118 protein-coding genes are annotated in these 115,343 nt (G+C 38.4%); 68 read left to right on the forward strand and 50 right to left on the reverse strand.

All coding sequences use genetic code 11. The features are described from left to right. Window positions 1-152 precede the first annotated feature (152 nt). From gltB to ND811_RS08480, 12 genes are all read left to right on the forward strand, one after another. Window positions 153-4,730: a glutamate synthase large subunit gene (gene gltB / locus ND811_RS08425; RefSeq protein WP_265351804.1), complete on the forward strand. Its 4,578-nt coding sequence runs from the start codon at window positions 153-155 to the stop codon at window positions 4,728-4,730. Beyond that, window positions 4,723-6,165: a glutamate synthase subunit beta gene (locus ND811_RS08430; protein ID WP_265351803.1), complete on the forward strand. Its 1,443-nt coding sequence runs from the start codon at window positions 4,723-4,725 to the stop codon at window positions 6,163-6,165. Before gltB ends, ND811_RS08430 begins: the two co-directional genes overlap by 8 nt. A gap of 211 nt (window positions 6,166-6,376) precedes the next feature. Continuing rightward, window positions 6,377-7,348: an LA_0442/LA_0875 N-terminal domain-containing protein gene (locus ND811_RS08435; protein ID WP_265351802.1), complete on the forward strand. Its 972-nt coding sequence runs from the start codon at window positions 6,377-6,379 to the stop codon at window positions 7,346-7,348. 192 nt (window positions 7,349-7,540) lie between these two features. Beyond that, window positions 7,541-8,971, forward strand: a complete 1,431-nt coding sequence (ccoN, locus tag ND811_RS08440) for a cytochrome-c oxidase, cbb3-type subunit I (RefSeq protein WP_035983516.1) — start codon at window positions 7,541-7,543, stop codon at window positions 8,969-8,971. Further along, on the forward strand, window positions 8,971-9,666 hold the full coding sequence (gene ccoO / locus ND811_RS08445; protein ID WP_265351801.1) for a cytochrome-c oxidase, cbb3-type subunit II: 696 nt from the start codon (window positions 8,971-8,973) through the stop codon (window positions 9,664-9,666). Before ccoN ends, ccoO begins: the two co-directional genes overlap by 1 nt. 4 nt (window positions 9,667-9,670) lie before the next feature. Continuing rightward, complete coding sequence (locus ND811_RS08450) at window positions 9,671-9,820, forward strand: hypothetical protein (RefSeq protein ID WP_004788227.1); 150 nt, start codon at window positions 9,671-9,673, stop codon at window positions 9,818-9,820. 5 nt (window positions 9,821-9,825) lie between these two features. Next, window positions 9,826-10,356, forward strand: coding sequence for a c-type cytochrome (locus ND811_RS08455; RefSeq protein WP_265351800.1), 531 nt, complete (start codon window positions 9,826-9,828; stop codon window positions 10,354-10,356). Between the two features lies 1 nt (window position 10,357). Continuing rightward, window positions 10,358-11,677 (forward strand): cytochrome c oxidase accessory protein CcoG, encoded by a 1,320-nt coding sequence (ccoG, locus tag ND811_RS08460; protein WP_265351799.1) that lies wholly within the window; start codon window positions 10,358-10,360, stop codon window positions 11,675-11,677. Continuing rightward, window positions 11,677-12,174 (forward strand): FixH family protein, encoded by a 498-nt coding sequence (locus tag ND811_RS08465; protein WP_265351798.1) that lies wholly within the window; start codon window positions 11,677-11,679, stop codon window positions 12,172-12,174. Before ccoG ends, ND811_RS08465 begins: the two co-directional genes overlap by 1 nt. After that, on the forward strand, window positions 12,171-14,633 hold the full coding sequence (locus tag ND811_RS08470) for a heavy metal translocating P-type ATPase (RefSeq protein WP_265351797.1): 2,463 nt from the start codon (window positions 12,171-12,173) through the stop codon (window positions 14,631-14,633). Before ND811_RS08465 ends, ND811_RS08470 begins: the two co-directional genes overlap by 4 nt. Next, the gene (locus tag ND811_RS08475; protein WP_265351796.1) at window positions 14,615-14,812 is read left to right on the forward strand and encodes a cbb3-type cytochrome oxidase assembly protein; all 198 of its coding nucleotides are present in this window, start codon (window positions 14,615-14,617) and stop codon (window positions 14,810-14,812) included. The genes ND811_RS08470 and ND811_RS08475 overlap by 19 nt, the downstream gene beginning before the upstream one ends. After that, window positions 14,790-15,476 (forward strand): sulfite exporter TauE/SafE family protein, encoded by a 687-nt coding sequence (locus ND811_RS08480; protein ID WP_265351795.1) that lies wholly within the window; start codon window positions 14,790-14,792, stop codon window positions 15,474-15,476. Before ND811_RS08475 ends, ND811_RS08480 begins: the two co-directional genes overlap by 23 nt. Before the next feature lie 48 nt (window positions 15,477-15,524). Here ND811_RS08480 and ND811_RS08485 read toward each other — a convergent pair whose 3' ends face one another. From ND811_RS08485 to ND811_RS08515, 7 genes are all read right to left on the reverse strand, one after another. After that, on the reverse strand, window positions 15,525-15,812 hold the full coding sequence (locus ND811_RS08485) for a hypothetical protein (protein ID WP_265351794.1): 288 nt from the start codon (window positions 15,810-15,812) through the stop codon (window positions 15,525-15,527). Between the two features lie 133 nt (window positions 15,813-15,945). Further along, the gene (locus tag ND811_RS08490) at window positions 15,946-16,209 is read right to left on the reverse strand and encodes a hypothetical protein (RefSeq protein ID WP_265351793.1); all 264 of its coding nucleotides are present in this window, start codon (window positions 16,207-16,209) and stop codon (window positions 15,946-15,948) included. Further along, on the reverse strand, window positions 16,190-16,714 hold the full coding sequence (locus tag ND811_RS08495) for an RNA polymerase sigma factor (protein WP_265351792.1): 525 nt from the start codon (window positions 16,712-16,714) through the stop codon (window positions 16,190-16,192). The genes ND811_RS08490 and ND811_RS08495 overlap by 20 nt, the downstream gene beginning before the upstream one ends. A gap of 3 nt (window positions 16,715-16,717) precedes the next feature. After that, window positions 16,718-17,170 (reverse strand): Spy/CpxP family protein refolding chaperone, encoded by a 453-nt coding sequence (locus ND811_RS08500; protein WP_265351791.1) that lies wholly within the window; start codon window positions 17,168-17,170, stop codon window positions 16,718-16,720. 97 nt (window positions 17,171-17,267) lie between these two features. Further along, complete coding sequence (locus ND811_RS08505) at window positions 17,268-17,648, reverse strand: TIGR04452 family lipoprotein (protein WP_265351790.1); 381 nt, start codon at window positions 17,646-17,648, stop codon at window positions 17,268-17,270. A 92-nt stretch (window positions 17,649-17,740) separates the two neighbouring features. Continuing rightward, window positions 17,741-18,421, reverse strand: coding sequence for an SH3 domain-containing protein (locus ND811_RS08510; RefSeq protein ID WP_265377420.1), 681 nt, complete (start codon window positions 18,419-18,421; stop codon window positions 17,741-17,743). A gap of 37 nt (window positions 18,422-18,458) precedes the next feature. Beyond that, window positions 18,459-18,809 (reverse strand): hypothetical protein, encoded by a 351-nt coding sequence (locus ND811_RS08515; protein ID WP_407658884.1) that lies wholly within the window; start codon window positions 18,807-18,809, stop codon window positions 18,459-18,461. A 68-nt stretch (window positions 18,810-18,877) separates the two neighbouring features. Here ND811_RS08515 and ND811_RS08520 point away from each other — a divergent pair, with 68 nt between their 5' ends. The 3 genes from ND811_RS08520 (at window position 18,878) to ND811_RS08530 (ending at window position 21,418) form a co-directional block, all read left to right on the forward strand. Continuing rightward, a complete protein-coding gene (locus ND811_RS08520) occupies window positions 18,878-20,281 on the forward strand; it encodes an aspartate ammonia-lyase (protein ID WP_265351788.1) in 1,404 nt (467 codons plus the stop codon). Window positions 20,282-20,361: 80 nt separating this feature from the next. Beyond that, on the forward strand, window positions 20,362-20,730 hold the full coding sequence (locus tag ND811_RS08525; protein ID WP_265351787.1) for a response regulator: 369 nt from the start codon (window positions 20,362-20,364) through the stop codon (window positions 20,728-20,730). 52 nt (window positions 20,731-20,782) lie between these two features. Continuing rightward, window positions 20,783-21,418 (forward strand): lytic transglycosylase domain-containing protein, encoded by a 636-nt coding sequence (locus tag ND811_RS08530; protein ID WP_265351786.1) that lies wholly within the window; start codon window positions 20,783-20,785, stop codon window positions 21,416-21,418. A 6-nt stretch (window positions 21,419-21,424) separates the two neighbouring features. Here ND811_RS08530 and ND811_RS08535 read toward each other — a convergent pair whose 3' ends face one another. Then, the gene (locus ND811_RS08535; protein ID WP_265365523.1) at window positions 21,425-22,756 is read right to left on the reverse strand and encodes a hypothetical protein; all 1,332 of its coding nucleotides are present in this window, start codon (window positions 22,754-22,756) and stop codon (window positions 21,425-21,427) included. Between the two features lie 101 nt (window positions 22,757-22,857). Between ND811_RS08535 and ND811_RS08540 the strand changes: the two genes are divergently transcribed. Together ND811_RS08540 and ND811_RS08545 are read left to right on the forward strand one after the other, a co-directional pair. Further along, the gene (locus ND811_RS08540) at window positions 22,858-24,876 is read left to right on the forward strand and encodes a protein meaA (protein WP_265351784.1); all 2,019 of its coding nucleotides are present in this window, start codon (window positions 22,858-22,860) and stop codon (window positions 24,874-24,876) included. A gap of 103 nt (window positions 24,877-24,979) precedes the next feature. Further along, on the forward strand, window positions 24,980-25,969 hold the full coding sequence (locus tag ND811_RS08545; protein ID WP_265351783.1) for a P-loop NTPase family protein: 990 nt from the start codon (window positions 24,980-24,982) through the stop codon (window positions 25,967-25,969). Here ND811_RS08545 and ND811_RS08550 read toward each other — a convergent pair. The 7 genes from ND811_RS08550 to ND811_RS08580 form a co-directional block, all read right to left on the reverse strand. Beyond that, a complete protein-coding gene (locus ND811_RS08550; protein WP_265351782.1) occupies window positions 25,962-26,384 on the reverse strand; it encodes an acyl-CoA thioesterase in 423 nt (140 codons plus the stop codon). The genes ND811_RS08545 and ND811_RS08550 overlap by 8 nt on opposite strands. Further along, window positions 26,384-28,024, reverse strand: a complete 1,641-nt coding sequence (locus tag ND811_RS08555; RefSeq protein ID WP_265351781.1) for a glycerol-3-phosphate dehydrogenase/oxidase — start codon at window positions 28,022-28,024, stop codon at window positions 26,384-26,386. Before ND811_RS08555 ends, ND811_RS08550 begins: the two co-directional genes overlap by 1 nt. A gap of 4 nt (window positions 28,025-28,028) precedes the next feature. Next, window positions 28,029-28,955: a diacylglycerol/lipid kinase family protein gene (locus ND811_RS08560; RefSeq protein WP_265351780.1), complete on the reverse strand. Its 927-nt coding sequence runs from the start codon at window positions 28,953-28,955 to the stop codon at window positions 28,029-28,031. Continuing rightward, window positions 28,955-29,593, reverse strand: a complete 639-nt coding sequence (locus ND811_RS08565; RefSeq protein ID WP_265351779.1) for a TetR/AcrR family transcriptional regulator — start codon at window positions 29,591-29,593, stop codon at window positions 28,955-28,957. Before ND811_RS08565 ends, ND811_RS08560 begins: the two co-directional genes overlap by 1 nt. Further along, a complete protein-coding gene (locus ND811_RS08570; protein WP_265351778.1) occupies window positions 29,593-31,209 on the reverse strand; it encodes an FAD-binding oxidoreductase in 1,617 nt (538 codons plus the stop codon). Before ND811_RS08570 ends, ND811_RS08565 begins: the two co-directional genes overlap by 1 nt. Before the next feature lie 87 nt (window positions 31,210-31,296). After that, the gene (locus tag ND811_RS08575; protein ID WP_265351777.1) at window positions 31,297-31,749 is read right to left on the reverse strand and encodes a VanZ family protein; all 453 of its coding nucleotides are present in this window, start codon (window positions 31,747-31,749) and stop codon (window positions 31,297-31,299) included. A 41-nt stretch (window positions 31,750-31,790) separates the two neighbouring features. Next, on the reverse strand, window positions 31,791-32,096 hold the full coding sequence (locus ND811_RS08580) for an HU family DNA-binding protein (protein WP_004788037.1): 306 nt from the start codon (window positions 32,094-32,096) through the stop codon (window positions 31,791-31,793). Between the two features lie 177 nt (window positions 32,097-32,273). On the opposite strand from ND811_RS08580, the gene ND811_RS08585 reads away from it, so the two are divergent. Together ND811_RS08585 and ND811_RS08590 are read left to right on the forward strand one after the other, a co-directional pair. Next, on the forward strand, window positions 32,274-33,551 hold the full coding sequence (locus ND811_RS08585; protein WP_265351776.1) for an STAS domain-containing protein: 1,278 nt from the start codon (window positions 32,274-32,276) through the stop codon (window positions 33,549-33,551). After that, window positions 33,552-34,100 (forward strand): hypothetical protein, encoded by a 549-nt coding sequence (locus tag ND811_RS08590; RefSeq protein WP_265351775.1) that lies wholly within the window; start codon window positions 33,552-33,554, stop codon window positions 34,098-34,100. On the opposite strand, the gene ND811_RS08595 is transcribed toward ND811_RS08590, so the two are convergent. Beyond that, the gene (locus ND811_RS08595; RefSeq protein ID WP_265351774.1) at window positions 34,009-34,536 is read right to left on the reverse strand and encodes a hypothetical protein; all 528 of its coding nucleotides are present in this window, start codon (window positions 34,534-34,536) and stop codon (window positions 34,009-34,011) included. The genes ND811_RS08590 and ND811_RS08595 overlap by 92 nt on opposite strands. Window positions 34,537-34,623: 87 nt before the next feature. On the opposite strand from ND811_RS08595, the gene ND811_RS08600 reads away from it, so the two are divergent. Both ND811_RS08600 and ND811_RS08605 read left to right on the forward strand, forming a co-directional pair. Continuing rightward, entirely contained in the window at window positions 34,624-36,126 is a 1,503-nt protein-coding gene (locus ND811_RS08600; protein WP_265351773.1) for an HDOD domain-containing protein, read from the forward strand. Between the two features lie 8 nt (window positions 36,127-36,134). After that, the gene (locus ND811_RS08605; RefSeq protein ID WP_265351772.1) at window positions 36,135-36,386 is read left to right on the forward strand and encodes a hypothetical protein; all 252 of its coding nucleotides are present in this window, start codon (window positions 36,135-36,137) and stop codon (window positions 36,384-36,386) included. On the opposite strand, the gene ND811_RS08610 is transcribed toward ND811_RS08605, so the two are convergent. Further along, a complete protein-coding gene (locus ND811_RS08610; RefSeq protein WP_265351771.1) occupies window positions 36,387-36,827 on the reverse strand; it encodes a Crp/Fnr family transcriptional regulator in 441 nt (146 codons plus the stop codon). Between the two features lie 109 nt (window positions 36,828-36,936). On the opposite strand from ND811_RS08610, the gene ND811_RS08615 reads away from it, so the two are divergent. Next, complete coding sequence (locus tag ND811_RS08615; RefSeq protein ID WP_265351770.1) at window positions 36,937-38,019, forward strand: acyltransferase family protein; 1,083 nt, start codon at window positions 36,937-36,939, stop codon at window positions 38,017-38,019. Here ND811_RS08615 and ND811_RS08620 read toward each other — a convergent pair. From ND811_RS08620 to ND811_RS08635, 4 genes are read right to left on the reverse strand one after another with little or no spacing between them, the layout of a single operon-like run. After that, window positions 37,964-38,566: an NADPH-dependent FMN reductase gene (locus tag ND811_RS08620; RefSeq protein ID WP_265351769.1), complete on the reverse strand. Its 603-nt coding sequence runs from the start codon at window positions 38,564-38,566 to the stop codon at window positions 37,964-37,966. The two genes, ND811_RS08615 and ND811_RS08620, sit on opposite strands and share 56 nt — an antisense overlap. Then, window positions 38,563-39,216 carry a DUF1569 domain-containing protein gene (locus ND811_RS08625; RefSeq protein ID WP_265351768.1) on the reverse strand — a complete coding sequence of 218 codons (654 nt, stop codon included), beginning with the start codon at window positions 39,214-39,216 and terminating at the stop codon, window positions 38,563-38,565. Before ND811_RS08625 ends, ND811_RS08620 begins: the two co-directional genes overlap by 4 nt. A gap of 7 nt (window positions 39,217-39,223) precedes the next feature. Next, window positions 39,224-39,934, reverse strand: a complete 711-nt coding sequence (locus tag ND811_RS08630; protein WP_265351767.1) for a ParB/RepB/Spo0J family partition protein — start codon at window positions 39,932-39,934, stop codon at window positions 39,224-39,226. Continuing rightward, a complete protein-coding gene (locus ND811_RS08635) occupies window positions 39,918-40,844 on the reverse strand; it encodes a ParA family protein (RefSeq protein ID WP_265351766.1) in 927 nt (308 codons plus the stop codon). Before ND811_RS08635 ends, ND811_RS08630 begins: the two co-directional genes overlap by 17 nt. Before the next feature lie 181 nt (window positions 40,845-41,025). Between ND811_RS08635 and ND811_RS08640 the strand changes: the two genes are divergently transcribed. The 4 genes from ND811_RS08640 to ND811_RS08655 are packed head-to-tail and all read left to right on the forward strand — an operon-like array spanning window position 41,026 to window position 44,514. Next, the gene (locus ND811_RS08640) at window positions 41,026-42,060 is read left to right on the forward strand and encodes a putative porin (protein WP_265351765.1); all 1,035 of its coding nucleotides are present in this window, start codon (window positions 41,026-41,028) and stop codon (window positions 42,058-42,060) included. Window positions 42,061-42,091: 31 nt separating this feature from the next. Next, window positions 42,092-42,766, forward strand: a complete 675-nt coding sequence (locus tag ND811_RS08645) for a M48 family metallopeptidase (protein WP_265351764.1) — start codon at window positions 42,092-42,094, stop codon at window positions 42,764-42,766. Beyond that, the gene (locus ND811_RS08650) at window positions 42,767-43,255 is read left to right on the forward strand and encodes a low molecular weight protein-tyrosine-phosphatase (protein ID WP_265351763.1); all 489 of its coding nucleotides are present in this window, start codon (window positions 42,767-42,769) and stop codon (window positions 43,253-43,255) included. It begins immediately after the preceding gene. Then, complete coding sequence (locus ND811_RS08655; RefSeq protein WP_265351762.1) at window positions 43,243-44,514, forward strand: NAD(P)/FAD-dependent oxidoreductase; 1,272 nt, start codon at window positions 43,243-43,245, stop codon at window positions 44,512-44,514. Before ND811_RS08650 ends, ND811_RS08655 begins: the two co-directional genes overlap by 13 nt. On the opposite strand, the gene ND811_RS08660 is transcribed toward ND811_RS08655, so the two are convergent. Further along, entirely contained in the window at window positions 44,500-44,754 is a 255-nt protein-coding gene (locus ND811_RS08660; RefSeq protein ID WP_265351761.1) for a hypothetical protein, read from the reverse strand. The genes ND811_RS08655 and ND811_RS08660 overlap by 15 nt on opposite strands. Continuing rightward, window positions 44,751-45,179, reverse strand: coding sequence for a hypothetical protein (locus ND811_RS08665; protein ID WP_265351760.1), 429 nt, complete (start codon window positions 45,177-45,179; stop codon window positions 44,751-44,753). The genes ND811_RS08660 and ND811_RS08665 overlap by 4 nt, the downstream gene beginning before the upstream one ends. A 92-nt stretch (window positions 45,180-45,271) precedes the next feature. Here ND811_RS08665 and ND811_RS08670 point away from each other — a divergent pair, with 92 nt between their 5' ends. Genes ND811_RS08670 through ND811_RS08720 form a run of 11 tightly spaced genes read left to right on the forward strand, consistent with a single transcriptional unit; the run spans window position 45,272 to window position 58,970 of the window. Then, window positions 45,272-46,111 carry an alpha/beta fold hydrolase gene (locus ND811_RS08670; protein WP_265351759.1) on the forward strand — a complete coding sequence of 280 codons (840 nt, stop codon included), beginning with the start codon at window positions 45,272-45,274 and terminating at the stop codon, window positions 46,109-46,111. Between the two features lie 21 nt (window positions 46,112-46,132). After that, window positions 46,133-46,675 carry a PaaI family thioesterase gene (locus ND811_RS08675; protein ID WP_265351758.1) on the forward strand — a complete coding sequence of 181 codons (543 nt, stop codon included), beginning with the start codon at window positions 46,133-46,135 and terminating at the stop codon, window positions 46,673-46,675. Continuing rightward, window positions 46,672-47,991 (forward strand): LIC20035 family adhesin, encoded by a 1,320-nt coding sequence (locus tag ND811_RS08680; protein WP_265351757.1) that lies wholly within the window; start codon window positions 46,672-46,674, stop codon window positions 47,989-47,991. The genes ND811_RS08675 and ND811_RS08680 overlap by 4 nt, the downstream gene beginning before the upstream one ends. Further along, window positions 47,982-48,962, forward strand: coding sequence for an AAA family ATPase (locus tag ND811_RS08685; RefSeq protein WP_265351756.1), 981 nt, complete (start codon window positions 47,982-47,984; stop codon window positions 48,960-48,962). The genes ND811_RS08680 and ND811_RS08685 overlap by 10 nt, the downstream gene beginning before the upstream one ends. After that, a complete protein-coding gene (locus ND811_RS08690; protein ID WP_265351755.1) occupies window positions 48,963-49,781 on the forward strand; it encodes a DUF58 domain-containing protein in 819 nt (272 codons plus the stop codon). It begins immediately after the preceding gene. Further along, window positions 49,774-50,613 carry an LB_053 family protein gene (locus tag ND811_RS08695; protein WP_265351754.1) on the forward strand — a complete coding sequence of 280 codons (840 nt, stop codon included), beginning with the start codon at window positions 49,774-49,776 and terminating at the stop codon, window positions 50,611-50,613. Before ND811_RS08690 ends, ND811_RS08695 begins: the two co-directional genes overlap by 8 nt. Window positions 50,614-50,615: 2 nt before the next feature. Then, complete coding sequence (gene batA, locus ND811_RS08700; protein ID WP_265351753.1) at window positions 50,616-51,569, forward strand: VWA domain-containing protein BatA; 954 nt, start codon at window positions 50,616-50,618, stop codon at window positions 51,567-51,569. Beyond that, complete coding sequence (gene batB / locus ND811_RS08705; RefSeq protein WP_265351752.1) at window positions 51,566-53,197, forward strand: VWA domain-containing protein BatB; 1,632 nt, start codon at window positions 51,566-51,568, stop codon at window positions 53,195-53,197. Before batA ends, batB begins: the two co-directional genes overlap by 4 nt. Then, a complete protein-coding gene (locus tag ND811_RS08710; protein ID WP_265351751.1) occupies window positions 53,181-54,752 on the forward strand; it encodes a BatD family protein in 1,572 nt (523 codons plus the stop codon). The genes batB and ND811_RS08710 overlap by 17 nt, the downstream gene beginning before the upstream one ends. A 3-nt stretch (window positions 54,753-54,755) precedes the next feature. Continuing rightward, the gene (htpG, locus tag ND811_RS08715) at window positions 54,756-56,585 is read left to right on the forward strand and encodes a molecular chaperone HtpG (RefSeq protein ID WP_265351750.1); all 1,830 of its coding nucleotides are present in this window, start codon (window positions 54,756-54,758) and stop codon (window positions 56,583-56,585) included. A gap of 60 nt (window positions 56,586-56,645) precedes the next feature. After that, window positions 56,646-58,970, forward strand: a complete 2,325-nt coding sequence (locus ND811_RS08720) for an ATP-binding protein (RefSeq protein ID WP_265351749.1) — start codon at window positions 56,646-56,648, stop codon at window positions 58,968-58,970. Here ND811_RS08720 and ND811_RS08725 read toward each other — a convergent pair. Then, window positions 58,960-59,763, reverse strand: coding sequence for a magnesium transporter MgtE N-terminal domain-containing protein (locus tag ND811_RS08725; RefSeq protein ID WP_265351748.1), 804 nt, complete (start codon window positions 59,761-59,763; stop codon window positions 58,960-58,962). The genes ND811_RS08720 and ND811_RS08725 overlap by 11 nt on opposite strands. Window positions 59,764-59,839: 76 nt before the next feature. Here ND811_RS08725 and ND811_RS08730 point away from each other — a divergent pair, with 76 nt between their 5' ends. Both ND811_RS08730 and ND811_RS08735 read left to right on the forward strand, forming a co-directional pair. After that, complete coding sequence (locus ND811_RS08730) at window positions 59,840-61,018, forward strand: AZOBR_p60025 family cell surface glycopolymer formation protein (protein WP_265351967.1); 1,179 nt, start codon at window positions 59,840-59,842, stop codon at window positions 61,016-61,018. After that, on the forward strand, window positions 61,015-61,842 hold the full coding sequence (locus ND811_RS08735; protein WP_265351747.1) for a 1,4-dihydroxy-6-naphtoate synthase: 828 nt from the start codon (window positions 61,015-61,017) through the stop codon (window positions 61,840-61,842). The genes ND811_RS08730 and ND811_RS08735 overlap by 4 nt, the downstream gene beginning before the upstream one ends. Here ND811_RS08735 and ND811_RS08740 read toward each other — a convergent pair. The 4 genes from ND811_RS08740 to ND811_RS08755 form a co-directional block, all read right to left on the reverse strand. Then, on the reverse strand, window positions 61,828-64,338 hold the full coding sequence (locus ND811_RS08740) for a discoidin domain-containing protein (protein WP_265351746.1): 2,511 nt from the start codon (window positions 64,336-64,338) through the stop codon (window positions 61,828-61,830). The two genes, ND811_RS08735 and ND811_RS08740, sit on opposite strands and share 15 nt — an antisense overlap. Before the next feature lie 51 nt (window positions 64,339-64,389). Next, complete coding sequence (locus ND811_RS08745; RefSeq protein ID WP_322113466.1) at window positions 64,390-65,277, reverse strand: helix-turn-helix domain-containing protein; 888 nt, start codon at window positions 65,275-65,277, stop codon at window positions 64,390-64,392. A gap of 373 nt (window positions 65,278-65,650) precedes the next feature. Beyond that, a complete protein-coding gene (locus tag ND811_RS08750) occupies window positions 65,651-66,472 on the reverse strand; it encodes a ParB/RepB/Spo0J family partition protein (RefSeq protein WP_265351744.1) in 822 nt (273 codons plus the stop codon). Further along, window positions 66,456-67,208: a ParA family protein gene (locus ND811_RS08755; protein WP_265351743.1), complete on the reverse strand. Its 753-nt coding sequence runs from the start codon at window positions 67,206-67,208 to the stop codon at window positions 66,456-66,458. Before ND811_RS08755 ends, ND811_RS08750 begins: the two co-directional genes overlap by 17 nt. Window positions 67,209-67,437: 229 nt before the next feature. Between ND811_RS08755 and ND811_RS08760 the strand changes: the two genes are divergently transcribed. The 4 genes from ND811_RS08760 (at window position 67,438) to ND811_RS08775 (ending at window position 71,792) form a co-directional block, all read left to right on the forward strand. Continuing rightward, window positions 67,438-68,754, forward strand: a complete 1,317-nt coding sequence (locus ND811_RS08760; RefSeq protein ID WP_322113465.1) for a helix-turn-helix domain-containing protein — start codon at window positions 67,438-67,440, stop codon at window positions 68,752-68,754. Window positions 68,755-68,756: 2 nt separating this feature from the next. Next, a complete protein-coding gene (locus tag ND811_RS08765) occupies window positions 68,757-69,755 on the forward strand; it encodes a hypothetical protein (RefSeq protein ID WP_265351741.1) in 999 nt (332 codons plus the stop codon). 529 nt (window positions 69,756-70,284) lie between these two features. Further along, entirely contained in the window at window positions 70,285-70,710 is a 426-nt protein-coding gene (locus ND811_RS08770) for a phosphatidylinositol phospholipase (RefSeq protein ID WP_265351740.1), read from the forward strand. A gap of 866 nt (window positions 70,711-71,576) precedes the next feature. Beyond that, a complete protein-coding gene (locus ND811_RS08775) occupies window positions 71,577-71,792 on the forward strand; it encodes a hypothetical protein (RefSeq protein ID WP_040917529.1) in 216 nt (71 codons plus the stop codon). A gap of 150 nt (window positions 71,793-71,942) precedes the next feature. Here ND811_RS08775 and ND811_RS08780 read toward each other — a convergent pair whose 3' ends face one another. After that, the gene (locus ND811_RS08780; RefSeq protein WP_265351739.1) at window positions 71,943-72,149 is read right to left on the reverse strand and encodes a hypothetical protein; all 207 of its coding nucleotides are present in this window, start codon (window positions 72,147-72,149) and stop codon (window positions 71,943-71,945) included. A 27-nt stretch (window positions 72,150-72,176) separates the two neighbouring features. Here ND811_RS08780 and ND811_RS08785 point away from each other — a divergent pair, with 27 nt between their 5' ends. From ND811_RS08785 to omp85, 6 genes are read left to right on the forward strand one after another with little or no spacing between them, the layout of a single operon-like run. Beyond that, window positions 72,177-73,292, forward strand: coding sequence for an MBOAT family O-acyltransferase (locus tag ND811_RS08785; protein ID WP_265351738.1), 1,116 nt, complete (start codon window positions 72,177-72,179; stop codon window positions 73,290-73,292). An 8-nt stretch (window positions 73,293-73,300) separates the two neighbouring features. After that, a complete protein-coding gene (locus ND811_RS08790) occupies window positions 73,301-74,821 on the forward strand; it encodes a hypothetical protein (protein WP_265351737.1) in 1,521 nt (506 codons plus the stop codon). Between the two features lie 36 nt (window positions 74,822-74,857). Then, window positions 74,858-75,907 (forward strand): aspartate-semialdehyde dehydrogenase, encoded by a 1,050-nt coding sequence (gene asd, locus ND811_RS08795; protein ID WP_265351736.1) that lies wholly within the window; start codon window positions 74,858-74,860, stop codon window positions 75,905-75,907. 17 nt (window positions 75,908-75,924) lie between these two features. Next, window positions 75,925-77,928: a hypothetical protein gene (locus ND811_RS08800; protein WP_265351735.1), complete on the forward strand. Its 2,004-nt coding sequence runs from the start codon at window positions 75,925-75,927 to the stop codon at window positions 77,926-77,928. A gap of 4 nt (window positions 77,929-77,932) precedes the next feature. After that, the gene (pyk, locus tag ND811_RS08805) at window positions 77,933-79,366 is read left to right on the forward strand and encodes a pyruvate kinase (protein ID WP_265351734.1); all 1,434 of its coding nucleotides are present in this window, start codon (window positions 77,933-77,935) and stop codon (window positions 79,364-79,366) included. 29 nt (window positions 79,367-79,395) lie between these two features. Continuing rightward, window positions 79,396-80,793 (forward strand): Omp85 family outer membrane protein, encoded by a 1,398-nt coding sequence (omp85, locus tag ND811_RS08810; protein WP_265351733.1) that lies wholly within the window; start codon window positions 79,396-79,398, stop codon window positions 80,791-80,793. Window positions 80,794-80,809: 16 nt separating this feature from the next. Here the strand turns inward: omp85 and ND811_RS08815 are convergent, their stop codons facing one another. The 4 genes from ND811_RS08815 to ND811_RS08830 all read right to left on the reverse strand — a co-directional run bounded on the left by ND811_RS08815 (window position 80,810) and on the right by ND811_RS08830 (window position 83,696). Beyond that, window positions 80,810-81,112 carry a P-II family nitrogen regulator gene (locus ND811_RS08815; RefSeq protein WP_265351732.1) on the reverse strand — a complete coding sequence of 101 codons (303 nt, stop codon included), beginning with the start codon at window positions 81,110-81,112 and terminating at the stop codon, window positions 80,810-80,812. Between the two features lies 1 nt (window position 81,113). Beyond that, window positions 81,114-82,091 carry a sodium-dependent bicarbonate transport family permease gene (locus ND811_RS08820; RefSeq protein WP_265351731.1) on the reverse strand — a complete coding sequence of 326 codons (978 nt, stop codon included), beginning with the start codon at window positions 82,089-82,091 and terminating at the stop codon, window positions 81,114-81,116. An 8-nt stretch (window positions 82,092-82,099) separates the two neighbouring features. Continuing rightward, entirely contained in the window at window positions 82,100-82,780 is a 681-nt protein-coding gene (locus ND811_RS08825; protein WP_265351730.1) for a carbonic anhydrase, read from the reverse strand. 178 nt (window positions 82,781-82,958) lie between these two features. Then, window positions 82,959-83,696 carry a pirin family protein gene (locus ND811_RS08830; protein ID WP_265351729.1) on the reverse strand — a complete coding sequence of 246 codons (738 nt, stop codon included), beginning with the start codon at window positions 83,694-83,696 and terminating at the stop codon, window positions 82,959-82,961. Window positions 83,697-83,802: 106 nt separating this feature from the next. Here ND811_RS08830 and ND811_RS08835 point away from each other — a divergent pair, with 106 nt between their 5' ends. From ND811_RS08835 to ND811_RS08860, 6 genes are read left to right on the forward strand one after another with little or no spacing between them, the layout of a single operon-like run. Beyond that, complete coding sequence (locus tag ND811_RS08835) at window positions 83,803-85,383, forward strand: methyl-accepting chemotaxis protein (protein ID WP_265368909.1); 1,581 nt, start codon at window positions 83,803-83,805, stop codon at window positions 85,381-85,383. Between the two features lie 5 nt (window positions 85,384-85,388). Next, a complete protein-coding gene (locus tag ND811_RS08840; protein WP_265351727.1) occupies window positions 85,389-86,690 on the forward strand; it encodes a caspase family protein in 1,302 nt (433 codons plus the stop codon). Further along, a complete protein-coding gene (locus ND811_RS08845; RefSeq protein ID WP_265351726.1) occupies window positions 86,674-88,188 on the forward strand; it encodes a Kelch repeat-containing protein in 1,515 nt (504 codons plus the stop codon). The genes ND811_RS08840 and ND811_RS08845 overlap by 17 nt, the downstream gene beginning before the upstream one ends. Further along, complete coding sequence (locus tag ND811_RS08850) at window positions 88,175-90,025, forward strand: Kelch repeat-containing protein (protein WP_265351725.1); 1,851 nt, start codon at window positions 88,175-88,177, stop codon at window positions 90,023-90,025. Before ND811_RS08845 ends, ND811_RS08850 begins: the two co-directional genes overlap by 14 nt. Continuing rightward, entirely contained in the window at window positions 90,018-91,778 is a 1,761-nt protein-coding gene (locus tag ND811_RS08855) for a Kelch repeat-containing protein (RefSeq protein WP_265351724.1), read from the forward strand. The genes ND811_RS08850 and ND811_RS08855 overlap by 8 nt, the downstream gene beginning before the upstream one ends. Before the next feature lie 6 nt (window positions 91,779-91,784). After that, on the forward strand, window positions 91,785-92,492 hold the full coding sequence (locus ND811_RS08860) for a hypothetical protein (protein WP_265351723.1): 708 nt from the start codon (window positions 91,785-91,787) through the stop codon (window positions 92,490-92,492). A 16-nt stretch (window positions 92,493-92,508) separates the two neighbouring features. Here the strand turns inward: ND811_RS08860 and ND811_RS08865 are convergent, their stop codons facing one another. The 7 genes from ND811_RS08865 to ND811_RS08895 are packed head-to-tail and all read right to left on the reverse strand — an operon-like array spanning window position 92,509 to window position 99,735. Continuing rightward, entirely contained in the window at window positions 92,509-92,817 is a 309-nt protein-coding gene (locus ND811_RS08865; protein ID WP_265351966.1) for a nucleotide pyrophosphohydrolase, read from the reverse strand. A gap of 16 nt (window positions 92,818-92,833) precedes the next feature. After that, on the reverse strand, window positions 92,834-93,982 hold the full coding sequence (locus ND811_RS08870) for a hypothetical protein (RefSeq protein WP_265351722.1): 1,149 nt from the start codon (window positions 93,980-93,982) through the stop codon (window positions 92,834-92,836). Between the two features lie 2 nt (window positions 93,983-93,984). Further along, window positions 93,985-95,481, reverse strand: coding sequence for an MBOAT family O-acyltransferase (locus ND811_RS08875; RefSeq protein ID WP_265351721.1), 1,497 nt, complete (start codon window positions 95,479-95,481; stop codon window positions 93,985-93,987). A 9-nt stretch (window positions 95,482-95,490) separates the two neighbouring features. Further along, the gene (locus tag ND811_RS08880) at window positions 95,491-96,777 is read right to left on the reverse strand and encodes a hypothetical protein (protein ID WP_265351720.1); all 1,287 of its coding nucleotides are present in this window, start codon (window positions 96,775-96,777) and stop codon (window positions 95,491-95,493) included. A 15-nt stretch (window positions 96,778-96,792) separates the two neighbouring features. Further along, window positions 96,793-97,380, reverse strand: coding sequence for an LIMLP_18675 family protein (locus tag ND811_RS08885; RefSeq protein WP_265351719.1), 588 nt, complete (start codon window positions 97,378-97,380; stop codon window positions 96,793-96,795). Beyond that, window positions 97,377-98,420 carry a glycosyltransferase family 4 protein gene (locus tag ND811_RS08890; RefSeq protein ID WP_265351965.1) on the reverse strand — a complete coding sequence of 348 codons (1,044 nt, stop codon included), beginning with the start codon at window positions 98,418-98,420 and terminating at the stop codon, window positions 97,377-97,379. Before ND811_RS08890 ends, ND811_RS08885 begins: the two co-directional genes overlap by 4 nt. A gap of 22 nt (window positions 98,421-98,442) precedes the next feature. Continuing rightward, window positions 98,443-99,735 carry a glycosyltransferase family 87 protein gene (locus ND811_RS08895; protein ID WP_265351718.1) on the reverse strand — a complete coding sequence of 431 codons (1,293 nt, stop codon included), beginning with the start codon at window positions 99,733-99,735 and terminating at the stop codon, window positions 98,443-98,445. A 63-nt stretch (window positions 99,736-99,798) separates the two neighbouring features. On the opposite strand from ND811_RS08895, the gene queA reads away from it, so the two are divergent. The 7 genes from queA to pnuC all read left to right on the forward strand — a co-directional run bounded on the left by queA (window position 99,799) and on the right by pnuC (window position 107,362). After that, window positions 99,799-100,845, forward strand: coding sequence for a tRNA preQ1(34) S-adenosylmethionine ribosyltransferase-isomerase QueA (gene queA, locus ND811_RS08900; RefSeq protein WP_265351717.1), 1,047 nt, complete (start codon window positions 99,799-99,801; stop codon window positions 100,843-100,845). A 45-nt stretch (window positions 100,846-100,890) separates the two neighbouring features. Beyond that, on the forward strand, window positions 100,891-101,910 hold the full coding sequence (locus tag ND811_RS08905; protein ID WP_407658886.1) for a hypothetical protein: 1,020 nt from the start codon (window positions 100,891-100,893) through the stop codon (window positions 101,908-101,910). After that, the gene (locus tag ND811_RS08910; protein ID WP_265361158.1) at window positions 101,870-102,400 is read left to right on the forward strand and encodes a FlgO family outer membrane protein; all 531 of its coding nucleotides are present in this window, start codon (window positions 101,870-101,872) and stop codon (window positions 102,398-102,400) included. The genes ND811_RS08905 and ND811_RS08910 overlap by 41 nt, the downstream gene beginning before the upstream one ends. 111 nt (window positions 102,401-102,511) lie before the next feature. After that, the gene (locus tag ND811_RS08915; RefSeq protein ID WP_265351714.1) at window positions 102,512-104,767 is read left to right on the forward strand and encodes an aconitate hydratase; all 2,256 of its coding nucleotides are present in this window, start codon (window positions 102,512-102,514) and stop codon (window positions 104,765-104,767) included. A 63-nt stretch (window positions 104,768-104,830) separates the two neighbouring features. Then, a complete protein-coding gene (locus tag ND811_RS08920; protein ID WP_265351713.1) occupies window positions 104,831-105,982 on the forward strand; it encodes a hypothetical protein in 1,152 nt (383 codons plus the stop codon). Next, the gene (locus ND811_RS08925; RefSeq protein ID WP_265351712.1) at window positions 105,982-106,659 is read left to right on the forward strand and encodes a class I SAM-dependent methyltransferase; all 678 of its coding nucleotides are present in this window, start codon (window positions 105,982-105,984) and stop codon (window positions 106,657-106,659) included. The genes ND811_RS08920 and ND811_RS08925 overlap by 1 nt, the downstream gene beginning before the upstream one ends. Window positions 106,660-106,696: 37 nt before the next feature. Further along, the gene (gene pnuC / locus ND811_RS08930) at window positions 106,697-107,362 is read left to right on the forward strand and encodes a nicotinamide riboside transporter PnuC (RefSeq protein WP_265351711.1); all 666 of its coding nucleotides are present in this window, start codon (window positions 106,697-106,699) and stop codon (window positions 107,360-107,362) included. A gap of 9 nt (window positions 107,363-107,371) precedes the next feature. Here pnuC and ND811_RS08935 read toward each other — a convergent pair whose 3' ends face one another. From ND811_RS08935 to ND811_RS08945, 3 genes are all read right to left on the reverse strand, one after another. Beyond that, complete coding sequence (locus ND811_RS08935) at window positions 107,372-107,749, reverse strand: DoxX family protein (protein ID WP_265351710.1); 378 nt, start codon at window positions 107,747-107,749, stop codon at window positions 107,372-107,374. Between the two features lie 76 nt (window positions 107,750-107,825). Further along, window positions 107,826-108,287 carry an SRPBCC family protein gene (locus tag ND811_RS08940; protein WP_265351709.1) on the reverse strand — a complete coding sequence of 154 codons (462 nt, stop codon included), beginning with the start codon at window positions 108,285-108,287 and terminating at the stop codon, window positions 107,826-107,828. A 1-nt stretch (window position 108,288) separates the two neighbouring features. Then, window positions 108,289-108,642 carry an ArsR/SmtB family transcription factor gene (locus tag ND811_RS08945; protein ID WP_265351708.1) on the reverse strand — a complete coding sequence of 118 codons (354 nt, stop codon included), beginning with the start codon at window positions 108,640-108,642 and terminating at the stop codon, window positions 108,289-108,291. Between the two features lie 151 nt (window positions 108,643-108,793). Here ND811_RS08945 and ND811_RS08950 point away from each other — a divergent pair, with 151 nt between their 5' ends. Both ND811_RS08950 and ND811_RS08955 read left to right on the forward strand, forming a co-directional pair. After that, the gene (locus ND811_RS08950) at window positions 108,794-109,027 is read left to right on the forward strand and encodes a type II toxin-antitoxin system Phd/YefM family antitoxin (protein WP_265351707.1); all 234 of its coding nucleotides are present in this window, start codon (window positions 108,794-108,796) and stop codon (window positions 109,025-109,027) included. Then, window positions 109,024-109,410, forward strand: coding sequence for a type II toxin-antitoxin system VapC family toxin (locus tag ND811_RS08955; protein WP_265351706.1), 387 nt, complete (start codon window positions 109,024-109,026; stop codon window positions 109,408-109,410). Before ND811_RS08950 ends, ND811_RS08955 begins: the two co-directional genes overlap by 4 nt. Before the next feature lie 271 nt (window positions 109,411-109,681). Here the strand turns inward: ND811_RS08955 and cutA are convergent, their stop codons facing one another. From cutA to ND811_RS08980, 5 genes are read right to left on the reverse strand one after another with little or no spacing between them, the layout of a single operon-like run. Next, on the reverse strand, window positions 109,682-110,011 hold the full coding sequence (cutA, locus tag ND811_RS08960) for a divalent-cation tolerance protein CutA (protein WP_265351705.1): 330 nt from the start codon (window positions 110,009-110,011) through the stop codon (window positions 109,682-109,684). Window positions 110,012-110,061: 50 nt separating this feature from the next. Then, window positions 110,062-110,307, reverse strand: coding sequence for a hypothetical protein (locus tag ND811_RS08965; RefSeq protein ID WP_265351704.1), 246 nt, complete (start codon window positions 110,305-110,307; stop codon window positions 110,062-110,064). Window positions 110,308-110,311: 4 nt separating this feature from the next. Further along, the gene (locus ND811_RS08970) at window positions 110,312-110,647 is read right to left on the reverse strand and encodes an LBF_4227 family protein (protein ID WP_265351703.1); all 336 of its coding nucleotides are present in this window, start codon (window positions 110,645-110,647) and stop codon (window positions 110,312-110,314) included. Continuing rightward, entirely contained in the window at window positions 110,648-110,932 is a 285-nt protein-coding gene (locus tag ND811_RS08975) for a hypothetical protein (RefSeq protein WP_265351702.1), read from the reverse strand. Window positions 110,933-110,937: 5 nt separating this feature from the next. After that, window positions 110,938-111,663: a response regulator transcription factor gene (locus ND811_RS08980; RefSeq protein WP_002975764.1), complete on the reverse strand. Its 726-nt coding sequence runs from the start codon at window positions 111,661-111,663 to the stop codon at window positions 110,938-110,940. Window positions 111,664-111,721: 58 nt separating this feature from the next. Here ND811_RS08980 and ND811_RS08985 point away from each other — a divergent pair, with 58 nt between their 5' ends. Further along, a complete protein-coding gene (locus ND811_RS08985; RefSeq protein WP_265351701.1) occupies window positions 111,722-112,138 on the forward strand; it encodes a DUF4279 domain-containing protein in 417 nt (138 codons plus the stop codon). Here ND811_RS08985 and ND811_RS08990 read toward each other — a convergent pair. Continuing rightward, window positions 112,107-112,466 carry a hypothetical protein gene (locus ND811_RS08990; protein ID WP_265351700.1) on the reverse strand — a complete coding sequence of 120 codons (360 nt, stop codon included), beginning with the start codon at window positions 112,464-112,466 and terminating at the stop codon, window positions 112,107-112,109. The two genes, ND811_RS08985 and ND811_RS08990, sit on opposite strands and share 32 nt — an antisense overlap. A 13-nt stretch (window positions 112,467-112,479) precedes the next feature. Here ND811_RS08990 and ND811_RS08995 point away from each other — a divergent pair, with 13 nt between their 5' ends. Next, on the forward strand, window positions 112,480-113,451 hold the full coding sequence (locus ND811_RS08995; protein WP_265351699.1) for an amino acid--tRNA ligase-related protein: 972 nt from the start codon (window positions 112,480-112,482) through the stop codon (window positions 113,449-113,451). Between the two features lie 10 nt (window positions 113,452-113,461). Here the strand turns inward: ND811_RS08995 and ND811_RS09000 are convergent, their stop codons facing one another. Continuing rightward, window positions 113,462-113,851, reverse strand: coding sequence for an LA_2478/LA_2722/LA_4182 family protein (locus ND811_RS09000; protein ID WP_265351698.1), 390 nt, complete (start codon window positions 113,849-113,851; stop codon window positions 113,462-113,464). Between the two features lie 91 nt (window positions 113,852-113,942). Between ND811_RS09000 and ND811_RS09005 the strand changes: the two genes are divergently transcribed. Together ND811_RS09005 and ND811_RS09010 are read left to right on the forward strand one after the other, a co-directional pair. Continuing rightward, entirely contained in the window at window positions 113,943-114,527 is a 585-nt protein-coding gene (locus tag ND811_RS09005) for a DUF6935 domain-containing protein (protein WP_265351697.1), read from the forward strand. Further along, complete coding sequence (locus ND811_RS09010; RefSeq protein ID WP_265351696.1) at window positions 114,528-115,340, forward strand: ZIP family metal transporter; 813 nt, start codon at window positions 114,528-114,530, stop codon at window positions 115,338-115,340. Window positions 115,341-115,343: the final 3 nt, after the last annotated feature.

Below are 115,343 nucleotides of genomic sequence, written 5' to 3' on the forward strand. Positions count from 1 at the left end.
TTATGTAAAAATAGACTGACTGCTTGTAGTTTGTACATTTTCTGGTGTTTGACTTTGCCTAAAAATAAATCATTTTGCTGAAAACAAAATAATTGGACAGTACACCCAAATTCAAAAACAAGGTACAGTAATTGCTTTAGAGTAGGGTACGTATGTCAAAATCCAACCAACCACCCATCCTTCCGCCACTTGGCCCACAGGCCCAAGGTATGTATGATCCTGCCTTGGATAAAGATTCCTGTGGTGTTGGTTTTATCGCAAATTATAAAGGCAAACGTTCCCGCGATATCGTCGACAAAGGGATCCGCCTGATGTGCAATTTAGAGCACAGAGGGGCCGAAGGGGCCGATCCAAAAACCGGTGACGGTGCTGGGATCATGATCAATATCCCGGATGCATTTTTTAGAAAGAATCTGCCCTTCACTTTGCCAAAAGAAGGCGACTATGCGGTGGGATTTTTGTTTTTACCGCAAAACACAGAAGCCCGCACTGCGGTGGAAAACGTAATTGAAAAAATCATCGTGGACGAAGGGGAAGAGTTTCTTGGATTTCGCGATGTTCCCATTAACAAAGAATATGCGGGTGTAGTTGCATCCAAAACACTTCCAGTTTTCAAACAAGTATTCATAGGTAAAAAATCCAAAAAAAACAAAACTTCTGACGATTTCGAAAGAAAACTATTTCTCATCCGTCGCCTCATTGACAGACGAATCCGAACTGAAATGAAACTAGATCGTTCTCAGTACTACGTACCTAGTTTTTCCTCTCGCACCATCGTTTACAAAGGGATGTTACTTGGTGACCAAGTCAAAAAATTCTACGAGGATTTAAAATCTCCTGATTTAACTTCTGCGTTTTGTTTGACTCACACAAGGTTTTCGACTAACACCTTCCCTACTTGGGATTTGGCACACCCTTACCGCCAAATTGCGCACAACGGAGAAATAAACACTTTACGTGGGAATATGAACTGGATGGCCGCTCGCCAAATGGTGATGCAATCTCCTCTTTATGGTGATGAACTCCGCCGTATGCTTCCGATTGTGATGGAAGGTCAGTCTGATACTGCAACATTTGATACAGTACTTGAATTACTAGTAATGGGAGGAAGGTCTCTTCCACATGCTGTGATGATGATGATTCCAGAAGCTTGGTCTAAAAACAAAGCAATGGATGCCGACAGACGCGCATTCTACGAATATCATGCAACATTTATGGAACCTTGGGATGGACCTGCTGCGATTGCCTTCACAGATGGTAGAATCATTGGCGCAACCCTTGATCGAAATGGTCTTCGCCCAGCGCGTTACATCGTTACTAAAGACGATGAAGTCATCATGTCTTCTGAGGCAGGTGTTCTCAATCTTCCTCCAGAAGAAGTTTTAGTCCAAGACCGCCTTCGTCCAGGCCGTATGCTTCTCATCGATATGGAAAAAGGCCAAATCCTTGACGATGAAGAAATCAAAAAACAAATCGCTACCCAAAAACCATATCGTAAATGGGTAGAAGACAATATGATTCGTCTGGGTTCATTGCCAGATCCAGAGAACGTTAAACAACCACAACACGAAACCATTTTGGAACGCCAAAGAGCATTTGGTTACACTCATGAAGATGTGTTTACAATCATCAAACCTATGGGTGTCTCTGGAGAAGAACCGATAGGCTCAATGGGGGTTGACTCTGCCCTTGCTGTTTTAAGTGAAAAACCACAACCCCTATTCCGTTATTTCAAACAAAACTTTGCACAAGTTACCAACCCACCCATTGACCCAATCCGGGAAGAACTGGTGATGGAACTCACTACCTATATTGGACCGGAAGGTAATCTTCTTTCAGAAGAGCCAGAACATGCTCACCGTTTGGAATTGGAACACCCGATTCTTACCAACGAAGATTTCGAAAAAATCAAACAAATCAGCGAAGGCCATTTCAAAGCAAAAACTTTTGAGATCCTTTTTGATCCATCTAAAAAACATGATATGAGAAACTCTCTTGATCGTGTTTGTGCCGATGCTGCCAAAGCGGTTCGGGAACAAGGTGTAAACCTCATCATCTTAACTGACCACGGTGTCGGTGAAAGAAAAGCTGCCATCCCATCACTTCTTGCAGTAGCAGGACTTCACCACTATTTGATCCGTGAAGGCCTTCGTACTCGTGCAGGTATTGTTTTGGAATCAGGGGAACCTAGAGAAGTAGCCCACTTTGCTTTGTTATGTGGTTATGGCGCTAATGCTATCAACCCGTACTTGGCATTTGAAACCATTGCTGATCTTTCGCAACAAGGTCTACTCCCAGAAGTTCCTAATTACAAGGATGCAAAAAAGAAATACATAAAATCCATTGGAAAAGGACTATTCAAAGTATTCTCTAAAATGGGAATTTCCACATTACAATCGTATTGTGGTGCTCAAATTTTTGAGGCAGTGGGACTTGATTCTGAGTTGGTGAATACTTACTTTGCAGGGACACAATCTAGAATTGAGGGACTTTCTCTTGAGATGTTAGAAGAAGAAACCGTTCGCCGCCACAAAGCAGCTTACGATCCTACTTTTTTCCCAAACAACTTGGAACCAGGCGGAGTACACTATTATCGTAAAAATGGAGATAGCCATCTCTATACACCGATCACAGTTCATAAACTTCAAAAAGCAACACAAGACAACGACTACAAAGTATTCAAAGAGTTCTCTAGTCTCATCGACAACCAAAACGAAAAGGCAATTACTTTACGAAGTTTGTTCCAACTTGATTTTGAAGGATCCAAAGCAATCCCGATCGAAGAAGTAGAGTCTGTAAAATCCATTCTCAAACGTTTCCAAACAGGAGCCATGAGTCATGGTTCCATTTCTTGGGAAGCACATACAACGCTTGCCATTGCGATGAACCGAATCGGTGCTAAATCGAACACAGGGGAAGGGGGAGAAGATCCAGTTAGGTTTAAAACCTTGCCTAATGGAGATAGCATGCGTTCGGCGATCAAGCAGGTTGCTTCTGCTAGGTTTGGTGTGACTATGGAATACCTCACCAATGCAGATGATATCCAAATCAAAATGGCACAGGGCGCAAAACCAGGAGAAGGTGGACAGCTCCCAGGGCACAAAGTAGACAAATACATTGGATGGCTTCGTTATTCCACTCCTGGTGTGACTCTCATCTCCCCTCCTCCTCACCATGATATTTATTCTATCGAAGATCTAAAACAGTTGATCTTTGATTTAAAAAATTCCAACCCAAGAGCACGGGTTTCGGTGAAACTCGTTTCTGAATCTGGGGTAGGAACCGTGGCTGCCGGTGTGGCAAAAGCCCACGCGGACCATATTCTTATCGCAGGCCATGAAGGGGGAACTGGGGCAAGCCCAATTTCCTCAATCCACCATGCAGGAACCCCTTGGGAACTTGGACTTTCGGAAACCCACCAAACTCTTGTTGCCAACGGACTTCGTGACCGTGTGTATCTGGCTGTGGATGGAAAACTCCTCACAGGAAAAGACGTAGTTGTAGGAGCTCTCCTCGGTGCGGAAGAGTTTGGGTTCTCCACTTCCGCACTTGTCTCTGTAGGTTGTATCATGATGCGTAAATGCCACTTGAATACTTGTCCTGTAGGTGTTGCGACCCAAGACGAATTCTTAAGAAGTAAATTTACCGGTAAACCAGAGTATGTTGTGAACTTTATGACTTTTGTGGCGGAAGAAGTTCGTGAGATTATGGCCAAACTTGGATTTAGAACCTTTGAAGAAATGATTGGCCAAGTAGAAAAAATCAAATTCAAACGACCTCACCACCATTGGAAGGCTCGTGGTCTTGACTTTAGTAAAGTGCTCCATAGACCAACTCCTGTGTTCCCCACAGGACTCTATCGTGCCAAAGAACAAAACCACCACTTGGATGAACAAATTGATAACGAACTGATTCGAAAGTCACTGGCTGCCATTGACCACAAACAACCAGTGAAAATCAAAACATCCATTGTAAACTTAAACCGTTCTGTGGGGACCATGTTAAGTCATGAAGTGACTAAAAAATATGGTGTGGATGGTTTGTCGGAAGACACGATCGATATCGAATTTACGGGAACCGCAGGACAGTCGTTTGGTGCATTTGTGACCAAAGGAATGACCCTTCGTCTCATCGGAGAAGGAAATGACTATGTAGGGAAAGGTCTTTGCGGAGGAAAACTCATCTTCCAAACTCCCAAAAATGCTCCTTACAAAGCAGAAGAAAACATCGTTATTGGGAATACTTGTTTCATTGGAGCTACCAGTGGAAATGCGTATGTCAACGGAATTGCAGGAGAAAGATTCTGCGTTCGTAACTCCGGTGCTCATGTCATCGTTGAAGGAACAGGAGATCACGGTTGTGAATACATGACAGGGGGACGGGTCATCATCCTTGGAGACATTGGGCGTAACTTTGCTGCTGGTATGTCTGGTGGGATTGCTTACCTTTGGGATCCAAAGAAAAACAAAGAAGCGCTCATCAACAAAGAGATGGTCGACTTAGATCCGTTAACTGATGCATCAGAAATTGCAGAAGTCAAAAAAATGGTAGAAGATCATAAAACGTATACGGGTTCCAAAAGAGCAGAGGAAGTGCTGAAAGATTGGAATACAGTTGTAAAACAAATGATCAAAGTCATACCAAGAGATTATAAAAAAGCTCTAGAAAAGATAGCTGAAGAAAATGCATCAGGAAAAGCAAACAAAGAGGGGGTAACAGCTCGTGGGTAAACCAACAGGATTTTTAGAATTTAAAAAAGAATACCTTCAAAAGATTGAACCGAAGGAACGAGTTAAAAACTACAAAGAGTTTGAGAAACCTTTTCCTGAAGCTATTGCCAAAGACCAAGGTGCTCGTTGTATGGACTGCGGGATCCCTTTTTGCCACGGCGAAACAGGTTGTCCTGTCGATAACCTGATCCCTGAATTCAATGACTTTGTATATCGAGGTCGCTTTCAGGAAGCTTGGGAAAATCTTTCTAAAACTAATAACTTCCCTGAATTCACAGGAAGGCTCTGCCCTGCTCCGTGCGAATCGGCTTGTACTTTAGGAATCATAGAACCACCTGTTTCTATCAAGTCGATTGAAAGAACCATTATTGATCGGGCTTGGGAAGAAGGTTGGGTCATCCCACAACCTCCGACTTCTAAATCCGGGAAAAAAGTAGCGGTAGTAGGTTCAGGTCCAGCAGGACTTGCTGCAGGACAGCAGTTAGCTCGTGCTGGCCACACGGTCACTATCTTTGAAAAAAACGACCGTATTGGTGGTCTACTCCGTTACGGAATCCCCGATTTCAAAATGGAAAAAAGACATATTGACCGACGTGTCAAACAGATGGAAGCGGAAGGTGTTACTTTCAAAACCAATGTCAATGTAGGTATTGATATCACCGCAAAACAATTACTCGCTGATTTTGACGCCGTGGTACTTGCTTGTGGATCAGAAGTTCCAAGAGACTTACCCGTAGAAGGTAGAAACAGTAAAGGTGTTCACTTTGCAATGGAGTTTTTGTCCAAAAACAACAAACACGTAGCAGGTGATGACCTAGAAATCATTAATGCCAAAGACAAACATGTGATTGTCATCGGTGGTGGTGATACTGGATCTGATTGTGTAGGAACTTCCAACCGTCATGGGGCAAAATCCGTCACACAAATCGAACTTTTCCCAGAACCGCCGAAAGAAAGAGACTCCTCCACACCTTGGCCACTCTATCCAAAAATGCTACGCACTTCCACTTCACACGAAGAAGGTGTAAATCGTAAATGGGCTGTTTCCACTATGGGTTTTAAATCCAATGATAAAGGGGAAGTCACTGCGATTTACGGATCCGAAGTCAAAGAAGAAAATGGGAAGTTTCATCCAATTCCTGGAACTGAATTTGAATGGCCTGCCGATTTAGTTTTCTTAGCGATGGGATTTGTAAACCCAATCAAAGAAGGATTACTTGCCGATTTACAAAAAGAAGGATTGGAACTAGACGGACGTGGGAATGTCAAAGCAGATTTCGGAACTAAACCGGGATCTTTCGCCACATCTGTACCTAAAGTATATGCTTGCGGAGACGTAAGACGAGGACAATCCCTCATTGTTTGGGCCATTTCGGAAGGTAGGAAGTGTGCGGACCAAGTCCACCACTTTCTAATGCAAGAAGTAGAGGCGTAAAAAACCTCTACGGCTCACTGGCCACATTTGGAACATACTTTATCATAACATGGATAATTTATTTCCAACTGTGGTTTGGCTTTAGGATCGTCTTTTACAAAAAAATTCTTGCCTAACTTCCAAATTGCAAAAATGATTGGAGAGACCAATTGAAACGTAGCAAGTAACACTATAGAGATTGTTATATAATATTCCAACACTTGAGATACCCTTGAAACTGACTATTACACAATTCATCAAAATCGCAACACTTTTGGTAGTGCTCACAGGAAACCTATCCGCAGAGAACATTCTCCTCAAAAAAGGGGGAACTCTCCAAGGAAAGGTAATCGAACAAGACCAATACAAGCTAAAAATTCGAAAAGAAGACGGAACCACAGTTGTTCTAAATAAAACCGATATCTTAAAAGTAGTTTACAAAGACCACCTAACTGCTGCAGAGGAAGACAAACTCAGAAAAGCAGAAGAAGACAAAGAAAGACTTAAAAAAGAAAAAGAAGAAGCTGCAAAACTCAAAAAAGAGCAGGAAGAAGCTGCGAAACAAGAAAAAGAGTTGGCTGCAAAAAATGCAACTGCAGAAGCCGAGGAAAAACGGAAAAAGGAAGAAGAAGCAAGGCTTGCTGAAGCGGATCGAAAAAACCTAACAAAAGCAGGTGCAGCCTGGAGATCCGCAGTTCTTCCTGGTTGGGGCCAATGGAAACAAGGCAGAAAAGTACAAGCCATTGTTTACCCTTCTATCATTGCCGTTGGACTCTTTTTCACATATGACAAACATCGTATGTATTTGAATGCCAAACGAGACTACAACAACTTAGATAACCCTTACACAACCAACGGATACTTTCGAGCCGCTTTTTCTCCACAAACAGCAGCCACAGTTTCCCCTGCAGAAGCTGTAGTCTCAAGTCAACTTGGTCCCTTCAAAGGACAGAGAGAATCGGTAGAACGACACTACCGTGATATGCAATACATTGGTATTGCTACCCTACTTGTTTATTTCTGGAATATCTTTGATGCTTATTACTTCCATCCGACAGGTTCTGGACTTGCAGAGGAAGACACTAGAAAAGAAAAATTCTTTATGCGCTCTACAGTAGACCGCATTGGATACCACCCTACTGCGATTGCCGGAGATCGTGGCATCGAACATCGTACACAATTAGGATATGAATTGACTTTCTAACTACTGTTAGAAAGTCTGCCCCTTTAACTCCTCCAATTAGACTCAGTCTAAGTCTCAATGCCTCCCTTGACAAAAATCAAGGGGGGATTCTAAGAACCACATTCTGTTTTTCTTTCTTTTCTTCGTCACTTTATAGACAAAGGAATTAGTTCTCTATATAAATGGAACTGATAAAGATTAAGGAGAGAAACATTGGCTACGGAAAAAACTCAATATGACGATTTTATCGTAAAAGGGTTTATCATTTCAGCGTTAGTCTGGGGCGTTGCATCAATGACATTTGGTGTCATTATTGCCTTCCAGCTTGTATATCCACAGCTGAATTTGGAATTACCTTGGACGAGCTTCGGAAGGTTACGACCTCTACATACCAATGCAGCCATTTTTGGATTCGCGTTGAGTGTTATCTTCGCCACAGCCTACCATACGGTACAAAGATTGTGTCGAACAAGAATGTGGAACGACACACTTTCCAAAATACACCTGGCACTGTATAACCTAACAATTGTCCTTGCAGCAATTACATTACCACTTGGATACAGCCAATCAAAAGAATATGCCGAATTAGAATGGCCTATCGATTTATTGATTGTTGTATGGTATGTAATTTTCTTTGCAAACTATTTGATGACGGTAATCAAAAGAAAAGAAGAACAAATGTATGTAGCTATTTGGTTCTACATCGCTTCCTTTGTAACAGTTCCACTTCTTTTTATCGTAAACAACATTGTGATCCCAGCTGGACTTTTAAAATCCTACTCGGTATACGCAGGTGTGTTTGATGCCAACATCCAATGGTGGTATGGACACAACGCAGTAGCCTTTGTTCTTACGACTCCGTTCTTGGGACTTATGTACTATTACCTCCCAAAACACATCAAACAACCCATTTACTCACATAGACTTTCGATCATCCATTTCTGGTCGTTAATCTTTATTTATATTTGGGCAGGCCCGCACCATTTACTTTATTCTCCAATTCCAGAGTGGTTACAAACAACAGGGATGGTTTTCTCCATCATGTTATGGATGCCTTCTTGGGGTGGTATGTTAAACGGATTCCTCACGCTGACCCAAGCAAAAGACAAAATCAAAGTAGACGCTACCCTCAAAATGATGTTAGCTGCTGTAACTTTCTACGGTATGTCCACATTTGAAGGTCCACTTCTTTCCATTCGTGCCGTTTCCGCTCTTGGACACAACACTGACTGGATCATTGGTCACGTTCACTCAGGAACTCTTGGTTGGGTTGGATTTATGTCAGCTGCAGCACTTTATTACTTAGTTCCAAGACTTTGGAATGCGAACCTATATAGCGAAAAACTTGCCAATGCACACTTCTGGCTCGGGACTCTTGGTATCCTACTCTACATCATCTCCATGTGGGTATCTGGAATTACTGAAGGATCTATGTGGCGAGCAGTTGGCGAAAATGGCGAACTCGTTTATAAAGACTGGGTAGAAATTGTTGAGTTCTTAAAACCATTCAGACTATTCCGTGCGATCGGAGGAACACTCTATCTCACAGGAATTATACTAATGGTATATAATTTCATCAAAACCATTCAAAACAAAGACAGTGGGTTTGTAGAACAAGACTTACGTATAGGAGTGAAATCATAATGTTTGGATTTAACAAATTCTTAGATTGGTTTTCTGAAGTTGCAGACCATTGGGATACAAAAGGGGTTAAGTTTACTCTATATACAACGATTGCCGTTGTGATTGGTGGACTTTTCGAACTAATCCCGCCGTTTTTCCTTACAAAAACGGTAACTCCCATTTCAACTGTGAAACCATACTCCGCATTAGAACTTGCGGGTCGTGACACTTACCAAAGAGAAGGTTGTATCGGATGTCATACACAAATGGTTCGACCATTCAAATGGGAAGTAGATCGTTTTGATCCCACTAAGGCTTACGGACGAACTGGATATTCAAAAGGTGGAGAGTATGTTTATGACCATCCATTCCTTTGGGGATCCAAAAGAACAGGTCCAGACTTAGCTCATGAATCTCAAATGCTTCGTTCTGATGAGTGGCATAAAAACCATTTGATCAACCCAAGAACAGTAGGTGGCGTACCAAACTCTGTGATGCCAGCATACCCTTGGTTATTCGAAGAATCTCATAAAGTTGATGTAGAACAAGTAGTGGCTAACATGAAAGCTCTTAAAGCAATCGGAGTTCCTTACACTGAAGAAGACTTTGCTAATGCGCCATCACTTCTAAAGGACAAAACCGAAGGAGAGGCACTTGTAGCTTATTTGCAAAAACTAGGAAGAGATTCGGCTGAGTTGCAAAAAGGTATGAAGTAAAATCATGAACGATGCAGATATTCTACTCGTTTATAAAAGTTTGAGATTGCCGGTCCTTGTGATCGCAATCTCTTACATCACCTACTACGTTTATAAAAAACGTACAAAAGACGAAATGGAGAAACCCAAGTATAGAATGCTTGAGGAGGATTAATACGAATGAAAGAACCAAAAGAAGTAGACGGAATCTTCCAAGCCGACAATCCCATGCCCACTTGGTGGAAATTGGTATGGCTGATCAGTATCATCGTTTCCATCGGTTACGTTGTATACTTTCACTGGTATTCTGAATGGCCACAAGAGGTTGCGTTTGAAAAAGAAGTTGCAGAACACGAAGCTCAATTTCCAGCAAAACAAGCAATTGTTGCAAATACAGAAGACGGATCAAACCCTTATCGTGACGATGCAGTTGCGATTAAAGAAGGTGAAAGCACTTACAAACAAATTTGTTCTGCTTGCCACGGCCCAACAGCGGAAGGTGCAGTAGGACCAAGTCTTGTGGACAAAGATTGGATTCATGGAAACACTGATAAAGAAGTGTTTAACAACATCATGAAAGGAATTGGACCAGAAAGACAAAAACTCAACCGAGGTGGAATGCCAGCTTGGGAAGGTTTAGGTGCTGAAAAAGTTTATGCTGTCATGGCATGGCTTGCAACTAAAAACAGTAGTTTGGTAAAGGCAAAGTAAAATGATCATTTCAAGACCACAGACAGGAAAAGTAAGGACACGAAGAAACTTTGTAATGAGTTTTCTCGTAGGTTTATTTTTAATCGCTCCTTGGGTGGTGTTACCGGAAGGTAGCCCTCTCATTCGATTGGACATCCCACGCAGGGTGTTTCACTTGTTCGGTGGTCTTTTTATCCCGCAGGAAGGACTGATCTTATGGTTTTTCCTTCTCACGATGGGACTTTCGCTTTTCTTTTTCACCTCCGTCATTGGCCGTGTTTGGTGTGGATGGGGGTGTCCTCAAACAATCTACACCGATCTTTTCGATCGAATTGGTCGGTTTGTTTTAGATTCAAAATATGGGAAAAAGGATGCCTCGATCGTAGGCAAATACACTGTTTATTTTCTCTGGATTGTTGTTTCATTTATCGCTTCTTTTCATTGGATAGGCTATTTTGTTAGCCCATACGAAATGTTATCCGACTATGTTAACTTTTCATTTGTAAACCAAACATACTTTTATTTTACATTATTTTTTACGGCAGCAATGTTTATCGATATCGGATTTATCCGAGAACAATTCTGTCGTTATGCTTGTCCTTACGCAAGATTTCAAACCCTCCTTATGGATGAACATTCTTGGAACGTAACTTATGACTTTAAACGAGGTGAACCTCGAAGGGACGGGAAAACCAAAATTGGGGATTGTATCTCCTGCAATATGTGTGTGGTGGTCTGCCCTACTGGGATCGATATCCGCGATGGTTTACAGGTGGGTTGTGTGGCCTGCGGAAAATGTGTGGATGCCTGTACTTCCATCATGGCAAGAGAAAACAAAAAAACTCTCATTGGATACTTCTCACTTAAACAAATCGAAACAGGGGCAAAAATCAAATGGATCAGACCAAGAACGGTCATTTATGCCATCTTGCTCACAGTGGTTATCACAGGTGCCGTCATTCAACTTGTGACGAGAACTCCTATGTCTATGATTGCGGCATCTAATAAATCAATGCCTCCCATCTTAATTCCAGATAATAAAATCAGAGCTTTTGTTGCACTACGCATTCAAAATATAGCACCGATTGAAAAAGAATTTCAACTTTCGGCATCTGACACAAGACATGGAAAAGAAATCCTAATTCGTTCCGGTGAAGAGAATAACAAGTTCAAATTGGGATCAGGCGAAATCAAAAGTATTTCTGTGGTTTTAGAGACACAGCCCCTCACAGAACAAGAATTAAATGAAGGTTACTTACCTGGCTCCATTGTATTACAAAATGCAGAAGATCCAGACGAACGATTGGAGAAAAAACTCTCCTTAACATTACCAAGGAGGTAATGATGTTTAAAGAATTACACCCCAGCCTACGAAATGCCATGTATGTGGTTCTGATTAGTTTTACCGCACTTGTGGCAGCGACTTTTTATACCATTCGTTTAACCTATAAAAACTTTGAACCAGTAATGGACAAAAATTATTACGAAATTGGTTTGAACTACGAAAAAGCAATAGAAAACCAAAAAGAACTTTTGAAAGAAGGTTATCTGATCAAAACAAACTGGGATAACCAAATCCTACTTCCTATGGGTGAATCAGAAATTTCGGTCCAACTGGAAAAAAATGGTACACAAACTAATAGCAGCGCAAAAACCATGACTGTTTTTTTGGAAAGAAATGCGACTACCAAAAATACCGCACGTTATGATCTAAAACCAACACCAAATGGGTTTGTTGGAAAAATCCCACTATTAGAAAAGGGAACTTGGAATTTACGACTGGTTGCTGACATAGATGGCAAGTCCTTTGAAAGAGAAGGAAAAATTTCTATTAAATGAACGAAACCGTTTCTGATGTAACAAAAACAGAATGTGATCACTGCGGGAATCAGATCCGGTTAGTGAGGATCGAAGCAAAAGTCGGAAATGATACAAAGGTTTTTTGTTGTGAAGGATGTGAAACGGTTTATTCCATCATCAATTCTCTTGGTGGAAGTTATTATTACAACTTAAAAGGAAATACAAAACTCGATCCAGTTCAAATCGAAGACTCGGATGCAGACGTTGAAAACGAACTTGTATACGAAAAGTTTGTCCGTAAGTCAGGAGATTTTTCTGAAGTTTCAATCCAAATCACAAACATTCATTGTTCTGCCTGTGTTTGGATCAATGAAAAAGTTTTAAACGAAGAAGAAGGAATTGTTTCCGCTCAAATAAACTTTGCATCTGGAAGGGCTCGGATTCGATTTGATCGTTCCAAAATTAAAATTTCTCGGATTTTATCTCTCATTCGTGCCATAGGTTATAAACCTGTACTTTTTTCGCCCACAGAAGGTACTCTGGAAAAAACAAAACAATTAAAGACTCTACTCCTCCGCATTGGAGTCGCCGGTTTTTGTTTTGGAAATATCATGATCTTAAGTGTGGCTTTGTATTCTGGTTATTTTACTGGAATAGATTTAGACATCAAACGGCTCTTCCATTACGCATCTTGGGTATTTGCGACACCAGCCTATCTATATTCTGGTTATCCTTTTATGTCTGGGTTTTTAACAAGCATCAGACGAAGAACACTTTCAATGGATTTCCTTCTGTTTTTAGGAATCTCCTTGGCATATTTTTATTCGGTTTATGTAACTCTGACTGATATAGGCGAAGTTTATTTTGATTCCGTAGCGATGATTTACTTCTTTATTTTAATTGGAAAGTACTTCGAAGAAAAAGCCAGGGTGTTTGCTTCGGATAAATTGGAATCCATCCTTTGCAAACTTCCTGAAACTTCAATTCGTGTGACAGAAGCAGGCGAAGATACCATTCCCAGCTCCGAAATCAAAATCGGAGATACCATTCGAGTGGCGCCAGGAAAACGAATCCCAGTCGATGCCATTCTTGTATCCGAACAAACCTATGTGGATGAATCCTTTTTAACAGGAGAATCTTTACCCATTCGAAAAAAGAAAGGCGATACCATTCTTGCTGGCTCTCTTGCTATGGATAACCCGGCTTTAATTATTGCGGGATCCGACTACCACGCCTCTACTCTTTCTTCTCTTAAACTGCGATTAGAGGAAGCCTTACATCTAAAACCAAAATTACAAATCCTAACTGAGCGAATTGCTTCCTACTTTATCACTGTTGTATTTGCATTGGCCTTTCTTTGTTTTTTTGTTTGGTATTATTTGTCCGGTGGAAATTTAGAACAAAGTCTTGTCACGACCATTTCTGTTCTCATTGTTGCTTGTCCTTGTGCCTTGGGAATTTCTGTTCCGACAGCCCTTGTCACAAATCATATCCTCAATGCTGACAAAGGAGTGCTTTTAAAAAATCCATCCGTTGTGGAAGCACTCGCAAAAGCCGATACCATCTTTTTAGATAAAACTGGAACCCTTACAGAAGGGAAGTTTTTAGTAAGACAAGTGTCTGTGAAAGAGGAACACCTACCGCTTGTTTACCGAATAGAAAAAGAGGTTAACCATCCTTTAGCTAAATCTCTGGTAAAGTATTTGCAACCGTTTAGTTCTGTTACCAAACGAGCTGAGTCTATTTTATTATCCAAATTAGAAAACCTTCCAGGAAGAGGAGTCAAAGCCGAGTTAGAAGTGGATTCTAATAACCTTTCAGTTCTTATTGGAAATAAATCCTTACTCGAAAGTGAAAAGATTCCTTTGGAAAATGTACCGGAAGGAGAGGGATCGTTAATTTTACTTGCTGTAGGTGGAATGTATCTAGGGAGTTTTTTACTTGCCGATGAAATCCGTCCTGGGGCTCGTTCCTTTGTTTCTCTTCTCAAACACTTTGTTCCGAATATTTCTATCCTTTCAGGGGACCGATATGCCGCAGTGAAGTATATTGCGGACACCCTTGGCATTGAAAAATATGCATCCGACCTTTCTCCAGAAGACAAAAGAAATCTCATCAGTAAAGCACAAAGCGCAGGAAATGTGGTCATCATGGTGGGAGATGGGATCAACGATAGTTTATCTTTGGCACAAGCAAATGTTTCTATTTCACACACGGAAGCAGAAGACCTCTCTTTAGAAAAATCTGATGTGGTTTTGACTTCTGGAAATTTGAATGGACTTGTCCATTCCCTACTCTCTGCCAAAAAGACAAGAGAAGTCATTCTGCAAAATATCATCATTTCTTTCTGTTATAACTCGATTATGTTACCTCTTGCGATGTTTGGGCTAATGTTACCTGTGATCTGCGCTGTTTTTATGGCGTGTTCCAGCTTGACAGTCCTTCTCAATTCTCTTTCCATAAGATTAAGGATCCCCAAATGGAAGCCCTCTACTTAACAATACCTATGGCAATGTGTATTGCCGCTTTCTTTCTTTATGTCTTTATCACTGCCTTTCGTAAAGGCCAGTTTGAAGACATCGAATCCCCTAAATATAGAATGTTCTTTGAGGAAGAATATCCGCAAGAGAGCCAATCAAAATCAAATTCATCTGATGGACCAACTAGCAAATCTTAGTTTTTTTGGTTCCATATTTGTTTATGGATTTGTAAGCAGTTTTCATTGTTTAGTCATGTGTGGCCCCTTTGTCTCCCTATTGCAAACGGAGAGAGGAAAACATATCCCCATTTATCTTTATCACCTAGGAAGATTCATCTCTTATACCTTCCTTGGTATGGTCTTAGGATTTCTCGGTAAAGGAGCCAATGCCTTGGGAGATTTAACGGCTGTTCGGGGAGTTGCAGGGCTACTCACCTTTTTATTCTTAGTGGTATTTGCCATCCGAACCTATTCAACAAAAACAACCTCCTCCTTTGGATCTTTACCACAAGGCATTCGTAAGTTTTTAGAAAAAATTCGTTCCCGTTTTAGCAAAAATGGACTTGGGTTTGGAATTGGAATGGTAAGTGCCTTACTCCCTTGTGGCGTTTTATATCCTGCCTACGCCGCTTCATTTGCGACAGGTTCCTTATGGAACGGCGGATTTGTGATGTTTTTCTTTTATTTGGGAACAGTTCCGGCCTTAACCGGTCTTGGATGGATTGTTGGCAAGTGGAGACACAAAATTCCTACAAAGTGGATCCCTGCGTTTGGGACGATTGTTATCTTAACTTCTCTCGGTTTTTTACTCTATCGATTGTTCTTCCACACTCATGGAGAATCCTGCGACCACCTATTATAAAGAATTAAGGTTTTTTGTTCCTCTAATCAAAACAGAAAAGCTATCCGACTAAAAACCTCTCCCTCGGAAGTATTTTTCTTTAAAGTGACTTACTAAATCATGATTGATTTTGGGTTCATTATTATTGCCAATCACAGCAATGAGTTTTTTGGCAACATTCCTGTCGTGATTTGCTAACCAACGTCTATACTGGGTATTTAAGTCCGACTCCCCTACTAAAATAACCTCTGTCGGAGACTGCAAAGTTTTTGTGATGTCTTCAAAATCCCAAACATCAGTCTCCACAGGCTTTTCCCATGTTCTAGATTGCATTTGGTCAGATTCGAACTGGATCATCTCGATTCGCTTCTTGTTGAGGTATAGGATGCAGGCGTTCATATTTTCACTTCCCTTACTTAATTATGACGTAAAGAAAAACAAAAACATACTCTTTTTAATAAAAAACTCATGTTCTGATTCATGATAAATGTCAATACATACTCAAACTAACAATTGATTCTGAACTGAGTTCCTCAACCAGATAATGTAAGTTAGTTGTAAGTTCACTCGGCTCCAATACAAACTCATTGTAAGACACTAAACAAAAGAAGGTTACGCAAGCTGCCAAAGTGGCATAAACTTTTCGTTTTATTCTCTCTGTTCGAATTCTAGCTTTGGTTTGCCTTACCAAACGCAATTCAAATTCCGAATCATTTAAAAGTTGTTCCCATTTTTTAGGATTCTTGGAATTCATTTCTTCCTCCTGGTATATTCTTTCGGACCCATTCTTTGGTCCGGAACAAACGTGACTTCACTGTTCCTTCCCGAATCTCTAATTCTTTTGCAATTTCCTCCATTGTCTTACCAGCCAAATAGAGACGTAAGGTCTGGCGGTACTTTTCTGGAATTTGTTTCATCACAGACTCAATCCATTCTTCTTTTTCAAAAGAAGATTCTTCCCTTACCCCAGACAATTGGACTTTGTTCTTAACCAAATATCGTTTTGCTTTCTCTTCTTCGCGTAATCTTTTATCGTTCATCCGAAGGGCTTCATTGCGAGCGATGGTGTAAATCCAAGTAGAAATTTTGGATCTACCATCAAACCCACCCTTTTCCAAAGATTTAAAGACACGAAAGTATACTTCCTGAACGACATCCTCTGTAGAATCATCAAAACGGTCGATGAGGGTATCACCGACCGTTTTTAAAACCAAATGTTTGGTTTCTTTGACTACTGTTTCGAAGTCAAACTCAGGCATTGTTTACTCTTCCGGTGGTTGGTGACGACTTGCGAAACGCTCCACTAAATCAGCAAACTTCTCCCTTTGTTCAGGCTTTAATACAGCATGAAATTCAACGAGCTTAGATTGGAAAAACTTGCGCATTTCTTGGTGACGAGTTTCTCTTTCGATACTCATTTTATCCAACAACTTAGTGTCGATTTTCTCAGACCGAATTTGTGTTGCCATTTCTTTGGCCCAAGATTCGTGTTTCGGTTTCATTTCCTTATGTTTGGCAATGAGTTCCGCCTTGATAGACTCTAATTTTGCTTTTTGTGTATCATCCAAATCTAGTTTAGATGTGAGTTTGGAGGCCACCCACTCGATTCTTTTTTCAAAATCTTTGTGTCCACGGCAATTTCCAAAGGCAAAAGCCATCACCGATACAAGACCGATAGTTGTTGTGATTTTTAAAACTTGTTTGAGAGAGATCATAAAACCTTCCTTGTTTGTTTGGTGAATATGACCCGAAAGAGAAAGGAAGAGTTCCCTACCTTAGAAAAAAATAGGTAGGGAATTTGTTTTTTTTAAATTAAAAACTTGGGAACGGATCTCCTGTTAAGTATCCATCTGTTTTTAAGTCTTGGCAAGACAAGATGTTTGCAATGGCAGAACCAAGTACAAAGCCTTTGAATCCTTTGATATCGGAAACACACTGGTCCACATCAGCTTTCACATAGTATTTAGCGGAATCAATACTGGCTATGTCCGCCGCCACTAAACTGTAAATAGAGATAAACGGTCTACCAACTAAAACAGTTGAATTGATTAGGTCTGTCTGGATCGCTGCATCGGTGATTCTCGAAGCAACCTCGGAACCTTTCTCACGATCGATCGTTGCACCCACTGGATTTAAGACAAGGCAATTGGTTAGCGAAAACGCTAAAGTAACAAACAGAATTTTTTTTAACATATATGTTCCCTTCGATAATGGTTTCACCAAATTTAAATCCTATATACCTTTGCTTCAAGAAAAATCCAAAGAAGGCTTGTAATTAACAACGGTCAATCGCCAACGATAAAAATCGTAAGATACCAATTGTTTTTCTTTTTTTCAAAAAAGGCTCTGTAGTCAAGGGGACTACGTAAAAACCGATCACATACATACCCTGGTTTGCCTTGCGGTGTACATATTTTTTTCCAGTTACAATTACTTTCTTTTTCTAATCGTCTTCCATCCAAATCATCAGCTTCTGCTCTCACAATTTGATAACTGAGTTGTGTGATCGATTTTGATTCTTTAGTAGCATCTTCTCTTACATTTACATTTTTGCCAATAACCAAATAATGAGTGAAGGGATCGTAGTCACCGGGGAACGTTTCGAAAAAATAAGGAGCTACCATTTGACCTTCATTATTTTGGCGAAACCCTAACTTGATCGTTTCTTCCATCAGTTCCCAGAAATTGGACGCAGAAGGTTTTTCTGTTAGTTGGAAGGTTTTTAAAAAATCTTTTTTCCCAGCTTCTCCGCCAAAAGAAAAATGGATGTCTTTGTCGATTACCTCTTCCAAAGCTTTTCGATCTTTTGATTTTAGAATCTTTAAAAATTTAATTTTAAATTCGTTAAAACTTTTTTCCTTCGTAGAATGATCGATAGGTGTTAATGTTTTGGCGGCAAACGGATCACATGGCAGAAGGACAGCTGGAACGAGAAAGGACAAAAGGACGAAACTGTATTTTAGCATAAAACTTGCAAAAAAGATATGCCGTCCTTATAAAGAATCAATTCTTTTTCAACACGTTTACTGCAATACTACATTGTTTTGTGAATCCTAGATTTTCACGAATTTCTTCCAAGGAAAGTTTTTTCCGTTTGAGCTCACAAACTTTCAAAAAAAGTTCGGTATACTCTTTGTCTAATTTTTCACCTTCTTCATCTTCTTCTGTCAATACAAGTTTGGCAATATCGACACAAGACCTTTCCGATTCCGGCAATAATTGAAAGATGGTCTTTACTGTTTCCTCCTTTTGTTTACAGGAAACATTTGTGGGATTTTTTTCTTTTCCGGACAAGGACGAGAAACAAAAAACGATTAAGACGATAGATAAGATTGGGTTTTTCATCATTAGCATGATAAATCTTCTTCCCATTTGGATTTGGTCGAGTATCTTTCGTCCTATCCAATAGAAATTAAAGACCTATGACAAAACCAACACGTAGAGAACACGACCTTTTGGGAGAGCGCGAACTTCCCGCAGATGTATATTGGGGAATCCATACCTTGCGAGCTTTGGAAAATTATCCCATTACCGGAAAAACCATTGGTACCTACCCTGACCTGGTTCGTGCCCTCGCATATATCAAAAAAGCCTCAGCAAAAGCAAACCACGAGCTGGGACAACTCACCAAAGAAACCACCCAAATGATCACAAGTGCCTGCGACAGAATCCTAAACGGGGAATTCCATTCGGAGTTTGTTGTCGATGTCATCCAAGGAGGAGCCGGAACTTCCACGAATATGAATGCCAATGAAGTGATCACAAACATTGCGCTCGAGATGGCTGGGTATTCCAAGGGAGACTACTCCCACTTACATCCCTTGAATGAAGTCAATATGTCCCAAAGTACAAACGATGTTTACCCCACTTCGATCAAAGTAGCTGCAGTATTTGCCATGAAAGGTTTACTAAAAGCTATGGAAGAACTCCAATTGGCTTTCCGTAGAAAATCAGAAGAATTCAAAGATATACTAAAGATAGGGAGAACTCAATTACAAGATGCAGTTCCTATGACTCTTGGGCAAGAGTTTTCCACTTACGATGTTATGTTAGGTGAAGATATTAGCCGATTGAAAGAAGCCACATCCCTTATTGGTGAAATCAATTTAGGTGCTACGGCGATTGGAACGGGGATCAACACCGACATTCGATATTCAAAAATTGTTACCGATATTTTATCAAATGAAACTGGCCTGAGTTTGATCGCAGCACCAAACCTAATTGAAGCCACACAGGACACGGGTGCTTTTGTTCAATTGTCTGGTGTACTCAAACGCATTGCGACTAAGTTATCTAAAATATGTAATGACCTGCGTTTACTTTCCAGCGGCCCCCAAGGCGGGTTTAACGAAATTAATTTGCCAGCAAAGGCAGCAGGCTCTTCTATAATGCCAGGCAAAGTAAACCCTGTCATTCCAGAAGTGGTCAATCAAATTGCTTATGAAGTGATTGGGAATGATATCACCATAACGATGGCAGCAGAAGCCGGACAACTCCAATTAAATGCTTTTGAACCAATTATTGCCCATAGCCTTTTTAAAAGTATTGAACACCTAACCGCTGGTTGTAAAACTTTAGAAATCAATTGTATCAATGGGATCACAGCAAACCGTGAATTATTAGAAAGAAGAGCAAAAACTTCTGCAGGTCTTGCTACCGCCCTCAATCCATATATCGGATATGAAAATGCAACTCTTGTTGCAAAGAAGGCACTGTCAGAGAACCGCTCAGTAGAATCGATTGTTTTGGAACTTGGTTTATTAGAAGAAACTAAATTAAAAGAAATCCTGAGACCTGAGATTCTCACATCACCGCACACACTTTGAAAGATGTTTATTTCTTGCTTTCTTTTAATTTTTTATAAAAATTCGCTCGGATCTCTCTGTTATTTATGAAACATTTAAGTATGGTGTACCTAGTTGAAGATGATGTGATTACCACTTTTCTCATCAAAACTTTGATGGAAAAGTTCTCCTTTACGGATGAAATCCAAGGCTTCCAAAACGGGGAAGAAGCACTAAATGCCCTCCTTAGTGGTTCCCATGACCCAGACATGTTGTTTTTAGATTTGAATATGCCTGTCATGGATGGTTGGGAATTTTTAAAAGCAATTAGCAAACATCCCAAATACGAAAAACTGCCGATCTATATCTTAACCTCCTCTATCGACCCCACCGACAAGGCTCGTTCTGCCGAATTTCCGAATGTCAAAGGGTATCTGGTCAAACCACTTTCCCTCAAAGATTTGCAGTCCATTAAGCCATCCTTGGGCTAATGAGACATATTTTTTTCCTTTAGTTTTTACAAACTCTGACGATCCTTATGGTGTGAGACTTTCTGATATTCCTTCTGTATCTTCTGTTTTGAACCGAATGGAATCTCTTTCCAAACTTTCAGAAAACCCGAAATCACTCGTTTCCTTTCCCGAAGTTTTAGAAAGAGAGTGGAACCTTTCGAAACCGCAAGAAAATCTCCAAACAAAAACACTGGGTGGGAAATCCGAAGGAATTTCTCTCCCCTTCCCCGAAGAACTTGGATCCAAATCCACCAGCTCTCTCCAGGCGGAAACCAAAACCAAAACAAACGATATCTTAGGAACGATCGAATCCATTGCCAAATCCCAAGGGATGGACCCTAACTTAGTGAAGGCGATGGTTAAAGCAGAATCTGGGTTCAAACCCAAAGCAGTTTCTCCAAAAGGTGCGATGGGGCTTATGCAACTGATGCCAGAAACCGCAGAGTCACTCGGAGTAAATGATCCCTTCGATCCAGAAGACAATATTGGCGGTGGAGTGAAATTCTTAAAAGGTCTTATGAAGGAATTCAAAGATCCAGAAAAGGCAATCGCTGCCTATAATGCGGGGCCTGGGGCTGTCAAACGTTACAAAGGGATTCCTCCTTACGAAGAAACACAGAAATACGTAAACAAAGTTAAACGATACTATAAAGACTTTAGCTCGTAAGTGCTGCTAATAGAAAGTTAGATACCCGAACTTCTTTTGCAGACCAGCGGTATACAAATCAAACGGGCTTTTTGCGGGAGTAGACAACCAAGCTTCGTCGACTTTTTTCGTTATAAAGTTCAAACTCTTTTCATTTTTAATTTTTTCTGAAGTAACCCTTTGGATTAGAACATCATGTTCGCTAATGGGAACAATCGCAAATGATCTTTGGTTTCGTCGGAAGAGTCCCGATTTCTGAACCAATTGTATGTCTTGGTTCCAAATTCCTTCTACATACAAAAAGGATTTATCAGAAACAGTTTCCTCACGCATGTATTTGGTTTTGGTACCCGTCTGGAAATAAAAGGCAAAAGAAAATTCTTTTGGCAAGTATATTGGATCTGATTTTAGAATGAGTGCTTGTCCAAAGGCCTTAGTTAGATTTTTAGATTGAATTTCCCAAGGTTCTTTGTCAGAGGCATTTAGATTTTTAAATATAAAATAAATAGAAACCGCAATGGATACAACAATCACAACCGATGCCGTGATGGTGTTTAATTCTTTTTCTGTATTTAATAATACATGTCCAATTCCAAGGACAACAAGTGGTAAAAGGATGAGGAGTGCAGATGTGTACCAAGTTTTGAATAAAAAGCCAATGGAGTTTGGTCCAAAAAAGTCTGTATACGAAAAGTAAATCAGAGAAAGAACAAAAAATCCGAGGTACCCAAGCAAAAACAAAAAAGGCAGATTTTTCTTTTTATAAAACACAGAAGTTTTTTGGGCGGCCTTTCTTGAACCACGGATCCCGGTAAGGATCACAAAAAAAGTAAACCCCAAATAAAACATAATGAAACTAGAAAAGAAAGCAAGGATCGTAAAGGTTGGAAAGATAAGAAGATCCGTCATCTTTTCCAATCGGAATGTCAAAAAAACTAAAAGTAAAAATACAAGACATAGCGTCTCCGTAAAATACGAAGTGGGAAATCCATAAGAAAATGGTAAAAAGGCCGCCAGATATACCAAAAGATAGTGGTTTCGTTTCCACTCTTCAGAACGAAGCAGTAACATAAACAAATGGAGGAATAAACTATAAAAAAGACCAGCTAACACAAGAAAGGAAGGAATATAATTCATCCCAAAGAGTTTTTTCCATGCCACAACAAACCATATTGCCAGTGGTTCTCTGGAAGAAATAAGTCCCCCCTCTTCCGTGAAAGCCTTAATATTGGCCAAAATCTCCCACTCAGTTTCAGTGGTAGGAAAAGGTCTAAAATAGGAGAACAAAGCAAAGCCAAAACTTAAGAATAAGATGCTAAAAAAGAAAGGTAGAGGTGAAAAAGGTTTTGGGTCTCGCATCTTGGAAAAGGCTCAATTTGCCTAGTCCTGTATAAATTTTTAGGTGAAAATATTCCAGAAGATTTTCAATTATACATAGAATTTATAAAACGAGGCAAAGAATGTCCGCCGAAAAAAAAGATTACCTTCTCGTGGACGAGAATGGACAGGGAAAACCTGACAAACCGTGGATTTTTAGGACTTATGCAGGTCATACCAATGCAAAAGCCTCCAATGAGTTGTACAGAAAGAACCTTTCTAAAGGCCAAACTGGCCTTTCCATTGCATTTGATCTCCCTACTCAATGTGGCTATAGTTCCGATCACGAGGTATCACGTCCCGAAATCGGTAAGGTCGGTGTTCCCATCAATTCACTTGAAGATTTTCGCATTTTATTCGACCAAATCCCGATCGAAGAAATGAACACTTCCATGACCATCAATGGAACTTCCATGTGGTTACTTTCGCTATATGTTGCTCTAGCAGAAGAACGTGGTGTTCCTCTCGAAAAATTAAACGGAACCACTCAAAACGATTTGATTAAAGAATATTTGGCGCGGGGGACTTATATTTATCCTCCGAAAGAGTCCATGAAAATCATCGTGGATATGTATGAGTATTGTTTGCACAATATCCCAAAATGGAATCCATCTAACATTTGTTCTTATCACTTACAAGAAGCAGGGGCCACTCCTGTGCAAGAACTATCGTTTGCATTAGCTACGGCCATTGCTGTGTTAGATGCCATCAAAGAAAGAAATTGTTTTACGGCCGATGAATTTGAACAATGTGTGGGTCGGATTTCCTTCTTTGTAAACGCTGGAATCCGTTTTGTGGAAGAGATGTGCAAAATGCGCGCCTTCACTGAAATGTGGGAAGAAATTACTAAAGAACGTTATGGCGTAAAAACTGCCAAATACCGAGTGTTCCGATATGGAGTACAGGTAAACTCTCTTGGACTGACCGAAGAACAACCAGAAAACAATGCATGGAGGATTCTCATTGAATCCCTTGGTGTGACACTTTCTAGAAATGCCAGATGTCGGGCCCTCCAACTCCCTGCTTGGAACGAAGCGTTATCATTACCAAGACCTTGGGACCAACAATGGTCACTCCGATTACAACAAGTCCTCGCTTATGAAACTGACCTTCTAGAATACCCGGATATTTTCGAAGGCTCTAAGGTGATTGAATCTAAAGTTAAAGCTCTCAAAGAAGAAGCTAAACTTGAAATTCAAAAAATCATCGATATGGGCGGGGCACTTGTTGCTATTGAAAATGGTTATATGAAGTCTCAACTTGTGAAATCACAAACGGAAAGACTTTCCAAAATCAATTCTAATGAACTAGTGATAGTTGGTAAAAACAAATGGACTGACGGAATCAAATCTCCGCTTATGACTGACTCCGATGGTGGTATTTTTAAAGTAGACCCAAAATCCGCAGAACAAACATTAAATGTTCTGGCAGATGCAAAGTCTCGTAGAAATGCAGAAGCTGCCAAAAAATCAATTGAGGACTTAAAAAAAGCAGCAAAAGAAGGGAAAAATCTAATGCCTTTCTCCATTGCTTGCGCAAAAGCACTCGTCACTACAGGTGAATGGGCAGATGCACTTCGCGAAGTTTACGGAGAATACAACCCACCAACAGGTGTGGATGGACAAAAACTCTTTTTGTCTGATGATAAAGTTTCTACCGTTCGCGGAAAAGTAGAAGCCTTTACAAAGGCCAATGGACATAGACCAAAAATAGTTGTAGGAAAACCAGGACTCGATGGTCACTCCAATGGAGCTGAAATGATTGCCGTTTCTGCAAAACACAGCGGTTTTGATGTGATTTATTCAGGGATTCGGCTCTCTCCAGAAGAAATTGTACAATCTGCAGTGGAAGAAAATGCCAACGTAATTGGACTTTCTATCCTATCTGGTTCTCACAAAGAAATCGTAAAGCAACTGTTTGACGAGCTAGCACACTACAAGGCAAAAATCCCTGTTGTGATTGGAGGGATCATTCCTGAATCCGATTTTGAAGAACTGAAAAAAATGGGAATTCGAGAAATCTTCACTCCAAAAGATTACGATCTCATGTCGATTATGGAAAAGATCATCGACATTGTCTCTGTAGAACCAGCTCTCGTTTAAAAACAAAAAGTCGTTTCTACTTTTATCCATCCATTGTAGATTTAATAAATCTGCAATGGAAGATCTCACTAATCTGACTTATGTTTTGTAATGGCAACATCCCTTGATTGATACTAAAGAATCATTATCCCAACTGGTTTCAGAGGCACTTCACGGTGAAAAATACCCGATTGCTAAAATCATTTCAAAAATTGAAACTGAAAATAATTTAGAATTTCGCGAATGCTTATTCCAAGAACTTTCCCTTCAAAACCCTGACACAAAAGAAGGACTTACTATCGGGATTACAGGAACACCTGGTGCCGGCAAATCTTCGTTACTCGGTGAGTTATGTAGACTTTTCCTGGATTTTGCACCAAACAAAAAAATGGCCATTGTTGCCATCGATCCTTCTTCCAATGTAAGTGGAGGTTCCATCCTCGGAGATAGAACGAGAGTCACTCTTCCAAGAAGAGACAATCGTATTTATTTTAGATCCCAACCTTCTCAATTGGAACTAGGAGGACTCAATCCCTATACTTATCATGTCATCCGTTTCCTCAGAAAAATTTTCGACTATGTATTTATAGAAACTGTAGGTATCGGCCAAAACGAAATTTCTGTTTCACTCATTTCCGATTTATCCTTTCTTGTGATGCAACCTCTCGGTGGGGACCAAGTGCAGTTTATGAAATCGGGAATTATGGAAGTTCCAGAAGCTTTTATCATCAACAAATGTGATGAAGAGTCTTTGGCAAATTCCAGTTATTATATGTTAGAATCCACCTTAGAATTCATCAAAGATATATTACCCGATCAGTCCCTTCCTCCCATCTTCAAAACATCGGTCACAAAACGAAAGGGAATCGAAGAACTGCTACAATACATCTTACAATACAAAAAACGAAAGGACAAAAATACGGAAACTCTGACCCAACTCACACAGTGGATTCGGAATGAATATGGAAGATGGGGAATCTCCATTTGGGAAGAGTTGGAATCATCTAAGTGGAACCAGGCGGTCAAACGAAATCCACTTGGAGGAATCCATAAACTAAAGTATGAAGAAGAAGAACGTAAAATAGTTTCTATGATTCAAACAAAAATTAAATAAGGGCTTTTAGAAAAACGTCTGGAATAGGGCATGGTTTTCTTTCCACATAATCAAAAAACACAATAGCAGTTTTGGCCCTAGCAATTTCTTTTCCCCCATTTTTATGGGTAATCACATAAACCATTTCCAAAGATTTTTTGGACACATTGTCCACAAAAAGTTGCATCATTAAGTCATCAGGAAAAAAGGCTTCCGATTTATATACAATAGCAACATCAGATACAACAATCCCCTTCCCTTCCACATTAATTTCCGTCCATCCATGAGAATGAAAAAACCGGGCCCTGCATTCGTGAGTTAAGGTCAAAATGGCATCATGAGCAAGATGACCAGCAAAGTTTATATCAGAGATACGAACACTGAGGTCAGTAGAATAAATTTGTTTTTCTGGAATATCGATAGAAATTCGAGCCATTAGTCAATAAACCATTTGTATCTTTCTTCGACTAACTTCTCTTCTTCCTTCAATCTATCTGCATTCCAACCAAGAATTTTCGCAATCCTTTTGTTTAATCGATTTTTTTCCAACGGGTCAAGAATTCCAACCGTTCCGACTCCAGATCGCCGAAAATAAAAATCCGTTAGGTGGAAGATGTCTTCATGGGTTACCATATATTCTACTTCTTCGTCATAATAGATCTCACCATTAGGAATCCGATATGTTTCTTTTCCTTCTAAGGATAAAATCTTCCAAGTAATACTACCATAGCGTTTGGCCAACGTTTCTAACTTCGCCCCTTCGGTCTTTGGAAATTTAAACTGCAATTCGTTTATTAATTCCTTGAGACTTTGGTATCTCCCTCCAAGTAGTGGCGTGAATTTTGTGGCACAAGGAGATCCTTCACCTTTTATGTAACGATCAATCGCATTTACTAAATTTTCCGCAACAGCACGACTCGTTGTATACTTTCCACCTAACGCAGAGAAAAACCCAGAGAATCCTTCGTTTTCATAATGAAAAATTTCAGATTTCCTAGAGGCAGAATAAGTTCCTTCTGTACTTCCTGGATCTTCTACCAATGGACGAAGGCCACCGTAATAATAATCCACATCTTTTAAGGTCAATTTCGCAAATCCAAAACTATAATTCACTTCATCTAACAAATCGACAAGTTCCGATTGTTTTACCTTAAAAGCATCTGGATCGTCCTCATAAGCCGTATCAGTAGTACCAACAATCGTTTTCCCACGCCAAGGAATAACAAAAAGATGGGAACCATCTCTTTTGGAAAGCACTGCACATTCATTTCCACAAATATTACGAACCACCGCATGAATTCCTTTGGAACGAACCAGTTTTTTCTCAGCGGTGACTCCTGTCATAGATTCAATTACATCCGCCCAAGGACCGGCCGAATTCACAACTACCTTACTAGAAACAAGTATCTTTTTGCCGGTAAGGGTATCCGTAAGACCAACCGTATAACCACCGCTATTTTGTTTTCTTAAAGTTGTAACAGCAAGATAGTTGTACGCATGAGCCCCTTTTTCTTTCGCGGATAAAATAAATTCAGTGGTATGTTTTTCTGGATTAAGGTTCGCATAATCATAATATTGAAAACTCCCCTTTAAGGAATTTCGATCTAACCCTAAAACCTTATAAATAGTTTCCCCTAACGAATTCCATCTATATCTAGGAAGTTGTACATCGGGATCAATGTCCTGATTACGATCAAAAGAAAGAGCATTATACAACTCCATTCCAAAAAACAATAGAATTCTTTGAAAGAAAGATCGAATAGGAATGATAAACCCCATTGGCCGAACGGCATGAGGAGAAATTTTGGCAAGATATCTTCTTTCCGAAAGTGACTCACGCACAAGTCCAAACTCAAGATTTTTTAAATACCTAAGCCCACCATGAATGAGTTTAGATGTTGCTTGGCTTGTGCCGGAAGCATAATCATTTTTTTCAACAAGTAAACAATTATATCCGCGAAGGGTAGCATCCCAAAGAACATTAGCACCAGTAATCCCACCACCAATAATAATGATGTCGTATTCCGATTTTATGTGACTGAGTCTCGAACTTTCTTTTTTTGTAATTTGTTTCATAGGTTTAACATTTGATAGGAAGTACGTTCGGTAAAACTTTGAAATGAGCTGGGAGTTGTCCCATATTCTCGCCATCGACATCAATAAAAACATCTTCATCAGACTCTGCAGTTAGTTCTGTGATCTGTTTTGAAATAACTTTCGAATCCGCAGACAATTTTCCACGGTATAAATAACTAAACTTTCGAAGAGTCTCCGATACTGTAACATCTTGAATGGCAAGTAAATCCATTTTACCATCATCCAATTTTGCTTTAGGAGCAAACCACATCCCACCGCCCGCATACTCTCCGTTAGCACAAACGATCAATCTACATTTGTTTGTAATTTTTTCAAATTTGGAAAGTGTGAGAGTTATTTTTTTGTTGGTATAAGTGAATAAACCAAGAATCGAATATAATAAAAATACTCCCTTCCCTCCAATGATATGAGCCAATTTTGAGCGATTGACTTTATAAACCACCTCACCGCCCATTCCAAAATCAGCTAAATTCAAACATAGGTAATTTCCCTTTGTTTTGTCGGCTTTTGTGTAAGTAACTTCGACCAAATCAATGACCCTTTCTTTTCCATTTAGGATTTGTTCTAGAGCTTTGATGGGATCTTTAGGGACTTTGACTGTTTTTATAAAATCGTTACCTCGCCCCGCAGGAATGGGGCTAAAAACAACGTTTTTGTTAATTAATTTTCCATTTTCAAAAAGCCCATTAATCACATTCGAAAAGGTTCCATCTCCGCCAATGCCGATGATCCAATAAAACCCTTGTTTGACGGCATCTTTTGCGATATCACGTGCAGCTCGTTCCTTTGTAGTTGCTTCAAATTCATAAGGAATCCCTTTTTTAATTAATTCCGGTTCTACTTTTTTCCAGACTTTTGCCGAGAGACCTCCACCAGATACAGGATTTAAAATCACTTTCATCTTTTTCATTAAGTCTCTCCTTTGTTCCCAGAAAATAATCCATAGAATAATACATGTTCAATTGTTTCTAGATAGGCTTTTTCGCTTTTGATTTCATTTTGGAAATGTCCATCTAAAATTACTTCTACAGCGCCACGAATCATCCCCCAGGCAACGGCCACGTTTGGATAAGTTCCTCTAGTATTGATTAAGTTTTCCTGTTTCGCATGTTTATAGATTTTTTCCAGTAGTGTTAGACGGTTAGTTCTTTCCTCAGTTAGAAGTTGACTCATATCTTCGGAAACATTGTTAATATTTAAATTAACACCACATTGTCTGGCAACAAGATACATATGTCGATCCCCCAAGCAGTGATCAATGTAAGCTCGAATTGCTTTTCTAGACATTTCAATGGCAGTGTGTTCTGCTAAAGCTTTTTCTAAACGTTTACGCAAACGAACATAATCTTCATACTGAATGCGGGCCATCAAATCATCTTTACTTTTAAAATGGAGATAAATTGTCCCACGGCCGATCTCCAATTGTTTTGCAATGTCATCCATCTTGACTAAAGATGGATGTTTAGTTCTAAAAAGTTCAATGGCACAGTTAAGAATGTCTGCTTCTCTTTGTGCAAATTCGCGTTTTTTCCTTTCAGAAACACCCATTATTTCAATCCTAACAATCCACCCGGGTTCATGATTCCTTTTGGATCAAAAGTCTTTTTAAGAGAAGACAAAATGCGAAGCCCTTCTTTACCAACTTCACCTTCCATCCAAGGAGATAACATTCGACCAATTCCGTGGTGGTGAGAGAGTGAACCCCCATTTTTATGGATGGAGTCAATGATTCCTTTGTGAAACTTTACAAAGTTTGTTTCTTCATTTTTTTTATCAATAGGGCTTAAGAATATAAAATACAAATTTGCCCCATTCTCATAGGCATGAGAAATATGGACCATACAAGATGTATTTTCATGGCTTTTGATATAAGCTCTAGTTTTTTCCCATAATCCGTGCAAATCCGACCAACTAACAGCCGTCTCTAAAGTATCAATGCGGATTCCTTCGTCCATTAAATAATCCCTGAGATAGGCACTAGAATATCTTTGGTGTAACCACTTGTTTACCGGAGACTCTCCCGTCGAAAATCCGCCATTACGTTTTGCAATTTTTTTAATCTTTTTTAAAACTTCTTTAGCATAAGTTGGGTCACCATCAATGATGATATGCATAAGAGATCTTTCCATCGGTTTATAGCCAATGAATCTAAGAAAATAATCTTCTTTGCCTCCATGAAGACCACTCATATGAAAGGAGATGTCTGTTTCTTCTGGGTCTTGGATACGAAAGAAATGCGGTTTCCCAAAACCCGCTTGCATTACTTCTCGCATTGTTTCTACCGCTTTTTCAAAGTTTTTAAAAATGAAGGAACCTTTTGCAGAATTTTCTGGAAGGAATTTACGAATTTTTAACGTTGCTTTGGTGATGACTCCAAAACTTCCTTCAGTACCAAGAAACAAACGAAATAAATCAGGACCAATGGAAGCAGCTGGATATGCTTTTGATTCAAATTTGCCTGCAGGAGTAACTGCTGTTAAACTAAGGAGGATATCTTCAATTTTCCCATAACCAGTCGAAGCCTGTCCTGCACCTTTGGCGGCAATCCAGCCTCCTACTGTTGAGAATTCAAAGGATTGCGGGAAGTGACCGCAAGTATAGCCACGTTCATTCAAATGTTTTTCTAAAACCGGACCATAAACACCGGCTTCCACTGTGACAGTAGAGTCGATTGCATTGAATTCAATGATTCGGTTTAGGCGAGATAAATCCAATGAGATCCCACCTTTAGGGGCTTGTAAGGCTTTTGTGACTGTGGAACCTGCCCCATAAGGAATCACAGGAATTTTATTTGCATTAGCTAGTGAGATAATTTCGACAACTTCTGCTTCATTTTTAGGAGACACAACCACATCAACGACGTCATTTACTTCACCAAATCTGGCTTTATAAATTTCTGTATAGAACTTTCCAATTGAGTGTTTAGCACGCGAAACGTCGTCTAACGAAACATAGTCTTTACCGACAATTTGTTTTAACTTTGTAATAGTAGCTTGTGAGAGTTTTGATTTTTTTATTGGGTTTAATGGAAGTTCTCCTTTTGGAAAGGATGCCTTGAACTCTTTATCAACGGGGAACTTCGCTTCTAAAAATTTTAAAGTATGCTCTGGTAATTTTTCTTCTACTTCGGGAGATCCCCATTTATAAATCGTACGAGTTTGCATATTGGTAACCAAAAATCCTTATTTGTTCCAGAATTTGAACCAAGTTCAATATTTGACAATTAAAATACCAAACTTCCCAAAAAATCTTTAGCCACGGAGTTCTTTTATGTATTCGGCTCTAACTTGATCCACAAAAGCATTGTTTAAGGTTGTTCCAAATAATGCGGATAAGGTTTCGACCAAAACATCATCCAAATCGAAGCCTGTTAAAATCCATTCGATAAGTTCAAAAGTAATATCAAGGGCAGGAGAAGGACATTGTTCAGACTTACCTTTAGCAATCGATAACAACAAGTCTTTGATCTGAGATATATTTTTTTGATCAATTAAATGACGTATCTCTGTGGGATAAGAGACCATTAACTTTTGTTTAATAGCATTTGGCGTAAAAACAATCAGATCTTCGGTAAGACCTAGTGCTTTTAATAAATGTTCTTTTAAATTTTTTTCTGAATGATGACTTTCTTGCCAAACAAGAAGGATTTTCTCTCCAACGAGAGAATCTTCGAAAGGTAAAAAAGGATAAGGTTTTTTATCCATAAAATACCCAGGGGGTTGTCCACCTGGGCTCACAAACTAATTTATTTTTTAGGAGGCACAACTGCGTCTTTACAAGTTTTAGATAATGTGAATTTAACGACGGTTTTAGCAGGGATTACAATCGCTTCCCCAGTGGCAGGGTTTCTACCTTTACGTTTTGGACGATTGCGTTTAACAAGTTTTCCTAATCCAGGAATCACAAAAGCTCCGTTTTTCTTAGTTTCCTTGTAAGCGAGTTCAACAAAGGAGTCTAGGAATGCTGCTACATTCTTTTTGGTCATACCAGTTGTTTCAGCAAGTTCACTGAGCATTTCGGACTTCTTCATTGGGGTAGGAGTTGTTGCCATACTTTGATTTTCCTCTAAACCATTTAACGGTTACACATTATTTACAAAACTACATGATTTGGTACAAGACTAAATTTATTTTGGATACAATTTTTCTGCAAATTTCCTAAGAAAAACGAAGTTTTTTTAAAAAAACCTTTATTTCCCTAAGGAAAATGGGAATTTCTTCCAAAACTCATGCCTTCCACCAAGTATAAAAAGGTCGTAGTGGTCTTCAAACGTACCAAATACGAATTAGATTTGGAAACTTACGGCTCCATTCAGGCCTATAAGGAAGTCGCACGCCAAAATCCAGAGGTTTTTGAAAGGACTTTGGAATCACACGAAAGGCAGTTGGAATCACGTAATTTTTTAAAATCCCATATTTTCCCCGATGCTGATTTTGTGTTTCGTGAAAACTTTGATCCAGAAAATGGAACAAAATATGATTTGATTGTGGCTCACGGTGGAGACAACCATTTCACTTATGTAGCTCATTTGGCGGGGACCACCCCTCTTATCGGTTGTAATTCTGATCCTCAATCCTCTGTGGGAGCGTTACTTGGTTTTACCGCCGAAGAACTCAAGATAGCTGTTGAAACTCACTTCAAAAACACTCATATAGAATCCTGGTCACTCTTAGATACGGAAATTCTTTATCCGAATGGAACAAAACTAAAAACCGTGCCTGCCATCTGTGAACTTTCCATTCGAAACAATAGCCCAGATCTCACTTCAAGGTTTTGGATTTCCTACCAAGGCCAGAAAGAAGAACAAAAATGTTCGGGATTACTTGTTTATACGGGCGCCGGATCCACTGGCTGGATCAGTTCTTGTTTCCCGAAAAAATTCCCACCATTTTCCAAACATGAGCCCTTTTTTCATGTTTATTCTCGAGAAATACGTGTGAAGTCACGAGAAACAGAGTTTTCCTTGGCAGATTTTAGGGCCTTAGATCAAGTGGAAGTTATATCTGAAATGAACGGTGGATTGGCAGTTGATTCTCTCACAGAGAGACACTATCCTTTTCCACCTTATGCAAAGGCGACGATTCGGTTATCGCCAGAGAAATTATCTGTAATTGTTCCGCTAAAGAGAGGGGAATCCATGCAAGACTTACCATACGAAATAGAACAGAAACGTATCAATGGAACTGTCATCGTCCAAATTAAAGGTCGTATGGAATCCGGTCCACTTGACCGTATCACACAAACGATCCTGGACGAAATGGTTGGGACCGATAGAAAACATCTCATTTTAGATTTTTCAGAACTTAGATACATATCCAGTTTAGGAATCCGAATGATATTGGATGTAAAGATGAATCTGCAAAAAAGAAATAAGGAAATGGCACTGGTGGGAGTCACAAGTTCCATCTTACAAGTGTTTCATCTACTTGGTCTGTCTAATGCATTCCAGTTCTATCCAGACCGAGAGGAAGCATTAAAGTCTTTTGAGGAGCCATCTAAGCAGTAGATGTCTCCTAGAGTATCCGTTTGGATCGCCAATGCTGTTTTTGCATCTTTTATTGTTGTTTCTCTATTCTATTCTCTAGTTCATTTCGAAAATCAAAACTTAAAAACTGAAACTGCAAGCTTAAATGAGGAAAGAAATAGAAGTTTTGCGATTGTTCAAGAATTATCTCGTGTCAAAAACCAATTCCCTATGGCTTACCAATGCCATTACAGTTTCGGTCTTAGCAATGGTTCTCTTCATGAAATCACAGAACGAATCCCCTACTCCATTTACAAAAGACTGCGGTTAGGTGATACAATCGAGGTTTATAAGAAAGAAATAAAAATCTTTGGGAAACAAACGGCTATTTCGCGAATTAAGGGGAATGAAGAACCACTCCCCCTTTTGGAAAACTTAGAAAGGTATTTTTTATACGGATTTATCTATTTACTCGTATTAGTTGGTGTTACTTTAGCATTTAGGGTTTTGGGATTACTATCTCAAACTTATCCTTTGCCGCAAAAACCAAATGAGAATGACGAGATTGTTGTAAATAAGTCTCAGGATTAACATCAAAACTTACGAAACACATATATTTATCGTGTTTTACAACATACATAAACTCTGAATAATTTAAGTGGGTGTTCTGGGTCATAAAACCGCGAAGCCATTTACTTTCTCTATATACCCTCTCATATTGAATATTGGTAGCATCGATTTTTTTAATCGCTTCTGCAGATTCCTTAGAATAATCCCTACTCATAATTTCTTTTTTTAAAGTCTTGATTAAGTTATATTCCAATTTTGCTTTATTAGGTGGCAAATTTTCGGGACGGGTTTTATAATAGTATTCAAATAACTCTTTATCTTGTCCCTCTTTGGCATCGTGATTCTCTTGGTTCACATCGGTGGGGGTAGTTTGAGGTTTGGTGTCTTGAGCAGAAATAGAAGCAACTGCTACAAATAACACAAAGGAAACAGAAAGGGATTTTTTTAAGAGTTCCATAGTCTACATTATCGGATTCTTGACCCAAATTTCAAAATAAAATTTTCGGTTTTCAAAAAGAGAAACAAGGTTCAAAACAGGTTTATCATGTCGATTCCTCCGCTCATTACCTTCCAAGAGGACTTTCTTTCTGGAAAGCTGATTTCCAAAGAATATGTCCACTTTTCGGAAATTGACTGTCCAGAACTAGATGTTTGGATCGGAAGAGTTGTTCGTAGTATCTCGTTAGAATTCCTACATGAAATTCTTTTTACCATTCTCAGCGAACTACTGGTAAACGGATGTAAGGCTAACGGAAAACGTGTTTTTTTTCAGGAACAAGGATTAAATCTCTGGGACGAAAAAGATTACGCCAGAGGAATTCCAATGTATAAGGATGAATTTGGTCATAACCGAAAAAGAGTGTTTTTAGCACTCGATCATTCCGATTACAAAATAACATTAAGCACCATTTATAAAGAAGATTATATCGAATTCCGAGTTAGAAATAACGCCAAAATCCTTCCAGAAGAAAAAAACAGAATTCTAAAGAGAGTAGAAGCTTCCAAAAAATACAAAAACATCAATGACGCCTATCGCGAGTCAGTTGACAACGAAGAGAGTTCCGGACTAGGAATTGTCTTGATTCATATTTTACTCAGAAACTCAGGGATTTCTAACCAATTCTTTCAGTTGATGACAACTGATGAATTTACAGAAGTTATCATTCGAATCCCAAAACAACTCATACCAAAAGAAAATCAGACGAACATAAAAAATCTGCTGGTCCGTGAAGTAAATAGCCTTCCTCCTTTACCTCCACAGATTCAGAAATTGATTCTCATCGCAAAAAAAAAGGATGTCGATTGGCATGAGATAGCAACTCAAGTAGAAAAAGATCCTGCCATTACTGCTGAAATTTTAAAAATTGCGAATTCCCCATTATTTGGAGCTCATACACCGATTATTTCCGTTTTAGACGGAGTTAAGAGAATTGGTCTCAAAAATCTTGAATCCATTTTTCTAACATTAGGTGCAAAAAAAATACTTAACTCTCGTTATGCGAAGCAGGTTTTAGTATGGACCCATTCGTTCAAAACTTCGATGTACGCTAGGTTTCTAATCGAAGATCGCAAAAAACATTTGAAGTTATTAGAACCCGCTATTATCTCTGCCCTACTCCACGATTTAGGTAGGATGGTACTTCTTTCCTTAGACTTAAGCCAAGTGAACCAGATAAGAGTACTTAGAAGTGATGACAATAATGAAATTTCAGAATGGGTAGAAGAATACACTTTAGGGACCACACATTCAGAAATCGGTCATTTGATGGCGGAAAAGTGGAACTTCCCGGAGGAGATTCTAGATGTCATACGTTACCACCACAAACCTTGGCAATGCAAAACTAGAAATAATATTCTTTGTCAGATCATTTACCTAGCAGATATCCTAGCCAATATCGGGCGTGGTAAAGGAAATTATTTCACTGTCGAACCTGAGGTTTTGGAATATTTTGAAATTTCATCAGAAAAGGTCTTTCGTGATTTGCAAGATAGTTTTAAAGTAAAATTTGAGGAACATAGAGAAGAATACCAAAATCTCTTAGCATAATCTTAATCATGAACTGGAAAGAATTATTAGAGCTCGAAGACAAACAATTAGAAGATCCCAAACTAGCCGATGAATTCAATCTAGTAGGACACCCAGAATATCCAAGTATATCAACTCTTCCCCCAGAAGAAACGTTGGAAATTCTGAAAGAGTTCTTAATAGCAGAAGGACAGGTGGTTAATCTGAAAAACCTTTTAAGTTACGCTCCCATATTAGAAATTACATTAATTAAAAAGAACTTACCAACAATCTACGGATAATCATTCGACATCTTGAACATCACTAATCCCAATTTGGTGTTCTTTTCCAACTTCGTTGCTAAATTCGATCTTCTTAGCTACTGATTTTTCCATACTACTTATGAGTAGTTCGTTTGTTCGCGCTAAACGGTCAGCCATAATCGATACCATCTTTGCGGCAAACTTTGGATTCTTAACAAGAAAGTTTTCCAACTGTTGTTTACTCTCAATTACAGCAACTTCACAATTTGTTATTGTCCTTGCCGTTGCACTTCTTGGGTTAGAACTAAACAAAGCCATTTCACCAAAAAAATCACCTGGTTTCATGAGTGCCAATCTCGTTTGGCTATTGTTCACCGTAAAAAAAATCTCAACGTTCCCTTGGAGGATGATGTACATCGCATTGTTCAGTTCCCCTTCTTTGAAGATTCTCTGATTTGGCGGAATGTTGAGTTTGCTCATTGATTCGTAGCTCCTATATCTATTTTTGGCTGTTTTGCCTAAAATCTGAATTCATTTTCCTTTGCACCAGGAAATCTGAAAAGAAAATGCCGTAAAGGAGATAGCATTTATGGAATGGGAATTATTAGGGATCATACTAACGGGGCTTGCTGCTCTATATCTTTTAGTCTTCCACATCCCCTACTCTATCCCCCACCCACTGGCAGCAAGACAAGGAAGAGAAACCAGATTTGATGTCCTGCGAGGATTTGCCATGGTTGGAATCGTACTCATCCATATTCATTCCTACTTTCAATTTTTTCATCCTGCAGATCAAACGGTGACCAGAACTACATTATTTTTATCAAATCTTTCTAGATTCTCGGTCCCAGTCTTCATACTAACATCCGCTATATTCTTGCGAAAAAAAGAGGGTTATTGGATTTCTAAACTTAAAAACCTCGTTTTACCTTATTCACTGGCTTCATGCCTCGGTTATTTAGTGAAATATAACAATTACAATATACTAGAATTCATCCAATTTTACCTATTGGGAAAAGTGTTCGCACCATTTTATTTTGTCCCTCTATTGATCCAATTTTATATCTTGTTTTATCTGTTTGACAAACTTCTTACCAACAATTTGTATTCGAAGTCCCTGCTTTTTATTTCTCTTTTATTAAATTTAACTTCTAATTTGGGTTTTTTTGACTCCATACTTCCTAAGGAGTACCATTCTATTTCTATTCTAAATTATATTTTTTTCTTTGTACTGGGTATCTATATCGGTCTTTCTTATGAAGAAAAAGAAAATACAAAAAAGAAAGATGAGCTGTCAATTTTGTTCCTGGCCCTCACAGTTTTATTTTTATTCTTTCTGATACTATATAGTTTTGGTTATGTTGTTGATTTTAAAAATCACCACATAGTGTATCCTATATTTTTCTTTTTTGGAATCTGGCAAATCTTACCTAGATTCAATAGAAAGGTATCCGATTGGATTTCTTATATAGGAAACAATAGCCTATTTATTTTTCTTCTTCATCCCTTTATCATTCACATGATGCATAGTGTAGATCCATATAGCTTTGGTGGCCCAATTCTGGGTTATATAGTTACTTTGGTCTTAAATGTAGGAATTCCAATTATAATCGCATTTACAATCCAAAAGGGTAAGTTTTTATATCGATTACTCCACTCTGACGAACGTTAGCAAACGCTTTTGCATATTCAACTAATACATTTAGAGTATAGGTCAATCTGGATCTAATGTATTCATCATCCTTATTTTCTGGATTTTCAGAATTTAATACAGACTCTACATGCCGAACAATTACGTGATCAGGTAAATACACAATCCGCGTGTTTTTGTAACTAGACATTCTTAATTCTGCGTTAGGATAACTTCCACCCATTCCACTGGATACAGTAATGATCAAGCCTGGTTTGTGAGAGATATCACTGCCAGTAAGGTAAAGAAAGAAGTTTTTTAGAGCAGGGCTAGCCATTCCTGCATATTCAGGAGAAAGAAAGACATACGCGTCGGCACTGCCCAGTCCTTCGCTGTATTCTAACCAAAACTTCTTAATATCAGAATCCTTTTCCCACATTGTTGGTTCCCATAGCGGAAGTGGATTCCCTCCTAAATCAAAAAGTGTTATTTCAATACCTTTTGATTTTAATATCTCAGCAAGGAATTTTCCTACTTTTAACGTTTGTGAGTTCTTTCTGTGGCTTCCGGCTATTAAACAAATTTTCATTTCATTCCACCCCCACCGCCTTGGTTTTTATTTCCTTTGTTATGAGATTTCTTTTTGTTTTTCCATTTGCGACTATTATGGCCACTTGGTTTAGTATCTCGGTCGTCTTTTTTCTTTTGCTGAAGATGGTGGTGCTGTTTTTTATCCGAAAAAGCTTTTTCTTTCTTCTGCTCTCTATCCTTGGCAAACCTGAGTTTCTCATCACCATACAATTGAATATAACCAAATAAAAAGGCAGCAAGAATTCCGTGAATTCGTTCCCATTGTTTTTTATCTAGTTCACCAAATACTGGATGGTCAGCAAAAGGCCCTGAATGTAATTTAAAAGCTGTTAAAGAAGTTTTTAACCTTAATAGTGCTGATTCTGAGTCACCCAAATCCTTTAGAGGGAACCCTGGGATTTGATTTGCTTTGGTATAACTACCTTTAGAAAGAAGTTTTGCAAACTTGTATTTTCCCAATATTTTATTGATAGTATTTCTTTTGTTTGTTAAACCGATTCTTTGGATCGATAATTCGATAGACTCAGCCAAAAAATCATAAACTTGGCTTAAAGTGATGTCTGCCCTTTGTTTTTTTTCACAAGCAACAATAATTGATAATTCTCTTTCAATATCGTCTATCGTTTTTAATTTTAAATTTGATTTCATTTTTCCCCTACTCGTTGATTCCGTACTTCTTTTTGAGTAAACCGAGATCTCTTAAAAAGTTGTCTCGCACTCGCCCATTTAGTTTACTCAAATTGATACTAATACGACCCGAACTAGACCCTGACCGGGGTGAAATGGTTTCACCCCCTCTATTTTCTTTACGTTTTAGTAATTCTTCGAGATTCTTTACCGAAAGTGGTTTCCCGCTGATCATCAATTCCATGACTGATTTTTGATCGAGCCTTGCTATGCTACTGAGTTGTTTCACATATCTTCCGCTATATCCCAACAGTTCAGATACTTCTTCTGCAGTTTTCCTTTTTTCTTTACGAAGAAACTGAATTGCTTTGCCAACTTCCCAGGGATTTAAGTTTTTCCTTTTTTCGTTCTCGGCAAGCGACATCTCGTAACAAACATCCTCATTAGCATCCGTGATGATCGCAGGGATTTCTTTCCACCCTAATTTGATTGCAGCTCGGTATCGGCGCTCCCCTGCAACTATCAAATACTTTCCTTTATCTTTTCTGACAAGAATTGGCTCGATTAACCCCAACCTCTCCATTGATGGTAATAGGTCAGTTGTATCTTCACGTCCAATCAAACGTGGTTGCATGGGGTTGGGGGATATTTGACTTAACTCTAAATGAGAAGGATTCTTTTTCTTTTCAGAATATGCAGAGATTAAATCTAAAGCTTGAAACTCAGTTTTTTTGGACATCTATTTTACTTTTAACCTCTGCCGCTAGTTCTCTAAAATTTTTCATAGTCGCTAAGTCAACTTTAGCAAGGAAAGACATCTTTGCTTGAGCCTGAGGAATGGCCTCTCGTCTTTGAATGACTGTTTCAAAAACTGGGAAATATCTCTTAACTCCTTCAGCAAGACCTGCCAGTGCCTTTTGACCTTCATACTGATTTAAAACAGCACCCAAAAGTTTCAATCTCTGGTTAGCTTTCCTCTGAATCTTCTGAAACGTTTCATAAAGATCCCTGATCCCCTGCAAACTAAAAGCCCTAGTTTGAATTGGCACAAGAATGTAGTCTGCACAAATCAAAGCATTCTCCAAAATGAGTCCAAGAGAAGGAGGACAATCGATAATTATATATTCATATCTAGAACGCAGAGGAAGGATCGCCTCGTTTAACAATTCAAAATCATCCCTTTCATAGGGTGTGGTTAAATTTGCAAGTTCTAAGGTAGAAGGAAGTAAATCAAAATTTTCGCCAATCGTTTTGATAGCTGGTTCAATATTCTTCGCCTTCTTACCTCGATAACCTAAATAATCCATTACCGATGGAACGTCATCTTTCAAAAAAAGTTGTGTGGCGTTTGCCTGAGGATCCCAATCAATCAACAATACTTTATGATTTTCTGCAAGAGCTTCAGCTAAATACAAACTTATCGTTGTTTTCCCCTCCCCTCCTTTTTGATTTGATACTGCAATTACATGGCTATCAAAACCATCTCTTTCGGTTGGTTCAAAATATTTTAACAAAATAGATTGTTTGAATTCTCCAGATTTCCAGCCAGGTATTTTTAGGTCCGAAGCTTTCTCAGAAAACTCACTGGTGCCCAAACCAACGAATTTGGCCGCTTCTTCTTCTGTCAATATAGGATCAATTTTCCCCATAACCTACTAGATGGTGAGTGAGCCTGTCTAGGATGTCAATTTAATTATGTCTCTTAGGGGTGAAATGATTTCACCCCTAAGAAGAAACATATATGGTAACCAAAAACCTATCGCCATATTCAACCGCCCTCCTTCCCAATAATTTAGGAATTTACAACTTAGGGGTAAAGTAGAACTTAAGTTGGTGCCTAAAATACTTAAATTTGTTTTTTTATTTTTACTCTTAAGCGTTAGTCCCATCTCAGCAGAAATCATCTGGGGACCAACTGTTGAAAAATCAGGCGGAGAGTATATATTTGAAACAGGGAACAAATACCCAAACTTATCGGGGATTCGCGGAGGCTCAAGGATCTCATTTCCCAGATCATTTTCTTTATTTGGTGTCCAAGGAACCATAACCAAAGAACGGTTCGAAATTAGTGGTGCGCTTAAAACCACAGGATGGTCTCAAAAATCTGGACAGGCTCGTGACGAAGATTTTTTTCTAGGTTCTATCTCAACAGAAAACACAACAAATATTGCAACACGAGAATGGAGTTATAGAGACTCTGCAACAGTATATGCTGGTAGTAGAAATTTTGCAGACGGGAAAGGTAAATCAACAGTCTCCGAAAATAGAGCAGAATTTTTTGGTAGGTACTACTTTCAAAGTGCAAACCCAAATTACTGGATCAACGGTTCTGGCTTTTTTCTTTCCGCGGGAGCCAGGTATTCTTATTTTAAATATTATTTTTATGACGTGAATCAATTCATAGAATCGAGTCCAGTGTTTTATGGACCAATAGGGCTCGGACTGAGTTTCTCGAATGATCTTTGGGAATTTTTTGGTGGTGGTGGATATCGCCATTCTGAGGGAAATTTCTATCTAGATATAAGCTTTATGCCATCCTTTGGAAGAATCAAAACAAGGGATTTCCATGTTCAACGATCCATCAATTTCTTCTCAGAAAATTATGGTTTAGGTTGGACGTCAAAGGCCGAGGTAGGCTACAAAATAAACCCAAGTTGGCTAAGTTATTTGAGGGTCAACCATCGAAGGTTTTTCTCTGAGGGAAGATTTACTTCGCAAGGTGGTCTGACCACAGAAGATATTGCATCCAATTTAGTCAGTGGATTTAAATCTCATATTAATATAAAAGACTATTCAATTGAGATTGGTGTTCTAAACAAACTTGATTGGGATCAAAAACAAAATAGTGGCGAAAAAGTCGAATAGAAGACCGACAACTAAAACTTCCAAAGACTAAATGATTGATTTAACGATAGAAAGAAAAATCACCAAAGGGAATAATATTTCGCTAGTGGTTTATCAGAATGGCAGAGTGGTACTAAAACATCCTGCCAAAGTTCCCAAAAAGCAACTAGAGGATTTTTTGTCGGAGAAGAAGGACTGGATAGTTTCCAAATTGGCACAACTTCCAAAAGACATTCCGCAAAAATTGAAATTTGAAGATGGGGAAAAAACTTATATTTTTGGAAATCCCACAACAGTATCCATAATTCCGAAAAAAAAATATATCTATCTTAATGGAACCATTCAGATCCCTAATACTAAAACCGCAGATTCACGCATTCGTAAGGGGAAACAAGTCTTAAAGGAATTGCTTTTAGAGAAAGTTTTACCACTAATCGAAAAAACCTCTCTCGCTCTGAATACAAAAGTAACAAAAATTTCGATAAAAACCATGCGTTCGCTTTGGGGAAGTTGTAACTCAAAAAATCAAATATCCCTGAACCTAAGTCTAGTCCATTGTCCAGACTATATTATCGAATATATTATTCTTCACGAAATAGCACATACTATCGAACACAACCACTCCTCAAAATTTTGGAAGATTGTGAAATCACAAGACCCCAATTACAAAGTCGCGGAGAAATGGCTCAAAGACGTTGGCAAAAAATATATATACTATCTTAATTAAATGAAAGAAAAAACAAAAGTTCTCTTTATCTGTTTAGGCAACATTTGTCGTTCCCCTGCTGCTGAAGGTGCGTTTCAAAACCTGGTAAAAAAAAGGAATTTAGATCATTTATTCGAAATAGATTCTTGCGGAACTTCTGGTTATCATGATGGAGAATTAGCCGATCCAAGAACACGAAGAGTAGCGGAAAATCGAGGAATCCGTTTAACACACCTTTCAAGAAAATTAACTAAAGCAGATTTAATTCATTTTGATTACTTATTGGTTATGGATGAAAACAACTTCCATGATGTACGCAGTCTAACTAATGAGAAGAAAATTCAGGATAAAATACTTTTATTCGGGAAATTTAGAAGTGATGCAGGTGCTCCGATTGTGCCTGATCCTTACTACAAGAACGAAAGCGCCTTTGAGAAGGTTCAAGATCTTGTAGAAGATTGTTCTATCGGTTTTTTAAATTTTTTAGGAGAAATAGAATGCATCAAATAAAGAAAAAAATTTTAATCATTGGAGCCGGGTTTGGTGGGTTACAAGTAATCAAAACCCTAGCTAATAATAAACTATTCGAAATCACTGTTGTTGATAAAAAAAATCACCACCTATTTCAACCACTTTTATACCAAGTGGCAACAGCAGTACTTTCTCCCGCTGACATTGCCATTCCATCTAGATCGATTACAACTAAGTATAAAAATGTAAAAATACTTTTAGGTGATGTCACAGAAATTGATTTTGAAAATCGAAATGTTAAATTCCAGAACAATTCCGAAACTTACGACTATCTTATACTAGCGACAGGAGCAAGAACCAGTTATTTTGGAAATCACAGCTGGAAAGAAAAAACTTTAGGCCTGAAAAATCTTAAAGATGCTTTGGCAATTAGAAGAAGAATTTTACTATCCTTCGAACAAGCAGAATTGATAGGAGATTACGAAAAAGCAAAAAGTTTTATGCACTACGTAATTATCGGAGGGGGACCAACTGGTGTTGAACTCGCTGGTTCCATCGCAGAACTCTCTCATAATATCATCCGCAAAGACTTTAGAAATATAGATTCAGGTATGACAAAAGTCACCTTGATTGAAGCAGGGCCTAGATTACTAACTGCTTTTAGCGAGAAGTCTAGTGCTTTTACAAAAGAAAAACTGGAGAGCAGGGGAGTAGAAGTACTTACAAGCTCCCCTGTATTAGACATTACAGAGACTGGTGTCGTACTCAAAGACAGGACCATCGAATCTAAAACAGTGATATGGGCAGCAGGAGTAGAAGGTTCCGAGTTAGCAAAAAAATTGCCACTTAACAAAGACAAGGCGAATAGAATCATCGTAGATGAATATTGCCGAACGACTGAATATCCAGAAGTATTTGTAATAGGTGATGCTGCAAATTATGCCAAAGGCCTTACAAGGCCCCTACCCGGGGTTTCACCAGTCGCAATGCAACAAGGAAGGTATGTCGCCAAAATTATCGAATCTTTAGAAAAAAAGAAATCCATTACACCATTTCATTACTTTGATAAAGGAAACATGGCAACGATTGGAAGAACGGATGCAGTAGCTGAATTTGGCAAAATCAAATTAAAAGGAATTTTTGGATGGCTCGGTTGGCTCTTTGTTCATCTCGTTTATCAAGTCGGATTTAAAAATAAAGTCAGTACACTCCTAAGCTGGGTATGGAGTTATTTAACATTCCGTGCTGGGTCTAGGCTTATCCAAGAAGAAATGGACGAACTTTCAGTTAGATCTTAAGTTATAACGGTTCTTCTCCGATTCGGAAATACATTTTTTATAAGCCAGTTCTGTATTTCCGATCCAAACAGCGGTATTTAACTCAACATTTCCAGTTGTTGAATGTCTTTCAAGAATCGGTAACATAAAAACGTAACTTCTATTTCTAGTTTTATCACATTCCTCTCTAAATTGATCTTCCCGAGATAACTGTGCACAGGACAAAAAAGCTAAAAATAAAAGAAATACAAATCGGATCATTTGGATTCACTAAATAAAGTTTGTAGTTCCGCAAGTTCAGAAGTTTGAGCACTAGTCAGATAGTTTTGATTGGATTCAAGGAACTTTAAGTCATCTTCTGCTTTTAACCTTTGAGATTGTTTGTATTCTGGCTTATGACTTACTTTTAAAACTATTTCACCTTTATAACCAGTATCACCATTTGCTTCCAAAATAATAGACCTAACACGTTTTAAATAGAGAGGAAGTAACTTCTCTATAGGAGCATTTTTGGCATATTCGGACAGGGCAAAATTTAATAAGGTGATTTTTTTTCGATGGATCGTAGTTGCATCTGCCTTTGTCTCACAATCAGACAAACTAAGACATACAGGTTTGGAACTGGAATCAGCTAGTAACGGAAATCCAAAAACAAAGAATAGAGCAAGCAAAAGAATACGATTCATGAACAAATTTCATAGAGAATTCAAAAAAGAATCAAGCTTAAATCCAAAAGATAAATGTTTACAATGAGCAGGAATCAAAAAGGCTTAGGTATATGTTGCCAATTACTATTCACACAAAATTCCACTCTATAGAGGGGATTGAGTGGGGGAATCCGCATGGTGCACCGATCCTTGCCTTCCACGGCTGGCTTGACAACGCAAACAGCTTTGCTCCATTAGCAAAGTTTTTTCCAAATTACAGGTTCATTTCTATCGACTTCCCTGGTCATGGAAAATCCAGTCATAAACCAGAAAATACCGTATATTATTTTGCCGAATATGCACTAGAGGTTGTATCGATTGCCCAAGCACTCGGCTTAGAAGATTTTATTCTAATGGCACATTCAATGGGTGCCGCAGTATCTACGTTAGTGGCAGGGACGAACTTATTAAAAATTAAAAAACTTGTATTAATCGAATCCCTGGGTCCTCTCACAAACCTCTCCGAATCAGCGCCAGATATACTTTCAGAAGCTATCAAACAAATCTTACACCCCCGAGGCAAAAAAGAAACTTTCTTTCCTGATATGGAATCTGCAGTAAGTGTCAGAATGCGAGCTGGTGATATGAAAAAAGAATCGGCAGAAATTTTAATGGAGCGTGGCATTGAAAAAACCCACAAGGGACTAAAACCAAGAAGGGATTTAAGACTTCATTACAACTCATTTTTCCGTTATACCGAAGAACAGATTGTCTCTTTTTGTAGTCGTATAGACTGCAAAACATTATTAATATTAGGTGACAGATCAGGATTTCAAATAGCCGAAAAATATAAACACAGAAAAGACGCCGTAAAACACCTAACAGAAATAATTCTTCCCGGCGGTCACCATTTGCATATGGATTCCCCTGAAGAAGTATCAAACGTTATTATAGATTTTTTAGAAAGCTAATCACCAAACCAAGGATAATGAATGAACCAACCTATAGAAAACCCATCCAGACACGGTTATGAAATCCACCATGATACATGTTTTGGCTGCGGAAAAGAAAACCCGCTCGGGCTAGTAGCGGACTTCACTTTTCATGATGAAACTGGAGAAGTCAATTTTACTTATAATTTTAAGAAATTGTATAATGGAGCACCCGGCTTCGTTCATGGCGGAATTCTTTCTACCGTACTAGATGAAGCGATGGGAGGACTTTGTTTTCATTTAGGTTATATCGTGATGACAGATACTATGGGCTTTAAATTCCACAAAGCCACTCCAGTAGAAAAAGAATTACTCATCCGAGCATGGCCTATTAAAAAAGCGAAACGAAAAGTTTTTTTAGAATGTGAACTTACATCTCTCGATCGAGAAATCTTATATGTAAAAGGGGAGGGGGCATTTCATATACTCCCGCCACGTTTTTTCTCTGATAAATTAACTGGAGGAAAAATAGCGATTGCGAGTGAATTGCTAGCAGTAAATAAATTGAAACGCGCACATCTCTTTGATAGGATAGAAACATGAAACTAAAACTTCTCTACTTAACCATCTCAATACTGGTCATCCAATGTTCTGGTGCCTCCATAAAAGACGGGTCAGGCGACCAAGAATTCGAACTCAAATTTACCAAAGGCAAATGGATCAGAACAGAACGTTTCAAAAATTCCGGTGGAATCCGAGCCATTGGAGAAGTCAAAGCTGAATGCGGTGGTATTCCTTGCACTGAAGACCAAGTAGCAAAATTTGCTCCCGCAAAAATCAAATCACTCCCCAAACATGGCTCTTGGGAAGAATATATCCAATTCGAACAACCTGGGTCAACTGCAGAAAATCCAAAATATAAATCCACATTAGATCAAGTAGGAGAATATATTGATGGGAAAAAAACCGGAATTTGGAAAAAACCAGATCCAGAAAATCCACAAAGGTTTCTTGCAGAAACTCCTTGGGTTGACGGTAAAAAGGAAGGGATAGCAAAAACTTTTGATAAACAAGGCAATGTAACCTCAGAAACTACTTACGTGGATGATAAAAAAAATGGACCATACTATCGAAAAAATAACAAAGGTGAGTGGGTAGAAAAAGGTTCTTTTAAAGAAAACGAAGAAGATGGTGAATGGATCTATTATTTCATCGGAGCAGATGGAAACGGGATCAAAACAAAAGTTTCATACAACAACGGCCTTAAAAATGGGCAAGAAATAAACTACTATAAAGACGGCGCAGTAGAATCTCAAGGTTCTTACACATCCGATGTACGTTCTGGTTTATGGAAAATGTTTGGACCAAAAGGGAATGTACTAGCCGAAGGAACATATTCCAAAAAAGAAAATTCAGAAAACTTAGATATAAAATATGAAAGAACCGGAATCTGGAAGGAATACTATGCAGATGGAAAACTTTTTGGCATTGGACCAAGAAAACATACAAGAACCGGCGAATGGAAGTTTTACTATAAAAATGGGCAGATTGGTTACCAAGGGAATATGGCAAACGAAAGTATGTTGGAATCTGCTAAAGTATTTGATAACACAGGAAAAATTTTAGGAGAAGGAAAACTTTTCTTTTCACTTGTAAAAATTGATGAAGAAACACAAGATTTAAAACTTAATTACAAACCAAGTATTCCCTATACTTACTTTTATCCTTCAGGAAAAAAAAGAATGGTCATTCGTTCCACTGAAGATGCAACTGAATATTCTGAAGATGGAAGAGAATTAGGAAAAGGACCTGTGGAACCTCAAGGAAGAAAAATGGGCTGTTGGACCATTGGGGGAAAAACAGAATACTATATGATTGATAAACCGATGCCAAAAATGACTCAATCACAATGCAAATAAACAAAGAACAAATCAATGAAATCTCCGATCAAGTCAAGTCACTTAGATCGGAACTCTCTGAATCTATATCGGGAATGGATCATGTAATCCAATCTCTATTCGTTGGCCTTGTTGCCAACGGACACGTGTTACTCGAAGGAATGCCAGGACTTGCAAAAACACTCGTTGCCAAAAATTTAGCATCCATTATGGATGCTAAATTTTCACGGGTTCAATTCACGCCTGACCTGTTACCAGCAGACTTAACAGGCACTAATATATTTAATCCCAAAACTTCATCTTTCGAAATTCGAAAAGGTCCGATATTTGCAAATGTATTACTTGCTGACGAAATCAACAGAGCACCCGCAAAGGTTCAATCTGCATTGCTCCAATGTATGGAAGAAAGACAGGTATCAATTGCAGATCAAACCTTCGACCTAGAGTTACCATTTTTTGTTGTAGCAACTCAAAACCCAATTGACCAGGAAGGTACTTACCCACTTCCAGAGGCGCAACTTGATCGTTTTTTGTTTAAAGTGACTGTCACCTATCCATCATTTGACGACGAGCTGGCAATCTTACACCAACATGGAAATTTAAACTTTCCCAAGAAAAAACCAAATAAAATAATACACCCAAAGGATATTCAAAAAATTTCGGAAATTTCAAACAAAGTCTTTATAGAACCAAAATTACAGAACTATATCGTAAGCCTTACAAGAAACACAAGGCCAGAAACTACAATAGACAATGAATTAAAAACCTATATTCAACATGGAGTAAGTCCTAGGGCAAGCCTAGCTTTGCTGAAAGTCAGCAGAATCAACGCATTGTTAGAAGGTCGCGATTTTGTGATCCCAGAAGATATACATCGGTTTTTCTCCGAAATCGTAAAACACAGACTCCACCTAACCATTGATGCAATCAGCGAGGACATCAGCACAGATTCCATTATCAAACGAATCTTATCTGTAACGGAAGTTCCATAGATGTTATCTCCAGAGTTAAAAAGATTACTCCAGGTATTACAATGGGAAACTAAAAAGAGATTCTCTTCCACTAGACAAGGCATCATAACAATGTCAGAAAAGGGAAGAGGGCTTGATTTCAAAGAAGTCAGAAACTATCATTTAGGAGACGATATACGTTATATCGATTGGAATGTAACATCCAGAACAGGCGAGTTATACACAAAAGAATTCTATGAGGAACGTGACGCTCCCATCATAATTTTTTTAGACTTAAGCAACTCACTCAGTGGTTCAAAGAAAGAATCTGCATTCCAAATGGCACTCTTTTTATCTCTCTTCCACGTAAAAATAGGGAATCGCGTTTTACTCATCAGCTTTTCAAGCAATCAAAAATCTTCCGCTAACTGGCTCAGAACAGAATCCGAAGTTTTTTTAATCTTTACAAAGGTAACCAAACAAACTGGCGGTGACGAGACAAATTATGAAGAAGCATACCAATATGCATTTAAGCTCTATCCGAAATTTGCAGTTAGTTATTGGATTTCTGATTTTAATCAATTTTCGGCTTATCTAAAGAACAATAAGGTTCCAAAAATTTGGGAACAAGCAGGCATTTGGATCGAAGACGAATTAGAGATAATACAATATCCAACTTGGTTTAAGTTTTTCGGGAAAATTTCGGAAGAAAAAATCAGCTTTTGCAGCCTAGAGAATACATATGAAAAAGACTTAAAAGCCGCAAAAACTTTTTTTGGACAAAACTTAGTTCGCATCAATCCTAAAGCAAAACTTTCCAATCAGATCCTACCCTTATTCAAAGCAAAACGAAATGGCTAAATACATTACATTATTTTTCCTAACAACCATTTCCATTTATGCATTACCGAAAGAATCAGTTACAGAGAACGATATTTATGTTGGTGATACCGTTCATTATCAAATCGAATTAACAGATTCCGATGAACATAGTTTAGATGCCACAGAAGGCGAAGTTTATGATGACGACACCGTACCTTCTTTCAAGATTTTTAATATTGTTAAAGAAAAATCAAAACTAAAAACATCAATTATCTTTTATAAACCTGGAGATTATACAATTCCCGTCACTTGGAAAAAAAACGACGAACCCATGAAATCCACTCTAACGCTCAAGGTAAAATCTCAACTACTAGGTAATGAAACTGATATTGAAGACATTGAGCCACCGATCAATTTCTCGGGACCATATTTTTTTCGTTTATTCATAATTCTTTTGATAACCGCAATAAATATTTATCTATTATACGCTCTATACATCTATTGGAAATCAAAACCAAAAGTAGTAGATGCTCTCTGGGAAAAACAACCAACTTTAGAAGAAAAAACCAAACGACTTCATAACCTAGAAACCTATTTGCAGACGAATAAAATCTCTGAAAAAAAATTAGCGTTTAAAATCAGCGAATATCTAAAAGAAGCATTCTCAAAAAAATTAGGACAAAACTTATTAGGGAAAACAGATTCTGAATTTTTAGCAGAGTTATTTGACAGAACTCATATAAACGATTCTATTCTCAGGGAATTGCGAATATACTTTAGAAAGACAAAGTATGATGAAAATATAGCTGAAATAAGCAAAGAACAAGCAGTAGCTATTTGGGAAAAAATCAAACAGGATTTTGGACTATAATTATGGACCAATTCCAAAGACCTTACCTATTACTATTGATTCTCCCATTTCTCTTGCTGGCGCTTTATCAATGGCGAAAAAAACCGATTGGATCTGTCTTGCTGATCCAATCGGATCGATTTCGATCGCAAAACAACAATTTCTTTTTAAGAACCAAGATTCCGTTCTTAAAAATCACAGAATTTCTCATTTATGTGGCAAGTATATTCCTTATCATTGCTGCAGCAGGTCCAGGTAAAAAATATCATCTAATGCCCGATATAACGAATGGAATCGACATCATGATTGCGTTAGACATTTCTGGTTCGATGGTTAATTCCTATGATTTTTTACCAAAAAATAGACTAACAGTGTCGAAAGAACTACTAAGGGACTTTATCAAGAAAAGAGTATCTGATCGCATAGGAATTGTACTCTTTGCGGGGGCAGCATACCTTCAATCTCCTTTATCAAACGACAGATATGCATTAGACGAGCTGATCGCAGAAGCTTCCGATGAAGACATATCTGAACAAGGCACTGCTGTTGGTGATGCATTAGTATTGTCAACTTACAGGCTCAAAGACTCCGCAGCAAAATCAAAAATCATTATCCTCCTAACAGATGGAGTGTCAAATACCGGAAAACTTGACCCAGAGACTGCCTCTCAAGCAGCCAAAGCTTTTGGGATTAAAGTATATTGCATAGGGATTGGAAAAGAACAAGGCCAATACGAAGTGAATTATGAATCATTAGAAGAAATCTCACAAAACACGAGTGGTAGATTTTTCCGTGCAGAATCTCCAGAAGTACTACAAGAAGTTCTGAATGAAATTAATGGTCTAGAGAGAGTAGAACTCCCTTCAAAACCAATGGAAATACAGGAAACGAATTTTCCTACGGCGTTATCCTATTTCTTCGGTTTACTGGGAATTGTTGGTCTTTTTATGTTTTATCCACTTACGGAAAAGTTATGACAAATTTAAATCTTATCGCAACAGTTGCTCTGCTTTGTATTTTCATTTGGATCCTTGTCTTCTCCTTAAAGTTATATATCAATGTAAAAGCCAATCTATTTAAAGAAAAACATCCAAATTTAAAAAATAGAATCTATACAAGTAATACAAAAATATATGTTTTGAGAATACTTTCCTTCCTACTTGCACTTTTTTTTGCATTTTATTCTCTGTTTAAGACAAAATCCACAGAAGTTGAATCTCTCAAAGAATTTGAATCCGCAGACATCATGTTTGTTGTCGATGTGAGTTTATCAATGAATGCAATAGATGTTAAACCAAGTCGACTCAAACGATTCCAAGACTTAGCATTAAGAATTCTACCTTGTCTCAAAGGAAATAGGGTAGGAATTGTCGTTTTTGCAGGTCAATCTTTTTCTTTTTGCCCATTAACCTCCGATATTTCAGCCGTATCCGACTATATACAAGCATTAGGTGTTGAAATGGTTGGTGCAAAAGGAACAGACCTTGCAGTAGCTCTAGAGAGAGTAAACAAAATCAGAAAAAAAAATAACAATATATCCTCGCAAATAACTATAGTTGTTTCTGACGGAGAGGACCATGAAAACCAAAACCTTCCATCTATCGGAGGGGAGGTGATGGTATGGGGAATTGGTACTCCAGAAGGCGGCTACATTGAATACCGCGATCCAGGAACTGGCAAAGGAGGTTATGTGACTTTGGATGCTGGTATATCAGATTCACCTATGACACCAAATCTAGTGATTTCCAAAATGAATATTGAAAAACTAAAAGCCATAGCCGAACAAAATGATGGAAGTTATTATGATGTTTCTTTCGAAGCCGAGGGAGCCTATGCTCTTCTTGATACAATACAATCTATCAAAAAAAAGAAAATTCAAAGCGTTGAGCGTTTCAAGAACGAAGATGGTGCACATCCATTTTTAATCGCAGCGATTGGCTTCCTGTTATTAGAACGAGTCCTAACCTTTTTTATGCAAAAAATACCAACTAACATTTACTTAGTCCTGCTGCTACTGATCTCTATAGGTTGGGGTAGGCTTGAAGCCTGGGAACTCGACCCAGGAGGGAATTCTATCGAACGAGGCGTAAAATCTTATCACAATAAAAATTTTAACGAAAGCAAAAAGGAATTTGATAAGGCAAAAGAATACATCAAAGATGATCCAAAACTGTTCTATAATGAATCTGCAACAGCCTACCAATTAGGACAATATAAAGAAGCCAAGGAACTTTCAGAAAAAATTCTAGCTCATCCAAAAGCCGATCAAGAACTAAAAGCAAAAGCAAATTTTAACCTAGGAAATATTTATGCTAGATTAGGGGACAAAAAGAACGCATTAAAATCATATACTGATACTTTAAGAATCGATCCAGACCATCTTGCGGCTAAAAAAAACATAGAACACCTGACCAAAAAAAAGGAACAAGCACCTAATCAAAATCCAAAGAACAACGAATCAAACCAAGAGCCTCCGCAAAATAACAAACAAAAAAAACCGGAAGAAGATAAGTCTGATGCAGAAAGAATTTTGGAACCTTTCTCACAGGACACAATTTTAAAAAATAAAAAGGGAGGTTCTTTTGATAATGAAAAATTCTGGTAAACTTATACTTTTCTTTGTTCTGTTTTATCTTATTCCATTTAAAAAAGTCCTTTCTGCCGATGTAGAATTCAATTTATACCCTAACGAGTTTTCTCTTGGGGAACATGCAAAACTAGAGGTGAGAGCTCATGGAGACAAACCTTTCCGAGCTGTTAAAACTAATATTATACTAAATGGTGTGCATATTCAATTTTCTGGCAGTGGAACAGAAACTCAAATCATCAATTTTAAAGTAACCAAATCACAAATACTAAACTTCCATGTTTACACAGAAGCAGAGGGGACATTTAAACTTCCAGAAATATCAGTTGAATACGATCACAAAACCTATACATCTCCACCAATCTCTTTTAAAGTCAGCAAAAAAAACAAACAATCACAAAACCAATGGTTGAGTCCATTCCCATTTGATATAGAAGATGACTCATCACCAGAATCCCCAGAAGTATCTTTTCATACAAACAAATCCGTCTTTTACAAAGGGGAGCCAATCGTAGGTTATTTCGTATTGTACTACAATGGATATAGACAACCATTTCTCGAAAGAGATCCGAACCAATCCATTTCCTTTCCCTATTTTCTTTCGGAGACTTTAAAACAAGTTTCCGTACAAATTGAACCAGAAGTAATCAGAAACAATCACTTAAGAAAAACACTCGTTTATGATAAAGAAATATATGGTCTAACTGGCATTAAAGCAGGAAGGTTCCAGATCGGGAAAACCAAATTTATCACAGGAGACAGTCTTCGTTTCAACTCGTTACAAGAGACAGTTAACACAAATCCTGTAACAGTCACAGTCCTGGAACTGCCCTCAAACAAACCGAAAGAATTCACAGGAGCAATTGGAAACTTCAAAATTAGTCTAACTGACTTTCCAAAGACAGTCCACAAGGGAGAAACAGCTTATTATGAAATCACCATTGAAGGAGAAGGCGGGTATGAAGGTATATCTCCATCATCAATGCAGAATCCAAAAGTTCAAGTCATCTCACAGAACAGGACAAAAACTTTCCGGAAACTAGACTCGGGTGAATATGGATTTTACTCCGTAGTAAAAATTCTTTACGGACACCAAACTGATTTGCCAGGGAAGCTGCAAATTGAGCCATACCATTTTAGTTTTTTTTCATTAAACGAAAAACAATATAAATCTCTGGCTCTAACATTTCCTGAAATTTCCGTACTTCCAGAGAAAAAAAAATCTCCAGAAACACCAAAATCGGGTTCAAAATCCGGAAGTAGTCCATCGATTTTAGCTTTAGTTTTGATTGCGGTTTTTGGCATTCTCTCCTATGTAGGTTATAAACGATTTTCGTTTAGCAGAAAGTCAAATATGTATTTAGAGATGGTTAGATCTTTTGGAAAAAAGAGAAACATTTTTCTCGCAGACTATTTAGAAAAAAAAGGGATCCAGAAAGCGGATACAGAATTTTTGGTAACCCTTCTTAACGATTCAGATAAACTAACCCCAGAAAAAACTTTTAAGAATTTATCCGAACAAGAAAGAACAAAAGTCTTATTATTAAATAAGCAATTAAAAAACAAGGAGTAACATATGTCAGTTGAAGAAAAAGGCAAAATTAGTGTAGAAACAGAAAACATCTTTCCCATCATAAAAAAATGGCTATATTCCGAGAAAGATATATTCATTCGAGAATTAGTTTCCAATGCAAGTGATGCAATTACGAAGTTAAAAAAAATCGCATTATCCGAAGAATTTGAGGGAGGAAACGAATACAGAATTGACCTAAACTTTGATGTTGAAAATAGAATTCTATCCATTGAAGACAATGGAGTAGGGATGACTGCAGAAGAAGTCAAAAAGTATATAAACCAAATCGCATTCTCCGGTGCTACAGACTTCGCAAAACAATATCAAAATGCAGAAAACAAAGCAGAAATCATTGGCCACTTTGGCCTTGGCTTCTATTCTTCTTTTATGGTTTCTAAAAAAGTTACAATAGAAACTAAATCATATAAAAAAGGACAAACGGCTGTTCTATGGTCAAGTGAATCAGGAACTGATTTTACGATCTCAGAAATCACAAAAGAATCCAGAGGCACAAAAATATCTTTATATCTCGACAGTGAGTCTGGAGAATATTTAGATAAATGGAAATTAAAGGAGCTCGTTAAAAAATATTGCGACTTTTTACCTGTTGGCATTTACGTATCAGGAGAAAAAGCTAATCGCGAAAAACCGTTATGGTCAGAAGAACCCGCAAAAGTTTCCGCAGATGATTATAAAGATTTTTATTCTTACTTATTTCCGTTCTCTGGCGAATCCCTTTTCCATATCCATCTAAACGTAGATTACCCATTTCGTTTACAAGGAATTCTATATTTCCCAAAACTCACTCATGAATTAGAGGCTTCTAAAAACGGTATTAAACTATTTTGCAACCATGTATTTGTTAGCGATAATGCAAGCGAACTTATACCACAATTTCTCACCATCCTGAAAGGAACAATAGACATTCCAGACCTGCCCTTGAACGTTTCGAGGTCATATCTGCAAAATGATCCCCTTGTAAAAAAGATTTCAAACCATATCATCAAAAAAGTTGCCGATCGCCTTATTGAAGATTTCAAAAAAAATAGAAGCAAATATGAAGAAAATTGGAACGATATTTCATTATTCGTAAAATATGGGGTTCTCACTGATGAAAAATTTTATGATGCGATGAAGGACCACTTAGTCTTTAAAAATTCAGAAGGTGGATACTCCACAACCTCCGAATATTGGGAAAAAAATAAAGAAAAGAACCAAAACAAAATTTTCTACGCAAATGAAACAGAAATGGGATCTGTCTACATGGAGTTACTAAAGTCACAAGGATTGGAAGCTCTATTAGTTGATTCAAAAATCGATTCCCACTTAATACAACATTTGGAAATGAAAAATCCAGATTGGAAATTTCAAAGAGTCGACTCGGAAATAGCTGACCAAATCGTAGACAAAGAAACTCCCAAAAATTTGGTAAACGAAGATAACAAAACGGAATTCGACAGAATCAAAACTTTATTCCAAGCTTCTTTGCCAACCGATACAGTGGAAGTAAAGGTCGAAGCGTTAAAATCTTTAGAGGTTCCAGGAGTCATTCTTTTGCCTGAGTTTATGAGGCGAATGTCCGAAATGAACTCAATGTTGAACCGAGAAGACACAAAAAACATCTTAAAATCACATACCCTTATGGTAAACGCCAAGTCTCCATTAGTAAAATCCGCCTTACAAGCGTTTGAAGGAGTAAACCCAGATAAAGGAAAAAAATTAGCAAGGATCATCTACGACTTATCGCTCTTATCAGCGAAGGTAATGGATGAAAAAGAAGTTTCGGAATATACCAAAAGGACAACCGAGTTCCTCCAAGAGATTTTTTCCTAACAACGGGAAATTCCTACAGAAAGATTTGGCAATGATTCCTATTTTTGGAATTGTTGCCATGTGATCCAGATTTGTATAACAAGTCGCCTTAGTTCTTTACCTGTCGTTGTCGCCTATAAAAAAGGATACTTTGAAGAGTTCGGAGTCAAAGTTTCCCTTCACGTCAACACACACCACAAGGCAATTATGCCATTACTGGACGCTGGTCGAGTCGAAGCTGGCGAGGTTCCTACCATTGCTTACTTACAAGACAGTTTTTTAAAAAAATCAAAACTCAAACGAATTTATAAAGGCATTTATCTTTACCACTCTCCACTTTCTTTCTACTCAAGATTTCAATTCAAACCAGAAGACTTAACAAGAAACAAAGCCTATATATTACCAGTCCCACACCAATACTCTGTAGAAAGACTTTTTGCGGAAAAATTTCTAGAGGAATATGCTCCCAAAAATCCAGTCAAAGTTCGTTACATTGATACACCAGGATTTTTGGAAGAAAAAGAATTTCTAAAACCTTCTTGTCTAGGTTTAGTTTCCGACTCTTTCTCTAGCCCATTCCTTCGAAACTTTCAAGACTTTGCTAATACACTTGAATTACCAATACTTGAAACCAAATCTTTTTATCCTTCCACCTTATTAGCGTTCAGTGGGGACGCTGTATTAAAAACAGGAAGAGATGTCTCCGGTGTACTGCTTGCGGTAAAAAAAGCCATAGACCTTTTACAAAACACAAACCAGTTAAGTAATGGAAACTTATGGGAAGACTTACAACTCTCACATTTTTACCCACATCTAAGAGTAGGGGAAACAAAGAATCTCCTTAACTCACATCCCCTAATCCAAAAAGGTATTTTTTCCTACAAAGGAGACGCCACAACTCTCTATCCACTTCTTAAAGATGTATACTTTCGATTGATTCGCAGGGTCATCCAACCTGACGCAGTAAAAGCAGCCTTTGATTTTGATGAGATCCTTTCGGCTTTAGAGCCAAAGAAAGTATTTGATGTGCGTAAACTAAGCAGCTTCCAAGAACCAAAGGAAATAAAATTACATGCGCCATCACAAATCAACTATAGGAAACTAAACGCAGTACGACACCTCATTGTCGACGTCAACTCAGTAGTATTGGATATACTTCAAGGAAATTACAATTCTAGACTAAATTCAGATGAAACTTTACAATTAGATAACCGGGTCAAAGTTCTCGTAAACTCTATGTTAGACTCATTTAATGCAAAACTTGAACTCCAAAGAGAAGAAATCACTGAACTCGAAAACCTTATCTCTATTTTAGAAATCAAACTTGATCGTTCAGCCGTAGACCTTCAATATTCGGAAGAAAAATACAGATATTTATTTGAATTTTCAAGAGAGGCCATTGCCCTTGTAGACGCCGACACCGGAAGCATACTAGAAGCTAATAATCAGTTCCGATTATTAACTGGATATACCCGTGGTGACATCACAAAGATGAATATCGAAGATATCATCCTTGGTAACCAAGTGTCCAACCAACTTAGGTTTGGCTCGGACCTTTCTTCCGATACTATGTTATCACTTCCCGATGTGGAAATCCTCGTCAAAGATGGAAGTAAACTTGAAGTAGATATCAGTTTTACTTCTATTTTGCTTTCACCCAAAAAACGTTACCAAGTACAGTTCCGCCCCAATTCAGAGAGAAAAGAACAAGAAAGACTACAACACGAATTTATTTCAAACGTAAGCCATGAACTAAGAAGCCCTATGACAAATATCAGAGGATATTTAGAATTTTTTAAATCCGATACCTCTTTACCATTTAACACCGAACACAAAAATATGTTAGAAGTAATAGATAAAAATGCTAAACGACTAAGCTTTTTAATCGAAAATCTATTAAAGTTAACCACATCAAGAGAAAAAGACAAAGAGGCTGAGGTAGTAGAAATTTTCGATCCCGTTCCTGTGATCGAAGACGTAATTCACATGAACTCGCATCTAGCAAAAGGAAAAGCGATTGAATGGGATTTATCACTCAAAAAAGGATTTTTCTTACGTGGAATCAAATTCGAATTCTCACAAATCATTACCAACCTTTATGTAAATGCTCTAAAATATACATTTAAAGGCAAAATCGGAATTTCTATTCGCGAAACCAATGGGAAAATTGAAATCACGGTAGAGGATACAGGAATTGGAATCGACCCTACCTACAAAAACCAAATCTTCGATCGTTTTTTCCGAATTCCTTCTTCTGATAATAAAAAGATAGGTGGGACAGGTCTTGGATTGTCCATCGTCAAGTCATTAGTGGATAAAATGTCCGGAGAAATTTTTGTCGAAAGCAAAATGGGTGAGGGAAGTAAGTTCACCATTTACTTCCCAAAAGTAAACATCAGCGCTTAGCAGTTTTTTTCTTTTTGGGAATCTGTTTTTTCTTGGTCGTTTGTTTTGATTTTTTCTTTGCAGGTAAATCATCAGGTTTCAATAGAACTAGGGCAGGGATGTTCTTCTCATCCAACTGCATCCCCGAAAGAATCAGCGAAAGCTCTAACATCTCCCTTGTTCCCAGCAAATGCATCATTTCTAACGCTTGGTTCATTCCGAGTTTTCTAAAAATCTTCAGTGTATTCCCAACGCCAAAAAACTTGATGAGGATCGGAAGCTCAGCTAACCCACGTTGTTTGATCCACTTTTTGCAATCAGCCACAGAAAGTTCACTTACGAGTTGGATTACAGATCCAACTTGAATTTCATCCACCAGCCAAAGAAAGTCCTTCATAGGAATTTCTTTCAAAAGAGCGATGGATTTATCTATTCCCAAAGTCTTAAGAATTTCCACACTAGTTTCTTTTCCTAATGTTTTTGCAAGAAGTCCCACATCATGCGGAGGAATGCTTCGGGACACAAGAGCCAAATCTTCCATCGGAAGAGAATGGATAAAATAAACCAAATCATCATCTTCATTCTCTCGGATCATCTCCACGAGAATTTTTTCAGGGATCTGCTTTACCAACTCAACTACAGTATCTTCACTTAACTTTTGCGTTAAAACAATGAGCCTTTCTTTAGGCACCTTCCCTGTTAGTGAAAGTAACTTCTCATAACCGAGATTTTTCAAAATCTGAAAAGATTTTTTGGGGCCAAGTTTTTCTAAATACTGATATACACTTTGGATGGTAACTAGAACTTCTTTCATTTGCCCCAACTTTGGATACAAACTGTCAGAATCTTCAAAAAATTCCAGAGAAATTCCTTTTCGAATCTGTTTAATTTTGCAAAATGGAAGAGTGAAGCAGCGCCAACTTTTGATTCTTTTGGTATTTTTCCTTTTGGGAGTAGGGGCACTTATCTACTCTAAAACTGCACCTTACGAACATTCTCTTTCTGCACTTATTGGGATTTGGGAAGGATTCTACCAAATCAATCCGAACTTAGTTGATTCCCAATTTGTGATCTACAAATCGGGAGGTTATGACGGCCAATTTTTTTACTTTCTCGCAAAAGATATGTTTGTCGGTGGGGATTGGGATTTAATTGTAGACTCCTACCACTTCCGTTTTCACAGAATTGGCCTTTCTCTCTTTGTTGGCCTTTTTTCATTAATTTTCGGATTCACTCATTATCCCATAATCACTCTTCTTTTTTTATTTTTAGTATTTTCTGTATCCGTATTCTGCCTGTATTTTTTACTTCCCGATTCAAAAAAATGGTTTGTTGTCTTTTATTTATTTTCGCCTTTCTCCTTAAATGCAAACCTACTCCTTGTCGCAGATTCACTCTTTGTTAGTTTTGGAATCATAGCTTTCTATTTTTTCACAAAAAAGCAGGACTTTCTTGCCGTTTTCTTTTTCCTGCTAATGGTAATCACCCGAGAGTTAGGGATTTTGTTTCTTGCACCGATTGTTATTAGCGCATTCATCGAAAAAAAATGGACAAAGATGGCCCTTTATTCCATCCCTGGTTTCGTTTTTGTTTGTTTGGTGGGATTCGGCTTAGTCCATCCACCAAATCATCTAGGTACAAATCCACTCGGATTTCGAGATATGACAGACCTTCCTTTGTTTGGTTTTTTCAAAAGTTTTATAGAAAATGGGTCTTTCCAATTTAAACTCAAAGAATTTCCCAAAATTCTCTTTTTCATCTCTTTCCTTCTGTTAACCATTACGAGCGTCCAATCACTAAAGGATTCTTTCTCCAAAAATATAAACATACTTGTACCTATTTTTGGAAGTCTCTTTGTCATACTCATTGCAGAAGAAGGGTATTGGAGGTCTTTTGATAACCTAAGTAGAATGTTCACATTAATTTTGCCATTTTCACTATTATTAGAGGATGCATTCAAAAAACCGTTTTTACGTCTATTTCTTGGAATATCTATTACCTTATTTCTATTCTTAATCATTCGAATTCTTTGGGTCACCCAAACTAAGGAGTATTTTTTAGCCCTATGATATCTCTTGCTTATTCCCCATGCCCCAATGATACTTTCCTCTTTTACCACCTGATCCGTAATGCAAATTACCCAGTAAAAGAAGAACTATACGACGTAGAAAACTTAAACGAATTTGCTTTTGCGGGAAAATTTCCCGTCACAAAACTTTCGTTTGCTGCCTATTTTCATATCATCGACAAATATATTTTACTCGAAACGGGATCTGCATTAGGAAGAGGTTGTGGCCCTATTCTCATCAGAAAAAAAAATTCAAAAACAGACCTATCTAACTATAAAAAGTTCTACATACCAGGGAAATTAACCACAGCAAACCTACTATTATCCCTATATACCAATGGAAAACAAAACCCAACACCATTACGTTACGATGAGATCATTCCCAAAGTAATGATCGAAGACGATAGCCTTGGAGTCATTATTCATGAGGAACGTTTTACCTATGAAGATAGGGGAATGGAAAAGGTAGTGGATCTTGGGGAATGGTGGGAAAACTCTACGGGATATCCTATTCCTTTAGGTGCCATTGCTATTCGGAGAGATATCCCAAGAGAAGAAGCACTTCGGTTCCAAAATAATCTAAGGCAAAGCCTTAATGCGGCCTATTTGGAACCAAAAGAAATGATGGATTACATCAGGACTAATTCACAAAACAAAGAAGATGCGGTAATCAAATCCCATATCAACTTGTATGTAAATGAATTTACAAAAAACCTAGGCAATGATGGTCATGGGGCCGTGGAATATCTCTTACAAAGAGCAATTGAGGCAGGTTTCATCAAAAAACCCACCTCATCATTGCCTTTATTTTTAGGAGAAAGTTAACATACAAAGGATTCTTCCTTTGTCTCGTTTACAAGCTTCAATGGCCTTAGCCACAAGCATCCCAGGTTTTAATTTCGAAAGATCGGCCTTAACAGCATGACCAGAAGAAAGTCCTGAGACCAAAAGATCTCCAGGATAAATCGGGACTTGCGATGCATCCACATGAATTTTTGCAATCCCAAGTAGAGCCACTAGGACATACTCGACAGTCTTCTCTTGTTTTCCAAATACCACATTGGCACTTGAAACACAAACACCGATTACATTGGTAGAGTAGGGGTGTTTCGATCTTCCCAAAACACCAGGCTCTTCTGTGGCTACGAGCAGATCCCCCGCAGTCACAACATCTTTTCCATCCAATCTAAAATAACGAGCAATACATTCCTCGCCGCCTTCTTTTGTTATACGAATATTCCCTTCGAATAAAGACTCTCCATTCGCATAAATAGCCTTACCGGAACCAGGAAGTTCCATCTCAGGAATTCCTTTACCATCCACAATTAAAGCAAAATCTGATTGAGAGAGAAAACGACCACCTGGTGCCGTTGTACCGGCACCCAAAATTCCTGCTGATTGTTTTTCGTACTTTCCTTTAGAAATTCCATACACTCCCACAGAATCTCCGAACCCGGTGACACCAGTACCAGATGACACACCAACAACTCCGGTTCCTACTTTTGTATTTTTCCCATAGATGATAGCATCATTTGTTTGTGGCGGCACAAAACCTTTTGAATTGGCTTCTGCCTCCCCCGTGATTTTCAAAAGCCCTGTATGTGAATTAAAATCATGTTCCTTTTCTGCATATGGATGTGTGTGTGGTTTTGGATCTCTTTTATCAGAAAGTCTCGGGTCATCGGAAAGTACTACCTTACCAGGGACTGCCTCTCCATGATTTGCCAGTAATACAATCCCTGCATCTTGGAATCCGGCTTTTGCCAAACGTTTATCATTTCCTTGGACTACAGTGCCTGGTTTTGTTTCTCCAGAGTGTGCTAATTGTACAATACCATGTAATTCTGTACTTGCATGTTTTAGTCGTTTATCATTTCCTTGGACCACTGTATTTGGCTCTTCCCCGCCATTTGGTGCCAGCTGTACAATCCCCTTAGAAGTATTGGTAGCATCTCTAAGCCTTGGATCATCACCAGTCACTACTTTGTCAACAGCGACTTCTCCAGCATCAGCCAGTTGCACTAAACCAATAGATTTTTTTGTAGCAACACGAAGACGTGAATCGTTCCCTTGAACAGCTACACCGGGCCGAGTTTCACCATCTAACGCGAGCTCAACGATACCAGGGTGGTCTGTGGAAGCACTACGTAAACGTTCATCATCAGATTGTACAACAAGTCCTGGTCTTGCTTCTCCACTTCTCGATAACCGAACTAGACCATGAGTGAGTTCAGTGGCGATTTTTAGGCGTTTGTCATTTCCTTGGACGGCAACCCCTGGTTTTTCTTCCCCATCTGATGCCAATTCCACAATCCCACGATACTCCGTAGTAGCATCTCGCAGACGCCTGTCATTGGCCTGAACCACTACACCTTCTTTTACCTCTCCATCCACAGCAAGGCGAATGATCCCGGATCTAAGGACAGAAGCATAGGGGAGGGGTTCTCTTGTCGGGCCACCGTAATCTTTTTTGTCCGGACTAGAGTATAACTCAAGCTCTATGACTTCAGTAATATAATCTTTTTTATTTTGTTGTTTCTCTTGGATAAAAACTAATTTAAGAAATCGTAAATTAACAGCGGAGAATCTCCATTTATACCATGTTCCGGGCTCCGATAAGAAGAAGTTCTCCTCATGAAGTTGGTGCCACGTAATATCATCTTCACTATAATAAGCAACAAATCGTTCTGGAAAATTAGTGACTGGATCATTTTTGGTAAGCATCCGCATCTCTTCGATGCGATTCACCGAACCCATATCCAGAATCAAATATTCTTCTTCGGGCTCTTCTTTCTTTTTCGATGACCAACCGTAGTCAGGCCTTGTATCAAAAAGATTTTCTTTTACAAAGAGCCTATCTAGTTCTGAACTTGCCTGGATCGATTGAACCCCAGTAATTAGAATTTTTAATTGACCAAAACTAATCCGATTCTTTCCATTGCTTGCCTTCCTTGAAATTTTAGAAACAAACTTCACATAACGAGCGCTAGTAAGAGAGAAAAGCCATTTGGCAGATGTTTTAAAAGATTTTCGAAACGATGATTCTTGTAAAATAGGTTCCCAATACTTTCCATCATGCGATAGTTCAAATCGGAAGGAATCGGGAAAAAAATCCAACCCGTCTTTGCCAGGCAAAAGCTCAATCCCATTGAAATAAACCACATCATCAAATTGGAAGATGATCGAGGATAATGAGGACTGCTCTTTTTCTTCGAAAAAGGATAAAAATTCTTCATTTTTAACTTCGAAAGTTCCCGTTGTGGAAACAGATTTGATCGGTAGAGAGTGGGGGTGGCTTGTGCGTATTAAATGATCTTTCATTGCGCTTTTTGTTGCTGATTCCTTCCAAAAAATAGCGTTTTTCTATCCAGTCTATCGAATTTCGCTAAGTCGCGATCCTTCTTCTTTCTCTGAAAATACAACAAGAACTGCAGGTTTTACTCGTTCCGTAAAATACATATTCACAATTTGCCGAAGGTGCCCTTGCAAAGTAGAAGTGATTACAATTACATTCCCATCGATTTGGACTTGCACCTTTTCTAACTGCTGCAAAGAAGATTGAGTGAGTTCTTTACTCGCCCAAGACAAAAATCCCGACCAGGAAGCCGGATGAGACAGGGTTTCTTCTGAAGAATGCTTTTGCTCAGTTTTAAGCACTTCTTGTCTCTGCAACGAAATGAGTTCCCGGCAAAGAGACTGCACATAAGATACATTGGATTCCATATGTAGAGAAACCGCTTTCTTATAGGCTTCTAAAGCAATTTCTGGACCAAAAAGTTCGACCAAAGTTTCGAATGCTTTTTTCTCTTCTTTTTCTTTACTGAAGTCTCCTGCCGCAGTGGTGGGAGGGACATGGTTTGTATTAGAAATAGTTATATTAATATGGTTAGGGGTCCCGCCAGCACCCCCCTTATCGGTAGATTTTGATCCCTCAGGGGTTTCGACCTCGGTGCCTCTAAGGGTTACGCTCGTATCCCCCAGAGGGGTAATTTTGGAACCCTCGTAATGGAAGGAAAAGTGGTATCGGGTAGAGGTTCTGCCATTGCCTGGAACTTGGTAGAGTAAACCTGCTTTTGTGAGTTCCTTTTTTGCGGAAACGATCGATTTTTTGGTTTTGAATCCGGTGAGCCGCATCAACGTTTCTGTATTAGGCCAAACGGGTTTGAAATTGTAGTCACTGAATTTCAATAGAACTGGATAAAGTGTTTTGGCCGCATGGGAAAGGCCAGCCCAAACACCAGAATCTATGATGTCGGTCATCAGTCGGATATAGGGATGCCGCTGGTCGCTCACAAAAGCTCCTCCGCTTTTTTGCAAAAATGAAACCAAATTTAAGCAAATTTTGCGAAGGAGTTGACATTATCTGACATAATGTTAATTATGTCTCATCCAACAACATTCCTTCGGGAAACCCCGACCCCCTGGTGTTCCAGGGGAATTTTTTATGTTTCGGGTTGGGATACTACAGATCCCTCGTCTCTTATTTACAAGAAACGTTTGCTCAAACTCAAGTAACTTTTATTATGTCACATTATTGTCGGATTCCGACAGATGTCAAGTTCGTACAGCCTTTTTTCCTTGATGTACTACAAATTTTTTTCCTAAGTACTTGACTGCTTAGTACTTGTCTGGGTTATGCCGAGTCTCCATATTTTTTAGTCAGTTCCTTTCGAACAAATTTGTATATGTCGCCCAAAAGAATTTCGTCATCAGAAAGAATCTGAATCCCTGTTCCCGTTCGTCGGATCTTATAGCCAGAGTAGGCTGCATTTTTTTGCTGATTTTTCTCGCCAGACTTCACTTGTTTATTGAAGTCTTTGGCATCTTTGACAGTTTTAAGGGCTCCCTTGTGGAACAAGGTGAGGAAGTCGTCCAAGTTCCCTTTTTTGGCAGCCTGGGCGGCTTGCACCAAAAGGTTTTTATTGTAGATCTCGTTTTTTTTGCATTTCTCCAGGTCTTCTTTGGACATCGAGGTAATCGAAAGGACCTCTGTCATATAACTACGGCTTTTCCCAAAAAGATCTCCGAGTTCTTGGTCTGTATAGTTGTGGGAGTTTTTTAGAAAGAGAAGGGCGTCCACTTCTTCATAAGGTGATAAGTTTTCTCTCTGGAGGTTTTCAATGACTGCCAATTTATAAATTTCTTTATCGGGTCGGTTTAGGATCTTACATTCAATTTCCGCCCAACCGAGTGACTTGGCTGCATGAAACCTCCGCTCTCCCGCAATGATCTTATAATTACCTTCTCTTTCTCCTTTGGAAACAATGATGGGTTGCAAAAGCCCATCGGCTTTTAAGGTTTGGGCGAGTTCTTCAATTCCCTTTTTCCTTTCTTGTCTAGGTTGGTTTTCTGAAGGTTGGATTCTGTCCATTCGGATTGTTCGAATGGTTCCATCTAAATTTTCTGCCTGATAGATATCGGCGAGAGTTCCGAGGCGTTTACTTTTTAAGCTCATTTAAAACCTCCTCAATAAAACCTTCATACTCTTGGGACTGACGAGAAGTCTTGTTGTAGTCGAATACTGATTTTTTGGCTAGATGGCTTTCTCCGATGGCCACCCCGTCAGAAATGGTATGTTCGAAAATGCGGAAGTATTTTGTTAGAACGGGGAGAATTGTTTTTGTGAGTAAGGTCTGAGGTTTGAGTTGGGTAATGAGGGCACCCAAAATTTCTAGGTCAGGATTGATTCTTTTTTTGATTGAGGAAATGGTTTGTTGTAATCCCATAATTCCATCCATCGAAAATTTTTCTGCCTGGAGAGGGATAAGAACATAGTTTGCTGCTACAAGGCTGTTTACTGTGAAGATGGAAAGGGAGGGCGGGCAATCTATAATCACAAAGTCAAATTCTTTGATTGTGGAAAGAGAGTCTCTGAGGATATAGGGTGCCTCTACGGAGTTCACGGACACAGTTTCCATTTCCGCCAAACGCATGCTAGATGGAGCTACCCACAAATGCTCGTTATATGCCGGAGTAATGATCTCTTTTAGGTTAGCCGAATTTTGAAAGAGGTGCGCTAAATCTTTTTCAACTGTCTCTGGGTTCAGAAAAATTCCGGTGGAATTTGCCTGAGGATCCATGTCGATGAGTAGGGTTTTTAGATTGCGACGGGCAAGCCCCATAGCAAGATTCAAAGAAGTTGTTGTTTTTCCTTCTCCGCCTTTTTGGTTTGCAACTGCAATGGTGATCATCTCTCTCTATTTTCCCTTCCCAAATGGTATCCTTTCCTGTCGAAAATTTGGGATCAATTGTATTTTTAGAATGCAGCAAAAAAAGGATTTTTCCTTCATTCTATCTCCATTGTCGGACATCCGACATACCGAAAATTAGCAAAAACTATCTCCTCTCTTTTGGTCGGACATCCGACATTCAAATAGGTACGTACTTGACAAAGTGATTAAATTTAAACAGTTTCATAGCATGCCTTCTCAAGCCATTTCCCTGCTTGCCTCTGATAAAACTGGCAAGGATTGGATGGATTCTGTCCTTCCTGTTTTGTGGGAAAATTTATGTACTGAGCTTGGTCTCTCTTCCGGTGTAGTGGTTCTGAAAATTGAAGGAGAGGATTCTTTTTATGAATCAGCAAGTTTTGGATACGGGGAAGATGGCTTTTATTATTCCTTTTTAAACCGTGATTCTTTGCATTGGGAAGAGTTGATGCGCTCCCAGGAACCCGTCTTTTTTTCTGGTTCTGAGTTTGAGTTATTTGGCAAAAAAACAAATGCTGTCGCCATTCGAATTCGGTCTGGGCAAAAAGAAATCGGATTTCTTCTTACTGAAATGGATGAATCTTATTCGCTCCCGGTGGGGATTTTTCTCGGCCTTCTTGCCGAAAAAATTGGAAATGAATGGGGCAGAACACAAATTCTTCCTTTAGTCAAAGAGGCGGCTCTTTCCGGAAATTCGTATTTTTTATATCGCAAGGAAATTCCCAATTTAGATCTAGCGACCACGGAATTCGCTAAGCAAAAAATACTGACCATTCTCGGTCCTTCCGGCTCAGGGAAAAAAACCATAGCGAAATGGGTTCATCAAAACAATCTTCCTGGCGCTCCCATCCTTGTGGTAGAGTCGCTACCTGACCACTTTGGAAAACTGGAAAAGGCCTTAGCCCAGTGGGGTGCTGAGTCGCGGCAGGGGAGTTTGGTCCTTGCTGGGATCCAAAGTTTGAATTTGGGGCAGCAGCAAATCCTTCTCGATTGGTGGTCCAAATCCGGATATCCAGGGTCTTTGTTTCTGCTCGGACCTGAGGATATGGGACAAGAATTGTTGCCCGAATTTGAAAGATTTTTACAAAAAAATTCGTTAGTACTACCGTCTCTTAGGTTCCTCCCCAAAGCAAAATTGCAAACTTTGGTGCAGGCAATATTTGAAGAATTATGTGATTCTCAGAACCGTTCGGGTTTGCGTTTAGGGGCGCCAAGTTTGCAGGAATTGATATCCAGATCTTATTCGGAAAATTTTAAGGATTTAAGAAATGCCATCTTAACGGGGATTTTGACCTGCAGGTCAAACCAGGTGGAACTAACAGATTTGGAACCTGGAAAATTTAAGATGGACCTGGAGATTCCTGATGCGGAAGATTTAGACTTGCGGCGTGGAACAGAGGCCTTAGAAAGGCAGAAGATTCTGCTTGCCATGCGGATCTTTTCTGGTAACCAAATCCGGATGGCAAAGGCCTTGGGCATTTCGAGGGGTTCCCTCCAATATAAAATGAAACAACTTGGTTTAATGTAAAAATGGATGATACTGTATACGAAGAGAGGAAAACCCCAGCTGGGTTTCTCGTCAAAGTTCGGCTTTCCAAGTTGACCTATGTTGTATTTACGGATTCCGGGCCAGAGGTTCCTAAAGGAGCCAGAAATAATTCCATTGTAGTCAATGTCCCTCGGGTTGGATTTTTTGGGGACGATTTCGACGTATCCCATTTCCATTTAGGAGAACTTTCCTTTGTCAACGTTAAGGCAGGTAAACTCGTCATTCCTTACCAACATGGATTCTCCAATGAAATCAAAACCATCTACCTTGGAACGGGGAGTCAGAGTGATGTCCTTCCTGTTGTGATCTATCACTACAAAACTAAGGAAGATTTGATGGCAGCTTGGGAGAGGGGGGAGCACGCCCAGTATCTCGTCGTGGATGAGGAAATCCCCCGATCGGATATGGTTTCTTTTAAAATCCGATATCCGAGCATGAACATCCTTGTGATCAAAAAGAGGATCAATACTTCAGCAGAATCGCAGTCTCCCAAAACGGATGCTTCTAAAGATAAGGGAGTGGTTGATTATGACAAAGTTCGGGCAACTGATGTTGCCAAAAATCAAAACCTAAATACCTATAGCGAAAATCCTGTTTTTTTAGCGCGGATCCATCTTCGTGCAATGGAGTTGGATAAGGTAAAACAGCTCCTTTTAGATTTTCATCTTTCCTCCGATGATGTTATGTTCATTCGAACCTTCTTGGATGTGATGATCAAAAACGAATTAAAAAAACCGGAACTAGATACGGTAAAACCGCAGCTCGTTGCCATGAACGAGGCCTTTCGTTTGGCCGTTCTTATTTTAGAATTCCGGGTGGAAGATTTTGAAAAGGAATTGGACTTGGGATTCTCAAAAGAAATCTCAAATATGATCTATGCCCTCCTTGCAAAAGAGCAGGAGACGGCTCAGGACCTAGAACATGAAATTGTCCTTTGGGAATGGAAACTTCGGGTGCGTTCTCAAATCATCAAAAAATAGCCGGAATCCTGCAAAAAAAGCTTTATTTTTCCATGATTTCGAGGGATACTGAGGAAAATCCTATGGTTTTCTTGGAAAAAAACAAAAAAATGGCACAGAAATTGCAAAAAATCGCACTCTCTGCTTTGCTTTCAGTTTTTTTTATTTTCCCCGCTTCTAATCTTTTTGCAAATGAATCAGACCTTCCTGTCATCATTCCAAACGACGAACTCCTAGCTCCTATCGAGCTGAGAGATGGTTTGGTTTATGAGGTAACAGCAGACCAAGAAACGGAAATGGCTTTTGAGGCCTCCTCCTATAGCGAAGAGGGAAGTTCTTTTCTTTGGGTTTCTACCGATGAGAAAGTTTTGGATTCTCTATTTTCTGGAGAGGTCTCTGATTCGGATATTAGTTTAGCTAAAAAATATGGAACACCTTCCCAAGAGAGATCTCTAGGTCCCCGTGCGCGACTTTTTATTTTTGAGAATGAGCCAAAGCAGTCCTATGTAAAATCGGTTGCCAACTCAGGACTTTTTGGTTTTCTGGGGATATGTCTCAGCCGAAGCGAGTTGCCTTCCAAAAATTTCTCAACGCTATGCGAAAACTCTCTACCGAAGTCAATGACTCGGAGATCTGCAAACGATTGGAAATTCTTATGGCAACCAGTAAGGATGACCTCCCTTTGGCTCTCGTCAACCAACTCCTTCAGGATGCTAAAAACTTCGATCCAAAGGCCATCCCTGAACCATACACTCAATATGTCCGACATTTCATCTACATGGTCAAACGCAACGGTAGAGTTCCTAGTGACTTTATATCCGGGGAAGAAGACAGAAGATCCGATTCCGCTGGCTCAAAATCGCCAAGAAAGCAATCACTCTCTCAAAGTTCTAAATCAAAGCGCTCGCAAGCAAAATCCATACCTCCTGTAAAGAAGGCGAAGCCCTCTGCCAAACAGAGCTCTAAAAAGGCTTAGTTTTCACTTTTCCTCACCTAAAAAGGTTCGTCCTGTGCGCACTACAGGGCCGAATCCTCCATTTCGTCCAAATGGAGACATAATCACTGATACCACCAAAATTGCCCATTTTTAATCACTTAAGGCGATTCCTGCGAGCCTTCATGCTAAGATTGCCGAGTTCTTTTACGCGCTCGAAACAAAATGCCTAAAACTAGGCATTTATTGAATTTTACAGACCAAATCTTAAGTGCCTGGGCTAGGACACCTGGTCTTTGCTAGGCGCGGAGGCGGAGTTCCGGTTTGGGCACTAGCTGTTTCCCCTTGGGCACCCAAACACCGGCATGATCGAATTCCGTCAGACTCGGGATCGGCAATTCTCGGCATGCCGGAAATAGGGCACCTCTACAAAAATCTATCTCTTCATTTGCCAACTTGGAGGCCTTCTCCTTCTTTCTGGAAGGGCATTTTTAGAAAAAACTTTTGCTCCCTCTTGTGACGGAAAATGGTCAATTCCCTGATAAAATCGAAAGCCGTAAGGCCAAAAAATGCGGTTTTTGATGGTTTTTCCCCTGTAGGAAAGACAGGGGGTTCTACAGGGAAAAAACCTGGTAAACTCTCAAGGAATTTCCGTTTTCGGAGCCTGAGGAATCCCTTCTGGGTGCCCATTTCTCGACATTTAAAGCCTACGGTTTCATTGGCTACAGAAATCCTAGTCCCTGGAGGTTTCCATCGAACAGGGATTTCGACCCCTTTGAATTTGGCGAAAATAGGTGTTTTTACTGTCAAATTGTCATGTGTATTGAAATTGCATGCATCTGTAAAATTGTCAGGTTTGGGAATAATGGTTGCCACCTCTGCTTTCGGTAGTCACCGTTCTTTTTTATATGGCGGAAACGATTCGTTTAAGAGTAAAATGTCATGCCTGTTCCAATTTGATTGAGGGAACTGCGAAATATGGCTCTGGTCATTTTGTTCCAGAAGGGGTAGTATTTGATTTTGTGGCAGTAGGAAAGGTGGAAGGGGCACAAGGTCGACGAGTTAAGGCAGAAGTGACTTGCACTTGCCCCAATTGCGGGGTTAAGTGTAAATACAATGTATAGTGCTTATTAATAGGCGGAAAAGTGCTCTTTAATTCTGCAGCTTTTGCGACGTACCTCATTGGCTCCTTGACTGCTTGGTGGTTTTTGCGCGAATTTTTGATTAAAAGTGCGCAAAATATTGCTTTAAGGAGGCTGTATTTTCGGTGTATATTAATCGTTTTTTTGCTCGTAATTAGTTCTTTTTTCTATTGTTTTTGGAATTCTTTCTACTTTTTGCTTCTTCTTTGGGTTGCCTTCGTGGACTTTTCTTTGGCGAAGTCCCTTGGATATTGTAATTTGGTGAGTATTCGGCGAATTTTCTTGTTCCTCTCCTTGATGAATAGCCTTGGGATTTTGATCTTTTTTAAATATGGTCATTTTATTGCTGAAAATTGGTCATTAATCTTGGGCACTGGTCCCTTGGATACTGACTTTTGGAGTCGCTGGCTTTTACCGGTGGGAATTTCCTTTTATACTTTCCAGTCCATATCTTATATTGTGGATGTTTATAAGAAGGAATTAGAACCGGAAAAGAATTTTTTCTCCTATTTATTGTTTCTTTGTTTTTTCCCGCAGTTGGTTGCAGGTCCGATCGTTACGGCAAAGTCCTTTTTGCCCCAAATTCGAAGGCCACTTTCCTTTTCGAAAGTTCCCCTTTTCTTCGCTGTTTTTCTGATTTTATTAGGTTTTTTCAAGAAAATGGTTTTGGCTGACCATTTGGCTGCAACCTCTGATTTTGTCTTTGCCAAGCCAACAGAAATGGCAACTAAAGGACTTTGGATTGGGATGTTTTCTTACTCTTTTCAAATCTATTGTGATTTTTCGGGTTACACTGACATTGCCCAGGGCGCGGCACTTCTATTTGGATTCCGTCTACCGGAAAATTTTAGGATGCCATATCTATCTGCGGGTTTCTCAGAATTTTGGAACCGTTGGCACATTTCCCTTTCCCAATGGTTAAAAAAATATATTTATATTTCACTCGGGGGAAATCGAATCACCCAATGGAACACTTACAGGAATTTATTTTTAGTGATGGCAATTGGCGGTCTTTGGCATGGTGCTTCTTGGAATTTCGTGATCTGGGGTTCTTCTCATGGGATTTTACTCATTTTGGAAAGATGGGTTTCCCATCATTTTCCACAGAAGCTTCCCTCTTGGTTAAAACCCTTTCGGATTTTTGGGACATTTCTTTTTGTTAGTTTGCTTTGGATTTTCTTTCGTAGTCCAGATTTTTCTAACTCCCTGTGCTACCTACAGGGCCTTTTTGTAAAAAAAGAGGGATTTTCTCTACCATACACTTTAGAAATGAATTTTCTTTATTGTGGTTTTATACTTTTACTCGGACATATTTGGGGCATTTTTTATTTCAATGACAATAAGCATTTGTTAGGTGGGTTTAGAAAATGGGAGAATTCCTTAAGAAAAGTAGCTATTTTTGGTGTTTTTGCTGCAATTTCCCTAATTTTAATCGTTTTGTTTTCGGCCGATAGTAAACCCTTTGTGTATTTTGTATTTTAGGTAGGTATATGAAAAAGCGGATCTTATTTATATGCCTGTTTCTGGTTTCTTTGTTCGGTATTGATTTTTTGGTTTTTAAAAAATTGCAATTTGCATTGCCGAATGAATCTCCTTGGAATACGAACCATTTTTTTAATTTTTTATATGAATATGAAAGAATTCGTCATCTTCCTAAGACAAAAAAGCGAATTATCGTTGTGGGCAGTTCTGTTGCCTACTATTCCATCGATGCAAACAAACTAAAACAACGCTTGCTGACCGATTTTAATTTGGATGTTGATGTTTTTTATTTAGCTTATGCAGGGAATAGTCCACTTTATGTATATTTATTACTCAACTGGCTTGACCCTTTGGAGCCTGACCTTGTCGTTTATCCGATTAATTTTATAGATTATCGACTTCACCGAACTTATGTTATCTTTCCTGAGGGAAAAAATGGATCCGTAGACGAATCTGTGGTAGTTAAGGACGCACTGACCTTTGGAGAAGCTCCTCAATCACTTTGGGTTTTTCCTTGGGAGACATTATTGGAAGTTGGTTCTTCTATGGACTGGGAAACCTGGTCTCGCTACGTGATTTCCTCTGGGTTTTCGTTTTACCGTTACAAAGATATTTATCAGCAAAATTTACAAAACCTAGTCCAACATCGATTTGGGCGGAACACCAGTTACCATGCATATGCCGGCGTACTGATCCCCGAAGGAATCAGCGGTCTAGGATGGACAGGGCAACAGTTCAGTTTTTATCCAACGGAGAAGATAAAAAACAAAGGATTTTGGGTGGAAGTGACTCCTTTTCTTTTGGCTGGGAAACCTTGCCGAATGAAAATTTCTGACGGGATCACAACACAAGAGGTTCTTCTTTCTAAAGAAGGATGGGTTCACCTCTATCTAGACCCAAAATTTTTCCAAACAAGAAAATGGATCACCGCAAAACTCGAACGTGTTTGGTTTGCCAATGAGGCAACGGGTGCGTATTTGGATTATCATTTTGATCCGATGGGCGTTCGGCTTGAACAGACTTTTGGGTTGGAAAAAGCTAAGTCGGGAATCCAATACGAACGGGAACCAAGAACGGAGGACTTTCGTTACATCGGTATGACAGACGAAGTATATCGGAAATACTTCTATTACCGATTGCTCGAAGGTTTGGAAAAACGACCAGGGATAGGATATCTAGTGGCCTTAAAATTGGCAAAAGAGAGAATCCGAGAGGAATCATTTCGGCCGTATTTCCATTTTCGTTACCTGAAAAAAATTGCGGAGCATTTTCGTGAACGGAACCTTCCGTTTTTACTCATTAATAATCCAGAAAATCCCATTTCTCTGGAGTGGTATGAAGATTCTCGGTGGTATAAAGACCACCTTGCTTACCTACAATCGTTGGAAGGTGGGTCAGTCCATTATTGGGACATACACCGAAGTTTGCCCATGCAAGGGTTCTCTGACTTCCATCACTTTACTTATGTCGGAATGGAACAAATGAATCCGATTTATGCTAAAAGAATTGGAAATCTCTTTCCGAAATAGGATGTTTTTCAATCCTTACATTAGATAAGGAATTTTATGGAAAAAATCAAAGTTGGAGTCCTGGGAGCAACAGGTTCCGTCGGTCAAAGATTCATTCAACTTTTGGAGAATCACCCTTATTTCGCGGTGACTCATTTGGCAGCTTCAGAAAAAAGTGCCGGCCAAACATACGGTGAGGTAATGAAATCTCGTTGGAAGATTTCGTCTGATATTCCGGCATATGCAAAAGACATTATTATCTCGTTACCAGATCCAGAAGTGACCAAGGGCGTACAACTTGTGTTCAGTGGTCTAGATGCATCCATCGCTGGAGAAGTGGAAACTGCTTATGCAGAGGCAGGAGTCATTGTTCTTTCCAATTCTAAAAATCATAGAATGGATCCGAACGTACCAATTCTTTCTGCAGAAGTAAATGCACACCATTTGGATGTTTTGAAATCACAAAAGACCAAAGGAAAAATTATTACTAATTCCAACTGTACCATTATGGGAGTTACTATTTCCCTAAAACCTCTAATGGATGCTTTTGGTTTAAAGTCTGTTATGTTATTTTCTATGCAGGCCATTTCAGGTGCAGGGTATCCCGGGGTTCCGACAATGGACATTCTTGGAAACGTTGTCCCTTACATTGGTGGCGAAGAAGATAAAGCAGAAGTGGAACCGCAGAAATGTTTGGGAACTGTGAAAGATGGAATCATCAAATCAGCTGATTTTAAAATTTCGGCTCATTGTAATCGTGTTCCCGTTTTTGACGGACATACTGTTTGTGTTTCTGTTTCCTTTGATAAAAAACCAAAAAAAGAAGAGATTCTTAAAGTTTGGGCCGGTTTTCAAGGAGAACCGCAGAAATTGGGATTGCCGTTTGCACCAAATCCGGCTATTCTCTACCGCGAAGAAAATGATAGACCACAGCCACGTCTAGATTTAGACACAGGCCGAGGGATGACCACAGTTGTTGGAAGACTTAGAGAAGATCCAATTTTGGATTGGAAATGGGTAGTGCTTTCGCATAACACAATTCGAGGTGCTGCAGGTGCAGCCATTTTGAATGCAGAGTTATTGTATAAAAAAGGATTTTTTAACTAAGGACATTCACATAAACTATGTTAGATCCAAACCTCCCTGAATTAAAAGTTATGGATTACACAGCCTGCCTCCAAAAGGTGCAGGCTATGGATTCACGGGGAGATTTCTCTTACAAAGGGATCTATAAAGTTTTACTTGTGATCTTTGAGTGGACTGACAAGTTTTTACAGAACAAGGTCCTTCCCAATGTGGAACAAATTGAACGTGATAGTTCCATCGATCGTGATCGTACAGAAAACTACGTAATTGATCTTAGTTACAAACAAAATCCGGCCATCATCAGAAAGATGAATGTCCTAGAGTTCCATCCGAATGAACCTGGGGATCCGGAAAATCCAAAGACCTTTATCAAACACAATACTGTATTTGCAAGACCTACAACCTCTGATGGAGGGACTGCATTCCGGTATGCTTTGGGACTGAATGAACTTTCTACAGCCGCCATTAAAGGTTGGTTTAACGAAAAAAGAAAATATCCCGGTAAAGAAAAAATGCGAAAAGTCATCAAAGCAGCCGTGGATTCCAATCGGTTATTTGATACCTATGCTTCTACTGAAATTGGAAATTTGTTTCAGTGTCCTTACGACAAAACAAAAGCCCAAAAAGATGCAACGATCATCATTCATTTGAAACCTATTTTGAAACAATTGGTGGATGATAAGATCCTATTTTTCTTTCGTAATGATTCTGCATCTCGGCCAGCCAATAAGAGTGTTTTCCTTTATAATAAACCTTCTGAAATTGCGGACCGTTATGAAGGTTATATTGATTATGCCAAAAATACAATTTATCCTGCTTTAAAAAACCTTGGAGTAATGGGTGAGGTTACAGAGGATTCATGGAACAGTCCTCGCAACCTTTTAGTAGAAATTAAAGGGTATATGAATGATTCTTATGGGGATCAAAAAACGCTGATAGAAGAATGTTTAGTTTTAAATGAAATTATAGAAAAAGATAAAGAGAGAGAAGAAAAACAAAAACGTAAACAACAGGTTGATGATTTGATGGCTTTCCTTGCAGAGGCAGGTAGAATCGTTGAGGTCAATTTGCTTCGTGTGAGTGGGGAACCATTAACAGATGAATTTCGTGCCACTTTACTCTCTCAGCCAGAACTATTATATACTGAGTATGCAGATAACAAAGTATATAATGAATTTATACTTCATAAATCTTGTATTCCACAGGCTATTGAGTCCGCAAAGAGGACATTCCAAATCAAACATTCAGACTTAGAAATTCGAGTTTTAAATCAAATGAATGTAACTCTTCATTTGAATGATGAAAGCCCTAAACGATTGTTGGAAGAAATTGAGGCTCAAAGCCTTTTTCAGTTCCTTCCTTTTTTTACTAGAATCTGGCGGATGATAATGGGTAGTATGGTTGTCCATAAATTTGAAATCCCTCCTATCAAAGCAAGGTTACAACAACAGTTAAACAAGGATTTGGCGAGTCAAAAGGCTAAAAAAATATCGTTAGAGAAGGAACGTTTGGTAAAGGCTCGTTTGAAAGAACGAGAAGAGGCGGAAAAAGATGCCGAAAAAAAATCCAAACAATCGCAACAATCTGCCTCTTCTACTGCTGGATTTAACGGCGGAGAAGACGATTCTTCTGAGCCTGTTAAACAAGGAAGTCCTGAAGAAGAAAAAAAATGGAAAGAATCCATTGAAGCAATCATTCGTATTTTAGATGAGGCTTGGGAGTTTGGAGTGTATCCAGACCGAGAATATGTACTTTCTAAATTAAATGGGAAGTTTACTGAAGAAAACTTGATCTTTTTCTTAAAGAAATTTGGTGGAAAGGAAATCTATAGTTTTCCGATTCGCAACCAAAGAGAAAAGTTTCCTTGGCCGATTCTCGTTTCTACCGGATACCTAAAGCGATACGGTAAAAAGCTTTTAGAAAAAGTGACTGCTGAAAGTGAACGCCAGCGAAGTGAAAAATTTCCAAACCAAGAGAAATTTGACATTGCGGAATCGCAATTAGACTTTCTAAATAGAATCTTACCCCGGTTAAAACCTTAAAATTATGCCTGCTATTGAACAACTAAGAGCTCGAAAAACTAAAATCGTTTGCACCATTGGTCCTGCGACTGCATCCAAAGAAATGATCCGAAGCTTAGCTTTGGCTGGGATGAACATTGCTAGGATTAATATGAGTCATGGCGATCATGAATTCCACAGAAAGATCATTCGTATTATTAAATCTTTGAATAAAGATGAATTGCACAAACACCCAATTTCTATCCTTCTTGATACACAAGGGCCGGAAATTCGAACTGGGGATGTTCAAAACGATCTCCACTTAAAAGTGGGTGAGACTTTTACTTTTCACATCATTCCAGGAATGGAAGCGGAAGCTCAAAGTGTTTTTGTAAACTATCGCGACATTGTAAAAGATTTGAAGGTTGGTGACAGAGTTACTGTTGACAATGGACTTATCAACCTTGCCGTACAAGAAATTCGAGAAAATGAACTCGTTTGTACAGTGTTAGATGGTGGTAAGCTTGGGTCCAGAAAACATATCAATTTACCAGGGATTCGCGTAAATTTACCGTCTATCACACCGAAAGACTTAAAAGACATCCTTTTCGGGCTGGAAGAAGATATTGATTTTGTTGCTTTGTCGTTTGTTCGTTCCCAAGAAGATGTAAAACAACTTCGTGGAATCATTGATGAAAAGAATCATCATGCACAAATTATTGCAAAAATTGAAGATCAAGAGGGTTTAAAAAACCTGGATGCAATCATACGAGAGTCTGATGGAATTATGGTGGCTCGTGGAGATTTAGGTGTTGAGATAGAAATTGAAGAGTTACCCATTGTTCAAAGAAGGATCATCAAACGATGCCAGGAAGAAGGAAAACGTGTTATCGTTGCGACTCATTTACTAGAGTCCATGATCCAAAACCCATCTCCAACTAGAGCGGAAGTGACAGATGTTGCTAACGCAGTGTATGAAGAGGCCGATGCTATTATGTTGTCCGGGGAAACGGCAATGGGAAAATTCCCTGTACGTTGTGTGGAAATGTTAGATAAAATTGCACGCCGTATGGAAATGTCGATCAACCTGGGTCTGGCTGCTCAAAGAAAACCGAAAGACCAAAAAGAAGAAATGGCGCGTTCGGCAGCAAATTTAGCCGATTCTATGCAAGCCCATGCGATTATTGCGATTACTCGTCGTGGTATCACAGCAAATAATTTAGCATCGTTTCATCCGAAATATCCAATTGTACATGCATTCACCAATATGACTTCTGTTAGACGGAAGCTTTGGTTGACACGCGGTGTCATTCCTTACCGAGTCGATTTTTCTTCCGATCCAGAAAAAACGATTAAACTTGCCATCCAAACACTTGTGAATAATGGATATTTGCAAATGGGTGAAAAGGTAGTCATTTTATCTGATATCATTGCAGGGGAAGAAAGAGTCGAAACCATCCAAGTCCGCGAAGTTAAATAACATCAATGTTTTTTTGGAATCTGATTTCAGTGTTGGTATTTATATCAACACTGATTTTCGTTCCGTTATCTGCTGAGGAAAGAAAGTCTGATGTCCCCGAATGGTTAGGTGAGTTTAAAAAGTTAGATGAGAATGAACTAACCAAAAAAAAAGAAGGCTGGTATGCTACGGGTCTTCCACTTTTTGGAAATGATGCTGTGAATGGCTCTGGTCTAGGGGTTCTGGCTAATATATTTTATAATGGGACTAAGTCAGATTCATCTTTCAAGTATACACCTTACGAATATTTGTTTAATGTTGGTGTTTATAGGACAAACCGTGGCACACAAAATAATTATCTGGCATGGGATGCGCCATACTTTGCTGATACAGCTTACAGGCTAAGAGCTTATGTAGGTCATGATGCTAGTTTGTATAATCAATACTTTGGTGTTGGAACAGAAAGTTTACAGCCTTTATATTTTAAAGATCGGAATGTCGATGGAAGTAGGATCACTCGAAATGCTACTTATTCGGACTTTGAAAACGCAAATTCTTATACTCGAAACCGTGGTCCAGGGAAAGAGTTTACCTCGAACCAACATTACCATGATTACCAATTTGAAACTACTTATGGACAATTTGCCGCAGACAAAACGATATTTCAGGTATTTCGGATTTGGGGAGGGGTCGAATTTTCTAGGAATTCTGTTAGGCGATATGATGGGACTTCCACAGAAGCGAAGGAACCCCTTACAAGCATTAAAGTCCCAGCAGTAGAAGATAGTTCTAAAATTACGGAAGACGCAAACGCTAGGAAAATCATCGGTATTAATGGTGGGAACCTAAATTATGTACGTGCGGGAATTGCTTACGATACAAGAGACTATGAACCTGATCCCGATAGAGGTTGGCTCATTGAATATAATATCAATAAAGCGGAAAGAACGATTGGTTCTGATTTTGGTTACATCAGACATTTCGCACAAGCAAAGAATTTTTACCAACCCTTCCCGAAACTCTTTGAAGAATTTGTGATCGCACAACGTGTTGCACTTACAAAAATTGAAGGGAATGTTCCATTTTTTGAATATCGTTACCTTTATTCGATTGATGGTCCATTTGGTGCACTTGGCGGACAGAACACACTCCGTGGGTATAGACAAGAGCGTTTTTTTGGTCCGGTGATTGGATTTTATAATATAGAATTACGGTATCGAGTCGGTAGTTTTTCTCTATGGGATCAGTTCTTTCAATTGAGTATCGTTCCATTCTATGATGTGGGTCGTGTATGGGACAAACTTCGAGACGTGAATGCAGTTGGTTATAAACATGCACGTGGGGTAGGACTACGACTGATTTGGAACCAAGCAACCGTAATCCTAATGGACTATGCTTATTCTAGAGAAGACCAATTGTTTTATGTGGACATTGGTCACACATTTTAGTTGATAATGATTCAATTCAGTTGAATCTATCTTTGCGAATCACTTCAACATCGCTCATAAATATCACCATCGGATATTTATCAATGTATCTCTCTGTCATTATTTCAAATATTTTTTTTGCTTTTGTTTCCGAAACCAAAGATTCTAGTCGGATGTTTTTTCCTTCCCAAGAGGTTAGATGTTTTTGATTGATACCTTCACCGATTGCATCGCTTATGGTATAACCTTTTACCGATAGAAATTTGAGTTCTTGGACTAACCTATCTTGAATTGCTTCATCGGCGATAATCGTAATCAATTTTGCTTTTTCTAATTTCATTTTAAACTCCGTAAAGAAACTTTGATACCGCTAGATAAAGTGGTAATCCAACTGATAAATTGAAAGGGAAAGTAATGGCAAGCGATGAGGTCAAATAAACGGCAGGACTGGCTTCTGGGATTGCGATGCGAATCGCTGCTGGCGCTGCAATGTAGGAGGCACTTGCACTTAAAGTTGCAAGGATAGTCGCTCCACCCATCGATAGTCCAACTGTTTTACCTAACATCAAGCCAAACATACCATTACAAACTGGGAATAGGATTCCAAATGCAATGAGAAAGACTCCAGCTTTTTTTAAGTCGGCAATTCTACGACCTGTAACAATTCCAACTTCCAGTAAAAAAAGAACTAACATCCCTCGGAAAGGTACTTCAAATAGAGGAGCAAATTGTTCGTGTCCTTTTTTACCTGATATCATACCAATGATTAGGCCACCTATCAAAAGTAAGGTGCCTTTTCCTGTAAATAATTCGTGGGCCACTTTTTTCCAGGATAAATTTTCCTTCTCCTTTGAGGAATTTAATTTGAGTAGGAGGAGCGCCACTATAATGGCCGGAATTTCCATAATGGCTAACATGCTTGGCATATAACCTTCATAAGGTATATGTAATGATTCCAAAAATGCGAGTGCTTCACTAAAGGTGACTGCGGACACTGATCCATAATGTGCTGATAACGCTGCTGCATTTTCCTTATCATACCCTCCAAGTTTGGTAAGTATATAATAAGCAAGGATTGGAATTGATATACAGAGAGTTAATGCAACAATGGCAGGTTTGTAAAATTCCTCAATAGTGGTGTTATTTAGTTTTACTCCTCCTTTTAACCCAATGGCAAAAAGTAAGTAAATCGTAAGTCCTGTATACATTCCATCTGGAAATTTGAGATCGCTTTTCACAAGAGTTGCGACGATTCCTAACAAGAAAGCAAGGAACATCGGTGTTTGAAGATTGGCTATTAGAGAATTTAGTATTTCCATTGGATCACCTATTTTGAAATGGAAAGAATATAATCTTCGTCTAGAAAACTAACTTTTCCTGTATCCAAATCATAAACGGCACCGACGATTAAGATTTTCCCGCTGTTGTATAGTTTGGAAAGAATTGGATCAAGTTTTCTTAGAGAGGTAACTTGTAAGGCAACATTGGCTTTTACTGCATTTTGTAACCAATCACCTTGGAGGTGTTTTGTTTTTTCGGCTGCAGGTTTGATTGCATTTGTCAAAGTAATGATATGACCAGGTACATCATTCGATTTGCATGCCGCATCTACGGCACCACAGTTAGAATGACCTAGGACCACAACTAAGTTCACACCAAGGACAGCGACAGAAAATTCGATAGATCCCCAAGATGCATAGGTGGAGACTTGGCCTGCTGTTCTTACGATGAATAAATCACCGAGCCCTTGATCGAATACGATTTCGTTTGGCACTCTGGAATCGGAACATCCAATGATGGTGGCAAAAGGAAATTGTCTTTTTGAAACTTCTCGAATTCTTTCCTGGGACTGGTTGGGGCGTTTTGCTTTTCCCTCCCTGAATCGAATGTTCCCTTCAACTAACCTCTGTAAGGCAATATCTCCTGGTACACCGACCATACTTTCTGCAAAGGCATTTGAAGAAAGTGTCAAAAGAACAAAACCCAAAATCCATTGGTAATCTTTCATTTTTATTTTCCTTCGATTTTTCCCTTTTTGTGGAAAAGTCTTACTTTTGCAAAGTTAGACTAATAGGAAAATATATTCACGAAAAAAAATTCGTATAAAATGGAATTATGAGAAAAAATTTGATCTTAAAAAAAGAGATGTGGGAGTCAACTTTTGTCGGTTCCCACTAAATCTACTTTTACTTCATAGGGACTTCAATCACCATTAATTCGGATTTTACCTCTGCCTGAAATTGATACTCTTGGTTTCCCCAGTATCCGACAGCATCTCGACGTTCGAGTACTGTATCTTCTACTTTTAGTTTACCACTTATGAGAAAGGCAAAAATTCCTTGGTCAGGGGAATGAACGGAATAAGAGAGCGCTTTTCCTGGATCTAAAGTTGCCAAAGAAAAATAGGCATCTTGATTGATCCAAACAGCTTCTTCATCAATGGGGGATACAACGGTTTGAAATTTGTTTACCCGACCGGCTTCCGAAAAACTTTTTTGGGCATATCGTGGTTCGATTCCACCTACTTTCGGAAGGATCCATATTTGCAAAAAATTTACCTTTTTTTCATTGTTATGATTGAACTCCGAATGAAGGATTCCCGAACCTGCAGACATAATTTGTACATCTCCAGTACGTATGATACCATTCGTACCTGTACTATCTTTATGAGCTAATTCTCCGAATAAGGGGATGGAAACGATTTCCATATTTTGGTGAGGGTGAGTACCAAACCCCATACTTGGTTCTACTATGTCATCATTGAGTACGCGAAGTGCGCCAAAGTTTGTTTTTTCGGGATGGTACCAATGTCCAAAGCTAAACGAGTGGTGGCTGTCTAACCATCCAAAATTAACATGTCCACGCTCTGATGCGGGATGAAGTTTTTTATGTACGGAACTGCGATTGGTATTTATTGTTTCCATATTGAATAGTTTAATATCAAACTAAATTTTGTCAACAGAGTTTTGTTTTCAGAAAGCAAAAAAGAAAATCACTTCCCATTCACTTTCCCTTCCGAATCATCATCCTATGTCGAGAACTAGTTTAGAATCTATAAAAACAAAAAAAAACTGGGTAGAATTAGGCCCTGTGTATGTGAATCGAGTCAGATTTCTTTTGGCTGGATTTTATATCATCGCGACTCTTGGATCCTATAAAACTTCTACCACCCTCCAAACCGTGAGTTATTTGGTGGGGATTACTTGTATGTTTTTATATGGAGGATTGCAGGCATACCTTTTTAGAAAAGAAAGATTGAATGCTTTTTTCCCCAAGTTACTTATTATTCTGGATATATCGGTTTTATTTGCAGTCACTGCTTCGGGACTTATGGGTGGAAGTACGGTTGCTGCGGACTTAATTAAATCGCCAACCTTATATGTGTTATACTATTTTTATGTAGTTTATTCTGCATTTTTATTTTCAAAAAGAACTCTTCTTATGAGTACTTATTATTCTGCATTTTGTTTGGTCCTTATTCTTTTGATCGGGTACGGACAAGGAGTTGAATTTAAAGAAGCGGAAGGTCTTCAAAGCCAAAAAGGTACTGTTGCTATTTCTAATGAAGTGTTTAAAATTCTCTTTTTAATTTGTTTTGGATATTTAACATCTGCAGTCCTCAATTTATTAAATGAAATAAAAAATGAATCGGAATATAGACAAAAAATTGCAGAAACAGAAAGAACAACCGCGGACAACTTAAACCGTAACTTAGTACAAGTTGGTTCCGAATTGTTTAGTACTCTCAAATCAATCCGCGAAATCATAACCGATTTTAATTTTCAAATTGAATCTCAGGACAAATCCATTCATGAATTGACAGATTTCGTATCTTCATTTTCCGAAAGTATTCAATCTTCTGTGGATAATATTGGGAAACAACACAACCAAATTACTTTGTTAAATCATAAGTCTGATACTCTCAAACTGAGTATTTCCGAAATCGGGGTCGTTGTAGAAGAATTGAATTCTAATATGAGTGATTTTCAGGATAGAAGTAATGTCTTATCTGGAACTGTAAAAAACTTAGAAGAAAGACTTCGTGCAGTCAATGAATCTCAAAAACAAGTGAGTGAAGTAAATGATATTATGGCAGAAATTGCTGATAGAACGAATTTGCTTGCTCTCAATGCGTCCATTGAAGCGGCAAGGGCTGGGGAACATGGTCGAGGGTTTGCTGTCGTAGCGCAAGAAGTAGCAAAATTAGCAGAAAATTCGAATGAAAATGCCACAAAAATCAAAAAAATCATCACAACGTCGAATCGTTTCATTCAGGAAGGAACGGAACTTGCTTCCGTTTCTTTAAAACAAACAGAAACACTTCAATCTAAGTATGAACTTTTGAGTGGGGTGATTAGAACAGCGACAAACAAAATTAATTCTCAAAAAAATATTAATAATGAAGTACTTGAGTCTTTAGACTTAATTGAATCGATTTCGAAACAACTGGATGAAGAATCAAAAGTCTTAAATCGAGATAAGGACCAAATGATTGCCGTTGTACAAAAAATGGAAGAAATCAACAGAGAAGTGGTGATTAATGCTAGAAAAGTAGGTGAGAATACAAGAAATTTGGAAAAACAAGCCGCAGATTTGGCTGTCGACCGTTAATATTGATGAAGTCAAAAATTCTAATATTCTTATTTTTTACTGCACCGACAATGCTTGTTTCCGATCCCGGACCTAAACGATTTGGATTTATTGTTGGTGTTAGTGAATATAAAAATCTAACACTGGGTGATTTGAAAACTGCCAAAAACGACGCTTTGGGAATGACCAAAATTCTATTCAGTTATGGTTCCTATAATCGCATCCAAACACTGGTACAAGAAGGTTCTGCAAATTCAACTCCTACAAAATATAATATCTTATCTAATTTTGAAGCCCTACTGGAGGAAACAAATCCAGATGATTTGTTCGTATTTTATTTTTCTGGGCATGGTGTTGTCGATTATAATGATCGGGTTTATTTACTTCCAGAAGATGCTGATCCCTCAACGCCATTTGATTCGGGTATTGCTGTAGAACAACTCCTTGAGATTGCAAGGAAGTTTCAATTGAAAAGAATCATTTTTTTAATCGATGCTTGTCGTAATCCTGATGACGGAAAAGGTGAGGAAGGTCGAAAATTCTTAGTTAATACTTCTTTTCGTGATTCCGAAATTGTTTCAGTTTTTTATTCGACTAAGGTAGGTTACTCCAGCTTTGAAGATCCAAAGTCTGGTTATGGCATCTTTACAAAGTTTCTTATTTATGGACTGGAAGGTAGAGCAGATGCAAACTTCAATGGCGAAGTTTCTTATTCTGAGTTATCGAATTATGTCATAAGTTCTTTGAAAGAATGGGGTAAAACCAACCAGAAGTTACAAAAACCATACACGAAAGAATATGCGGAGAAATCCGAAGATACTATTCTAACATATGCGGTTAATCCAGAGACCTCATTGACAGATGCACCTTTGTTTAACCCGTACAATCCCACTTATGCGTTTCGGTCGTTTTTGTTTCCTGGATGGGGGCAATATGCAAGGGGGCAGGAGGACAAAGGTAAAGTTTATATGTCCATCTTTACTTTAGGAGTAATTTATGCGGGGTTTCAATATAAAGCTTACATGTTGGATAAATCAAATTATGAGTCTGCTATTGGCATTCCTCCAAATCCCCGCGTAACGGAAACTGTCGCATTAAACTATTATTTGATTGAGCCATATAGGCAAAAAATGGAATCTTCTAGAGCACACCTATCGCAAGCTCTCACAGTTCTTCTCATTTTGTGGTCGGCAAATGTGTTTGATTTTTATCTGTTAGGACCCAATCCTAAAGAAAAATCGGGAGTTTTACTCGAGTTTGATTGGGAAAACCAAGGTGTTATGGGAATCGACAGGGTTGGGAAGTTAGGATATGCGATGCGGTTTTAATCTACTATTAGCATTACTATTATTTCACTGTAAAATAAAGAATACTTCACAGAATATCTTTGATCCCACTACTTTTGCTGGTGGGACCGCAGCAGTCTTATCAACATTAGTTTCTCAAGATCAGGTGGAAATTTCCTCTCGGTATCAACCTACGGATTATCCAGCATTTATAAAAACAGAAATACTTGATTTGGATTTGAATCGTCCGATAGCAAAACACTTTGGTAAAAATCACTTTCGCATTTCTGACAACTACAAAGATGATTTAGTGATTCGAGATGTTTTTCCGTTATCCGAAACTAAACTTCGTTTATTGTTTTCGGTTTCTTCTCGCTCCGAGTGGAGAGAACCTATTTCTATTTTCATACAAAAGCCTGAATCATTTGATAATTATTTTTTTCCGGGCAAAGTATTAGAATTTAAATTTCCTTACCCACGTTATATAGGTTCCATATCGGAAGCAAAAGGTCAAATCACTACGATCTTAATGTCGGATGGAAAAATCCTCTTGGTAGGTGGTGTTTCTATATTTGGTAATACAGTATCCACGGTAGAAATATTTAATCCTGAATCGGGGACATCAACTTTACTTCCGTCATTAAACCAGAGTTTAATGGGAATGGCTGTTTGTTCAGATCCTCAAGGGAATATTTATGTTTCTGGTGGGAAAACGACTCGAGCTGATCCCACTTTAGATTCGCAAATCAGTGATAAAATTTATAAAATCAATGGAACGAGTCATACCGTGGTCGAAGTTCCGATACCAATGTTGAGGCGAAGGGTTGGTCATTCGATGGTTTGTTTGTCTAATGGAGATTTGCTTATTTCCGGAGGACAATTTCGAGTGGGTAGTGATGAAAATGCTATATCTAATGACCATGAATATATTTCGATTCAGAATGGGACTTCATCTTTTTTAGGTTCATCTGCCAACTTCCCTGTAAATACGGTGTTTCCTTCTGTAGAGTATGACGAGAGTAAACAGCGGATATTGTTTTTTGGTGGTAAGGATCGTCTTGCCATTTATGCGCTTTATTCAAAATTCATTTATAGTTTAGATGTTAATTCTAAATTATTTACGACTTTACCTGCGGTATTGCCTACTTCCAGATCAAATGTTACGAGTATACTTGTACCTGGAGGGGATCGATTGATTTTGGGTGGTGTGACAGGGAGTGGCGTAGGTTCACGAAGTATTGAATCATGGACTGAAGAAGGTTCTATCACAAAAACTCATGGGTTTACTAGTAGAATTAAAAATGGTGGTTCCATCGTACCTTTTTCAAATGCACAAGTTCTATATACAGGTGGAGTCGATACTTATTATAAATCAGGAATTCTTGAGCTTTACGATCATATAGAGAAGAAAAATTTTATTGTAGATACAATGATGGAGGCTCGTTCGGAACATTCAGCGATCCAAACAACGAAGGGAGTTGTTATTTTTGGCGATTCGGCACTGGCCGATACAAGGGTTGAGTTGTATGGCAAAGATTAGAATCAACTTTTTCGTTATTTTATTAGTATCTTGTAAATTAGGAACCGGCAATAATTTATTCGATCCAAATTCCCCAGCTAGTTTGGGTCTTCTTCTTCTGGGCTCCGAGCCAGTGGTTACTATGGAATTCTCGACCAACAGGGTGCAGCCGGGTGGGGTTATGTATGTATCCACTAACCATGATTTTACGACAAAAACGAATGGATTGAAATTACCGATTGCAGGGACTAGTGATAATCCAATTTCACAAATTATTCCTCGTAGTAAGTTTTTGTATGAGATACGAATGAACCCTTCTGTCACGACAGGTCGGTTTCGTATCAACTTAAAGGATTATTATTCAAACGAGTCTCTTCTCGTGAATCCAGAAACTTTTGAATTTGAAATTGATTCAGAGCCACCAATTCTCGAACTTCGTACTGGAAATGGGATAGATATCTCCGAATTAGAATCTGGGTTTTTGGATATCGTTTCCAACGAAGAGATTGTTTGGGATGGGGATTTGTCTCAAGTTTCCTTGTCAGGAACTGCTAAAAATACACTTGTGGTGTCTGATATCATCACATCTGATCGCAATATACGTTTGTTATTTGCAGGGAATCCAAATTCAAATGGTGGAATTCTAACGATCTCTTTTGCAAATATTAAAGACAAAGCATCTAATTCACAAGGAACTGTCATGGTTCCAATCAATGTTTATGCATTCAAAAGTGGACCAAACCTAAATGTAGCTAGAAGATCGTGCGTTGGTGTTGAGTTAGATGACGGTCGCCGTTTGGTTCTTGGCGGAAAAGCGAAAAAAGATGTAGTTATTAATGGGAATGGAACACTTAGCCACTCTGAGTTCTATGATTCTATTTCTAAAACATTTATACAAGGCCCTGACATGGTGTATCGGCGCCAAGAATTTGAGGCTATTAAACTCCTGGATGGACGAATATTTGTTACTTCTGGTATTGGTGGTAAAATTGGTTCCTCCAATGACGGATTAACTTCAACGGAAGTTTATGATCCTGTAACGAATACTTGGGCAGAAGGTCCGCATTTATCGGTCCCTCGATTATTTCATAAAATGACAGTGCTTCCTAATGGGGATGTGCTTGTAGTCGGTGGAATGAGTCCTTATAAACCAATTCAGTCAGTGGGATCTGTGGAACTGGTTCATATCACAAATAATCCAGCGACAATGACTGTAGAGCTTATAGGAAATCTTAGTGACCCTAGAGGTAAACATGCACAAATTCTTTCTCAAGCCGCAGGGAAGGTCATAATATTTGGGGGAGAACGTTCCGATGTATTTGGACCCCTTTCCAATGATTTTATTCCCAATGCGTTAGATACAATTGAAATTTATGATATCAACACCAAAACTCTCTCAAAGTCGCAAGCAAAGGTATACAAAAGATTTAATCATTTTGTGCACGGATTAAAAAATGGGGAAATACTGGTTTTAGGTGGAATCAACTCTCGTTTTGATAACGCACAACCGGTGTTACGCGCACAAATTTATAATCCGTTAACGGACACAATCAGAGATCATAAAAACTTACTTTTTGGCAGGGAGTGGGGATCCTCTTTCGTTTTCCCTTATGGAAAGGACCAATTGATTGTCGCAGGCGGTTTAGAATATCGTACTATAAACGGTTCTACATTTGATTCGATACATGATACGGAGTCATGGTCGGAATCGAGTAACAGATTTTATGTGACAAGTCGTTCCTTAAATGCGCGGTGGGACGGTTGCGACATCCGTTATCATTCAGTTGGCGGAGGTATGATCCTAGGTGGTAGGGTTGGTGATATCCTGGGTAATACGGAGGAATACAGTTTTGAATAAATTGATTTTTCCTATCTTCATTTTTGCCATAGGATGTATGATTCCCGAAAAGTATGGAAATCCTTTTGATCAAAAATCTAGCGGAGTTTTATTTTTTGGCGCTTTTTTCGATTCAACCCCTTTCCATTGTTCGAATCAATCGAATCATAAAACCCTTGGAACAATTGACCAAGTTTTACTGCAATGTAATAGAGATCTTGCAAATATAGATGCAAATTATCTTGCAGTGTCAAACCAAGATGTTTTTTCTAATGTCAGTTTCTCAAAAATAGATAAGGATCGGCTTCTTATAACTTTTGATCCTTTAGTATCTGATGGGAAGTATGAGCTAAATTTATTCGGAGTAGTTTCTAGCACTGGTGAAACCTTACTTGAAGATAAACTTCCCATTATCGTTGACACGCAGATTCCAACAGTTTCGTTAGTTGGTTATATTCCTATTACCGATTATACTTTTTTTTCTCCACATTATTGGGATTTTACAACATCCGAGCCATTAGCAATTTTTAGTCCGCCAATCTTAAGCGGATCTTTGGCTTCAGAGGTGATTCTCCGATCCGTACAAAAGGTGAATGAAACCACATACCGGGTTTATTTCGAAGTCAATTTTTCTTCGAATAGCCCAGGATCACTTACTATGCATTTTTATAATTCACAAGATAATGCTGGCAATGAGGTGTCCAATTCTCTGACGTTACAATTTATTGGTTTGGTCCAAGGACCTAATTTACACTATGGCCGGTCGGAATTCGATGCTTTCCAAAATGCTAATGGCGATGTGATCGCCATCTATGGCTTTGCTTCCAGTGCAGAAATATTACGAAAAGGGTCTTCTAGTTTTGTTCTCACTAACCCTAGTCTGCCATATATTTCTCGAGGTGAACGAGGTGTTATGTTAGATGGAAAGAATCTTTTAATCACAGGTGGAATCCAAGCACCTAATCCATATGCCATCACATCGAGTTATATTTTTGATACAGAAACTACTGCCTTTGCTCCTACGGGAAATATGAATGGTCGGAGGCACTTACATAATATAGTTAGACTTCACGATGGTCGAGTGATGGTTTTAGGTGGAATTAGCGAGTATGATTTTGACCCTTTGACACCTTATGCTTTTGTTACTTTAAACACGGCTGAGATCTATGATCCATCTACTGGTATTTTTACCGAAATCCCCAATCGAATGATGGTGCCTAGATCATTCTCCTGTTCGGTTTTACTTGACGATGGTAGAGTTTTTATCATTGGCGGGACGGATGGAATATTTGCTCCCAAAGATACTACGGAGTTTTTTGATCCAAATACGCAGACATTTTCTTGGGGTCCCACTTTGCCCGTGCCTGTCGGTGCATTAAAATGTATGAAGTTAGCTGACGGTAATGTTCTAATTTACGGTGCACAATTATCTAATTCAAATAATTCCACGATGTTATTTGATCTTACTCGGAATCAAATTTTAACAGTTGCGAACTCGCAATTTAGAAGGGAATGGAGTTTTGCACAAGAACTCCCTGATGGCGGGATACTCTTTTATGGTGGCGGTTATAGATACAATACAAGCGAGCCAAGTCGAGTTATGGAAAAACTTGATTACGGGAAAAGTAATCATTTTTACAATATGGGTCTGGCAAAGTACAGCGTAACGAAACACAGCGGTGTAAAATTTTCTGATGGGACTTTGTTTTTTCTTGGTGGAGAAATTGGAAGTGTTTTCCATTTGGAAACAGAATACTACGGGTTATCCAATTAGTTTTTTATGCCTCATGATAACGGCCTTATATACGGCTCTTTTAAGAAAATTTGTATCCCTGAATCAGAACTAAAGACAGAAGCAGAAATCCTTCGTCCTATTTTAACTTCTCTGAAAATAGATTGGGAAAGAGGTCAGTTATCTGACAGTCAAGTTACCTTTCAAATTGTATTATTGTATTTAGAGCGGCGCGTAAAAAAACATCCTTTCCTTAGAATGGGGAAACCACTTCCGAATCGAAACCAATCTCAAGAATTTTTAGAAGTAGTTCGGTTTTATGGAATGCCTGATACCGTACGTTTTGCCCTTTGGAAATGGCATATTGGTGAGTGGGATATAAGGCTCATCAACTACAATCCTAGTTCTTTAGAAATGTTGGAATCACAAAGTAATGGATATAGATATTCTACTATCAGTTGGACTGATGCAATGGAAGGAAGCTTGGTAGAAGGCAAACGAGATGCGTTTGAACATTTACTTCATGACTTGGCTCATGCTTATATGTTTTTCCGAGAAGACTATGATTTTGAAGGGCAAAAACTTTTTTTTCGAAAAATGTATCTTGATTATTCCAAGTATGAGGACGTTTTAGAAGCCAATCCTATTTTTCGAACAAAGTTCGATTATTGTATTTCTGATATGAATTCCCATCCAGCCCATCTATCCGCATATTGGAATGCCATTCGGAGAGAAGCAGGATTTTTCGTTCCATGACACAGTAAAAATATGGCTAAAGTTTGGGATTATTTTTGTGGCGGTTTAGATCTCGTTTTGTATTTTTTTGGATAGTGGATTGAATGGCGTCTTGCAGGGAGATCCCCATTTGGTTGGCCAAACAAGTAAGTACAAATAATATATCACCTATTTCATGAGGTATTTTATCTGCTGATTCACCGGATTTAAAAGATTGGTCTCCAAACTTTCTTGCCATTAATCTCGAAAGTTCACCCACTTCTTCCATAAGGATGGCAAGATTGGTGAGCTCAGAAAAATATCGAACTCCAATGGATTGAATCCAGTCATTTACTTCTGCTTGCATTTGATTTAGAGTGATATCATCGGTTGTTTCCAAGTTTTTTCTCCAAATCCTTCGCCAGTATTTTCGTGAATTCTTTCATCCCTGCTTCATTTAAATGAATTAAATCAAAACAATATTTACCATTCGAGTCACCAAGGGAATCTTGAAGATCCATTTCATCTAAAGGTTGGTAAGGTGTGAGTGCATCAGTTAAACCATCATGCCAAACTTTCATTCTGCTTTCGTTATTTACTTTTCGAATTACATCAGAATAAGGAGCAAAGACATTGATAATATGTATCTTTCGTTCCCCTATAAAGTTATACATCTTTTTTAATCTTCTAAAGTATCGTTTGGTGTCTTCGGTAGCATTTGAATCTTGAGGAACTACGCTTGCAATTCCACAAGTTTCAAACAACATTCGTCGATGATCCGGGTTGGATGCTTTTGGAATTTCTAGAGGAAGGTGCAATGCCAATCGATTTAAACAATCATCTACGCTTGTGAGGTGGTATTCATCGATGGATTCAGGATGGTCGTTTTCATAGTCCCAAGGATTCAAATTTGGGTTTTTGTTCTTTCTTGAAATAGCCTTCAGTCTTTCGTTAAAATTGATAACTAAATCAGACAAATCTTTGCGATAGGCCACCGATTTGAAAATGAGATAAAGATAGTTAGAAAAGTCTAGGTTGTATTCGAAATCGAGAACTGTCGGAATTGCTTTAAAGTTTCCTAGTTCCGATAACATCGCCAGTGTCGGATCTACGACATACTTCCTATCAACCCAGGGCATACCAGGTTCCATTACGTGGAGAATCATTTTTACTTTGGGAAATTTATCCAAGTATTCTTCTAAAATTCGATGTTGCACTACAAGTTCCGAACCTCGAACAGCGATCGATTGAGTTTTCCATCCAGATTTTTGTAGTTCTTCGTTTAACATGCGAACACTGATTCCCTCGAAGGCCACAGATGTACCAACAATCAAAATGTCCGGATCCAAAACATCACGTTTGGAAACCACATGTTCAGTAACTCGATTGATATTGGAAGCATACGAGTTCTTTTTTAAATAAGGTTTATAAAAACCCAGCTGCAGTAAACATTCCAATGTTAGTAAAAAGATGATTGCAGTGACTAATTTTTTATCAGTCAAAAATGAGATGGTTTCTTTATGTAAGCTCATAATTAAAATTGAAAGTAGAGAAAGTTCTGACTTTCAGTGACTCCAAAAAGTAATAATAACAATACGTTAACAATAACAAAGGCTGTATATTTTAACCAATGTCCAGTGAGAAGGGTAGGGATTTGTCTTTTAGAGAAAAAGTAACTAGCAGTAAAACAAATCACAAGTAAAATTCCAAACCGGTAGTTCGTCCATCTCGCTATCGGAGCTGCGGAATTATTTAAGAAAACGAGAGCTTTCATCATTGGAACGGCCTTTTCCATTGTTTCCGCTCGGAACATGACGAAACCAAATGCCAAACAAAACATGGTAAATACCCGAGCTAGTAAGTCATAAGCTTTGCCACCTTTCCCATTGAGGAGCTTCGCTACAGAAGTATCACTATAGAATTTGTGAGATAGTAACATAGTTCCTTGCCAAATCCCCCAACCTACATAATGGTATGCTGCCCCATGCCACAATCCAGCAAATAACCACGTGATCATGATGTTTCGGATGTACATAATTACACTAACTCTAGAACCACCTAACGGAATATAGATGTAGTCTCTAATCCAGGTGGAAAAAGAAATATGCCACTTGGACCAATGGTCTGCGATATTTCTGCAAGACATAGGAAAATTAAAATTTGGATTGAACTGGAATCCAAACAATCTTGCAACTCCGATAGCAATGTCGGTGTAACCTGCAAAGTCAAAATAAATCTGCCATCCAAAAGCAAGAGCTCCTGTCCAAATTTCAATTGAGTTTAAGTTTTGATAATTTGCAAATGTTGAGTCAACCACTCGAGCTAGATTATCAGCAAATACGATTTTCCTAGTGAATCCGATTAATATCAATGCAAAGGCTGCATCAATATTTTCTTTGTATACTCCTAGGCGGAAATCTAAGTCGCGAAAAAACGTTTCAGCCCGTACGATGGGTCCTGCAACCAGTTGTGGAAAGAAGGCAACATACAAAGCAAAATCGAGAAAAGATTTCCTTGCTTCTATCTTTCGATTGTAAACATCAATGGTATAACTCATTGACTGGAATGTATAAAAAGAAATTCCAACGGGAAGGATGATATTCTGTTTTGCGAATTGGAAATCACCTAAAAGATGGATGTCGTTAATGACTCCGAGTAAAAAGTCAGTATATTTGAAAAATCCAAGTGTTCCAATGTTGACTACAAGAGATAAGAGTAGTAACCATCCTCTGGCACTATCTCCGTCTTGTTTTTTTTCAATCAGTCTTGCGGCAAAGTAATCAATGATTGTAGAGAAAATTAAAATAAAAACATAGGGATTAATCTTAAATTCACAATAGAGTCTATCTGTATAAAACTTAAAACCATCTGCGGCCATCGCCGTACAGGAAATAGACGATGGTTGCCAAGCCATATAAAAGTAATAGCTGGTCAGTAGAAAAAAAAGTTTCTGCCAACGATTTTTTAAAAGGTTTCCGATTATGATCGTTATAAAGAAAAAGACTAAAAATTCAAAAGAGTTAAATAACATTTTTTTATCCTAGCGGTAAATTGATTCTTCGGCTAACTTTTCAACAGGTCCCTGAATTCCTTCTGTATAGCCAAATTTTGGGCCAATGGATCTGGGAAGGGTAGAAAAGGTAAAATTCGTACTGAAATAAAAGAGAAATAAGATCAGGTAAACCGTGTGCAGAATCGCGGCTGAAAACTTAGGTAAGAGAGGAAGAGATAATGATTTTAAGATATAGGAGTTTAAGATCCAAAGTGCAATGGTAGTCCCCACCCAAAATTCAAAAAAATAACCTTCCCACCATGTGTAAAATCCAATGGATGGGAGGATCCAAAACACCATGATTAATAATTCTTGTTTGTATCTTGCCCACATAGTACGGAAATTCAAAATTCCCAAACACAAACTAAAAATCCAGAATAAAAGATTCAAATTGTAGGGAAGGTGTTTTGGGTTTTGGAAGTCAAAAAGGTTCACTCGAAACTTTGGAATGACGTTCTGGAAAACTAGAAACGCATCTCCTATGCCTCGATAAAAATATAATACGTAGTTTTTTTCCTCACCCAAGCTTGTTCCCCAACGATTGATTGCGGCATAGAGGAACATCCAAAAAGAGAAATGTCTTTCATCTAGGGGTCCAAGCCCTCTTTTTAGGATAACGAATCCAACAAATAAGTAAGAGAGGATTGTTGCAACACCAAGGCATGTTAAATAGATAAAAATGATTCTGAGTTTCTTCCCAAACGATCTGTTAGGTGAAAGAAAAATTGCCATAGGAACCATCCCAAAATGAATGACATTGGATTGATGAAAGTAGATGCTAAATAGTTGGATCATCCATAATATGATCAAATGTTTTGTCTGAAGTCCTGATCTTAGAAAGTATACAGTGGATAAAAATAAAAGAGCCATCAAACAGGAGTGGATGAGCGGAGTATCATTGTGTAAACTGTAGAACCAAAAAGCTTGGCTCACTTGGATGACAAGAGCAAGAATTGTTCCGAGGATAATATCCTTATATAACTTATAATAAATCCATATAAAGAGTCCTAAAAAAAATAAAGAAAAACTAAGGATACGCAATCGCAAAAAAAACATGATATCCGTCGTTGGATATATGGAGCGAAGCATTTTCCAATAAAGTAACCCTGATGATTCAAATCCTAAATGATGCGGATTAAAGAATGCAGATTCTATTCTATCTTTTTGAATGTTCAGAGCGTAAACACAAGAATCCCAGTCAAAGGCACGAGAAAGATACCTGAGATGGAATAAAAAAAGTAGTAACAGTAAAAGGAGAATGAATAACTTTTTCAAGAGTTCTAATCCACTCTAACGTTTTAAGATCCGATTCACGAGGGTTTTATTTTTTTTATAAGGAAAAAAATAAGGAGTCACAAAAAGAGTTTTTCCATTTTTCTCCCAAATCAAGCGATTACATCCTAAATAATCACTGAATCCACCATGTTCGTAACCTAACTCTAAACCATCAGTCTCTAGGTTAAATTTAATTAATTTTTTACCAAAACCAAATCGTTGGATTTGCCAGATTTCATTTTTTACAAAAACGGTTCGAATATTCCATTTGTTTAAGAGTCGACTAATATCGATTAAGAGAGAGGTTACTATGTAGAAATAAACGAAGGCAGATAGGTAATGATAATACCGAAGTTCATCTAAAAAGGGAATTTTTAATACTTTGGTAATTTCTAAAACACCAACAAACCAATAAAAGAATTTACCTAAATAATAAATATACGGCAAACTGAAAGTGAAAAATAAAACTGAAAAAAGAATGAGAAGTAAGGAAGGGAGAGGATTTACTTTTAACTCATCATATAAAGAAGTTCCAAAATATGCGATTTCTCTTTTGCTTTGGAATTCCTTCCATTTCGATATCCACTTGTTTATGATTTTCACTGAAAAATTACCTCTTCTATTTTTTTTGCTGTTTCTTGCCATGTCCATTGTTTGGCGGGAAATTTTGGAGATCTAGGTTTTTTGGGGCCAGACATTAGCTCAAAACTACGAGTCCATTCCTTCGTCTCTTTTGGCTGAACATAGAGATCACATTTGTCTGAAAGTATTTCTTTAAAGACTGGAATGTCTGAAGCAACACAACATTTGCCCTCTAACATTGCTTCTAGTAGTGGAAGACCAAAACCTTCGTGTAGAGAAGGGAAGAAAAACACCTTACATTGTTTAAAGGCCGCGGATAAAGTTGCATCATCTGGATTTTCCAAAAAATGAATTCCTAGGCTCTGAATTTTTGGGTCTTTTAATTTTTGATATAAAAACTCACCTTCTTCGCCCCAACCTTTTCTACCCATAATGAGGAGAGAATTTTTGTCCTTGGGATGTTTGGTTTTAAAATCTAAAAAAGCATCTACTAAACGATAAATGTTCTTTCTTGGTTCTAAAGTGCCCACTGTTAGAAAAAAATCTTTTGGGAAATTAACTTTTGGTTTAGGCAATTTTTGTTTAGAAACACCGGGATAAACAACAATGCATTTTTTTTCATATTCAGGCCGATAGGCTGCGATTTCTTTTTTTGTGTTTTGAGACAGGCAAAAAATTTTATCTGCATTTTTTAGAGTAATAGGGGAGAGTAGTTTGTGTTGCCAATAGTTCCATTTAGCCATTGTTTCAGGAGCTGAAATAAAATTAAGGTCATGATAGTTCACATAACTAGGTATGGGGAGTTTAAAAAAAGGTAACATCTGTATGGTGCCCCAAAAAACTTCAATACCATCTTGTTTTAGGCGTTTCGGTAAAACAAAATTCAAATAAATAGGCCCTGGAATTTTTTTAGATTCCAAAACTACCTTTGTATTGGATCCGATTAGGTCTTGAAACACTGGATGGATCGGTTTGTTTGTATATAAGTAAAACTCTTTTTTTGTATATTTGGGTAAGATGACTTTGAGTACTTCCGCTAAATACCTAGAATTCCCAGTCATCCCGTAGGCCAGAGGCCTTACATCAATTCCGATTTTCTGTTTCACGTAATGCAAACCTTACAATATAAAAGTATAAGAGACTGGTTGAATAAAATAATATAGAAAACATAGATAGTGCCGCTTCGATTTTTGATCCTACGAAAGTCCTATGTGATAGAAGAGGTAAACTCAAAATCAAAAAAAGAATTGTTAATTCTTTTTTGTTGTTTGGCAAACGAATCACTTGATTTAAAATAAAATAAATTGGAATCAAACAAATGATAAAACTATGAATCCAACTAATCCCACTAAAAAGCGCAGAAATTAGAAATAAAAGAGAAATGATTTCCCATTTTTTATTTTTCCTTTTCCATAGTAATAATAGCGGAACTCCAAACAAAATGATAAAACCAAGTTGGATGTACTTTAAAATGGGAAGAGATAGAACCAAAAAGGGCAAACTGTATGTGGGTTGGTTCATCATATCCGCACCCGGGACAAAATATTTAGCGAGTGTGGAACTTAAAGATTGGTTATTTTTCCAGGAACGAAGAAGGGGGTTACTAAATGCGTTCCCTAAAATTTCTGTGAGCCATTCATTTGTCATTTGAACGGTATAATCCCAATTGTACAAGAGTGGCGTCGCATTCCAAAAAAGAATTCCAACTAAAAACCAGAAGATTCGTTTATATTGTTTTTCATAAACATAAACAAAAAGAAATACTAGTGGGGTGATTTTAATGCTGACTGCAAGAGCCAAAATCAATCCACTTTGCCAATCTGACTTTATCATTAGAGACACTAACACAAGTAATATGAGTAGAAGTCCAACTTGATTGTTTTGGATATGGCTTTCCAAAAAACGAAAATTGAATAGGATTGTGGTGAGTAGAATCAAATACGGAAATAGGGAATTTTGATCCGTGATTTCTTTGTTTTGGAAAATAAAATAGAGAATGGCTAATAAAGAAAGCCAACTTAATATTTCAAAGAGGAGGGCCGCATTTGATTCCGAAAGATAGGTAAAGGGAATGAGCAAAAAGGAAAATAGTGGAGGATAAATATAGGTAGCTGTTTCGTTTTGCAAAGCAGTTAATAGATGAAAATTCTCCGGTTGGAAGAGGTCTTCCATCTTTTTTACTTTGGACTGGAGTTCGAAAGCCGCATCAAACCGGTATAGGTTCTCACCCGTTGCCCAACGTTCTGCAGCATGGTAATAATCCAAAAAATCCGATTTTTGTTTGGATCTAGAGACTGACATGACAAAAAAAATCACAAGTAGAATGGTGAGGATCCATTTCCCACGTTTCTCTAGGGTTTCTAAAAATTTCCACATAGTTCTCCTACCATTCCCAATATTTCTGGTTAATTGACAAGGTTTTCCCAAGGCTATACAAAAATGGATTTTTTACAGGAATACGACTTCCACCTTCCCGATGAACAAATTGCCAAATTTCCCTTAGAAAATCGAGATGAGTCTCGACTTTTGGTTGTTGACATAGGACAATCAAAGTACTGGGAAGCACCTTTGTTTCGAGACATCCAGGCACTAGTTCGTCCAGGAGATGTTTTTGTTTATAATGAGACAAAAGTATCTTCTCGTCGCGTATATTTACAAACAGAATCGGGGCGCATTCATGAGTCGATTTTTTTGGAACCAGTGGATCCTTCTGAACAAAGTTGGTTATGTATCCTAAAAAATAGGGCAAAACTTAAGTTAGGTGATAAACTTTTCCCCGTGGGCTTTAAGAGCTACCAATTTTCTTACCAAGGACCCAACGAAGAACTTTCCATTTTATTTTCCGAAAGTTCCATTTCTGATTCTGATTTTGGAATTTTTGGAAATATACCAATTCCTCCTTACTTAAAACGAAATGTGACAGAAGAAGATAAGATTCGATACCAGACTATTTTTGCAAATCGTTCAGGATCCGTTGCCGCACCAACGGCAGGTTTGCATTTTACCGAAGAACTCAAAGGGAATCTCTATAAAATGGGAGCAGAGTTCGTTCCTGTAGAATTACAGATTGGTTATGGGACATTTCGTCCACTTACTTCTGAACAGTGGGCAACAAAAACCTTACACAAGGAAAAATACTTTGTTCCTGAATCCACAGCATCAAAGTTAAACGGTGCAAGAAAGGAGGGAAGGCGGATTATCGCAGTGGGAACCACGACACTGCGTGTTTTGGAAACTGTATTTGATTCTCAATTAAAGAAATATAAGGTAGGATCAAGTCAAACTGACATCTTTTTGTCGCCCGGTGACAATATCCAATCAGTACAAGGCCTGATCACTAATTTTCATCTACCTAAGTCCAGCCTTTTGTTACTCGTGAGTGCATTTGCAAATACTCAACTTGTGTTGGATGCTTATCGGTATGCACTACAGAACGGGTTTCGTTTTTATTCTTACGGGGATTCAATGTTCCTTTTCCAAAAATAGATTTACATTCATCGGAATTTAGGAAATATGTTTCATAGTTTCTCTATGTACTCCCCGAAATCTTCGGTATTTGTTTCCTTATTCTCAGGTTTAGGTCTTCTGGGGGTTGTTTTTATTGCGCCCTTAAAAGACTCTAATATGCGAGAATCTGAATCGTCGAACTTGCGTAAGTTGGATGATGGTTTTTCACGCCAAGTAAGTTTGGGTTATGAAACAAATGTTGAGAATGGACGATCTTCTGAATATAAGAGTAATCTTAAGTTCCTTCCTTCAAGTCCTTTATCTGGTTCGAAAAAAGAGATACAAAATACCTCTCAATGGAATCCATTTGCCATTACTGGTTCCAAGTTGGATTTTGATTTTTCTCCTCAGGCAACTTTAGTTTGGGATGCAAAGTTAAGTGGAGAGCCGTCTCTTTCTCAGTCCTCTCTTGCGGGTCCAGTTCATCCATCGGCATCGCTCATCTTTCGTCAATTAGAAGCCAATAAGCGGTCGTTATATGATCCAAGACAATCTTATGAATACCAAGGAAGTTTCAATCCCTCGCAATTTCTGAAAGTCCAAACAGCTGTATACAATGTAAAAACAGAAAATCCAGTTGCGGCCTATGGAGCAGAAGGTGGTAAATTTTCTTTTTTTTTCGGTAGTGACAAAATCCAATTAAATCTAAAATACAATTACGTAAATCCAAGGCCAGGTACTGTTCCTCAGGGCCAATTTGGATTTGGTTCGGCACAGGACAATGCATCTCTCGGACTTATCTTCTTTTTAGGTTCTTCGAAAAGTTATTCACTTTATGTAGGGAATCAGATTTTTAATGTCTTCAATGATCCTTTATTGCATATTAAAGATCAAAATGGTAGATCTCCAGAAACTTTTTCAGCCTCTTTTCGAGGGAAACATCCTGGCAAACTGAAAACTACTTTTTTTCTTAATTTTCAGAACCAATTTTACAAAGACGGTATGCTAATTGGGGTTCCTGGTGGTTATATGTATGGGAATGGGTTTAATGGAAAATCGTTTTATGAATATGTTACCTCACTTGGGATGGAACTTGCTTTTTAAAAAAATCGTTTTTATATTTGTTTTGTTTAACGTTAGCGCATGTTATTTGGGGGAAGAAAGAGAGTCAAAACCTCAAAAAAAAACAGTTCCCCCTCTCGAACAACTCGCAGTTTCTCTTTCCGAAAAGGGTTTTTATTTTCAGCCTCAAAGACTTGTCGTTTTAACTTTTTTAGACCATGACGGTAAAAAAAGTCCATACGGCGAAATCCTAGCAGAGAAACTCACGACAGAACTAGTGAAAAAAGACAGGTTTCAGATTTTAGACCGACTGGCCAACCAAAAGGTTTTAAAGGAAGCAGGACTTGGACTTGATTCTCCTACAGACACTGCCACCTTGCGCAAAATAGGTGATGTTTTGAAACTGGACGTTATCATTACGGGAATTGTGACACCATACCAAGATGGAGTTTTTGTCAATACCAGGCTGATTGAAATCAAATCAGGCCTCATCCTCAAAGCGGATGAAGTTTATGTCCGTATCGACGGCTAAAAAAGATACTGGTTCTCACTAAGGACCCAAATTTACTGATTTTAGCACTTGTAGTTTAATTTTCGATTGATTCCCTTTTTTCCTGCGGTCTGATAGGTATAAGAGGTTCAGATGGCATTTGATATAGAAATGATTGCGGCACGTTATTCCAAAATGGAAGCGGCCATCGCACAAGCCAGGAAGGTAGTGGGTCGACCCCTCACACTTACAGAAAAGATTTTATACAACCACCTTTGGGATGGGAACCCGTCCAAAAGTTTTGGTCGCGGTGCTGACTATGTAGATTTTGCACCAGATCGTGTAGCCATGCAAGATGCAACAGCGCAGATGGCACTTCTCCAATTTATGCAAGCAGGTCGTAAAAAAGTAGCGGTTCCCTCCACCGTTCATTGTGACCACTTAATTACAGCAAAAGACGAATCTGGTGTGGATCTAGGTGTTGCTGTCAAAGAAAACAAAGAAGTTTATGATTTTTTATCCTCCGTTTCTAATAAATATGGTATTGGATTTTGGAAACCAGGTGCTGGTATCATCCACCAAGTGGTTTTAGAAAACTATGCTTTCCCTGGTGGGATGATGATTGGAACCGATTCTCATACAGTAAATGCTGGTGGACTTGGAATGGTTGCGATCGGTGTTGGTGGTGCTGACGCTTGTGATGTGATGGCAGGCCTTCCTTGGGAACTTAAGTGGCCCAAAGCAATTGGTGTTAAACTCACAGGAAAGTTAAACGGTTGGACATCGGCAAAAGATGTTATTTTAAAAGTAGCTGGGATCCTTACTGTAAAAGGTGGGACAGGTGCGATTGTCGAATATTTTGGTCCTGGTGCAGAAGCCCTTTCTTGTACTGGTAAAGGAACCATTTGTAACATGGGAGCAGAAATTGGTGCCACCACTTCTACTTTTGGTTACGACGAGTCTATGGAAAGATACTTAAGGTCCACTAACAGAAGTGATGTGGCGGATCTTGCTAACAAATACAAAGCACACCTTACTGCTGATCCAGAAGTGTATGCTGATCCTTCTAAATACTTTGACCAAGTCATTGAAATTGATCTGAATACATTAGAACCATACGTGAATGGTCCATTCACTCCAGATCTTGCCACTCCTATTTCCAAAATGAAAGAAGAGGCTGCCAAAAACGGTTGGCCCCTCAAAGTAGAAGTGGGCCTCATCGGTTCTTGTACGAACTCTTCTTATGAGGATATTTCAAGAGCAGCTTCCCTTGCCAAACAAGTGGCGGCAAAAGGTTTAAAAACCAAAGCGGAATTTACCATCACTCCAGGATCGGAATTGGTTCGATACACCATTCAAAGAGACGGTTTCATTGATTCCTTCCATAAAATTGGAGCCAAAGTTTTCTCTAATGCTTGTGGGCCATGTATTGGAATGTGGTCGCGGGTAGGAGCAGAAAAAAAGGAAAAGAACACAATCGTTCATTCCTTCAATCGTAACTTCCAAGCCCGACAAGATGGAAATCCGAATACTTATGCCTTTGTGGCTTCTCCTGAAATTACAACCGCTCTTGCGATTGCGGGGGACTTAGGATTCAATCCACTCACAGATACTTTAACCAACGAAAAGGGTGAACAGGTAAAGTTAGATCCGCCAACAGGCGAGGAACTCCCTAACAAAGGTTTTGCGGTCGAAGATGCTGGTTTTGTTGCTCCTGCGGCAGATGGGTCTGGGGTACAAGTCATTGTTGATCCAGCATCGACTCGATTACAACTTCTTGCTCCATTCAAAGCGTGGGAAGGAACAGACCTTAAAGGTCTAAAACTCCTCATCAAAGCCAAAGGAAAATGTACAACGGACCATATTTCTATGGCAGGTCCTTGGCTGAAATTCCGTGGTCACTTGGATAATATTTCCAATAACCTTCTTATCGGTGCAACGAACATCTTTAACGGAAAAACCAATGAAGTGAAAAACCAACTCACCGGAAACTACGAACCAGTTCCGCAAACTCAAAGAGCTTATAAAGCCCAAGGGATTGGATCGATTGTAGTCGGGGACGAAAACTACGGTGAAGGTTCTTCAAGGGAACATGCTGCGATGGAACCAAGGCATTTAGGTGTAAGAGCGGTTCTTGTAAAATCCTTTGCACGGATTCACGAAACAAACTTGAAAAAACAAGGGATGTTAGCACTTACTTTTGCAAACAAAGAAGACTACGATAAAATCCAAGAGGATGATGTGATTGATATTGTGGGCCTTACAAGTTTTGCAGAAGGAAAACCACTCACTCTTGTTCTCAATCATAAGGATGGGAAGAAGGATGAAATTTCTGTGAACCATACTTACAATGCGCAACAAATCGAATGGTTCAAGGCAGGTGCTGCTTTGAATTTGATGAAAGCGTAAATTACAAATAAAGTCTCAAACGATCGCCAGATACGGGTTATCTGGCGATTCCCTTTTTCATAAATGCCAAAACAAAAATCCAAACTAAATCTAGAAACAGAGGAAACTCTAGTCTGGACGGGAGTTTCTTCCAACCAAACGAAAGCTCAAAAAGAGTTTAACGATGCCTTTCGTAAACATAAAGAAACTTTAGAGCGTTCCAAGGAAATTGAGCCTTTATTCCAACTTGTAAATGAAACTTATTTACAAGAGGTTTTGCCTGAATTAGAAAAACAGAAAAAGTTAGAAAGGGAACGATTTGCACTTATGTGCTCAATCCTATTGGAAGAAAAACTCTCTTTTGGAAAAATGCAGAGAGAATTTTTGCGTAGGTATCTTTTGGATATTTGTAACGATTCAATGATGGAAGATACAGGTTTTTACGGAATTTATCGTGATCAATTAGAAACTAAATTCGAAAAGATGGAGCGGATTCGGTATAAAAACCAAATGGAATCAAGAATCAAAAATACATTTGGGATTGATATTGATTTGGATGACATGAATCGTACTACGTTTGATTCAGAAGAAGAAAGAGAATCACACGAAGAAAAGTATAGAGAGTTTCGCGAGAAATATGAAGAGTATCGCTCAGAATACTTCAATAGGTCTCGTACCCATTCCGGGGAACGCAAAAAAACAAAAGCGCAAACCGAAAGAGAGAAAAAACAATTAGAAGCAGAACGTTTGTTAAGTACAGACATTAACACTTTATTCAAAAATTTAGCTAAACTCATCCATCCTGACAAAGAACAAGATCCGATATTACGAGAGCGAAAATCTAAACTAATGACTAAACTTTCTAGTGCGAGAGATAATATGAATATCGCAGAGATATTAGAAATTAAATTGCAAGTGGATGAATTATTGCCAAACCAACAAACGGACGTTTCTTTTCATGATACCTCTATCAAACGTTTTATTGGAATCATTAAAACTAAGATTCGCGAACTTGAGGATTCCATACGTCAAAGATTTTTTTCTCATCCTCTTATGGCAGATTTTTCAGAAAAAAAGATTAGTAAGGAATCGTTGGGTAAATATCTAAAACGAGTTAAACTAGATAATCAAATGGTTACAAAGGCCTATGAAAAGGAAGTCCAACAGCTCAAAATGGAACCAAAGTATATTAAAGAAATGATTAAAGAATTACAAAGCCTAGGGGTTCAATTTTAGTGAAGGGATTCTTAAATAGAAAAAACTTTGGCCTCGGCAAAAATGGTAAAAAATTCGATGGTACTTATTGGTCAGATATATATGGAAATGGTCTAGATGTTGATGGTTCTTATAATGCCAAACAACATGCCGAATATCTGAAATCACTCTTTCAGTTAATGGAGATTCCTGTTTACAGAATGGCTGATTTTGGGTTTGGAAAAGCTATTTTACTCCGAGAGATGGTAAAAACTTTTTCTCCTGTTAAGGTATATGCGGTGGATGCTTCCAAAGAAGCCTACGAAGACCTAAAGAAAAAAGATTGGGTCAAAAAATCTGATAAGTTCCATATTTATCACGAATCTTTAGAAACTCTAAAGCTCCCCAAATTGGAAAAGGATCCAGTAGAACTCGGAATTTGTAATTCAGTGATCCAATACTTACCAGATTCTATGATTCCCAATGTTCTGGAAAAAATGGCGAAATATTGTAACTATTTATACTTCACTGTTCCAACTAATGAAGACTATGCGGTCATGAAAGAAGAAATGAAATTCACCGACCCTTATGCTTTTTCTAGATCAAAAAAAAAATACAGAAAGTGGATTTCTCGCGATTTTGAAATTGTAGGATATAATCTTTTGCAAAGTAAGTGGTTAGGAGAAAAGGGATTCAAGGAAGATTTTTTTAGGATTTAATAAAAGAATCCGAAGCCTTCTAATTTAATGTCTCAGTATGTTTGATTTATCCTTATTCTTTTCAAAAGAACTTCAGATTTTCTCTTTTTTCGGCAACCCGATCAGTCTTATCGAACTTCTCGGCACAAGCACAGGACTTTTTTGTGTTTATTTAGCATCCAGGAATCATATCCTAACTTGGCCTTTTGGGATCTTAACTTCTACTTGTTTTTTCTTTTTATTTTTTCAAATCCAACTTTATTCAGATATGTTATTACAAATTTATTTTTTTGGATCTAGTGTTTATGGTTGGTTGGTTTGGCGGAAAAGAACAGGTGCTTATATAAAAATTCAATCATTGGGAAAATCAAAAACTTTGTTTCTTGTAATAGTCATTCTTCTCGGAACTTTTTTTCTGGGAGAAATCACGAGTCGGTTGCCATTCTGGTTACCCAGTATTTTTATAAAACCCCCGGAATTCTTATATTGGGATGCATTTACAACTGTAGGAAGTATTTTTGCTAACTTTTTACTTGCTCTAAGAAAATTGGAATCTTGGTTTTTATGGGTGTTTGTTGATATAGTTTGTATTATCATTTACTCATTAAAACAAATTCCCTTAGTGACTCTGGAATACATTGTATTTTTGCTCATTGCTTTTTACGGATGTTACCATTGGTATAAAGAATACAAACTTCATTCCAATGGCAAAGAATGTCTATGAAAAGTGGACTTAAGTATTAGTGCGCCTGTGTTCTGGCCGTAAATACCAAGAGATCAGAGTGAGAGAGAGAAGCAGTAAAGAAGGAAAAATCTCACCAAACGCGTGGCCACAGGCTATATGGGAAAAAGCAGCTCCAGACATCGCAAAGAAAAATCCAGCGTAAGCCCATTCCTTTAACAAAACCAATTTTGGCACGAGAACTGCAATCACACCAAACAATTTCCAAACACCGAGTAGGGTAAGAAAATAAGTGGGATAACCTAGTTGGTTAATTTTTTCTACTTCTTCCGGTAGTTTAATTAATTGTACAATGGCCGTTGATACCATACCAAGTGACAACCATAGGGTAAAAAACCAGTAAGTAATTTTTTTCGTTTTCTCAGACATCTAATTTCTCCTTAAGTAAAATATAATTCCTGTTTGTTGGTATTTTTAAACGAATCATAAAATTAAAAACTCAAAACTAATTTTGGATTATTTGTTCTAATCTGTTGTGAGCCATGTTGATTCCTTGTGCAAATGGCATCTTTAAAATTTGGTCCCTTTGTTCGACGGATTTATAAATAATCTGCATAATGAGTTTACTTTTGGTTTCAGAAATCTCCTGAAATTCAAAAAACTCAAGTTGTATTGGAAAACCTGTATTTTCCATTTCAAAGGTGCGGACAAAACTTTCATTTTCCTTTATATTTAGTAAAACTCCATTGGCTCGAAATAAAACAATGCCATCAGGATTTTTTGTTTCAAAAATCCAACTACCATGATTTTTTGCTTCGAACATAAGCACTTTGTTCCCCATCCACTGTTCGATAAGTTCCGGTTCCATGTGGGCTTTAAATACTAAAGAAGTTGGTAAATCAAATTCACGTTCAATCCTTAACTCTTGTTTGCCGTCTTCTGCATAAACCTTAGTTTTGAGTTCCATATTAAAATCCTTTTGATTTAAATTTTCTTTGTTTAAGTTTTTTTTGGTAACTTTTCATTACCGTTTCTAGTTTGTTAAACCGCTCCTCCCAAAGTTTTTGGAAAGGTGCAATGAAGTTGGCAATCTCTTTCATTTTAATTGGGTTTAGGTGGTAATATATCTCACGACCGTTAGGTTCTTTTTTTAACAATTCACATTCAGTTAAAATTTGTAAATGTTTAGAAACCGTGGGTCTTTTGGTTTCGAACTGGGAGGCAATGGCCCCTGCTGTCATAGACTGGGTGGCCACAAGGAGGAGGATGGCTCGCCTTGTGGGATCTGCAATTGCTTGAAAAACATCTCTTCTTAAATCCATTGTGTAGCCATTTGACTTATCAATGATATGTAGTCATTTGGCAACACTTTTTTTATTTCAAGAAAATTGCAAAGGAATTTATATTATGGAGCCGCGAAAGCTTAATGGAAATTGGTTTGACTTAGCCCGGTTTCTTAGCTAATCTTTTGTTATGGAATATAACATTCATGATGCTAAATCAAATCTTTCGAAATTGATCGTACAAGCTTTAGAGGGCAAGGAAGTGATTATTTCCAAGTCAGGGAAACCCATTGTGAAACTTGTTCGAATCACACCAGATAAGAAGTTAAAACGCAAAATTGGATTGTATCAGGGTAAATTAAAAATTTCTGAAAGTTTTTTTGAGCCACTTCCCGAGGATACTATTTCTGGATTCCATTCGTGAAATATCTCCTTGATACTCATACTTTTTTATGGATGGTATACGAACCAGAGAAACTTTCGAAAAAAGTTTTACGTGTCGTTGAAAACGCGGACACTGATCTTTTCCTCAGTGTTGCCAGTATATGGGAAATTATTATCAAATATAATTTGGGAAAACTGAATTTACATATTTCCCCCGAGAAAATGATTTCTGAATCATTAATTGCAACAGATTGTCAAACCTTGACTATTAGTATGGGTCATACATTTGGGCTTGTTGGCCTTCCTGAATATCATCAAGATCCTTTTGATCGTATTTTGGTCTGTCAATCTAACTATGAGAAGATGGCAATTCTTACCAAGGATGCGCTTGTTACTCAATACAAAGTGGATGCAGTTTGGTAGATAGTCCTTTGATGAAGCTAAATTTACATTACCAAATGTAGACGAAAATGGGAAAATGTAAATATCAGAATATTTATATATAATGAAATACAAAAAATTTTGGATAAAAATAAGTATTACAGAATAGGTTCCCTTTTCCTATAAACCTTCGCCAGGGCATACGGAGGGCTCGGTCTGCCTTAGGCAGACGGGAGCGAACGCGGACCCCGGAGTACGCCCGGTCGTTTATATAAAAGAGGTTAGTTTTAGAAAATAGTTCGAGGCGCCAAACTTAGCTATTTTTTTTAATCTTATCTTCCACAAACGCTTTGTAGGCGGGGCTTCCGAAACTTACATCCATACGAATGATTTCAGGTGCAATGTAAGGATGACGTTTCATAATATATTCTTCGATCGCATTGTACTTGTCAGCTTTTGCTTTGAGAAGGATTTTATTTTCTGTATCGACAGTGATTTTCCCTTCCCATAAATAAACAAGTTCCACTTCGGGAAAGATGGTTCCTGAAACGATGATTCCTTGTTCTAACATTTCCGAGATATGTTCTTCGGCCATATCACGATCGCCAATTGTGGTAAATACTAAAATTTCTTCGGAAGCCATGTGAAATCCTTGTTTGTTTTTACAAAGATCGGCTTTTGGTAGGGAATCCCTTATTCTTTTGGAGATTTATTTTGTAAGTAAGATTGGAATCCTTCTTTCACTTGGTCTACCATTCCCGACTCACGAACAGAGCGAATCACTCGTTGCCAGAATTTGATTTTTCCTTCAAACTCATTCCATCCGAGTTGTAAGTCCATTCGTTTGATTTTAAGTAGCATCCTAAGTTCGGTGAGGGACATGTCCCGTGGATCTTTGTCTAAATACCGATCGTGGTCTGTTAGGGGATTGAATCTCATGGAATTATTTTTTCTTAAGAACCAGTGATAAAAAGAAAATAGCAAAGATCAAAAATCCAATTCCTGTTCCAAAACTAGAAAGGATGGGGTCTCCTGCTGCTAGGAACTTTTGAATGCTTAAATACACACCGTATGATATGTATAAAAGACCTAAGAAGATTAGGAAAAAAGACGTGAAAATCCAAACAGAAGAGAGGACCAAATTTTTTAAATAAATTTGGAGATTTTTCTGAATGTAAATCGCCATTACTTCACCATAGGCAACGACCTTGGCAACTAATTCTTCAAAGGCGGCTTTGATCCCGCCTTTTTTGCGATGTTTTGTGTGTTTCTCGTCCAATTATTTCTTCTTAAAAATTAAGCCAAGAGCCAGTCCAAGACCAAGACCTACACCAAATCCAATGATTGCCGCTTTTTGCGGGTGTTCTTTTACATAAGATCCAACATTGTCTATGACTTCTTTTGCTTTGATAGAAGCCTCTTCACTTGCTTTACCTAACTTTTGTTTGATGTCGCTTACTTGTTCCATATACTTCTCCTTAGCTCTTTGTTCAATTTCTTTGGCTTTTTTTTCATACAACTTAATTTCGTCGATGAGGGTTTTGTCTCTTTTGACTTCTTCCATATTGTTTAGTCGGGAACCACAATATTTTCAAAGTTGTCGGTGAAACGATATCCGATTCCCCAAATGGTTTCGATCCATTCTGGTTGTGCAGAATTTTTTTCTAGTTTAGAACGAATGCGTTTGATATGACTGTCAATCATCCTTTCAAATCCATCCCATTCCACACCCCAAACGGATTCCAAAATCATTTCTCTTGAAAAAACTTTCCCTGGTGAACCAGCTAAGAGTTGTAAGATGTCAAATTCCTTCCTAGAAATATTGATGATGTTTTCGTTGAGAGTGACACGTCTGCGGATGGAATCAATTTTAAGAGCACCACGAATGATTTCTCCTGCTTGACCCACATTGGGTTTGATTCCAATTTTTTTGTCCCATCGACGAAAGAATACATCCACTCTTGTTTTCAGTTCGCGAACCGAAAATGGTTTTGTGATGTAATCATCAGCGCCTAACTCAAGTCCCATGATGCGATCGATTTCTTCTGTCCTTGCGGATAAAATGAAAATCGGTGTGCTTTCGTCGGCTTTACGGATGCTACGGCAAATCTCCATACCATCAATGTCCGGTAGAGATAAATCCAAAATCACTAAATCAGGATGATTGGACTTGTAAAATTTCAAACCTTCTTCGCCGTTTTCAAAAACGGAGGTTGTGTAATGAGCAGAATCGAGTGATTTCCGAATTAAGTTCCCAATATCCGGATCGTCCTCAATTACCAAAATATTTTTCATGTTTTTCCCTTGAGTTCTTTCTCAATTTGGTTCTTGTAGTAGAAAAAAAAAGTAAAAAATGGAATCGGGAACACAAAGAGAAGCAAAATCGTGGGCGATGTTCGCCGTCACAGGACCAAGGCTTAGGCCGCAGGAACTGACGGAAAAATTGGGCATCCAACCCGACTATTACCACGGAACGGATGTAAAAGACATTGAAAATATGACAATTTCAGGTCATTGGCAGCTCAATTCTAAATTGGGACCAGAATTCCCAGTATTAGATCATATTTGGGATTTGCTTAAAACTTTAGCACCTGTTCGAAAAGATTTAAAAGAATTCACGGAAAATCATGAATCGACCATTTTTGCTTCTGTAGAGTTTGCCTCAGAGTACACAAAAGGTGTGGTTCTCGACAAAAGAACTATGCTTTTGTTAGGTGAGCTGGGTGTGAATTTAGAAATTATCCCCTGGGATCTCGATGGGACTCCCTAAGGATGGCCGGACTTGGGAAAACAAGTCGAATTAGGTCAAATCGTTTTAAATATATATAACTAGAAACGGGTAATCCAAGTAATACAAGAACTCTTTTTTTTAATCGTAGGTCGCGAGCCATATTTAAAAGTTTAGTAAGAAGCGTTAGGGGAAGATAGGGAAGGTTGGAAAGATCCATTTGAATATGAGATCTTGTTTGGAAGAACAACATATGCATTACAGAATCCAATTCTTCTTCTAATTCTAGATGAACTTCCTTAGATAAAATGACAATTTCATACGCGTTTTGAACTTCCCTTACGCTCAGGTATTTTGTTTTTTTTGCCATTGGAGGTAATGGTATGATTTCTCTCTCAAAAGATACAGTTATTTTTCGATCTCAAGTATTCAAAATGGTACGTGAGATTCTATCGCGAAATGAGTTTTTGGAGGTAGATACGCCGACATTCAAACCCGTAGTAGGTATGGAACCATATTTAGATCCGTTTGAAGTGCGTTCCCCTAACGGTAGGGAAAAAGGTTATCTTATCACATCTCCTGAATACAGCTTAAAACAAATGATGGCAACGGGATTGGATCGTATCTTTGAACTCGCTCATACTTACCGGTCGGGCGAGATGGGAAGTGGGGTCCATTCTAAAGAGTTTGTGATGTTAGAGCTTTATGCAAAAGGAATGGATGATGAGAAATTACGTTATTTTATCGAAAAATTCCTCAGAGAATTGATTTATACTTTTGGAAGAGAAAAAGACAAAATGAATATATTGAATCCTAAATGGATTCGACATCTTTCCGTAGAAGAAATATTTTTACAAAATCTTGGACATGGTTTTCAAAAAGAGAATTTAATCAAAACCATTGAGTCAAAAAAACTCTCAAATACACCTGTTTCAGAACTTCTCCATTGGCAATATGAGGATCTTTTCTTTTTAGTTTTTTTAAACTTAGTAGAGCCAAATTTAGGTGAAGGAATTGTATTTTTATATGATTATCCTCCTGAATGTGCTGCCCTTGCCAAAATTGTCGATGGTGTTGCCAAACGATTTGAAATTTATTGGGACGGTTTGGAGCTTGCCAATGCTTTTTATGAACTGAGCGATGTAAAGGAACAGAGAAAACGTTTTAGCGAAGAACAGAAGTTACGTTTAAAATTAGGAAAGGAAGTTTTTCCTATGGATGAAGATTTTTTGGGATGTTTAGAAAATGGATTTCCAAATTGTTCTGGAATTTCCATTGGTATGGACCGACTGATTTTGAAATTATCAGGAAAAAACGGGCTAGAAGAGATTAGCCCGTATTGGATGGAAGTGTAGATTGTTTTGTTTAATCTTCTTCTTGGAATTTTTCGCAAGCCTCCGGAACTTTTCCTTCTTCTAATTCGGCACAAGAAAAGGCTGCCATTTCTTTCGCACATTTTTTCATATCTTCCAAATCTTGTTTGGTAAGTTTTTTAGTGGGTTGGTTGTTTGCCGGTTTTTGTCCGTCTACAACGTAATTTTTATAACGAGATTCACAGACGTTCCCATTTACAAATTGGGACTCGATCATTTTCCTTTGGTCTGCGGGGAGGTCTTTGAGTTTTTCTTTCATACACTCAGAAGATTTTGCGCACATTTTTTTGGACAGGGCTTGGAATTCTTTCGCATCCTTTAATGTTTGTGAGGTGATTAGCAAAGGAAGAAAAAAGAGAGAAACGAGAAATATTTTTTTCATACAAAAAGATTACGGATCACTGTCATTTGGTAAAGAAAAAAATGAAGAAAAAGGATTGAAACCAGATCATATGATTCTAGGATTCTCGACCATGAAAACATTCATTAGTTTGTTAGTCTTTTGTTTCTCCTTACCGCTTGTGGCACAAAACCTGACAGAGAGAAATCCTGTTAGTATTCCGTCTGAACCTACGACAGTAGAAGAATTCAAATCCTTACAATCAAAATTGGCTTCCACACCGGAAGGCGGAGCAGCGATGTTAGTCCTTGCCATTTCCATTTATGGCAAAAATCCAGAATTGGGAACCAAAGCAGTGGTCCTTTCTGTCCTCTCTAAAAATAGACAGAAGTCTACAAAACCCTCTGCAGTAGATGGAATGGATTTGGGGAATGGTGATAAATATCTTCTTGGGCAACTGGATAAATACAAAATGTTATCCAATGGTTATTGGAAAGGTGCAGAACCAGCTAACGGATATACACCGAGTTCTCCCTTAACGGTGGAAACATTCACCAATCCCTATTCAGGTGAGGAATCAGCAGGGAAACTGAAGCTTTTTGTTGCGACTCGCGGTGCCTCAAGTTTCAGACCCGTATCTTTGGAAAAAGATGCCGATGGACTTTGGAGAGCCAAAGAAATGAGTTCTCTTTTTGTCGGAATGATGCCACCCAAATAGATGTTAGATTCAATTATGTTATTACACCCAGTGGTTTTGGCACTTCTTGCTACTGGGTTTACTTGGTTTTGTACGGCTTTTGGTGCTGGGTTTGTTTTTTTCTTTCGCACGGTACCAAGGCCTGTTTTTAATGCAATGCTTGGCTTTGCTTCCGGGATCATGATTGCCGCCAGTTTTTGGTCACTTCTTTTGCCATCGATTGAACTTTCTGAACGGGCAGGAAATCTTGCTTGGTTTCATGTAAGTCTCGGTTTTTTATCCGGAGGCCTTTCTCTGTATTTATTACATAAACTTCTTCCTCATTTGCATGTAGGTTTAGAAGAAAATCGTTTGGAAGGAGGGAAGTCTTCCTTTCAAAGAAGTTTACTTTTAGTTCTTGCAATCACTCTTCATAATATCCCGGAAGGTTTGGCAGTTGGCGTCGCTTTTGGGGCGCTTGGTGAGGGCTTCACATATGAAGCACTAATGGCAGCGGTGGTTGTTGCTTTTGGTATCGGCATCCAAAATATTCCAGAAGGGGCGGCTGTATCCATTCCTTTGTTACGCGAGGGATTGAGTGCCAGGAAAAGTTTTTGGTATGGACAGCTTTCTGGGTTTGTGGAACCAATTGGTGGCCTTTTAGGGGCAGTCCTTGTGTTTTATGTTGAAAGTTTACTGCCCTTCGCACTTTCCTTTGCGGCAGGGGCTATGATTTTTGTAGTAGTGGAGGAACTCATTCCAGAATCTCATACTGGTAAAGAAACGGAAATGTCAACTCTAGGTGCAATGTTTGGATTTGTTCTAATGATGGCTCTTGATGTAGGGCTTGGTTAATCT

It is taken from the genome of Leptospira soteropolitanensis (genome assembly GCF_026151655.1).
GTDB lineage: Bacteria > Spirochaetota > Leptospiria > Leptospirales > Leptospiraceae > Leptospira_A > Leptospira_A soteropolitanensis.

Excerpts from the sequence above, each read along its gene's own strand:
- gltB (WP_265351804.1), top strand. The coding sequence starts at position 153 with ATGTCAAAATCCAACCAACCACCCATCCTTCCGCCACTTGGCCCACAG.
- ccoO (WP_265351801.1), top strand. The coding sequence starts at position 8,971 with ATGTTTGGATTTAACAAATTCTTAGATTGGTTTTCTGAAGTTGCAGAC.
- ND811_RS08450 (WP_004788227.1), top strand. The coding sequence starts at position 9,671 with ATGAACGATGCAGATATTCTACTCGTTTATAAAAGTTTGAGATTGCCG.
- ND811_RS08455 (WP_265351800.1), top strand. The coding sequence starts at position 9,826 with ATGAAAGAACCAAAAGAAGTAGACGGAATCTTCCAAGCCGACAATCCC.
- ccoG (WP_265351799.1), top strand. The coding sequence starts at position 10,358 with ATGATCATTTCAAGACCACAGACAGGAAAAGTAAGGACACGAAGAAAC.
- ND811_RS08465 (WP_265351798.1), top strand. The coding sequence starts at position 11,677 with ATGATGTTTAAAGAATTACACCCCAGCCTACGAAATGCCATGTATGTG.
- ND811_RS08470 (WP_265351797.1), top strand. The coding sequence starts at position 12,171 with ATGAACGAAACCGTTTCTGATGTAACAAAAACAGAATGTGATCACTGC.
- ND811_RS08475 (WP_265351796.1), top strand. The coding sequence starts at position 14,615 with ATGGAAGCCCTCTACTTAACAATACCTATGGCAATGTGTATTGCCGCT.
- ND811_RS08480 (WP_265351795.1), top strand. The coding sequence starts at position 14,790 with ATGGACCAACTAGCAAATCTTAGTTTTTTTGGTTCCATATTTGTTTAT.
- ND811_RS08485 (WP_265351794.1), bottom strand. The coding sequence starts at position 15,812 with ATGATCCAGTTCGAATCTGACCAAATGCAATCTAGAACATGGGAAAAG.
- ND811_RS08490 (WP_265351793.1), bottom strand. The coding sequence starts at position 16,209 with ATGAATTCCAAGAATCCTAAAAAATGGGAACAACTTTTAAATGATTCG.
- ND811_RS08495 (WP_265351792.1), bottom strand. The coding sequence starts at position 16,714 with ATGCCTGAGTTTGACTTCGAAACAGTAGTCAAAGAAACCAAACATTTG.
- ND811_RS08500 (WP_265351791.1), bottom strand. The coding sequence starts at position 17,170 with ATGATCTCTCTCAAACAAGTTTTAAAAATCACAACAACTATCGGTCTT.
- ND811_RS08505 (WP_265351790.1), bottom strand. The coding sequence starts at position 17,648 with ATGTTAAAAAAAATTCTGTTTGTTACTTTAGCGTTTTCGCTAACCAAT.
- ND811_RS08510 (WP_265377420.1), bottom strand. The coding sequence starts at position 18,421 with ATGCTAAAATACAGTTTCGTCCTTTTGTCCTTTCTCGTTCCAGCTGTC.
- ND811_RS08515 (WP_407658884.1), bottom strand. The coding sequence starts at position 18,809 with ATGCTAATGATGAAAAACCCAATCTTATCTATCGTCTTAATCGTTTTT.
- ND811_RS08520 (WP_265351788.1), top strand. The coding sequence starts at position 18,878 with ATGACAAAACCAACACGTAGAGAACACGACCTTTTGGGAGAGCGCGAA.
- ND811_RS08525 (WP_265351787.1), top strand. The coding sequence starts at position 20,362 with ATGGTGTACCTAGTTGAAGATGATGTGATTACCACTTTTCTCATCAAA.
- ND811_RS08535 (WP_265365523.1), bottom strand. The coding sequence starts at position 22,756 with ATGCGAGACCCAAAACCTTTTTCACCTCTACCTTTCTTTTTTAGCATC.
- ND811_RS08540 (WP_265351784.1), top strand. The coding sequence starts at position 22,858 with ATGTCCGCCGAAAAAAAAGATTACCTTCTCGTGGACGAGAATGGACAG.
- ND811_RS08550 (WP_265351782.1), bottom strand. The coding sequence starts at position 26,384 with ATGGCTCGAATTTCTATCGATATTCCAGAAAAACAAATTTATTCTACT.
- ND811_RS08555 (WP_265351781.1), bottom strand. The coding sequence starts at position 28,024 with ATGAAACAAATTACAAAAAAAGAAAGTTCGAGACTCAGTCACATAAAA.
- ND811_RS08560 (WP_265351780.1), bottom strand. The coding sequence starts at position 28,955 with ATGAAAAAGATGAAAGTGATTTTAAATCCTGTATCTGGTGGAGGTCTC.
- ND811_RS08565 (WP_265351779.1), bottom strand. The coding sequence starts at position 29,593 with ATGGGTGTTTCTGAAAGGAAAAAACGCGAATTTGCACAAAGAGAAGCA.
- ND811_RS08570 (WP_265351778.1), bottom strand. The coding sequence starts at position 31,209 with ATGCAAACTCGTACGATTTATAAATGGGGATCTCCCGAAGTAGAAGAA.
- ND811_RS08575 (WP_265351777.1), bottom strand. The coding sequence starts at position 31,749 with ATGGATAAAAAACCTTATCCTTTTTTACCTTTCGAAGATTCTCTCGTT.
- ND811_RS08580 (WP_004788037.1), bottom strand. The coding sequence starts at position 32,096 with ATGGCAACAACTCCTACCCCAATGAAGAAGTCCGAAATGCTCAGTGAA.
- ND811_RS08585 (WP_265351776.1), top strand. The coding sequence starts at position 32,274 with ATGCCTTCCACCAAGTATAAAAAGGTCGTAGTGGTCTTCAAACGTACC.
- ND811_RS08590 (WP_265351775.1), top strand. The coding sequence starts at position 33,552 with ATGTCTCCTAGAGTATCCGTTTGGATCGCCAATGCTGTTTTTGCATCT.
- ND811_RS08595 (WP_265351774.1), bottom strand. The coding sequence starts at position 34,536 with ATGGAACTCTTAAAAAAATCCCTTTCTGTTTCCTTTGTGTTATTTGTA.
- ND811_RS08600 (WP_265351773.1), top strand. The coding sequence starts at position 34,624 with ATGTCGATTCCTCCGCTCATTACCTTCCAAGAGGACTTTCTTTCTGGA.
- ND811_RS08605 (WP_265351772.1), top strand. The coding sequence starts at position 36,135 with ATGAACTGGAAAGAATTATTAGAGCTCGAAGACAAACAATTAGAAGAT.
- ND811_RS08610 (WP_265351771.1), bottom strand. The coding sequence starts at position 36,827 with ATGAGCAAACTCAACATTCCGCCAAATCAGAGAATCTTCAAAGAAGGG.
- ND811_RS08615 (WP_265351770.1), top strand. The coding sequence starts at position 36,937 with ATGGAATGGGAATTATTAGGGATCATACTAACGGGGCTTGCTGCTCTA.
- ND811_RS08620 (WP_265351769.1), bottom strand. The coding sequence starts at position 38,566 with ATGAAAATTTGTTTAATAGCCGGAAGCCACAGAAAGAACTCACAAACG.
- ND811_RS08625 (WP_265351768.1), bottom strand. The coding sequence starts at position 39,216 with ATGAAATCAAATTTAAAATTAAAAACGATAGACGATATTGAAAGAGAA.
- ND811_RS08630 (WP_265351767.1), bottom strand. The coding sequence starts at position 39,934 with ATGTCCAAAAAAACTGAGTTTCAAGCTTTAGATTTAATCTCTGCATAT.
- ND811_RS08635 (WP_265351766.1), bottom strand. The coding sequence starts at position 40,844 with ATGGGGAAAATTGATCCTATATTGACAGAAGAAGAAGCGGCCAAATTC.
- ND811_RS08645 (WP_265351764.1), top strand. The coding sequence starts at position 42,092 with ATGATTGATTTAACGATAGAAAGAAAAATCACCAAAGGGAATAATATT.
- ND811_RS08650 (WP_265351763.1), top strand. The coding sequence starts at position 42,767 with ATGAAAGAAAAAACAAAAGTTCTCTTTATCTGTTTAGGCAACATTTGT.
- ND811_RS08655 (WP_265351762.1), top strand. The coding sequence starts at position 43,243 with ATGCATCAAATAAAGAAAAAAATTTTAATCATTGGAGCCGGGTTTGGT.
- ND811_RS08660 (WP_265351761.1), bottom strand. The coding sequence starts at position 44,754 with ATGATCCGATTTGTATTTCTTTTATTTTTAGCTTTTTTGTCCTGTGCA.
- ND811_RS08665 (WP_265351760.1), bottom strand. The coding sequence starts at position 45,179 with ATGAATCGTATTCTTTTGCTTGCTCTATTCTTTGTTTTTGGATTTCCG.
- ND811_RS08670 (WP_265351759.1), top strand. The coding sequence starts at position 45,272 with ATGTTGCCAATTACTATTCACACAAAATTCCACTCTATAGAGGGGATT.
- ND811_RS08675 (WP_265351758.1), top strand. The coding sequence starts at position 46,133 with ATGAACCAACCTATAGAAAACCCATCCAGACACGGTTATGAAATCCAC.
- ND811_RS08680 (WP_265351757.1), top strand. The coding sequence starts at position 46,672 with ATGAAACTAAAACTTCTCTACTTAACCATCTCAATACTGGTCATCCAA.
- ND811_RS08685 (WP_265351756.1), top strand. The coding sequence starts at position 47,982 with ATGCAAATAAACAAAGAACAAATCAATGAAATCTCCGATCAAGTCAAG.
- ND811_RS08690 (WP_265351755.1), top strand. The coding sequence starts at position 48,963 with ATGTTATCTCCAGAGTTAAAAAGATTACTCCAGGTATTACAATGGGAA.
- ND811_RS08695 (WP_265351754.1), top strand. The coding sequence starts at position 49,774 with ATGGCTAAATACATTACATTATTTTTCCTAACAACCATTTCCATTTAT.
- batA (WP_265351753.1), top strand. The coding sequence starts at position 50,616 with ATGGACCAATTCCAAAGACCTTACCTATTACTATTGATTCTCCCATTT.
- batB (WP_265351752.1), top strand. The coding sequence starts at position 51,566 with ATGACAAATTTAAATCTTATCGCAACAGTTGCTCTGCTTTGTATTTTC.
- ND811_RS08710 (WP_265351751.1), top strand. The coding sequence starts at position 53,181 with ATGAAAAATTCTGGTAAACTTATACTTTTCTTTGTTCTGTTTTATCTT.
- htpG (WP_265351750.1), top strand. The coding sequence starts at position 54,756 with ATGTCAGTTGAAGAAAAAGGCAAAATTAGTGTAGAAACAGAAAACATC.
- ND811_RS08725 (WP_265351748.1), bottom strand. The coding sequence starts at position 59,763 with ATGAAAGAAGTTCTAGTTACCATCCAAAGTGTATATCAGTATTTAGAA.
- ND811_RS08735 (WP_265351747.1), top strand. The coding sequence starts at position 61,015 with ATGATATCTCTTGCTTATTCCCCATGCCCCAATGATACTTTCCTCTTT.
- ND811_RS08740 (WP_265351746.1), bottom strand. The coding sequence starts at position 64,338 with ATGAAAGATCATTTAATACGCACAAGCCACCCCCACTCTCTACCGATC.
- ND811_RS08745 (WP_322113466.1), bottom strand. The coding sequence starts at position 65,277 with ATGACCGACATCATAGATTCTGGTGTTTGGGCTGGCCTTTCCCATGCG.
- ND811_RS08750 (WP_265351744.1), bottom strand. The coding sequence starts at position 66,472 with ATGAGCTTAAAAAGTAAACGCCTCGGAACTCTCGCCGATATCTATCAG.
- ND811_RS08755 (WP_265351743.1), bottom strand. The coding sequence starts at position 67,208 with ATGATCACCATTGCAGTTGCAAACCAAAAAGGCGGAGAAGGAAAAACA.
- ND811_RS08760 (WP_322113465.1), top strand. The coding sequence starts at position 67,438 with ATGCCTTCTCAAGCCATTTCCCTGCTTGCCTCTGATAAAACTGGCAAG.
- ND811_RS08765 (WP_265351741.1), top strand. The coding sequence starts at position 68,757 with ATGGATGATACTGTATACGAAGAGAGGAAAACCCCAGCTGGGTTTCTC.
- ND811_RS08770 (WP_265351740.1), top strand. The coding sequence starts at position 70,285 with ATGTCTCAGCCGAAGCGAGTTGCCTTCCAAAAATTTCTCAACGCTATG.
- ND811_RS08775 (WP_040917529.1), top strand. The coding sequence starts at position 71,577 with ATGGCGGAAACGATTCGTTTAAGAGTAAAATGTCATGCCTGTTCCAAT.
- ND811_RS08780 (WP_265351739.1), bottom strand. The coding sequence starts at position 72,149 with ATGACCATATTTAAAAAAGATCAAAATCCCAAGGCTATTCATCAAGGA.
- ND811_RS08790 (WP_265351737.1), top strand. The coding sequence starts at position 73,301 with ATGAAAAAGCGGATCTTATTTATATGCCTGTTTCTGGTTTCTTTGTTC.
- asd (WP_265351736.1), top strand. The coding sequence starts at position 74,858 with ATGGAAAAAATCAAAGTTGGAGTCCTGGGAGCAACAGGTTCCGTCGGT.
- ND811_RS08800 (WP_265351735.1), top strand. The coding sequence starts at position 75,925 with ATGTTAGATCCAAACCTCCCTGAATTAAAAGTTATGGATTACACAGCC.
- pyk (WP_265351734.1), top strand. The coding sequence starts at position 77,933 with ATGCCTGCTATTGAACAACTAAGAGCTCGAAAAACTAAAATCGTTTGC.
- ND811_RS08815 (WP_265351732.1), bottom strand. The coding sequence starts at position 81,112 with ATGAAATTAGAAAAAGCAAAATTGATTACGATTATCGCCGATGAAGCA.
- ND811_RS08820 (WP_265351731.1), bottom strand. The coding sequence starts at position 82,091 with ATGGAAATACTAAATTCTCTAATAGCCAATCTTCAAACACCGATGTTC.
- ND811_RS08825 (WP_265351730.1), bottom strand. The coding sequence starts at position 82,780 with ATGAAAGATTACCAATGGATTTTGGGTTTTGTTCTTTTGACACTTTCT.
- ND811_RS08830 (WP_265351729.1), bottom strand. The coding sequence starts at position 83,696 with ATGGAAACAATAAATACCAATCGCAGTTCCGTACATAAAAAACTTCAT.
- ND811_RS08835 (WP_265368909.1), top strand. The coding sequence starts at position 83,803 with ATGTCGAGAACTAGTTTAGAATCTATAAAAACAAAAAAAAACTGGGTA.
- ND811_RS08840 (WP_265351727.1), top strand. The coding sequence starts at position 85,389 with ATGAAGTCAAAAATTCTAATATTCTTATTTTTTACTGCACCGACAATG.
- ND811_RS08845 (WP_265351726.1), top strand. The coding sequence starts at position 86,674 with ATGCGATGCGGTTTTAATCTACTATTAGCATTACTATTATTTCACTGT.
- ND811_RS08850 (WP_265351725.1), top strand. The coding sequence starts at position 88,175 with ATGGCAAAGATTAGAATCAACTTTTTCGTTATTTTATTAGTATCTTGT.
- ND811_RS08860 (WP_265351723.1), top strand. The coding sequence starts at position 91,785 with ATGCCTCATGATAACGGCCTTATATACGGCTCTTTTAAGAAAATTTGT.
- ND811_RS08865 (WP_265351966.1), bottom strand. The coding sequence starts at position 92,817 with ATGCAAGCAGAAGTAAATGACTGGATTCAATCCATTGGAGTTCGATAT.
- ND811_RS08870 (WP_265351722.1), bottom strand. The coding sequence starts at position 93,982 with ATGAGCTTACATAAAGAAACCATCTCATTTTTGACTGATAAAAAATTA.
- ND811_RS08875 (WP_265351721.1), bottom strand. The coding sequence starts at position 95,481 with ATGTTATTTAACTCTTTTGAATTTTTAGTCTTTTTCTTTATAACGATC.
- ND811_RS08890 (WP_265351965.1), bottom strand. The coding sequence starts at position 98,420 with ATGACTGGGAATTCTAGGTATTTAGCGGAAGTACTCAAAGTCATCTTA.
- ND811_RS08895 (WP_265351718.1), bottom strand. The coding sequence starts at position 99,735 with ATGTGGAAATTTTTAGAAACCCTAGAGAAACGTGGGAAATGGATCCTC.
- queA (WP_265351717.1), top strand. The coding sequence starts at position 99,799 with ATGGATTTTTTACAGGAATACGACTTCCACCTTCCCGATGAACAAATT.
- ND811_RS08905 (WP_407658886.1), top strand. The coding sequence starts at position 100,891 with ATGTACTCCCCGAAATCTTCGGTATTTGTTTCCTTATTCTCAGGTTTA.
- ND811_RS08910 (WP_265361158.1), top strand. The coding sequence starts at position 101,870 with ATGAATATGTTACCTCACTTGGGATGGAACTTGCTTTTTAAAAAAATC.
- ND811_RS08915 (WP_265351714.1), top strand. The coding sequence starts at position 102,512 with ATGGCATTTGATATAGAAATGATTGCGGCACGTTATTCCAAAATGGAA.
- ND811_RS08920 (WP_265351713.1), top strand. The coding sequence starts at position 104,831 with ATGCCAAAACAAAAATCCAAACTAAATCTAGAAACAGAGGAAACTCTA.
- pnuC (WP_265351711.1), top strand. The coding sequence starts at position 106,697 with ATGTTTGATTTATCCTTATTCTTTTCAAAAGAACTTCAGATTTTCTCT.
- ND811_RS08935 (WP_265351710.1), bottom strand. The coding sequence starts at position 107,749 with ATGTCTGAGAAAACGAAAAAAATTACTTACTGGTTTTTTACCCTATGG.
- ND811_RS08940 (WP_265351709.1), bottom strand. The coding sequence starts at position 108,287 with ATGGAACTCAAAACTAAGGTTTATGCAGAAGACGGCAAACAAGAGTTA.
- ND811_RS08945 (WP_265351708.1), bottom strand. The coding sequence starts at position 108,642 with ATGGATTTAAGAAGAGATGTTTTTCAAGCAATTGCAGATCCCACAAGG.
- ND811_RS08950 (WP_265351707.1), top strand. The coding sequence starts at position 108,794 with ATGGAATATAACATTCATGATGCTAAATCAAATCTTTCGAAATTGATC.
- cutA (WP_265351705.1), bottom strand. The coding sequence starts at position 110,011 with ATGGCTTCCGAAGAAATTTTAGTATTTACCACAATTGGCGATCGTGAT.
- ND811_RS08965 (WP_265351704.1), bottom strand. The coding sequence starts at position 110,307 with ATGAGATTCAATCCCCTAACAGACCACGATCGGTATTTAGACAAAGAT.
- ND811_RS08975 (WP_265351702.1), bottom strand. The coding sequence starts at position 110,932 with ATGGAAGAAGTCAAAAGAGACAAAACCCTCATCGACGAAATTAAGTTG.
- ND811_RS08980 (WP_002975764.1), bottom strand. The coding sequence starts at position 111,663 with ATGAAAAATATTTTGGTAATTGAGGACGATCCGGATATTGGGAACTTA.
- ND811_RS08985 (WP_265351701.1), top strand. The coding sequence starts at position 111,722 with ATGGAATCGGGAACACAAAGAGAAGCAAAATCGTGGGCGATGTTCGCC.
- ND811_RS08990 (WP_265351700.1), bottom strand. The coding sequence starts at position 112,466 with ATGGCAAAAAAAACAAAATACCTGAGCGTAAGGGAAGTTCAAAACGCG.
- ND811_RS08995 (WP_265351699.1), top strand. The coding sequence starts at position 112,480 with ATGATTTCTCTCTCAAAAGATACAGTTATTTTTCGATCTCAAGTATTC.
- ND811_RS09000 (WP_265351698.1), bottom strand. The coding sequence starts at position 113,851 with ATGAAAAAAATATTTCTCGTTTCTCTCTTTTTTCTTCCTTTGCTAATC.
- ND811_RS09005 (WP_265351697.1), top strand. The coding sequence starts at position 113,943 with ATGAAAACATTCATTAGTTTGTTAGTCTTTTGTTTCTCCTTACCGCTT.
- ND811_RS09010 (WP_265351696.1), top strand. The coding sequence starts at position 114,528 with ATGTTAGATTCAATTATGTTATTACACCCAGTGGTTTTGGCACTTCTT.